Annotated in this window: 112 protein-coding genes and 1 pseudogene; 52 read left to right on the top strand and 61 right to left on the bottom strand. The window is 43.4% G+C overall.

Annotated features, from left to right (window positions below):
* From ACSLP7_RS13670 to rpsO, 5 genes are all read right to left on the bottom strand, one after another.
* Positions 1-603 (bottom strand): hypothetical protein (locus ACSLP7_RS13670; protein WP_435579824.1); only part of this gene is annotated, 603 nt, incomplete at its 3' end.
* Complete coding sequence (locus ACSLP7_RS13665) at positions 596-1156, bottom strand: RNA polymerase sigma factor (protein WP_435579823.1); 561 nt, start codon at positions 1154-1156, stop codon at positions 596-598. The genes ACSLP7_RS13665 and ACSLP7_RS13670, both read right to left, overlap by 8 nt.
* 35 nt (positions 1157-1191) lie before the next feature.
* Positions 1192-2136 (bottom strand): hypothetical protein, encoded by a 945-nt coding sequence (locus tag ACSLP7_RS13660; RefSeq protein WP_435579822.1) that lies wholly within the window; start codon positions 2134-2136, stop codon positions 1192-1194.
* Positions 2137-2270: 134 nt separating this feature from the next.
* A complete protein-coding gene (locus ACSLP7_RS13655) occupies positions 2271-4490 on the bottom strand; it encodes a polyribonucleotide nucleotidyltransferase (protein WP_435579821.1) in 2220 nt (739 codons plus the stop codon).
* 176 nt (positions 4491-4666) lie between these two features.
* Positions 4667-4936 carry a 30S ribosomal protein S15 gene (gene rpsO / locus ACSLP7_RS13650; protein ID WP_272832817.1) on the bottom strand — a complete coding sequence of 90 codons (270 nt, stop codon included), beginning with the start codon at positions 4934-4936 and terminating at the stop codon, positions 4667-4669.
* A 178-nt stretch (positions 4937-5114) separates the two neighbouring features.
* Between rpsO and ACSLP7_RS13645 the strand changes: the two genes are divergently transcribed.
* From ACSLP7_RS13645 to ACSLP7_RS13630, 4 genes are all read left to right on the top strand, one after another.
* Positions 5115-5990, top strand: a complete 876-nt coding sequence (locus tag ACSLP7_RS13645) for a hypothetical protein (protein ID WP_435579820.1) — start codon at positions 5115-5117, stop codon at positions 5988-5990.
* Positions 5991-6332: 342 nt separating this feature from the next.
* Positions 6333-6905 carry a sce7726 family protein gene (locus ACSLP7_RS13640; RefSeq protein WP_435579819.1) on the top strand — a complete coding sequence of 191 codons (573 nt, stop codon included), beginning with the start codon at positions 6333-6335 and terminating at the stop codon, positions 6903-6905.
* Positions 6906-7298: 393 nt separating this feature from the next.
* Positions 7299-8246 (top strand): sce7725 family protein, encoded by a 948-nt coding sequence (locus ACSLP7_RS13635; protein WP_435579818.1) that lies wholly within the window; start codon positions 7299-7301, stop codon positions 8244-8246.
* A complete protein-coding gene (locus ACSLP7_RS13630; RefSeq protein WP_435579817.1) occupies positions 8246-9268 on the top strand; it encodes an RES family NAD+ phosphorylase in 1023 nt (340 codons plus the stop codon). The genes ACSLP7_RS13635 and ACSLP7_RS13630 overlap by 1 nt, the downstream gene beginning before the upstream one ends.
* A gap of 33 nt (positions 9269-9301) precedes the next feature.
* On the opposite strand, the gene accD is transcribed toward ACSLP7_RS13630, so the two are convergent.
* From accD to ACSLP7_RS13615, 3 genes are all read right to left on the bottom strand, one after another.
* On the bottom strand, positions 9302-10168 hold the full coding sequence (gene accD / locus ACSLP7_RS13625) for an acetyl-CoA carboxylase, carboxyltransferase subunit beta (protein ID WP_272832813.1): 867 nt from the start codon (positions 10166-10168) through the stop codon (positions 9302-9304).
* A 3-nt stretch (positions 10169-10171) separates the two neighbouring features.
* On the bottom strand, positions 10172-11239 hold the full coding sequence (fbaA, locus tag ACSLP7_RS13620; RefSeq protein ID WP_435579815.1) for a class II fructose-bisphosphate aldolase: 1068 nt from the start codon (positions 11237-11239) through the stop codon (positions 10172-10174).
* 103 nt (positions 11240-11342) lie between these two features.
* Positions 11343-13892, bottom strand: a complete 2550-nt coding sequence (locus ACSLP7_RS13615; protein ID WP_435579814.1) for a BamA/TamA family outer membrane protein — start codon at positions 13890-13892, stop codon at positions 11343-11345.
* 73 nt (positions 13893-13965) lie between these two features.
* On the opposite strand from ACSLP7_RS13615, the gene ACSLP7_RS13610 reads away from it, so the two are divergent.
* Positions 13966-14745, top strand: coding sequence for a TrmH family RNA methyltransferase (locus tag ACSLP7_RS13610; protein WP_435579813.1), 780 nt, complete (start codon positions 13966-13968; stop codon positions 14743-14745).
* Here ACSLP7_RS13610 and ACSLP7_RS13605 read toward each other — a convergent pair.
* Together ACSLP7_RS13605 and ubiE are read right to left on the bottom strand one after the other, a co-directional pair.
* The gene (locus ACSLP7_RS13605) at positions 14732-15433 is read right to left on the bottom strand and encodes a porin family protein (RefSeq protein ID WP_435579812.1); all 702 of its coding nucleotides are present in this window, start codon (positions 15431-15433) and stop codon (positions 14732-14734) included. The two genes, ACSLP7_RS13610 and ACSLP7_RS13605, sit on opposite strands and share 14 nt — an antisense overlap.
* Complete coding sequence (gene ubiE / locus ACSLP7_RS13600; protein WP_435579811.1) at positions 15430-16164, bottom strand: bifunctional demethylmenaquinone methyltransferase/2-methoxy-6-polyprenyl-1,4-benzoquinol methylase UbiE; 735 nt, start codon at positions 16162-16164, stop codon at positions 15430-15432. Before ubiE ends, ACSLP7_RS13605 begins: the two co-directional genes overlap by 4 nt.
* A 121-nt stretch (positions 16165-16285) precedes the next feature.
* On the opposite strand from ubiE, the gene trkA reads away from it, so the two are divergent.
* From trkA to ACSLP7_RS13585, 3 genes are all read left to right on the top strand, one after another.
* A complete protein-coding gene (gene trkA, locus ACSLP7_RS13595) occupies positions 16286-17635 on the top strand; it encodes a Trk system potassium transporter TrkA (protein WP_435579810.1) in 1350 nt (449 codons plus the stop codon).
* A 47-nt stretch (positions 17636-17682) separates the two neighbouring features.
* Positions 17683-19143 (top strand): TrkH family potassium uptake protein, encoded by a 1461-nt coding sequence (locus ACSLP7_RS13590; RefSeq protein WP_435579809.1) that lies wholly within the window; start codon positions 17683-17685, stop codon positions 19141-19143.
* Between the two features lie 204 nt (positions 19144-19347).
* The gene (locus ACSLP7_RS13585; protein WP_435579808.1) at positions 19348-21492 is read left to right on the top strand and encodes a hypothetical protein; all 2145 of its coding nucleotides are present in this window, start codon (positions 19348-19350) and stop codon (positions 21490-21492) included.
* 69 nt (positions 21493-21561) lie between these two features.
* Here the strand turns inward: ACSLP7_RS13585 and ACSLP7_RS13580 are convergent, their stop codons facing one another.
* Positions 21562-21945 (bottom strand): Fur family transcriptional regulator, encoded by a 384-nt coding sequence (locus ACSLP7_RS13580; protein ID WP_435579807.1) that lies wholly within the window; start codon positions 21943-21945, stop codon positions 21562-21564.
* A 79-nt stretch (positions 21946-22024) separates the two neighbouring features.
* Between ACSLP7_RS13580 and ACSLP7_RS13575 the strand changes: the two genes are divergently transcribed.
* The 10 genes from ACSLP7_RS13575 to ACSLP7_RS13530 all read left to right on the top strand — a co-directional run bounded on the left by ACSLP7_RS13575 (position 22025) and on the right by ACSLP7_RS13530 (position 30570).
* Complete coding sequence (locus ACSLP7_RS13575; RefSeq protein WP_435579806.1) at positions 22025-23245, top strand: GTP-binding protein; 1221 nt, start codon at positions 22025-22027, stop codon at positions 23243-23245.
* An 86-nt stretch (positions 23246-23331) separates the two neighbouring features.
* On the top strand, positions 23332-23718 hold the full coding sequence (locus ACSLP7_RS13570; protein WP_435579805.1) for a hypothetical protein: 387 nt from the start codon (positions 23332-23334) through the stop codon (positions 23716-23718).
* 62 nt (positions 23719-23780) lie between these two features.
* Positions 23781-24122, top strand: a complete 342-nt coding sequence (locus ACSLP7_RS13565) for a zinc ribbon domain-containing protein YjdM (protein ID WP_435579804.1) — start codon at positions 23781-23783, stop codon at positions 24120-24122.
* Positions 24123-24234: 112 nt separating this feature from the next.
* Positions 24235-24810, top strand: coding sequence for a Crp/Fnr family transcriptional regulator (locus ACSLP7_RS13560; protein WP_435579803.1), 576 nt, complete (start codon positions 24235-24237; stop codon positions 24808-24810).
* Between the two features lie 108 nt (positions 24811-24918).
* The gene (locus ACSLP7_RS13555) at positions 24919-25314 is read left to right on the top strand and encodes a hypothetical protein (RefSeq protein WP_435579802.1); all 396 of its coding nucleotides are present in this window, start codon (positions 24919-24921) and stop codon (positions 25312-25314) included.
* Positions 25315-25353: 39 nt separating this feature from the next.
* Entirely contained in the window at positions 25354-25731 is a 378-nt protein-coding gene (locus tag ACSLP7_RS13550) for a DUF6326 family protein (RefSeq protein ID WP_435579801.1), read from the top strand.
* 93 nt (positions 25732-25824) lie between these two features.
* Positions 25825-26742, top strand: a complete 918-nt coding sequence (locus ACSLP7_RS13545; protein WP_435579800.1) for an AraC family transcriptional regulator — start codon at positions 25825-25827, stop codon at positions 26740-26742.
* Between the two features lie 83 nt (positions 26743-26825).
* Complete coding sequence (locus tag ACSLP7_RS13540) at positions 26826-27581, top strand: SDR family NAD(P)-dependent oxidoreductase (protein ID WP_435579799.1); 756 nt, start codon at positions 26826-26828, stop codon at positions 27579-27581.
* Between the two features lie 32 nt (positions 27582-27613).
* Positions 27614-29455: a cystathionine beta-synthase gene (locus ACSLP7_RS13535; protein ID WP_435579798.1), complete on the top strand. Its 1842-nt coding sequence runs from the start codon at positions 27614-27616 to the stop codon at positions 29453-29455.
* A 101-nt stretch (positions 29456-29556) separates the two neighbouring features.
* Positions 29557-30570, top strand: a complete 1014-nt coding sequence (locus tag ACSLP7_RS13530; RefSeq protein ID WP_435579797.1) for a hypothetical protein — start codon at positions 29557-29559, stop codon at positions 30568-30570.
* Between the two features lie 27 nt (positions 30571-30597).
* Here the strand turns inward: ACSLP7_RS13530 and ACSLP7_RS13525 are convergent, their stop codons facing one another.
* From ACSLP7_RS13525 to ACSLP7_RS13515, 3 genes are all read right to left on the bottom strand, one after another.
* Positions 30598-30957, bottom strand: a complete 360-nt coding sequence (locus ACSLP7_RS13525; protein ID WP_435579796.1) for a cupin domain-containing protein — start codon at positions 30955-30957, stop codon at positions 30598-30600.
* 530 nt (positions 30958-31487) lie between these two features.
* Positions 31488-32675, bottom strand: coding sequence for a pyridoxal phosphate-dependent aminotransferase (locus ACSLP7_RS13520; RefSeq protein ID WP_435579794.1), 1188 nt, complete (start codon positions 32673-32675; stop codon positions 31488-31490).
* 1 nt (position 32676) lies between these two features.
* Entirely contained in the window at positions 32677-33777 is a 1101-nt protein-coding gene (locus tag ACSLP7_RS13515; protein ID WP_435579793.1) for a fatty acid desaturase family protein, read from the bottom strand.
* 125 nt (positions 33778-33902) lie between these two features.
* Between ACSLP7_RS13515 and rsmG the strand changes: the two genes are divergently transcribed.
* Entirely contained in the window at positions 33903-34532 is a 630-nt protein-coding gene (gene rsmG / locus ACSLP7_RS13510) for a 16S rRNA (guanine(527)-N(7))-methyltransferase RsmG (protein ID WP_435579792.1), read from the top strand.
* Between the two features lie 46 nt (positions 34533-34578).
* Here the strand turns inward: rsmG and pruA are convergent, their stop codons facing one another.
* Positions 34579-36204 carry an L-glutamate gamma-semialdehyde dehydrogenase gene (pruA, locus tag ACSLP7_RS13505; RefSeq protein WP_435579791.1) on the bottom strand — a complete coding sequence of 542 codons (1626 nt, stop codon included), beginning with the start codon at positions 36202-36204 and terminating at the stop codon, positions 34579-34581.
* A gap of 131 nt (positions 36205-36335) precedes the next feature.
* Between pruA and ACSLP7_RS13500 the strand changes: the two genes are divergently transcribed.
* Both ACSLP7_RS13500 and ACSLP7_RS13495 read left to right on the top strand, forming a co-directional pair.
* Positions 36336-37034: an NRDE family protein gene (locus ACSLP7_RS13500; RefSeq protein WP_435579790.1), complete on the top strand. Its 699-nt coding sequence runs from the start codon at positions 36336-36338 to the stop codon at positions 37032-37034.
* Between the two features lies 1 nt (position 37035).
* Positions 37036-38029, top strand: a pseudogene (locus ACSLP7_RS13495) (DUF6695 family protein).
* Here the strand turns inward: ACSLP7_RS13495 and apaG are convergent.
* From apaG to ACSLP7_RS13475, 4 genes are read right to left on the bottom strand one after another with little or no spacing between them, the layout of a single operon-like run.
* Positions 38026-38412: a Co2+/Mg2+ efflux protein ApaG gene (apaG, locus tag ACSLP7_RS13490; protein WP_291187291.1), complete on the bottom strand. Its 387-nt coding sequence runs from the start codon at positions 38410-38412 to the stop codon at positions 38026-38028. The pseudogene ACSLP7_RS13495 and the gene apaG overlap by 4 nt on opposite strands.
* 8 nt (positions 38413-38420) lie before the next feature.
* Positions 38421-39764: a DUF3667 domain-containing protein gene (locus tag ACSLP7_RS13485; RefSeq protein WP_435579788.1), complete on the bottom strand. Its 1344-nt coding sequence runs from the start codon at positions 39762-39764 to the stop codon at positions 38421-38423.
* A gap of 56 nt (positions 39765-39820) precedes the next feature.
* On the bottom strand, positions 39821-41206 hold the full coding sequence (locus tag ACSLP7_RS13480; protein WP_435579787.1) for a pyridoxal phosphate-dependent decarboxylase family protein: 1386 nt from the start codon (positions 41204-41206) through the stop codon (positions 39821-39823).
* Between the two features lie 12 nt (positions 41207-41218).
* Entirely contained in the window at positions 41219-42472 is a 1254-nt protein-coding gene (locus ACSLP7_RS13475; protein ID WP_435579786.1) for a DUF5103 domain-containing protein, read from the bottom strand.
* Between the two features lie 200 nt (positions 42473-42672).
* On the opposite strand from ACSLP7_RS13475, the gene ACSLP7_RS13470 reads away from it, so the two are divergent.
* The 8 genes from ACSLP7_RS13470 to ACSLP7_RS13435 all read left to right on the top strand — a co-directional run bounded on the left by ACSLP7_RS13470 (position 42673) and on the right by ACSLP7_RS13435 (position 50087).
* The gene (locus tag ACSLP7_RS13470; RefSeq protein WP_435579785.1) at positions 42673-44019 is read left to right on the top strand and encodes a Na(+)-translocating NADH-quinone reductase subunit A; all 1347 of its coding nucleotides are present in this window, start codon (positions 42673-42675) and stop codon (positions 44017-44019) included.
* 3 nt (positions 44020-44022) lie between these two features.
* Positions 44023-45234, top strand: coding sequence for an NADH:ubiquinone reductase (Na(+)-transporting) subunit B (locus tag ACSLP7_RS13465; protein WP_435579784.1), 1212 nt, complete (start codon positions 44023-44025; stop codon positions 45232-45234).
* Positions 45235-45236: 2 nt separating this feature from the next.
* Positions 45237-45986 (top strand): Na(+)-translocating NADH-quinone reductase subunit C, encoded by a 750-nt coding sequence (locus ACSLP7_RS13460; protein ID WP_435579783.1) that lies wholly within the window; start codon positions 45237-45239, stop codon positions 45984-45986.
* A 7-nt stretch (positions 45987-45993) separates the two neighbouring features.
* Positions 45994-46641: an NADH:ubiquinone reductase (Na(+)-transporting) subunit D gene (locus ACSLP7_RS13455; RefSeq protein ID WP_087523225.1), complete on the top strand. Its 648-nt coding sequence runs from the start codon at positions 45994-45996 to the stop codon at positions 46639-46641.
* A 19-nt stretch (positions 46642-46660) separates the two neighbouring features.
* Entirely contained in the window at positions 46661-47392 is a 732-nt protein-coding gene (gene nqrE, locus ACSLP7_RS13450; protein WP_291187657.1) for an NADH:ubiquinone reductase (Na(+)-transporting) subunit E, read from the top strand.
* A 1-nt stretch (position 47393) separates the two neighbouring features.
* Positions 47394-48701 (top strand): NADH:ubiquinone reductase (Na(+)-transporting) subunit F, encoded by a 1308-nt coding sequence (nqrF, locus tag ACSLP7_RS13445; protein WP_291187655.1) that lies wholly within the window; start codon positions 47394-47396, stop codon positions 48699-48701.
* 185 nt (positions 48702-48886) lie between these two features.
* Positions 48887-49441: a phage tail protein gene (locus ACSLP7_RS13440; protein ID WP_435579782.1), complete on the top strand. Its 555-nt coding sequence runs from the start codon at positions 48887-48889 to the stop codon at positions 49439-49441.
* A 97-nt stretch (positions 49442-49538) separates the two neighbouring features.
* Positions 49539-50087 (top strand): hypothetical protein, encoded by a 549-nt coding sequence (locus ACSLP7_RS13435; RefSeq protein ID WP_435579781.1) that lies wholly within the window; start codon positions 49539-49541, stop codon positions 50085-50087.
* 8 nt (positions 50088-50095) lie between these two features.
* Here the strand turns inward: ACSLP7_RS13435 and ACSLP7_RS13430 are convergent, their stop codons facing one another.
* Complete coding sequence (locus ACSLP7_RS13430; protein WP_435579780.1) at positions 50096-51094, bottom strand: hypothetical protein; 999 nt, start codon at positions 51092-51094, stop codon at positions 50096-50098.
* 238 nt (positions 51095-51332) lie between these two features.
* Here ACSLP7_RS13430 and ACSLP7_RS13425 point away from each other — a divergent pair, with 238 nt between their 5' ends.
* The 4 genes from ACSLP7_RS13425 (at position 51333) to ACSLP7_RS13410 (ending at position 58297) form a co-directional block, all read left to right on the top strand.
* The gene (locus ACSLP7_RS13425) at positions 51333-56009 is read left to right on the top strand and encodes a M36 family metallopeptidase (protein WP_435579779.1); all 4677 of its coding nucleotides are present in this window, start codon (positions 51333-51335) and stop codon (positions 56007-56009) included.
* A 61-nt stretch (positions 56010-56070) separates the two neighbouring features.
* Positions 56071-56937, top strand: a complete 867-nt coding sequence (locus ACSLP7_RS13420; RefSeq protein WP_435579778.1) for a DUF4846 domain-containing protein — start codon at positions 56071-56073, stop codon at positions 56935-56937.
* A complete protein-coding gene (locus ACSLP7_RS13415; protein ID WP_435579777.1) occupies positions 56938-57297 on the top strand; it encodes a Na(+)-translocating NADH-quinone reductase subunit F in 360 nt (119 codons plus the stop codon).
* Entirely contained in the window at positions 57251-58297 is a 1047-nt protein-coding gene (locus ACSLP7_RS13410; protein WP_435579776.1) for an FAD:protein FMN transferase, read from the top strand. Before ACSLP7_RS13415 ends, ACSLP7_RS13410 begins: the two co-directional genes overlap by 47 nt.
* Here the strand turns inward: ACSLP7_RS13410 and ACSLP7_RS13405 are convergent.
* Genes ACSLP7_RS13405 through pepE form a run of 8 tightly spaced genes read right to left on the bottom strand, consistent with a single transcriptional unit; the run spans position 58294 to position 64675 of the window.
* Positions 58294-59067, bottom strand: a complete 774-nt coding sequence (locus ACSLP7_RS13405; RefSeq protein WP_435579775.1) for a class I SAM-dependent methyltransferase — start codon at positions 59065-59067, stop codon at positions 58294-58296. The two genes, ACSLP7_RS13410 and ACSLP7_RS13405, sit on opposite strands and share 4 nt — an antisense overlap.
* A 3-nt stretch (positions 59068-59070) precedes the next feature.
* Positions 59071-59889, bottom strand: a complete 819-nt coding sequence (gene map / locus ACSLP7_RS13400; RefSeq protein ID WP_435579774.1) for a type I methionyl aminopeptidase — start codon at positions 59887-59889, stop codon at positions 59071-59073.
* Position 59890: 1 nt separating this feature from the next.
* On the bottom strand, positions 59891-60292 hold the full coding sequence (locus ACSLP7_RS13395; protein ID WP_435579773.1) for a BT0820 family HAD-type phosphatase: 402 nt from the start codon (positions 60290-60292) through the stop codon (positions 59891-59893).
* Between the two features lie 3 nt (positions 60293-60295).
* On the bottom strand, positions 60296-61813 hold the full coding sequence (gpmI, locus tag ACSLP7_RS13390) for a 2,3-bisphosphoglycerate-independent phosphoglycerate mutase (RefSeq protein ID WP_435579772.1): 1518 nt from the start codon (positions 61811-61813) through the stop codon (positions 60296-60298).
* A 51-nt stretch (positions 61814-61864) separates the two neighbouring features.
* Entirely contained in the window at positions 61865-62653 is a 789-nt protein-coding gene (locus tag ACSLP7_RS13385) for a M48 family metalloprotease (protein ID WP_435579771.1), read from the bottom strand.
* 42 nt (positions 62654-62695) lie between these two features.
* The gene (locus tag ACSLP7_RS13380; RefSeq protein ID WP_435579770.1) at positions 62696-63442 is read right to left on the bottom strand and encodes a M15 family metallopeptidase; all 747 of its coding nucleotides are present in this window, start codon (positions 63440-63442) and stop codon (positions 62696-62698) included.
* Positions 63429-63947, bottom strand: a complete 519-nt coding sequence (locus ACSLP7_RS13375; protein ID WP_435579769.1) for a GNAT family N-acetyltransferase — start codon at positions 63945-63947, stop codon at positions 63429-63431. Before ACSLP7_RS13375 ends, ACSLP7_RS13380 begins: the two co-directional genes overlap by 14 nt.
* A 20-nt stretch (positions 63948-63967) precedes the next feature.
* Positions 63968-64675, bottom strand: a complete 708-nt coding sequence (gene pepE, locus ACSLP7_RS13370; RefSeq protein ID WP_435579768.1) for a dipeptidase PepE — start codon at positions 64673-64675, stop codon at positions 63968-63970.
* Positions 64676-64748: 73 nt separating this feature from the next.
* Between pepE and ACSLP7_RS13365 the strand changes: the two genes are divergently transcribed.
* The 5 genes from ACSLP7_RS13365 to ACSLP7_RS13345 all read left to right on the top strand — a co-directional run bounded on the left by ACSLP7_RS13365 (position 64749) and on the right by ACSLP7_RS13345 (position 69707).
* On the top strand, positions 64749-65567 hold the full coding sequence (locus ACSLP7_RS13365; RefSeq protein WP_435579767.1) for a carboxypeptidase-like regulatory domain-containing protein: 819 nt from the start codon (positions 64749-64751) through the stop codon (positions 65565-65567).
* On the top strand, positions 65548-66324 hold the full coding sequence (locus tag ACSLP7_RS13360; RefSeq protein WP_435579765.1) for a carboxypeptidase-like regulatory domain-containing protein: 777 nt from the start codon (positions 65548-65550) through the stop codon (positions 66322-66324). Before ACSLP7_RS13365 ends, ACSLP7_RS13360 begins: the two co-directional genes overlap by 20 nt.
* A gap of 79 nt (positions 66325-66403) precedes the next feature.
* Positions 66404-66910: a DUF6702 family protein gene (locus ACSLP7_RS13355; RefSeq protein WP_435579764.1), complete on the top strand. Its 507-nt coding sequence runs from the start codon at positions 66404-66406 to the stop codon at positions 66908-66910.
* Between the two features lie 91 nt (positions 66911-67001).
* Positions 67002-69302 (top strand): M1 family metallopeptidase, encoded by a 2301-nt coding sequence (locus ACSLP7_RS13350; protein WP_435579763.1) that lies wholly within the window; start codon positions 67002-67004, stop codon positions 69300-69302.
* Between the two features lie 72 nt (positions 69303-69374).
* Entirely contained in the window at positions 69375-69707 is a 333-nt protein-coding gene (locus tag ACSLP7_RS13345) for a Sec-independent protein translocase subunit TatA/TatB (RefSeq protein WP_291182397.1), read from the top strand.
* A 9-nt stretch (positions 69708-69716) separates the two neighbouring features.
* Here the strand turns inward: ACSLP7_RS13345 and ACSLP7_RS13340 are convergent, their stop codons facing one another.
* The 8 genes from ACSLP7_RS13340 to kynU form a co-directional block, all read right to left on the bottom strand.
* Positions 69717-70358, bottom strand: coding sequence for an O-methyltransferase (locus ACSLP7_RS13340; protein WP_435579762.1), 642 nt, complete (start codon positions 70356-70358; stop codon positions 69717-69719).
* A 64-nt stretch (positions 70359-70422) separates the two neighbouring features.
* Positions 70423-70647: a hypothetical protein gene (locus ACSLP7_RS13335; protein ID WP_435579761.1), complete on the bottom strand. Its 225-nt coding sequence runs from the start codon at positions 70645-70647 to the stop codon at positions 70423-70425.
* A gap of 48 nt (positions 70648-70695) precedes the next feature.
* On the bottom strand, positions 70696-71781 hold the full coding sequence (locus tag ACSLP7_RS13330) for an amidohydrolase family protein (protein WP_435579760.1): 1086 nt from the start codon (positions 71779-71781) through the stop codon (positions 70696-70698).
* Between the two features lie 9 nt (positions 71782-71790).
* Entirely contained in the window at positions 71791-72573 is a 783-nt protein-coding gene (locus tag ACSLP7_RS13325; RefSeq protein ID WP_435579759.1) for an SDR family oxidoreductase, read from the bottom strand.
* Positions 72570-74021 carry an aldehyde dehydrogenase gene (locus ACSLP7_RS13320; RefSeq protein WP_435579758.1) on the bottom strand — a complete coding sequence of 484 codons (1452 nt, stop codon included), beginning with the start codon at positions 74019-74021 and terminating at the stop codon, positions 72570-72572. The genes ACSLP7_RS13325 and ACSLP7_RS13320 overlap by 4 nt, the downstream gene beginning before the upstream one ends.
* A 2-nt stretch (positions 74022-74023) precedes the next feature.
* On the bottom strand, positions 74024-74440 hold the full coding sequence (locus ACSLP7_RS13315) for a RidA family protein (RefSeq protein ID WP_291182403.1): 417 nt from the start codon (positions 74438-74440) through the stop codon (positions 74024-74026).
* A 10-nt stretch (positions 74441-74450) separates the two neighbouring features.
* On the bottom strand, positions 74451-75842 hold the full coding sequence (locus ACSLP7_RS13310) for an FAD-dependent oxidoreductase (protein WP_435579757.1): 1392 nt from the start codon (positions 75840-75842) through the stop codon (positions 74451-74453).
* Entirely contained in the window at positions 75842-77113 is a 1272-nt protein-coding gene (gene kynU, locus ACSLP7_RS13305) for a kynureninase (protein ID WP_435579756.1), read from the bottom strand. The genes ACSLP7_RS13310 and kynU overlap by 1 nt, the downstream gene beginning before the upstream one ends.
* A gap of 140 nt (positions 77114-77253) precedes the next feature.
* On the opposite strand from kynU, the gene ACSLP7_RS13300 reads away from it, so the two are divergent.
* Positions 77254-79431: a T9SS type A sorting domain-containing protein gene (locus ACSLP7_RS13300; protein ID WP_435579755.1), complete on the top strand. Its 2178-nt coding sequence runs from the start codon at positions 77254-77256 to the stop codon at positions 79429-79431.
* A gap of 1 nt (position 79432) precedes the next feature.
* On the opposite strand, the gene ACSLP7_RS13295 is transcribed toward ACSLP7_RS13300, so the two are convergent.
* The 4 genes from ACSLP7_RS13295 to ACSLP7_RS13280 all read right to left on the bottom strand — a co-directional run bounded on the left by ACSLP7_RS13295 (position 79433) and on the right by ACSLP7_RS13280 (position 82810).
* On the bottom strand, positions 79433-80107 hold the full coding sequence (locus ACSLP7_RS13295) for a hypothetical protein (RefSeq protein WP_435579753.1): 675 nt from the start codon (positions 80105-80107) through the stop codon (positions 79433-79435).
* A gap of 23 nt (positions 80108-80130) precedes the next feature.
* Positions 80131-80811, bottom strand: a complete 681-nt coding sequence (gene msrA, locus ACSLP7_RS13290; protein WP_435579752.1) for a peptide-methionine (S)-S-oxide reductase MsrA — start codon at positions 80809-80811, stop codon at positions 80131-80133.
* 122 nt (positions 80812-80933) lie between these two features.
* On the bottom strand, positions 80934-81713 hold the full coding sequence (locus ACSLP7_RS13285) for a zinc ribbon domain-containing protein (RefSeq protein ID WP_272832738.1): 780 nt from the start codon (positions 81711-81713) through the stop codon (positions 80934-80936).
* Positions 81714-81715: 2 nt separating this feature from the next.
* A complete protein-coding gene (locus ACSLP7_RS13280; protein WP_435579751.1) occupies positions 81716-82810 on the bottom strand; it encodes a Nif3-like dinuclear metal center hexameric protein in 1095 nt (364 codons plus the stop codon).
* Between the two features lie 44 nt (positions 82811-82854).
* Between ACSLP7_RS13280 and lpxK the strand changes: the two genes are divergently transcribed.
* Complete coding sequence (lpxK, locus tag ACSLP7_RS13275; protein ID WP_435579750.1) at positions 82855-83871, top strand: tetraacyldisaccharide 4'-kinase; 1017 nt, start codon at positions 82855-82857, stop codon at positions 83869-83871.
* Here the strand turns inward: lpxK and ACSLP7_RS13270 are convergent.
* The 7 genes from ACSLP7_RS13270 to ACSLP7_RS13240 all read right to left on the bottom strand — a co-directional run bounded on the left by ACSLP7_RS13270 (position 83868) and on the right by ACSLP7_RS13240 (position 91155).
* On the bottom strand, positions 83868-86036 hold the full coding sequence (locus tag ACSLP7_RS13270) for a response regulator (protein ID WP_435579749.1): 2169 nt from the start codon (positions 86034-86036) through the stop codon (positions 83868-83870). The two genes, lpxK and ACSLP7_RS13270, sit on opposite strands and share 4 nt — an antisense overlap.
* A 109-nt stretch (positions 86037-86145) precedes the next feature.
* Entirely contained in the window at positions 86146-87141 is a 996-nt protein-coding gene (gap, locus tag ACSLP7_RS13265) for a type I glyceraldehyde-3-phosphate dehydrogenase (protein WP_435579747.1), read from the bottom strand.
* Positions 87142-87150: 9 nt separating this feature from the next.
* A complete protein-coding gene (lipA, locus tag ACSLP7_RS13260; RefSeq protein WP_435579746.1) occupies positions 87151-88023 on the bottom strand; it encodes a lipoyl synthase in 873 nt (290 codons plus the stop codon).
* Between the two features lie 44 nt (positions 88024-88067).
* Positions 88068-89291, bottom strand: a complete 1224-nt coding sequence (locus ACSLP7_RS13255; RefSeq protein WP_435579745.1) for an NRAMP family divalent metal transporter — start codon at positions 89289-89291, stop codon at positions 88068-88070.
* Entirely contained in the window at positions 89291-89863 is a 573-nt protein-coding gene (locus ACSLP7_RS13250; protein WP_435579744.1) for an RNA polymerase sigma factor, read from the bottom strand. Before ACSLP7_RS13250 ends, ACSLP7_RS13255 begins: the two co-directional genes overlap by 1 nt.
* Positions 89854-90948, bottom strand: a complete 1095-nt coding sequence (locus tag ACSLP7_RS13245; RefSeq protein WP_435579743.1) for a glycosyltransferase — start codon at positions 90946-90948, stop codon at positions 89854-89856. The genes ACSLP7_RS13250 and ACSLP7_RS13245 overlap by 10 nt, the downstream gene beginning before the upstream one ends.
* Before the next feature lie 6 nt (positions 90949-90954).
* Positions 90955-91155: a membrane or secreted protein gene (locus tag ACSLP7_RS13240; RefSeq protein ID WP_272832726.1), complete on the bottom strand. Its 201-nt coding sequence runs from the start codon at positions 91153-91155 to the stop codon at positions 90955-90957.
* 94 nt (positions 91156-91249) lie between these two features.
* Here ACSLP7_RS13240 and ACSLP7_RS13235 point away from each other — a divergent pair, with 94 nt between their 5' ends.
* The gene (locus tag ACSLP7_RS13235; protein WP_435579742.1) at positions 91250-91807 is read left to right on the top strand and encodes a hypothetical protein; all 558 of its coding nucleotides are present in this window, start codon (positions 91250-91252) and stop codon (positions 91805-91807) included.
* Here ACSLP7_RS13235 and murB read toward each other — a convergent pair.
* Entirely contained in the window at positions 91788-92792 is a 1005-nt protein-coding gene (murB, locus tag ACSLP7_RS13230; RefSeq protein WP_435579740.1) for a UDP-N-acetylmuramate dehydrogenase, read from the bottom strand. The genes ACSLP7_RS13235 and murB overlap by 20 nt on opposite strands.
* A gap of 3 nt (positions 92793-92795) precedes the next feature.
* Positions 92796-93986 carry a pyridoxal phosphate-dependent aminotransferase gene (locus ACSLP7_RS13225; RefSeq protein WP_435579739.1) on the bottom strand — a complete coding sequence of 397 codons (1191 nt, stop codon included), beginning with the start codon at positions 93984-93986 and terminating at the stop codon, positions 92796-92798.
* 95 nt (positions 93987-94081) lie between these two features.
* On the opposite strand from ACSLP7_RS13225, the gene ACSLP7_RS13220 reads away from it, so the two are divergent.
* On the top strand, positions 94082-95413 hold the full coding sequence (locus ACSLP7_RS13220) for an aspartyl protease family protein (RefSeq protein ID WP_435579738.1): 1332 nt from the start codon (positions 94082-94084) through the stop codon (positions 95411-95413).
* A 52-nt stretch (positions 95414-95465) separates the two neighbouring features.
* Here ACSLP7_RS13220 and ACSLP7_RS13215 read toward each other — a convergent pair whose 3' ends face one another.
* Positions 95466-95876, bottom strand: coding sequence for a DUF1573 domain-containing protein (locus ACSLP7_RS13215; protein WP_291182422.1), 411 nt, complete (start codon positions 95874-95876; stop codon positions 95466-95468).
* A gap of 240 nt (positions 95877-96116) precedes the next feature.
* Here ACSLP7_RS13215 and ACSLP7_RS13210 point away from each other — a divergent pair, with 240 nt between their 5' ends.
* A complete protein-coding gene (locus tag ACSLP7_RS13210) occupies positions 96117-98744 on the top strand; it encodes a valine--tRNA ligase (protein ID WP_435579737.1) in 2628 nt (875 codons plus the stop codon).
* On the opposite strand, the gene ACSLP7_RS13205 is transcribed toward ACSLP7_RS13210, so the two are convergent.
* The 6 genes from ACSLP7_RS13205 to rsfS form a co-directional block, all read right to left on the bottom strand.
* On the bottom strand, positions 98745-99011 hold the full coding sequence (locus ACSLP7_RS13205) for an acyl-CoA-binding protein (RefSeq protein ID WP_435579736.1): 267 nt from the start codon (positions 99009-99011) through the stop codon (positions 98745-98747).
* Entirely contained in the window at positions 99008-99658 is a 651-nt protein-coding gene (locus tag ACSLP7_RS13200) for a phosphatidylserine decarboxylase family protein (RefSeq protein ID WP_435579735.1), read from the bottom strand. Before ACSLP7_RS13200 ends, ACSLP7_RS13205 begins: the two co-directional genes overlap by 4 nt.
* A complete protein-coding gene (locus tag ACSLP7_RS13195) occupies positions 99648-100448 on the bottom strand; it encodes a phosphatidate cytidylyltransferase (RefSeq protein WP_291182426.1) in 801 nt (266 codons plus the stop codon). The genes ACSLP7_RS13200 and ACSLP7_RS13195 overlap by 11 nt, the downstream gene beginning before the upstream one ends.
* 1 nt (position 100449) lies before the next feature.
* A complete protein-coding gene (locus ACSLP7_RS13190; RefSeq protein WP_435579734.1) occupies positions 100450-101064 on the bottom strand; it encodes an LUD domain-containing protein in 615 nt (204 codons plus the stop codon).
* Between the two features lie 105 nt (positions 101065-101169).
* Positions 101170-103128 (bottom strand): ATP-dependent zinc metalloprotease FtsH, encoded by a 1959-nt coding sequence (ftsH, locus tag ACSLP7_RS13185; protein WP_435579733.1) that lies wholly within the window; start codon positions 103126-103128, stop codon positions 101170-101172.
* Positions 103129-103137: 9 nt separating this feature from the next.
* The gene (gene rsfS / locus ACSLP7_RS13180) at positions 103138-103509 is read right to left on the bottom strand and encodes a ribosome silencing factor (RefSeq protein WP_435579732.1); all 372 of its coding nucleotides are present in this window, start codon (positions 103507-103509) and stop codon (positions 103138-103140) included.
* Between the two features lie 90 nt (positions 103510-103599).
* On the opposite strand from rsfS, the gene ACSLP7_RS13175 reads away from it, so the two are divergent.
* Positions 103600-104331: a biotin--[acetyl-CoA-carboxylase] ligase gene (locus ACSLP7_RS13175; protein ID WP_435579731.1), complete on the top strand. Its 732-nt coding sequence runs from the start codon at positions 103600-103602 to the stop codon at positions 104329-104331.
* Here ACSLP7_RS13175 and ACSLP7_RS13170 read toward each other — a convergent pair.
* A complete protein-coding gene (locus ACSLP7_RS13170) occupies positions 104328-104720 on the bottom strand; it encodes an SRPBCC family protein (RefSeq protein ID WP_435579730.1) in 393 nt (130 codons plus the stop codon). The two genes, ACSLP7_RS13175 and ACSLP7_RS13170, sit on opposite strands and share 4 nt — an antisense overlap.
* 3 nt (positions 104721-104723) lie before the next feature.
* Entirely contained in the window at positions 104724-105365 is a 642-nt protein-coding gene (gene pyrE, locus ACSLP7_RS13165; RefSeq protein ID WP_435579729.1) for an orotate phosphoribosyltransferase, read from the bottom strand.
* A gap of 7 nt (positions 105366-105372) precedes the next feature.
* On the opposite strand from pyrE, the gene ACSLP7_RS13160 reads away from it, so the two are divergent.
* Entirely contained in the window at positions 105373-105999 is a 627-nt protein-coding gene (locus tag ACSLP7_RS13160; RefSeq protein ID WP_435579728.1) for an NUDIX hydrolase, read from the top strand.
* Here the strand turns inward: ACSLP7_RS13160 and ACSLP7_RS13155 are convergent.
* Entirely contained in the window at positions 105967-107709 is a 1743-nt protein-coding gene (locus tag ACSLP7_RS13155) for a M14 family metallopeptidase (protein WP_435579727.1), read from the bottom strand. The two genes, ACSLP7_RS13160 and ACSLP7_RS13155, sit on opposite strands and share 33 nt — an antisense overlap.
* Positions 107710-107822: 113 nt before the next feature.
* On the opposite strand from ACSLP7_RS13155, the gene ACSLP7_RS13150 reads away from it, so the two are divergent.
* Entirely contained in the window at positions 107823-108548 is a 726-nt protein-coding gene (locus tag ACSLP7_RS13150; RefSeq protein WP_291182434.1) for a T9SS type A sorting domain-containing protein, read from the top strand.
* An 88-nt stretch (positions 108549-108636) separates the two neighbouring features.
* On the opposite strand, the gene coaD is transcribed toward ACSLP7_RS13150, so the two are convergent.
* Entirely contained in the window at positions 108637-109095 is a 459-nt protein-coding gene (gene coaD / locus ACSLP7_RS13145) for a pantetheine-phosphate adenylyltransferase (protein ID WP_435579726.1), read from the bottom strand.
* A gap of 13 nt (positions 109096-109108) precedes the next feature.
* A complete protein-coding gene (locus ACSLP7_RS13140; RefSeq protein WP_435579725.1) occupies positions 109109-110092 on the bottom strand; it encodes a D-alanine--D-alanine ligase in 984 nt (327 codons plus the stop codon).
* A gap of 122 nt (positions 110093-110214) precedes the next feature.
* Between ACSLP7_RS13140 and ACSLP7_RS13135 the strand changes: the two genes are divergently transcribed.
* The 6 genes from ACSLP7_RS13135 to ACSLP7_RS13110 form a co-directional block, all read left to right on the top strand.
* Entirely contained in the window at positions 110215-110817 is a 603-nt protein-coding gene (locus ACSLP7_RS13135; RefSeq protein ID WP_435579724.1) for a PASTA domain-containing protein, read from the top strand.
* A complete protein-coding gene (locus ACSLP7_RS13130; protein WP_435579723.1) occupies positions 110810-111844 on the top strand; it encodes an RluA family pseudouridine synthase in 1035 nt (344 codons plus the stop codon). Before ACSLP7_RS13135 ends, ACSLP7_RS13130 begins: the two co-directional genes overlap by 8 nt.
* Before the next feature lie 100 nt (positions 111845-111944).
* Entirely contained in the window at positions 111945-112703 is a 759-nt protein-coding gene (gene yaaA, locus ACSLP7_RS13125) for a peroxide stress protein YaaA (protein WP_435579722.1), read from the top strand.
* A gap of 3 nt (positions 112704-112706) precedes the next feature.
* On the top strand, positions 112707-113360 hold the full coding sequence (locus ACSLP7_RS13120) for a uracil-DNA glycosylase family protein (RefSeq protein WP_435579720.1): 654 nt from the start codon (positions 112707-112709) through the stop codon (positions 113358-113360).
* Between the two features lie 91 nt (positions 113361-113451).
* Positions 113452-113979 (top strand): YceI family protein, encoded by a 528-nt coding sequence (locus tag ACSLP7_RS13115; RefSeq protein WP_435579719.1) that lies wholly within the window; start codon positions 113452-113454, stop codon positions 113977-113979.
* On the top strand, positions 113976-114321 hold a 346-nt coding region (locus tag ACSLP7_RS13110), incomplete at its 3' end, for an NAD(P)/FAD-dependent oxidoreductase (RefSeq protein ID WP_435579718.1). The genes ACSLP7_RS13115 and ACSLP7_RS13110, both read left to right, overlap by 4 nt.

Here is a 114321-nt window from a genome sequence, read left to right as displayed (position 1 = left end):
TTGTTTTACAGCGGTACTGGTCTTAGTATCTTTCGATGCACGAGTGGATGTAGTACCTGTTGTAGCAACGGAGGTTTCAGTTGCAGACGAGTTTGAAGAACTGCTCGATGGTGTATCAGCGGTTACTTCAGAAGCAGTTGTAGTCTCACCAGAAGCAGTTCCAGAGGAAGTCCCTTTTGTTGCAACAGCATCGGATGCTGATGTCGGAAGGTTTGATTCTGAGCTTGAACTTGTGGTCGTATCATTCTGAGTATCCTCCGCAGCGATTGGAGCTAACTCTGATGTTCCTTTAGGATCGATTCCAGATGGATCTATCCCTGATTCGGAAGGCGTGCTTTGCGATTCCGTCAATTCTGTATTAGCATTTGGATTTGGATCCGTGCTTGTCGAAGAAGCGAATTTCCAAATTCCGAAGGCAGTTACCCCTACGATTAAAACAGCAAGACCAGATTTTAGCCAGAATGGAATGCCTTTGGGGCTAGTCCCCTCGGCATCCAGTTGGGTGGCGATTTGGTCCCATAGCGCTGCACTATCTGCCGGACCTTCATTGAGGTCTGCCAGTCGCTGCTTAAATGCTGCTCCTATGTCTTGTTTATTATCCATGTTTAAGATTCTTTGTTAAAGGATGGTCCTGCTTGAGAGCGAGTACCTTCTCCTTCAAGATCAACTTGGCGCGATGTAAATTTGATTTAGATGTACCCGAGGATATTCCCAGTTGGTCTGCTATTTCATTGTGCGAATAGCCATCGAGTTCGTAGAGGTTAAAAATCAGGCGATACCTGCTGGGCAGTTCTTGCACCAGACCCAATAAGGTCTTTAAGGGCAATTGCATGGCCTGTTTATCGATCTCGGTGTCTTGTTCAGCAATGCGCTGTTCATCGACAGAGACCGTATAAAGGTCTTTCTTGTAGCGGTCAATGGCAGAGTTGATCACAATGCGCTTCATCCAGCCTTCAAAGCTTCCTTTGTCGGCGTACCGCTTGATGTTTTGGAAAATTTTTATGAAACTATCTTGGAGGTGGTCCTCAGCTTCTGCTTGACTCTTGCAATACTTCAAACACAAAGTGAAAAGCACGTCTTTATAACGCAAAAACAATTCACTTTGTGCTTGTCTGTCTTGCTGTTTACATAGCTTTATGAGCTCATGAAGTTCCAAGTATAGTTTTCATTTTTAGGAATCTGATGCGACGCCTATTGCTTGGTAAACTTATAAGTAGTGTCTTCTGGTGCAACACAGTCAGACTGTAAGTCGTTCCCGAAGGTTAAGAAGAACACAGTGTCGTCACTCAAGTCATAAGTGGAAGCATCTCCTAATGGTGGTCCAAAGTAGTCGGCTCCAGAACCACATGCACAATTACTTTCCTGTAGTGGAACGATGATGTTTCCACAAACTAGTGTGTATCTAAAGTCATTTGGAGTGGTACAGTAATCTGGATAGTTAGAGGTGAAGAATACACGCTCTGTACTGAAATCTCCAACAGTTACTTCAACAATAGATCCATCATCAAAAGTCGGTCCGTCAACATAAGGAGTAATCTCTTCAATCAAATATTCACCAACCATAAAAGTCTCTTCTACAGGACAAATCACTGCAGGAGAATATTGGAATGGTGAGTTGAAGAATCCACCGGTAATGATACCTCCGGCGTTGCTAACTGAAAATACACGTCCGTCAGTCAAGTTCAAGGACAAACGGATATTGAATACGTCTCCTCCAAATAGATCTGCTTCTGTTACTCCAAGAGCGCCGAGCATTTCATCAAGAGTTACGCTTACGATTCCACGTGGCAATCCGAATGGTCCAGGGCTAAAAGCTGCACGATCAACAGTTCCGATCTGCACTTCTGCCGCAGAAGAATCTCCGTTATCGGGAGAATTGTCTGTAAGCGCTACAAACACGTCAACGGATTGTAGCAAGTCTCCATTCTGATTGTCTTGGGCTTCTACTTCAACTTCAAACTTGGCACCTTCCACACCGATGGGGAGTTCACCAGAGATCACGTTGATAGTTCTCAAAACGGCTCCGCTGTCAACGCCTTCCAATACCTGGTCAATGGTATTGTTTGAATCCTTTTCACAGGAAACGGCCATAAGGGCGACAACAACTGAGCAAATTAATACGTAAAATTTTTTCATTTTTTTGGTGTTGTTTAGTTAATAGACTTGCTTTTTTCTAAAGGTTGCGTTAAAAATAACTTTTATTTGGCGAATAATAAAAAAAGCCGCTGTTACAGCGGCTTTTCTCAGGTTTATTAGATCAGAAATCGGTCTTAATTGCGGTCTTTACGATCGCGACGATTGTCTCTGTTTCTGTTATCACGACCTCCACCTTTACGGTCATCGCGTTCTCTTGGCTTACGCTCCACGTATCCTTCTGGTTTTGGCAACAAGGCTTTGCGAGAAACTTTCTCTTTGCGCGTGCGCTTGTCAATTCCGAAGTACTTCACGTCAAATACGTCACCCATGTTTACCACATCAGTTACGTTTTCAGTGCGTTCCCAAGCTAACTCAGAAACGTGTAGTAATACTTCGTTACCAGGAGCTTCAAGGTATTCTACTACCGCTCCGAAGTCTAGGATCTTGATCACTTTTACTTCGTAAACGCTTCCTACATCCGGCTTAAAGGTAATGGAAGCGATCTTGGCCAATACCGCATCGATTCCGTCTTGGTCTGTACCAAGGATCTCTACGATTCCTTCTTCTGTCACTGGGTCTTCGTTGATCACGATAGTTGTTCCAGTTTCTTTCTGAAGTTCTTGGATCACTTTTCCACCAGGTCCAATAAGTGCTCCGATGTATTCGTTTGGAATGATCTCTGTAACCATTTTTGGAGCGTGAGGCTTCACGGTCTCGTTTGGTTGTGCGATGGTGTCGGTCAATTTGCTCAAAATGTGCAAACGTCCGTCACGAGCCTGCTTCAATGCGTTCACTAAGATCTCGTAGCTAAGCCCTTTGATCTTGATATCCATTTGACAAGCAGTGATACCATCCGCAGTACCAGTCACTTTAAAGTCCATATCACCCAAGTGATCCTCGTCTCCAAGAATATCACTCAATACGGCGTATTTATCTCCTTCTGAGATCAATCCCATGGCAATACCAGAAACTGGCTTGGTCATAGCAACACCGGCATCCATAAGCGCCATAGTACCACTACATACAGTAGCCATAGAAGAAGAACCGTTAGATTCCAATACTTCTGATACCACACGTACCGTGTATGGGAAATCGTCTGGGATCATTCCTTTAAGGGCGCGTTGGGCCAAGTTTCCGTGTCCTACCTCACGTCTAGAAGTTCCGCGAATAGGGCGGGCCTCTCCGGTTGAGAAAGGAGGGAAGTTATAGTGGAGGTAAAAACGCTCCTCGCCTTCATAAGAAGGCATATCAATAATGTTTGCATCTCTAGAAGTACCTAAGGTTACTGTGGCCAAAGCCTGAGTTTCCCCACGAGTAAAGATTGCAGAACCGTGTGTTGAAGGCAGGTAGTCTACCTCACACCAGATCGGACGAACCTCGTCAGTCTTACGACCGTCCAAACGCAAACCTTCATTCAAAGTCAAGTCACGAATGGCTTTCTTTTGAGCTTTTGCCACATACTTGTGGATCAATTTGCCCAACTCGTCTTGTTCTTCTTCAGAGAACGATGCGAATACTTCTTCTTTGATCTCACTAAAGGCCTGACCGCGCTCGTGCTTAGCAGAACCTGCTTTAGCAATAGCGTAAGTTTTGTCGTAAACCATATCGTGGATCTTTTGCTCTAAAGCCTCGTCATTGTCTTCCGGGTCGTACTCGCGTACTTCCTTCTTTCCAACGGCTTCTGCCAAACGCAACTGGGCAGCGCACTGAACTTTGATCGCTTCGTGCGCAGCTTTGATCGCATCTGCCATTTCCTCTTCAGAGATCTCATCCATCTCACCTTCTACCATCATTACAGAATCGGCAGAAGCTCCAACCATCATATCGATGTCAGATTGTGCCAATTGTTCGCGAGTAGGGTTGATGATGAATTCTCCGTCTACACGAGCAACACGTACTTCTGAGATTGCACATTCAAACGGGAAGTCTGAAAGTTGGATCGCAGCAGATGCAGCCAATCCGGCCATAGCATCTGGCATTACGTTCTCGTCGTGAGACATGAGTTGAATCATTACTTGAGTTTCTGCGTGGTAATCCTTTGGGAAAAGCGGACGCAATACGCGGTCAACCAAACGCATGGTCAAAACCTCGCCGTCACTAGGACGTGCCTCACGCTTAAAGAATCCACCTGGATAACGACCGGCTGCCGCAAATTTCTCGCGGTAATCTACCGTTAAAGGCAAAAAGTCAACATCTGCTGAGTGGTAGTTCGAAACTACAGTACACAGCATCATACATTTACCGGACTGCACCACAACGCTTCCATGCGCTTGCTTGGCGAGTTTTCCGGTTTCGATAGAGATCTCTCTACCGTCTCCAAGGTCAATGACCTCTTTATAAGTTTTTGGTATCATAAAAATGATTTGGTGCTCTTTCTAAAAAGAGCGGGTTAACAATGGTTTGTTGTTGTGTAGTGAAGTGGAACCATCGTTGACCAGATGAAAAGCATCTAAGCAGCTTTTTCGTAATCTTCCCCTAAGGTAAGAAAAGTAAAGAGGGGCTCCAAAAAGCCCCTCCAAAAGTATACGTTTTATTTACGTAGTCCTAGTTCTTTAACGATAGCACGGTATCTCATAATGTCTTTCTTCATTAGATAATCTAATAGTGAACGACGCTTACCAACTAGTTTCACCAAAGATCTTTCGGTGTTGTAGTCTTTGTGGTTTTTCTTGAGGTGCTCTGTCAAGTGAGAGATGCGGTACGTGAATAGCGCGATCTGCCCTTCTGCAGAACCGGTGTCTTGTGCAGACTTCCCGTGTTTTTTAAAGATGTCTTCTTTTACTTTTGGTGTTAAATACATGCCAACATTTATTTAAATAATTTTTATGTACGTCGTGCCCTTACGGCAACAGGGCGCAAATATAGCGCTATTTATTGATTTGTGCTGGTACTTAGGGGTTTTAATTTTTTTCAGGTTGCTTTTAAACCTTTCTTAACATTTCTTGTCATAGGAACACAAACTCAAAAAATTTGAAAAAATGAAAACCAAATTTCACCCTTTGCGATTACTTAGTGTACTGGCTGTAGGAGCCCTGACCTTGACTAGCTGTTCTAGTGACGATTCAGAAGTTACTAACGAGCAAGAAGAAGTCAACGCGCAGATCAGCGTGGAGACGATCAACCAGGTAGACGAGATTGACCTTGTTGACGAAGAACTGACCAATATTACCTTAGATATCATTGCCTCCGCAGAAGCTGACGCAAACGGCTTTGCAGCCAAAGTATCTGATTTTTTGCCCCCATGCGTTACCGTGACTACTGTGGTTACCGATACCAGCGTTGAACGTACCGTAGACTTTGGAGACGGATGTGAACTGCCTACTGGAAATACCCTTTCAGGAAGTTATACTATTTCTCACAGTGTAGATACGGATGCCCCATCTCGTACCTTTCAAGTACAAACCAGTGATGACTTTTTCTTTAATGATATCAGCGTGAATGGTTCAAAAACTATTGTGCGTAGCATTAATGACGCCGGCAACCCAAATGCCAATAAAACGGTGAATCTAGATGTAGTTTGGCCTGATGGAGAAACCATGAGCTATTCCGCCAACAAGAACCGTGAATGGATAGAAGGTGCGGGTACTGGTTTCTGGGGAGACAATGTTTTCCTCTTAAGCGGAACCGTAAACTTCACCAACCGTTTGGGCGTGTCTTACAGCAAAGAAACAGTAGTGCCACTACGCAGAGAGTGGGCTTGCAGATTCATTGTGAGCGGTGTTTTAGAACTCAGCCGTGAAGACGCCACCGTGAGCCTTGACTTTGGTGACGGCACCTGCGATCCTTTTGGAACTTTGACCTTGCCTTCTGGGGAGGAGCAAGTGATTAGATTAAGACGATTTTTAGCGAATTAAGTTGCTAATTAGTTTTCAGTAGTGGTTTACTGATTGGTTTTAGGTAGAACGCCGCCCAATGGGCGGCGTTCTTATTTTATTTTTTTATACCCTTTTTCCCATTGCCGCAAAAAGGGCCAAAAAGGTCTAGCGACGCTCACTCGTCTCTAAAATCTACGCCACCCGCAGCCACAGCTGTGCGGAGTTCGCACTCGGCTTTGCCTCGTTGCTGTTCCACACAGCTATCATCCAACTACTGCTGGCTCGATTTTTACGAGACTCGTGAGGGGTCGCGGTGCATCATCGAAGTAATCTTTAGGTAGAATCTTAAACTTTTCGTACTTTGGACGTACTCCCCATTCTTTGGTATATGTTTTACCGAAGAAAGGGGATTTGTTTTTATGGAATATTGATCGTAGGTTATTAATTAATTGGGCAATAGAGTATTTTTGTAAAATGTTAGGGGGATTTACGAAAGACATAAATAGATATAGAGATTACGCTTCTATTTTCTCACGTAGTGAAGTGATATCTTTAATTACGGGAGATTATGAATCGATTAATTTAAAAATTAGTCGCCATTATGATTCAATACCCAAAGGAGCACTTACATCCTATTTGAATTTTATAAAACATGCATACAGTGTCTTGGATCGAAATTATCAAAATGAATATTTAGTCAAGAATTCATTTTTAACTAACTGGCTTATAGATGAACTTGGAAGGGAGGAGTCTATTATTTTTAACGAGTTTCGTGCGGGTGATTCAGTAGTAGACTTAGCAATGTTCAATGGAGTTTCTAAAGCATTTGAGATTAAGACTGAATTTGATTCTGATAAAAGGTTAAAGAGCCAAATTAGCGATTACCGGCAGTGTTTTAATGAAGTCTATTTAATTGTTCCCTCGAATAAGGTCCAATCATATAAAAAAATATGAAGAAGAAATAGGAATAATAAGTTATGATCAAAATAATCCAAATAGCTTTAATTTAGAATGTACATCTAAACGTTCATATGATTTAAATCCTCAGTATTTAATGCGAAGTCTTCGAACAGAGGAGTATAAGAGCATTGTTGAATCATATTTCGGAGAACTTTCAGGCATAAATAGTTTTAATCAGTACGAAATCTGCTATAATCTAATTTGTCAAATACCAATTAGAGATTTTAATAAGCTTTACATTGACCAGTTTAAGAAGAGCAGATTTGTGGGTCACTTGTCTAAACGTTATTACAAAGAACTGAATCAAATTAGTTTATCATTAAAACTTAACAAAGCCGATAAATTAGGGCTCATAAATAATCTAGATCAACCCATTAGAGTGTAATTATGTACTATCCAATTCTGAGAGGCCGTCAATTTGAACTTATTGCGCTTAGGGAATTGTCCACGGACAATGTCTTACAAGGATATGTTTCGGCATTAATAGAGCCAGTAAAAAAGAGTACGAATAATCTGAAAATTGCGAACGAAATTTTTGTCCAAAAACAGCAAGTGAATTATCTAATTCTTAACCCAGTTGTGGGTGAAGTTTCAGGAGATTTTAGTCATTATGCTGAATTCATGAATGATTTGGATGAATGTTCTTTTCGTCCTGCATTTTATTATAATAATCAAAACCCTAATTGGTCATATATTGAGCATATGCTTCAAAATTATGACTTAAATGATTGTCTTATTTTAGGAAGTAACGATATTGACTCTAGTGATATTAATTTTTTAAGACTCCTTCGAAGAGATGAAATTACCAAGGTTGTAATTAATGATCCAGAAAGAAACAGAGCATTAAAAAGTGCAATTAGAGAGGAAGATGTTGAATTTATTAGGCAAGATGATGTTTTTGAGTCTGAGCCCAGAAATAGTAATTTCTTAGGTATTGAACCTCACAGGTTTACAGAGGAGCATTTGTATTACCGTGAGGATTTATACGACGGGTTCTCTGATTTCACCACTATTCCAAGCCTGTTCAATGAGGGAGGTAGTACTCCACGCGCTGTGGTTATTCACTTTACTTATATGACAGATAATGATCAAATTTGGATTAGACACTTCACATCTAATACAAACGATAGTATAGCCAATGTTCAAGGTAAATTTGGTGAGGCAGCGACCAAGGCCGTGACCTATTGTAGAGAAAATGGGTTGACTAATTCGGCAATTGCAGAATTAGAAGATTATTACGACAACGGGCATTATCCTGGTCTAGGTACAGTTAAGAAATTATCTATAAAAAATCACTTAACTGTAGTGGCCGATTATTTGAGAAGAATAGGTTAGTGAATATTTGTGCAAATTGTTTTTCTGATAAGGAACTCATAGCTTTCATAAAAGCTCAGGGTTCAATATCTACTTGTGGTATATGTGGGACCGGAGACACCCATACGATATTACTCGACGAGCTCGTAGACTTTTTTCAAGAGTTGATTGATAATTTTACTCCTGACGAGACTGGTCTGTCATTGCGGAATAAAATTCAAGGAGATTGGAGTCTTTTTTCTTCTCGGCAAGTTGCAGCTACTGTGCTTGATAATGTTTTACCGAAATTAAAAACTCAAATCACGCATTCCGATTTTACGGTAAACTACCAAGAAGAAATCTTAGATAATATTAGTTATTGGGAAGAGCTAAAAGAAGAATTAAAATGGAATATGCGATTCGTGACTAATATTAATTACTTGACTGAAGAGTTATTTTGGGACTCTTTCTTTGAGACTCAATATGAATTAGATAACAAGACTACGTTATTTCGCGCGAGAGTGCATCATAAAAATGAACAATCAACTTACCTTTCAGATGAAATGAAATCGCCTCCTCGTGAGATTGCAAGAGGTGGAAGAGTAAATCCGCCTGGGATTCCAACTTTATATCTTAGTGATAATAAAAAAACAGTTCTATATGAAGTGCGAGCAACATATTTGGATGACGTAACAATTGGAGAATTTGTTTTAGACGGTGCAGAGAGTATTAAAATTGTTGACTTTACAGAGGATACCTCATTATTTTATATTGAGGGTTTAAAACCAATCGATGAAATAATAAAAGGAAAGCTACTAAGAGATAAAATAAGTTCTGATCTATCCAAACCTATGCGCAGATTCGACAGTGAGCTCGAATATATTCCTACTCAATTCATTTGTGAATTTATTAGAGTATTTACCGGAGCAGAGGGTATTCGATTCAAAAGCTCTCTCCACCCTCCTGGAAATAATCTAGTAATCTTTAATCAAGATTTAATGAGTTGTACATCAACTTATACTGAACGAGTTAATAAAGTTGATTTAGACAGTATTAAAATTTAAAACAAAAAAGGCACCCATTGGGTGCCTTTATCTTTAAGCTGTTTTTTCTCTCAGCGGACGATTCAGAATCAAATCCAAATAGAGATTGATATTGCGTTTTAGGTCTTTTCTGTGAGAAATGAAATCCAAGAAACCGTGTTCCAATAAGAACTCTGATGATTGGAATCCTTCTGGCAAGTCTTTCCCAGTAGTGTCTCTTACTACACGAGGTCCTGCAAAACCAATCAAGGCTCCCGGCTCAGAAATGTTTATGTCTCCCAACATCGCAAAAGATGCCGTTGTTCCTCCCGTAGTTGGGTCGGTACATAAAGAGATGTATGGAATCTTTGCTTCTGCCAACTGCGCCAATTTAGCAGAGGTCTTGGCCAACTGCATTAGCGATAGGGCAGCTTCCATCATTCGAGCTCCACCAGATTTCGAGATCATCAAGAACGGAATGTTGTTCTTAAGACTGTAATCTGCAGCACGCGCAATCTTCTCGCCCACAACAGATCCCATAGAACCTCCGATAAAACGGAAATCCATACAAGCAATCACCAAATCAGCACCCATAGACTTTCCAACAGCTGTGCGAACAGCATCTTTAAGTCCGGTTTTGTCTTGAGCGTCTTTTAATCGATCTGAATATTTTTTAGTGTCTTCAAATTTTAGTGGATCCTTAGAAACTAGATCCTTGTCCAATTCTTTGAACTCGTTGTCATCAAAAAGGATCTCAAAGTATTCTTTAGAACCTACGCGTACGTGGTAGCCGTCTTCTGGACTCACGTAAAAGTTCTTTTCCAACTCTTCTGCATCAACGATCTTCCCTGTAGGTGATTTGTACCACAGTCCTTTAGGAACATCTTTCTTGAGTTCAGTAGGGGTTTGAATTCCCTTCTTTGTACGTTTAAACCAAGCCATTTCTTAAAGGGTGTTTACGTTGTTAAGGTCCTCAAATGCTTTTTCCAAACGCTTGCGGAAAGTGATCTCACCTTCGCGTAACCATTTGCGTGGGTCGTAATATTTCTTGTTCGGTACATCAGCCCCATCAGGATTACCGATCTGCGTTCTGAGGTAATCGATGTTTCCAGTCATATAGTCACGGATGCCCTCACAAAATGCAAATTGCAAGTCGGTGTCAATGTTCATTTTCACTACTCCGTAACCAATAGCTTCACGGATCTCTTCTAAAGTAGAACCACTACCCCCGTGGAATACAAAATCAACCGGGTTGTGTCCTGTTCCAAATTTTGCCTGAACATACTCCTGGGAGTTCTTCAAGATCTTTGGAGTTAGTTTTACGTTTCCAGGCTTATAGACACCGTGTACGTTTCCAAATGCAGCAGCAACCGTAAACTGATCACTCACTTTCATGAGTTCCTCATAAGCGTAAGCTACTTCTTCTGGTTGGGTGTAAAGTTTAGAGGCGTCAACATCAGAGTTATCTACGCCATCTTCTTCACCACCGGTGATTCCCAATTCGATCTCTAAGGTCATGCCCATTTTGGTCATGCGCTCTAGATATCTTTTGGAGATCTCAATGTTTTCTTCAATTGGCTCCTCAGAAAGGTCCAACATGTGACTGCTGTACAATGGAGTTCCGAATTGCTTATAGTGCGCCTCACTGGCATCCAGCAAGCCGTCTACCCAAGGCAATAGTTTTTTGGCGCAGTGGTCCGTATGCAAGATCACTGTGGCTCCGTAAGCCTTAGCCATTTCGTGTATGTGTCGCGCTCCAGCGATTCCGCCGGCAATCGCCGATTTTTGATTTTCGTTAGAAAGACCTTTTCCAGCATTGAATTGCGCACCTCCATTGGAGTACTGAATGATTACTGGGGCGTTAAGGGCAACTGCTGTTTCCAGTACAGTGTTTACGGAGTTGGTTCCAACTACGTTTACCGCTGGCATGGCAAAGCCTTTTTCTTTCGCTAGTTTGTGGATTTCCTGAACTTCTCTACCGGTAGCTACTCCCGGCTTAATAGAATGACTCATAAAGACGTTTTTCAGTATGGGTTAGGGTAGCAAAAATAACAAAAAAACTACTGCTTGCCCCAGACTGTGGCTAGAATCAACGCTAACGTTTTAGCTGATGGATTTAGAAGGGATAATTCACCCCGATATTAAAGACTGCATTGGCAAAGTTATACTCCTTAAACCAACGGTCTCCAAGGGGTCGTGCGGGGTTGTGTGTTTTGAAGCCGGTGTCAAAACGCAGCACAAAAAAGCCAAAGTCATAACGGATACCGAAACCGCTTGCAACGGCCAATTCGCCTAAATCGCTAAATCCAGAGAAACGAAAAGCTTCATCTTCTTGAGAATCCAAAACGTTCCAAATATTCCCTGCGTCCACAAAGAGCGCACCTTTTAAGGCGCCCAAAAGAGTGAAACGATATTCGGCATTAAAGGCAAGCTTGAAGTTAGCTTCATTAAAGTCTAAGCGGCTTCCGCTGCTACCTGGCCCAAGGTCAAACGGTCTCCAGCCACGGTTGTCGTTGGCCCCTCCTGCAAAGTAGGAGCGGATAAAGGGGATGCTGTTGCTATTGCCATATGGGATGGCAATACCTCCAAAACCATGGACGGCTAAAACTGCATTTTGATTGATCTCCCAGTGGCGGATAAAGTCGATCTCACCTTTTACGTATTGTGAGAATTCTACACCTAATGCCTTTCTGTTTCCGTCTTCAGCAATATCGGTGTCTGCCAAATTAGTAAGCAGGGCCAAGAAGTTTCCTGCGGATTCCAGCTTCCAACGCCAGCGTGAAAAGCTCAGATCATAAGTGTCTTCACGAGAATCTCTAATCCAGGTCACACTGGAACTAAAGATCAAGTTGTCTTCAGACAAACGATCCCGTCTTTCATCTACACTGGCCAGTTCTTCCAAGTTGTCCTCAGTAAAGGTCAAGTCGTCTGGATTGTCTCCAAGGGCATCGATCAAAAACTGATCGATCTCTTCAGGAATACCCAAAGAACCACTCTCAGGGTCTTCAAACATATAGCCACTGCTGGTCGCAATATCGTTGACAATATCAAAGGAGCTGCGGTATACATTAAAGAAGTTGCTGGTGTTCAAATTGCGCACATACTGAATGTCTGCCAGGCTGAGGTTCCAACTTTTTGTACGGGTGGGTTTCCATTGATAATTGAAGGCCAAATTCAGGTTTTGTCTATCCAGGCCAATGTTGTTTTGAAATCCGACTCCAGTACTGATGCGCGTTTTTGGCGACATATATTTAGGAATGATTCTATCCGTATTGAGCGGAAAAAGGATCCGTGGAAATTGCAGCGCTGCGTTCCCACCCACATCAGAGATGTTGAAAAAGCTTCGATCGGCATCGGCAGCATCTTGAGAAGAACCCAATGAACCTCGGGCGGAAAGCTCCAGAGTTTCTGCACCTTTAAACACATTCCGTATAGAAAATGTCGTCCTAAAAGCAACTCCAAATTCTTGTACCGTAGAAGTGGAGGCATCAAAGTTTACATCCAGATTGTACTTCTTTAGCGGAGTAAGCAGTATGTTGGCGATTAATCCATTGCCTTCCGGATCATTCGGATCGGGACTGTATTCTATGGTTGGATACCTAAATACATTGAGGTCACTGATCTGATTATAGGTCAGCGAGCGATCCACATCTCGGAACACTTCTCCAGGCGTAATGGAAATTGCATCGGTGATGGCCTTGGGTTTATAATCCAAACCTTGGTAACTGTAGAGTTCAAAGTCATCGTAATTCAGACTGTCTGTGAACTGCTCGTTGCGCAAGGCATAACGGTAATCGGTCACAATGCGCACCTTGTTTACATCATAAGATTTGAAAGGTTCGGTATAGGTGCTGTCTGGCGTAGTGATGGTTCGATCCGGGATCACATAGGTGATCAGTGCTTTGTGGTTGGTCTCAGAAGTGTCGCCTTCAAAAGTCACGTATTCCGTGTCAAAATCATAGAGGCCTGAGTTGCGGAATTGCAGCGTCAATCGGTCGATCTCATTCTCAAAATTCTCGGCGTTGTACTGTTCGCCTTCCACAATAAAACTTTGCTCTTTGGTGAGTTGGAAGAGTGAATCTACCACAGCAGAGCTGATGTCTGTTTGGATGGAGTCTATGATATATGGCTCATAACGAACTACCTTGTAATTGACTTTCGCGCGTTGGGTGCTGTCTCCGTTCACATTGAAACTAGCCTGAGTGTTGAACCAACCTCTGCGGCGGTAATAACGTTCCAGACGTCTGCGGGATTTTTCTAGTTTGGCATCGTCTATGACTACAGGGGCTTCCCCAATTTTCTTGATCCAATTGTTGATTCCCACATAAGATTGCTCCAATTCATAAAGCTGTTTGGCCGATAGCTTTTTGGTCAAGCGTTGTTCGCGTTTGGGTTTCTTTTTCAGCCAGTCTTGAAAGGTACTGTCCGGATCCTTCTTCGCGAAATTATAAATGTGCAAACTAAACGGAATACCAAGCACACGCGTATTTGGGCGTTGAGAGAGCTGATCGTAGATATACGGGTCTTTGATGACCTCTCCATCTACATTGATCTCATTCTCAATCAAGAGGAATTTGCCCTGTGGAACCCGCTTGACGGCGTTGCAAGAATACAGCAACAAGGCCGTAACAAATATTAATACTATTTTTGAGTGAAGTTGCTTCAAGCGGCTTTTAGATTACATCAAAAATAAACTATTTCCGATACAGTCCGCCTTAATTTAGCAAACTGCATTAACAATGTATTTTGGATTGGAAGGTTGCAGGGGTTTGCACGGAAATACCTCCAGAACTATGCTGAGCAAGAACACCTTAAAATACCTAACGTCGCTGCGTCAAAAAAAGTACCGAGACCGTTATGAGGTTTTTGTGGCAGAAGGCCCAAAACTGATCCAAGATCTCATAGCCGCGGGTTTGAAGCTCGAATCGCTTTACACGACAGATTCCAGTGTTTTCTCAGAGATGACTTCGGAGGTTATTAGTGCCGCGGAACTCAAAAAAATCAGCAACCAAAAAACACCGAATACTGCCTTTGCGATCTTTAAGCGTAAGTCCGTTACGGAATTAAAAGAACAAGGGCTTGTGCTCGCTTTAGACAGTATTCAAGATCCGGGCAATTTGGGAACCATCATGCGTTTAGCCGATTGGTTTGGAGTAAACGATATTGTCTGTACGCAAGAATCTGCAGACTGTTATAATCCAAAGGTGGTGCAAGCCTCTATGGGGAGCTTGGCAAGGGTTCAACTGCATTATATGGCCGATTTGCCTGCTTGGTTAGCCCAAACGGACTTGCCAGTTTATGGCGGATTCATGCAAGGAGAGAATGTCTACCAAACTGCTTTGCCAGAGAACGCCGTTTTGGTCATGGGTAATGAAGGGCAAGGAATTTCTAAGGAAGCTTCCGCATCTATAGATACCAAACTGAGTATTCCCAATTTTGGAGCAGGGCAGGAGAGTTTGAACGTCGCTACAGCTACTGCTGTTTTACTCAGCGAGTTTAAGCGATCTATTGGAAAGTAAAGTTGATGAAGATCCCGCGGGTGCTCATGGCGCCAATATTACCGGTCCAAGGACTGTTGGGATCGTTGTCTGGAATCAGCTCATTGTTCATGGCAAAGACCCCGCGGATAGACGGTGTGAACTTAAAGTAGAAGAGGTAAAAGTCAATTCCAAAACCAACTTCCCAGAATTGGGCCGTGGGTTCCATTCTAAATTCTCCCCCGGAATTATCTTGAGGGTTGTCGCTGTTGCTCGATAAATTCCAAGCTGTAGAAACTCCTCCTACAATAAAAGGCTTAAAGTTATTCAAGCGTTTAGTGGATACTTTGAGCAGCAATGGAACGTGAATATAAGTCGATTTAACCTCCCGCAGTATATCGCGTTCTTCTGTAAATCCTGGAAAGCGCAGATCGCGCTGAGAAAAGTAGAGTCCTGGTTCCAAGCGCAGATTCATATACTCGTTCAGGCGCATATCTCCAATAAGCCCAACGTTGAATCCACCAACACGGTCTACCACTATATCCTCTACTTGAGGTCCATTATACTCGATCTTAAAATCGTAGGAGTTGAAACCTAAAAAGTAACCCCAAGTCAAAAAACGCTTGTCAAAGGTTTCCAGATTAGCCAAGCGCTCCTTGCTAAACAGCTGTGCTTGTGCAGTCTGCGCAAAAATGGCAAATACCAGTATCAGGATCAATTTTCTACTCATGCTTTGGTAGCAGTATAAATGGTGGCAACACCAAAGGTTTGTGGCTTATTTTCAGTCTCTATAAACCCAATTTTTGCAAAAATATTGTTGAGACGTTCGCCATATGGGAAAGCGGCTGCACTTTCAGACAAATAACCGTAGGCTACTTTATCTTTAGAAAACAACTTTCCAATGAGCGGCAAGATACCTTTTGAGTAGAATTTATAGCCTTGTTTGTAAGGAAATTTTTCAGGAACTGAAGTTTCTAAGACCACAAAGAGTCCTCCGGGCTTGAGAACACGAAGAATTTCTGCCAGTCCTTTTTCCAGATTTTCAAAGTTTCTGATTCCAAAGGAAACCGTAATGGCATCAAAGTGATTGTCTGGATAAGGCATCGCTTCTGAATCGGCTTTTACAAACTCCAAACGATCTGCAAATGAGGCTGCTGCGGTCTTTTTGCGAGCCACGCTGAGCATGCCTTCAGAAATATCCAAACCAGTAACCTTGGCCTTGTCCAAGCGCTGTGCAAAGGCAATGGCGAGGTCTCCAGTTCCTGTGGCAATGTCCAAAACCGTTTCTGGATCTTGGGCCACGATCATCTTTACCACCTTTCTGCGCCATTTTTGGTCAATCCCAAAAGTGATCACCCGATTGAGCCCATCATAGCGGTTAGAGATGTTGTCAAACATCTGTTCTACCTGTGCTTTTTTGTTGAGGTCCGAATCTTTATAAGGGTTCACCGACTTGGCCATGGCATTAATTTGGGTGCAAAAATACGCAAAATAGAGCCATTAGTGATGTTGCAAAGCTGTTAATCTTAGATGCAGATATGGAGATTTTCTGTAAATTTGCCCCGCACGCTTTTAGTAGCCTATGAAGATTATAGTAGCCGGTGCCGGCGAGGTTGGCTTCCATTTAGCTAAACTGCTCTCCTTTGAATCGCAAGACATTACTTTGATTGATACTGACCGTACCAGTTTGCAGTATGCAGATACGCATTTGGATATTCGGGTGGTTAAAGGAGATGCAACCTCTATTTCGGTGCTTAAAGATGCAGATGTTGCCAATACAGAATTGGTGATTGGGGTTACCTCCAGCGAGACCACAAACATCACCGTTTGTGTTTTGGCTAAACAATTGGGGGCAAAACGCACCATTGCGCGTATATCCAACTCAGAATTCATTGAAAACAAAGACGAGATTGGTTTTACCCATTTGGGTATAGACGAATTGATCTCACCAGAATCTTTGGCGGCAAGTGAAATCGGTTTGCTGCTTAACCAAAGTGGGTTCAACGATACTTACGAGTTTGAAGATGGCGCTTTGACCATGGTTGGCTTGATTCTTTCCAGAACCTCTTCCATTGTAGGGAAAAGCGTTCGCGACTTGGCAGATGTGAGCGAGAAGTACAGCTATGTGCCTATTGCCATTCAGCGCAGCGGAACACAGTACACCATTATTCCGCGCGGAGACACGCAATTCCGGGAAGGAGATCAGGTTTATTTTGTTACCGTAAAAGAAGGTCTAGAGAGCATTTATACCATGGTTGGAAAGGTCAAAGAAGACCTCAAGAACGTGATGATCTTAGGCGGAAGTAATATCGGCTTTAAAACGGCCAGAGACCTTTGCGCCAGTAAGTTCAAGGTGAAACTCATTGAATCCAACAAAGACAAGGCTTTTGAAATAGCCGACGATGTACCAAGCTGCTTGGTGATCAACGGAGATGGCCGTAATGTGGAATTGTTGGAAGAGGAAGCCATTTCTGATATGGATGCCTTTGTTTCCGTGACTGGAAATTCAGAGACCAATATCATGAGTTGTTTGGTGGCTAAGTCACGCGGAGTAAAGAAGACTATCGCACTTGTAGAGAATATGGATTACTTCCAACTCTCGCAGTCCATTGGGATCAATACTTTGATCAATAAAAAACTATTGGCGGCCAATACCATCTTTAGATATATCAGAAAAGGAGAGGTAGTTGCCATTACCAAGCTCAACAACATGAATGTGGAGCTTCTGGAATTCATTGTACATACGGATAGCGCCGTGTGTAATAAGGTGATTCGCGAGTTGGATTTCCCAAGATCTGCGATTATCGGTGGAATCATTCGCGACGGTCAAGGGATCATTGCCTTAGGAGATTTTGAGATCAAGGAAGGCGATCGCGTAGTGGTATGTTGTTTGCCGCAAGCTTTAGAAAAGGTAGAAAAACTCTTTGTCTGATGATTTCCTCTTTAATCAGACTAAATTTTAAACTCATTTTTCACCTCATGGGATTGCTGTTGCTTTGCAACGGTGGTTTTATGTGGATCTCTGCAATAGTCAGCTATGGCTATGGCGATGGAGCGACAGAAGGTATTTTATTGGCCGGACTGATCACCAATTTATTGGGAGGTCTTTTTATGTACGCCACGGCCAAACACCGCAAAGAATTGCAAAAACGAGAAGGGTATCTCATTGTGACCTTTGGTTGGTTATTCATGTCCATTACAGGGAGTTTGCCATATGTTTTGAGTGATGCTATTCCTGTTTTCAGTGACGCATTCTTTGAGACCATTAGCGGATACACCACCACAGGAGCTACAATTCTTCAAGATATTGAAGTCATGCCAGAAGGAATCTTGCTTTGGCGAAGCATCACCCATTGGATAGGAGGTATGGGAATTATTGTATTGGCCATTGCCATCCTGCCGCTTTTAGGAATTGGAGGGATGCAGCTATTTGCTGCGGAGGCTCCTGGGCCGGGAGGAGATAAACTCCATCCGCGGATCACCGATACAGCCAAACGCCTTTGGTTGATCTATGTTGGATATACCGTAGCAGAAACCATCTTGCTTTCTGTGGCTGGAATGTCTGTTTTTGATGCGGTGAACCACTCTTTGAGTACCTTGAGTACCGGTGGTTTTTCTACCAAAAACGCCAGTGTGGCCTATTGGAATGATACGCCAATCATTCAATACATCATCATTGTCTTCATGTTCTTTGCGGGGACGAATTTTGTCTTGAGTTACTTTGCCTTTAAGCGTAAGTTCAGCCGAATTTTTGAGGACGATGAATTCAAATACTATTTGATCGGGATCGCTTCTTTGACTGCGATCTCTGCCTTGATCATTTATTTTCAAGCGGATCTGAGTACAAGTACTGTAGCGCATCCGCAGGTACTCGGTTCGGGAGAATCTGCCATTAGACATAGCCTATTTCAAGTTTTAGCCGTTGTGACCACTACCGGTTTTGTCACTGCGGACTTTACAGCTTGGACGCCCTTTTTAACCCTCTTTTTCTTTGGACTGATGTTCTTAGGAGGAAGCAGTGGTTCTACCTCTGGGGGAATTAAGATCGTGCGCCACATTATCATGATTAAAAACGGGATCATGGAATTTAGAAGAACCCTGCATCCCAACGCCATCTTGCCCGTACGTTACAATCAAAAGGCTGTACAACAACCGATTGTTTTCAACATACTTGCGTTCTTTATTCTGTATATGCTAAGTTTTATCATTGGAACCTTGGTGTTCTCTTGGTTGGGATTGGATTTTAAAACGGCTCTAGGTGGTGCTGCTTCTACACTGGGTAATGTAGGGCCTGCATTGGGAGATCTCGGCCCGGTTGAAAATTATGCCTCGTTGCCGACCGCAGGAAAATGGTGGGCTTCCTTTTTGATGCTTATTGGCCGTTTGGAACTCTTTACGGTGCTGATCTTGTTTACGCCGTTTTTCTGGAAAAATCGATAATTCAGGCCTTCCGCTTACGCGGGTACTTCTCATTTTGATACGCAAATTCTCATTAGGCAAGAGATGCCTTGATTATCAGTATTTTCCCTCACACTTCAATTAGAGGATTGCCATTTAATTTATATCTTACATCAGCTTTCCCACCTAAAGTATCCGCTTCCAATTCAATTTTAAAGAAGAAGTTTAACCACGAAACAAATATAAATGGCACATCCGGAAATTGACAGATTCACCGAGCTCGCTGAACTTATTATCGGCCTGGAACAAGACGATAATGAAAGACAGGAATTACAGGATTGGTTAAATGAATATAGTTGGGAATTACGAGAAGCAGCGACTGAAAAGGCCGCTACCAAAGAGTTCAGGCGACAATTAGATGTGATGGCTAAAAGTTTGCCTGCAATCGCTAAAGGCATGGAAGGCGCTATAAAAGGTTTTCAGAATGGTGATTCCTTTGCAGGCAGTGCTGGTGTTATTGATGCCGTAGGTAGTGTAGTAACCATGGTTACCGGTATGCTGGGAAGCGCAGCTGGTCCGCCTGGTGCTGTTGTAGGTTCTGTACTTTCTATTTTTTCTATGATTTTGAAGATGTTCTCCAAACAGAAGCCAGAAAAATCTATTGAGGAAAAATTAGCAAACATCATCAAGGTACATGACGCTGAAGTATTGAGAGATAATCTTCAGGCAGTGAAAAATGAAATAAACCAAAATCTAAAAGACTTCAATGGATATATAAAGGCTAAAGAGAAACATCCATTTCTACAAATTCAGGCAGACTTAAACATAAGCCGAAAAGACGAGCTGATGTCTAATGCACGTGTCTGGATTACAAAAAACCAAGATGTTAAATATTGGGAGGATGTTTTGGTAGCATACTGTTATGCGCATATTACCCTAATACAGGCAATTTCTATGGCAATGACTATTGTAAAAGAAGAAAGCAATATTTCGTATTTAGCCACAAAGACTCACACGAGAAATCAAGATCAACTTGAATTTTTAAAAGAGGTAAAACCTTTAGCACAAAATCAAGGCACTGTTTGGATAATGCGGAGCCGAAAGTTTAACCGTCATGGAAATCAATTGTTCAAGCGAGATGCAGTAGTGTCAGAAAAGAAAGAATGGCAGAAATATCAAATTGGTTACACGCCTTTGTCATTTGCTGTCTCTAACCGAACCTTAAGTAAACAAGGTGGTGAGCCTGAATCTACGGCTTTGTTTACCTTGGATAATACGTATGGTTTTATCAGAACAGCACATTGGGATCGAGATAAACAAGGATCTTTATACCACCCATTTCGAAAGGATGTTCCAGGTGAATCTCCATTAGGAATCATTCATGCCAGATATGGCCTCACTCCTTTGTCAACCCGTGCTGAGGTACACACGATGGTTCCACATAATTACACCATCGAACATGATTACTACGACATATGGGCGCTTCCAGGACATAAACCAGGCAAGATAGATCTGTACACGGCCGAAGGCAATAAAATTGTTTATTGGACCCAAGGTACTAAAGAGCACACATCCTACATGGAAACGCGACTTTCTTTTAATGACCTCCATTATCTTCCTGAAGGGTACAAAGCCGGCGCAGTCCGAGCCGCAACTATCAGCTCTTTTGAGGATGAAAAGAACTACCTTACTAAAAATGTAATTCATGGCATTTACGGAGCTTGCGAGGTACAAGCCAATAAATCAGTGATGGGCACTGGCGGGGGAGGCGTTTATATGCCACCGCATTATGAAAGTGATCATATGGAAATAAACGTTCATTTCAGATCAATTACTTGGAAGAACGGTTCTTTAACACAACCACCAAAAGCATTTTGCCTTGCACCATGGCCTAATTTTGTGGGTCTGGCCGTAGATAGTCATTACCTATGGGTATTTAAGGCTGGGGCCATTGCTTGTGCTACGCATACTGAAGTTTATATGAGTTTAATTCGGGGAGACGATAGTCCGCCATGGATGGTTTATGATATTCCAAATGAGGTTGGAAACTCAGATTATGACCCTTCAGAAATGTATGAAGATAATGGAGGATTTTATCCCATGGGATTGTTAGATCTTTCCGCTTGCGACGATGGTACTCTTGTTGGTGTCTACTGTGACAAGCCAGAAGTTCAAGCACCTGTATACAATATGATCCCAAAAATAGATAGGTTGGCACGAACACTTAAATTTGAGGGCACAAGCTATGATACAAATAGTCATACAGTTTTAACCAATGGATGGGAAACTGACGGAACTGCTCGCGTGAATCGGGTAATTAAACAACGCATAAATTGTTGGCCTTTACTCACAGGTCTGGAGAAAGTATTGGAGTCTCAACTCAAAGTTTAATAGCCGATAGCTTAAAACCTTCCGCTATCACATATACCATCCTGAGAAGTCCGCAAAAAATTCAATGATTTATAACTGGGCACAGTCTGCACACTGTCCTGTAAGTAGGAGTTGAGCGTATTCCACTTTGTGTTTGGACAGCTCGGGAATATTGAAATCAGCGGAGAGGCATTCTGTTTTACCACAGTCTCTGCATTGAAAGTGCGGATGACGGTCATTGTGGTGCTCTTTAGAACATCCTTGGCATTTTGCATACCATTTAACCCCATCAAACCCTTGAAAAGAGTGTAATAATCCTTGGCTTTCCAATCGGTCCAAGATTCTGTAAACCGTGGTTTTGTTCATGGAATCTTCCAAGTCCTTTACCAAACTCACGCTAGACATGGCAAGATCTGTCTTTTCAAAGATATCCAGAAGTTTTTGTACTGCTTTAGTTTTTCGAACGACGCCCATATCACAAATTTAATGCAACTTAGTTGCATTAGCAATTTATTCGTTAAATTTGTCGTCCAAAATTAAAGCACGAAGAGTCATGAATAGCAAATTACCAGTTACTGTATTGAGTGGATTTTTAGGGGCAGGGAAGACCACCTTGCTCAATCACATACTGCACAACAAAGAAGGTTTGAAGGTTGCAGTGATTATCAATGATATGAGTGAAGTCAATGTTGATGCAGCACTTGTCAAAAACGAGAATACGCTTTCAAGGACTGAGGAAAAACTTGTAGAAATGAGCAACGGTTGTATCTGCTGTACCCTGCGGGAAGATCTCATGATTGAAGTTGAAAGATTGGCCAAAGAAAATCGTTTTGACTATCTCTTGATTGAAAGTACGGGCATCAGTGAGCCAGTTCCGGTAGCGCAGACATTCTCATTTGTAGACGAAGATAATAATATTGATCTGTCCAAATTTAGTTATGTGGATACCATGGTCACTGTGGTAGATGCCTTCAATTTCTTTAAGGATTTTGGCAGCCCAGAGTTGTTGATCGATCGTGCGTTAACCGATATTGAGGGAGATTACCGAACCATTGTCAATTTGCTAACCGATCAAGTGGAATTTGCCAATGTGATCATTCTCAATAAGGCAGATTTAGTCTCCGAAGATCATATGGGATTGCTAAAAGCGGCGATTCATAAATTGAATCCATCCGCACGAATCATTGAATCTACCTTTTCTCAAGTAGCTCCCAAAGAAATCCTGAATACAGGACTTTTTGATTTTGAAACTGCCGAGCAAAGCGCTGGTTGGATTGAAGAACTGAACAAAGATGAACACACTCCAGAAACCGAGGAGTACGGAATAGCCTCCTTTGTATATCGCGCCAAAAATCCCTTTCATCCTGAGCGATTTTGGAATTATGTCCAGCACCAGTTCCCTGTGAATATTATTCGTAGTAAAGGGTTGTTTTGGCTGGCTTCCAGACCGGGACAGGCCATGGTGTGGAGCCAAGCGGGAGGTTCTTTGCGTGCAGATAGCGCTGGAGTTTGGTGGAGTAGCATGCCCTTTGAGCAACGCATTGAATATTTGGCCTTTGTGGATAATCAACAGGAAATTGAACAAGATTGGGATCTCACATTCGGAGATCGAAAGAACGAATTGGTCCTGATTGGTCAAAATATGAATAAAGCTCAAATAATCTCGGAGCTCGATGCATGTCTAGTAACAGATCAAGAGCTGGCTCGGAGAGATTGGCAACGCGGCTATGAGGATAATTGGCCGGTTCAGCGCGCCTATCCAATTGCGGAGTAGTTAGATTCTTTTCAGAAGTAAATCTACAATCGTTTTGTAGGGAATCGGGAACTTGAGTTGTTTCATTAGTAAGAAAAATTATTACTATGAAATCCTATCTATTATTATTCCTTGCCCCTTATTTTTTGGCCACGATCTGTTCAGAAGAAGACCCACCGGTTGTCGTGACAGAGATGGTCGTGCAGAATCAAACCAGTGCCACTTTGATCTTTGTGACGGTGTCAAACAACGAGATCGATATTGAAACTGGAGGCCAACAGTATATCATCGGTGGTCAGGATCCGTCCGATGCGGTTGTACCCTCATCTTTAGAAACTTTTGATTCCATTGTGCTCTACACCCGTGATTCGGAAGGGAATCTTGTGGAAGCATATCGACAAGTACCTATTGATGACCGTCTTTGGACTTTCAACGACATTGGAGAATTTGACAAGCAATATATTTTAGTTTTGCGCGATGAGGATCTAAATTAATCCCGTCTTTTAAAAATACTTGTACATTTGGCGGCAGTAGAATTTTCTAGCTCTTAATTTCCATGTCCGACCAAATGAAACCTTGTCCGCGCTGCGAATCTCCTTATGGGTATAATTTGCATTCTCAAATTTACGTGTGTCCCGAATGCGCTTTTGAATGGGATGCGTCACAAGAAATGACGGCAGATGATTCGGCTGTAGTGGACGCTAATGGGAACCCGCTCCAAGACGGAGATACCGTAATTGTCATTAAGGACCTCCCAGTAAAGGGCGCTCCTAAACCGGTTAAGAAAGGCACCAAAGTGAAGAACATTCGCTTGGTTGACGGTGATCACGATATTGCTTGCAAAATTGATGGTTTTGGTGCCATGGGTTTAAAATCTGAATTTGTCAAGAAGGCCTAGACATTTAAAATAGTCCCTTTAGGCATTCGTGTGTATTGCTGATATCCCGGTCCAAACGAGCATGAGTTCTTCATGATATTTTCTTAACTTTCTCAAGCATTTCAATCAGGCTATGAACACGGACAATCTGCTAGTTGCGTACTTTTCTCAATACATGGATCTATCTCCAGCAGAGATCGAAGTGATCAAAAACACGGATATCATTCGTGAATATGAGAAGAACACTGTGCTTTTAGAAGCAGGACAGGTAGCCAAGAATTGCTTCTTGGTCCTTAAAGGCTGTGTTCGGCGCTACTACATCCAAGACGGAGAGGAACGTATCATGGACTTCTACACAGAGAATGATCCTATTACCCCAGCCAGTTATGTGAGTCAAACACCTTCTGAATATTATTTGTCTTGTGTAGAACCTTCTATAATTTCTAGCGGTACTGACGAGAGTACTCAGGAGTTTATCGCGAAGTTCCCTCAATTTGTACCGATGTTTATCAAGATCGGAGATCAATTGTCAGTCAAGAAGCAGCTGTCCTTTGACAATTTTAAGAATCAGTCTCCTGAGGATCGCTATCAGCAATTGGTCGCCACTCGTCCAAACCTGGTCAACCGAGTGCCGCAATACATGATAGCGAGCTATTTAGGGATCAAACCGGAATCCCTCAGCAGAATCAGAAAAAGACTATTCTCATAAGGGTTCAACCCCTCTTTTTTCAACTAATTTCATTTCTTAACCCAAGTCAATGCACAGGCCGTGGGCCCGCTCCATCTTTGCAGCATTAAATGTTGTAAAAGAAAAACCATGACCGTTGTTAAACTCATTGAACTCATCACCGGAGCCTTAGTGGCTGGAGTATTCTCCATCTTTACTTGGGATGATAAATCCGAACCCTTAGACTTTGATCTCGCCGTAAACCTTCTCCAACAAGAGGGTGGTTACGCCAGCTACAAGGAAACCTTAGCGGCCTGTCCTTTGCTTTTTGAGATCGATCAGCAAGAGCATCAAATCGCCCTTATGTATCGTAATATCAATAGCCTAACAGGCGGGCCCGCCCCGAATCCTAATCAGGCTCAGCAAGCCGAATTAGCAAATTATCGCCAGAAAATTGATTCGTTAAAAGCCACCCGGGAGTTAAGCCTCTTGCAATTGAATGACCTAGTTACAACAGAATACGTTGCCTTTTTGGCGGGTCAATAAGGTTTGTTTCCACCATTATAATCACAAATACTTTCAAACATGATAAAAACACAAAATCCAGAACGATTGTTGTCACTTTTATGGGCCTTTATTTTATTTAATATGATCTTTCGGGATCTACATCAAATGTTGGCGCCCGGTTATATTGATCAAATGCGAGGCATGCAAATTTCAGAGGGGTCGATGCTTTTTTATGGCTTCATTTTAGAGCTTCCCATTTTAATGATGCTCCTGTCTAATTACCTAAAACCCAAGACCAATAGGGTTGCCAATATTTTGGTGTGTATATTAGTTGCAGGGGGAATCATCAGTACTTTCTTTACCGCGGATGCAGATGATCTTTTCTTTGGTATTGTAAAGTTGCTCGCCTTGGGTCTCATATTTGCGATTGCCTTGCGTTTGCCGAAGGTTCAATGATCAGTGTTCTGATTATTGCTTGGTGCTACCGCAGATGTACAACCAAAAGAAAAGGTTTCTGTAATTTAGCTCAAGCAGATTCAGAAATGCATCATGTCAGAGACCAATCAACCCATAAATCCAGATTACCAAAGCCGATTGAATCGCGTTTTTGATTATATCGATGAGAACTTGGGTGGTGATCTGTCTTTAGAGCGCATTGCGCAAGTAGCCTATTTTTCACCCTATCATTTTCACCGCATCTTCAAGTTCATCACAGAGGAAACTTTGAATGAATACGTGATTCGTAGACGCTTGACCAAGGCTGCGGATGAACTGTTGCATCGAGACATAACAGCCTCAGAATTGGCGCAGAAATACGGCTTTAGCGAAGTGTCTTCTTTTTCACGGGCGTTCAAAAAATACTTTGAGGTTTCTCCGACGGAATTCAAAAAGCAGAACCCAAACAGATTTAGCAAGATAAGTCAACTCCTGCGCAAGAATGGTCAAGCGTATCCTAACGTGGAGCAATACCTTAGCATCATTAAGAATCATAAAAACTGGATTACTATGAATGCTACTATTGAGGTAAAGCAATTGCCACAACTACAAACCGCTTATGTAAGCTGCAAAGGCTTGCAAAACTTAGAAATGGCCTATGGGCAGCTCATGCAATGGGCTGCACCCAAAGGGCTAATGAATGATCAAACCAAACTGGCTACAGTCTTTCACGATAGTTTTAAGTTTACTGCCCCTGCTGAGGTTAGGATGAGTGCATCCATTCTTCTAAGTTCGGAGGAAAAAGCTGCGGGTGTTGTTAGTCTAAGAACTCTAGCCCCGGGAAAATGTATCGTAGGGAGTTTTGAGATTGGTTTGGATGAATTTGAGAAATCTTGGACTGGTCTTTTTGTGTGGATGAATGAGCAAGGCTATCGAAAGAACGATCAAGAGCCTTTTGAGATCTACCATAACGATTTTAAACAACATCCCGAGCAAAAGTGCATCGTTGATCTGTGTATACCTGTAGATTAATGTTTAATTTTATAGGGCGATTTTGTTTGGTGGAAAAACCAAAGATTTGATATTGCCACGGCGATAAAATTGAATACTAAACTATGGACTATTCTGGCAAAAAAGTACTGATCACGGGAGGCTCCAGAGGCATTGGTAAAGCAACTGCTTTGGCCTTTGCAGCTAAAGGTGCTCAAGTTGGAATCAATTATAAAAGCAATCGGGAAGCTGCAGAGCAAACCTTATCGGAATTGCCCGGTGATGGTCACCAGCTCTTTGCATGTGATATCAGCCAAACGGCCGCTCCGCAGCAGCTCATCTCAGACTTTGTTGCTCATTACGGTCGGTTGGATATTCTGGTGAATAATGCTGGTATTTCCATCTTTCACAATGTTGAAGATACCTTTGATCATTGGAATGAAGCATGGCAAAAGCTCATGCAAATGAACGTGATTACTGCCGCGAATTTGACCTATTGGGCGGCTCAAGCTATGAAGTCCAATGGTGGTGGAAAAATCGTTAATGTCTCTTCTCGAGGCGCCTTTAGAGGAGAACCTGCCAAGCCTGCCTATGCCGCGAGTAAAGCGGCACTTAATGCCATGAGTCAATCTATGGCAAAAGCCTTGGCAAAGGATCAAATTTACAGTTATGTCGTGGCGCCCGGCTTTACAGAAACTGATATGGCCAGTAAGACCCTCACAGAGGTTGAGCGCAAAGCCCTTTTGGCAGAATCGCCTTTTAGTAGAATGGCACAACCTGATGAAGTTGCAAGTGGTATTCTGGCACTGGTCAATGAGGGCATGGAATATGCTTCAGGAGCGATTTTAGATATCAACGGAGCCTCTTATTTAAGGTCTTAATCGGATAAACGACAAAGCTTTTTTAGCGCAATATGATTACAACACAAAAATTAGAGAACCTTTCCGCAGTGCTGCAAAATATGCCTGCGGATTGGTTGAATTTAACCACCCATCGTCTGGATATTTACAACGAAAGTCAAGCCAAAGTAGAGTTTGTCGAGGCTTTTGAAACCGTGTATCAAAACGGTGATATAACGGCAGAAAGCTTGGCAGAATTGCCAACGGCTTACGATTATATTAGACTCGGTCACCCCTTGTCTTCAGTCTTGGAATGGGCCATTGCTAGAATGTATGCGCTTGCGCCCGCACAAGTGATTAGTTTTGCTTCTTCCACTGCTCCTGTACTGGCTGTTTTAAGAACCAATCATTTGCAGGGCAAACCAACTCGGATTCTTTATTCAGATGAACTACCGTCTTCTTTTGATGCTGATAGGATTAATTCCGTTTATGGATTTGATTTTAAATTGGAAGAAGTAGCGCAATCCTCAAATCTTACAGCCTTTGATGGAAGTACTGTTTTTGTGAGTACTACTAGAAATTTGGTGGATCTCAATCTGGATGCGCCTATTGACTTTGCAGTAAATATTGATGCTAATCTCGGCAGTATTGTCGCTGTGAATGGTGAGCAAAACAAATCGTATATCTCAGAAATTCAACACTTCAGAAGACGAGAAACTATTGCTATGACCCCCGCAGACTGCCTTACGGTCTTAAAGGAATTGAATGGGGAGTCGGTAGATCGAGTTGTCGGGTCTAAGCAAAATAAATCCGCAGTACTTGAAACCATGAAAGACATCACGGGTTCCAAAACAGAAGCCTTGGTGGCCTCAAGCGGGCTTTCTATGCAGTATGCTATAATGATGGGACTTATTGATGATGCCGTAAAATCTCATCCGAACAAACTAATAAAGGTGCTTATTCCGCCCAACTGTTACGGAGGTACTAATGATCAGGCCAGACGTGTAGCGGCCACTTTGGATCAGGTAGAAATTGTGGACCTGCCTGTGGACGCGGGAAATGATATGGTTAACAGTGTAGACTCACTCTTAGAGGAAATGGCGGCGATAGATGCAGTTCCTTATATCATTGCAGAGATTCCAACTAACCCTAGGGTAGAGGTGCCTGAATTAGAGGCCTTAAGGGATGCGCTTGCCAAAGCTCGATTTACTCCTGAGGGTAACCCAGCGGTTGCTCCTGTATTTATCTTGGATCAAACCTTTTGTCCAAACTTTCCTTTTTTAGGTGCTGATGATATCTTAGCTGACGTTAAAGCGATTGCCTATGTGAGTGGTTCAAAATTTCCAAGTGGAGGACGTTGTACTGCAGGTTACGCCGTTGCCAATGACAAAGCGGCTGCTTTGATGAAACCAATTGGCTATCATTTGACCCTGTGCGATAATGAGGCGACCGAGCTACAATACGAGATTTTAGCTGAACAGATGCCTTCTATGTTAGATAGAATTGCTGGGGCATATATAAATACGCGAGCCTTTGTGACTCATATTGAGCAGGTACTGCCAGAGGCCAAGATCAATTTTGTTTCTGAAGACTTAGCTGCTCAAGGTTTTACACCTTCAGTATTCTCTTTAGACTTGCCAACCAAAGGTGAGACGGAAGCCGAGCGCGAAAGCTACAAGAGGGATCTTAACCTAAAACTGATCAACCTAATGATCAATGAGATTCCAAATGAGAGCAAATATTGCGTGAGCTACGGACAATTAAAAGGTTGTTATTGGACCATTCCTGCAACTTCTACTCAAGGGACTACTAAGGAGGGAGATAAGGATTATATAGTTCGAGTTGCTGTTGCGCCTGACTTGGATTTAGAGAAGCATAAAGATGTCTTTTCTCAGTTTGTGGATGGTTTGAAATAGGTTTTTTCCTGATTCAGTTTGACAAGAAAAGGAGCCCTTATAATTATTTGTTGGTTATCTTGCCCTTAAAATTGTTCAAGACACAAACTCTATAAACCCCAATGAATATCCGATTATTTATAAGTCTATTTTTAGTGCTGGGAGCTGTAAGTCCAATCATTGGACAGATCAGTTCTGAGATAGAAGAGAATATCGCACTATTGTTAAAACCAGGATCTCAAGAAGACGCAGTTGTATACATCTTTGGTCAGATTCAAGAGAATCCTGAGGAATTACTCAAGCACAGTGAGAGTCTAGCGGAGCACTTAAATAAGGCTATTGAAACCACGGATTTTCACTATGGAATTGCAAGTCTGACCTTAGAATTATGTGGTTCTGATTTCTTTGCATTGACTCCAGAGAGCGAACGCAGTCTATCATCTTTCAATGCTGATTTTAGAAAAAATCTAAGACAAGCGGAGGATTATCACAATTGGATTTGGGATGATGAGGTTTATATGGATGCTCGCGCCAATTCCTGCATCATTATGGATATTCTTGGATACGGTACAACTCAAGCCTCGCTCGACGAGCTTCAAACATCCTTGGATTATTTTATAGATAACAGGCCTAAATATTTTGCGGTTAGCGCTTTAATGCTTCGCGATGAGCACATAGACCAAAGCCATTTTGATAGCTTGGCAGAAGATGACGAGACTCGAGGTTTGATCCATCGATTCCTCAAAGCCGTGAGTAAAATGAGGTTCTTTCCTAAGGCCTATAACAATCAACGAGAACTCTCCAAAGCCGATATGGTCAACTGGTTGATCTATCCGACAGAATTGGCCAGAGTTCCGTCTGAAATTGAACTTGTAGAGATCTTCACCGTTGAATACAGCGACGTAGGCCCAGCTGATTTTTACCTTTGGAAATTTAGATCGGATGCTGAAGGTTGGAAAGAGGACGGTTGGATGGCGGGTGTTTCAGGCCCTTTTGTAAGATCAGAAACTCCAACCATGGATGCCTACGGTTACACCTTCAGTAGTTTTGATCAAATGGATGAAATGTCCCCTCAAGAGCACTTTGATGGTATTATTGAGCTCATTGAGAATTGGAACGAAATGTCTGAAGATTAGATCAATCAGGGAATTATTATGAGCTCCTTAATTCTCGGATAATTTCCGATAGTCTTCTCGAACAGGAGTGAAGATGTCCAAAATCTTACATGCCGTAATGGAACGTCCTCCGTGGACAACATCGCCTTGAATTAGTACTGGGACGTTGGGAGTGCAAATGCGCGTATCGTCTCCTACGGTAAGTTCAAATTCGCCTTCTTGAACCAGAGATATTTGTTCATGCGGATGCGAATGCATTGGGATCGGTTTCCCCGGTTCCACTTCTACATAACTAAATGTATGCGTCTCGGTATGAATAAAGCGGGCGTGGTAGCCGGGGGCTATCTCAATAGGTTTTATATCACTAAAATCTCCGAAGGTCATTTTATTGATTCTTTTGTTTGTCAAATTTAATTTTTAATTCTGATACTTTTCACGGACTGGTCCGTGTACCCTTTCTCACACTTTTTTCCATTGATGAAAAAAGTGTGCAAAAAAATCTAGCCCCTTCTCAATGTGTTTTGGCGCTTCTCCGTTCAAAAATTTACGGAGTCGAGCAAAACCGTTCGCAAAATCTGAGTCGCACGCGGCCCTGCCGCTAAGGTGCAACATCGAACCGATCTTTGCTCACAAACCCATGTTCTGCTAGAAGGGGCGGGTTGATAATTTGTCCTTAATCATAATTAGCTATTGAATGACATCCCATATTGCCGCAAAGCGGCGAAAAAGGCAACTTCTGGCGAGTCTGTAAGAAAACAAGCTGGCAGCAGGTGGACTTGAGATGCGAGGGAATGCGGTTGCGAGGCGAAGCCAAGAGAGCACTCCGAGCATCTGTGGCTGAGGGCAGCGTAGTTTTCAAAGAGGAGCGAGCGTCGCTAGACCTTTTTGGTCCTTTTTGCGGCAATGGGAAAAAGGACATAAGAAAACATAAATAGAATTTAAGAAACCGCTTCTTTAATGCGTCTTAACGCTTCGCGAATATCTTGTTCGGAGGCTGCGTATGAAATACGAATACAATTAGGATCTCCAAAGGCCACACCAGTTACTGTGGCAACATTGGCTTCTTCTAATAAGAACAAAGAGAAGTCCGTGGCATTCTCGATGGTTTTACCGTTTAGCGTTTTTCCAAAATAATCAGAGATGTCTGGGAATACGTAAAAAGCACCTTCTGGCTCATTGGCCTTAAATCCAGGAATGTCGTTGACCAATTCCAATACTAATTGACGACGCTCTTTAAATGCGTCAATCATGTATTTGATCTTCTCCGGATTGTTGTTCAGTGCGTCAATGGTAGCACGTTGTGCAATACAGTTGGCACCGCTGGTTACTTGTCCTTGCATTTTATTACAAGCACGCGCAATCCATTCCGGGGCTCCAATATACCCAATACGCCAACCCGTCATGGAAAAAGCTTTGGATACGCCGTTCACCACAACTGTGCGATCATACATGTCTTCAAAGCTCGCCATAGATGCATGCTGCCCTACAAAATTAATGTGCTCATAGATTTCATCACTTACCACAATAATGTCTGGATGTTTGGCCAAAACATCTGCCAACGCACGAAGCTCTTCTTTGGAGTATACAGAACCACTTGGGTTACAAGGGCTACTGTAGATCATCATACGCGTTTTTGGCGTGATGGCAGCTTCCAAGGCTTCTGGAGTTACTTTAAAATCGGTTTCAATAGACGAAGGAATCACAACAGGTACACCGCCGGCTAGTTTGCTGATATCGCTGTAGGATACCCAATACGGAGCAGGAAGCAGTACTTCATCTCCAGGGTTAAGCAATACCATGGCTAGGTTAGATAGTGATTGTTTAGCTCCGGTTGAAACAACAATCTGTGCCGGGTTGTAATGCAAACCATTATCGCGCTCAAATTTGGTGATGATGGCTTGTTTTAAATCGCCATAACCATCAACAGGAGTATAAGAATGGTAATCATCCTTAACAGCTTGAATGGCTGCATCTTTAACAAATTCTGGTACGGTAAAGTCAGGTTCTCCTAAAGATAAACCAATAATGTCCTTTCCTGACTCTCTCAACTCACGGGCCTTAGCCGCCATGGCCAAGGTGGCAGAGGTTGCCATTTGGTTAACTCTGTCCGATAGTTTTTGTTGCATATTAAACCGAGTAAGATGGTTTCATGCCCATTTCCTTTAGGTGTCTAAAGTGGGCCATGAGCGCTTTACGCGTTGTTTTGTATTCAAAGTAAGGCAGGTTGAATTCCTGCGCTGTTTGCTTTACGATCTTAGCAATATCGTTGTAATGGATGTGGCTAATGTTCGGGAAGATGTGGTGTTCTACCTGATGGTTCAATCCGCCAGAAAACCAATTGATGATTCTGTTCGTAGTTCCAAAGTTCACCGTAGTGAACAATTGGTGGATGGCCCAAGTGTTTTTCATGTTCCCTGTATCATCTGGTAAAGGCATGTCTGTATCTTCTACAATGTGCGCCAATTGGAAGATGATACTCAAGATCAATCCTGCCACATAGTGCATGATAAAGAATCCAATAAGAACCTTCCACCAAGCGATATCCATAAAGATTATCGGCAATACAATCCAGATAGATACGTAGATTACTTTAGTGATCACCAGGTTACTCCATTGCTTAAATTTCCCTGGGAACTTACCGTATGATAAGCCGCGGGCCAAATAGCGTTTGGTTTGCATAAAATCTGCAGTAAGCATCCAGTTGAAGGTCAATAGACCGTATAAGAACACACTGTAATAGTGCTGAAATCTGTGGTGTCTGTGCCATTTAGCGTGTTTAGAGAAACGCAGTACGCGCCCTGCTTCCATATCTTCATCATGGCCATGGATGTTGGTGTAGGTGTGGTGCAACACATTGTGCTGTACCTGCCAGTTGTATACATTTCCTGCCAAGATATAAATACTGCTTCCCAAGAGTTTGTTCACCCACTTTTTAGACGAGTAGGACCCGTGGTTCGCGTCGTGCATGACATTCATACCAACCCCGGCCATGCCGATCCCCATCAGGATGGTAAAAAGCAATTGCGCCCAGGTGGGGAAATCTAGGGTCAACAATAAAAAGTATGGAGTCAAATACAAGGAGAACATGATCACCGTTTTAAGGTGGAGCTTCCAATTGCCCGTGCGAGCAATATTGTTCTCTTTAAAATAAGCGTTTACACGCTTGTTGAGGGTTCGAAAAAATTTCGCGGAATCGACTCTGGAGAAGGTAACTTGATTCGTATTCAAACTATTCGCGTTTTTCTGTTTTATAGTAATATAACAAGTTGTAAAGATAAAGATTGTATCGATTGGGTGGAAGTCAAAACTTCAAGAAATTATAGAAAATGTAAATTTGCACAGCGATTTCTATTATGACTGACTATAGCCTTCATTTTCCAGCGCTTTCTGAGCGACAACTCGAACAATTAAATGCCCTCCAATCCCTTTATGAGCATTGGAATGCGCAGATCAATGTGGTTTCTAGAAAGGACATTGATGAACTCCCAGTAAGACATGTTTTGCATAGTTTGGCCATTGCTAAGATCCAGTCCTTTAAGCCTGGGAGCCGAATTTTAGATGTTGGGACTGGTGGAGGTTTCCCGGGAATTCCTCTCGCTATCTTATTTCCTGAGGTAGAATTTATTTTGGTAGATAGTATTCAGAAAAAGATCAAAGTAGTTGCTGAGGTTGCTAAAGCCTTAGCGTTGGAGAATGTGACTGCCAAAGCGATGCGCGCTGAGCAGGTGGAAGGGCAATTTGATTTTATTGTCAGCCGAGCGGTAACACGCATGGAACGATTTGTTCCTTGGGTAAAGAACAAAGTAAAGAAGCAATCCAATCACGATTTGGCCAATGGAATCTTATACCTTAAAGGCGGTGATCTTACCGAAGAACTCGCCCCATATCCCAAAGCTACCGTCCACGCCATTGCAGATTTTTATCAAGATCCTTTCTTTGAGACAAAGGCCGTGGTGCATTTGCCAATAAAATACAGGCCATAAAAAAAAGCCGCTCAAGTAGCGGCTTTTTTTATTAATGCAATTTAAATTATCCTAAAAAAGGATAACGGTAATCTGTAGGAGATACAAAGGTCTCCTTTACCATACGTGGAGAGATCCAACGGTAAAGGTTGAGTTTGCTTCCTGCTTTGTCATTGGTTCCACTTCCGCGAGCACCTCCAAAAGGCTGCTGCCCAACAACAGCTCCAGTTGGCTTGTCGTTGATGTAGAAGTTACCTGCAGCATTCTCCAAGATCTTTACGGCAGTTTCTAAAGCGTAACGATCTTCTGAGAAAACAGCACCGGTTAAGGCGTATTCTCCGGTTTCATCAACCAAGTGCAAGGTCTCTTCCCAGGCGTCATCCTCATAAACGAAAATCGTTACCACTGGCCCGAACAATTCCGTGCACATGGTCGTGTATTTTGGATTTGAGGTTACGATAACCGTAGGCTCAATGAAATATCCTTTGGATTTGTCGTAGTTTCCACCAACAATGATCTCAGCGTCAGCGTCAGCTTTTGCAGCATCGATATAAGAAGCTAGTTTGTCAAAAGAGCCTTCGTGGATCACCGCAGTGATGAAGTTGCTCATATCTTCTGGAGAACCGATCTTGAACGATTCTACGTCTGCAATTACTTCCTCCTTAACCGCTGGCCATAGGCTCTGCGGAATGTAGCAACGGCTCGCAGCACTACATTTTTGTCCTTGGAATTCAAAAGCTCCGCGGCTGATCGCCGTACTGACTTGTTTTGAATTTGAGGATTTGTGTGCTACAATAAAGTCCTTTCCACCAGTCTCACCAACAATGCGTGGATACGTTTTGTAATTGAAGATGTTTTCTCCGATCTGCTTCCACAGGTTTTTGAATACGTGGGTGGACCCTGTAAAGTGAAGTCCGCTAAAATCAGCACTATCCAATACCGTATTAGTGATCATCACTGGATCTCCGTATACCACATTGATCACACCGTCAGGAACACCAGCTTCTTTAAATACGTCGACAATCACTTTTGCAGAGAAGATTTGGCTGTCAGAAGGCTTCCAAACCACTACGTTCCCCATTAGCGCAGCACTCGCCGGAAGGTTTCCAGAGATCGCAGTAAAGTTGAATGGCGTAATGGCGTAGATGAATCCTTCCAAAGGACGATACTCCAATCGATTCCATGCGCCTGAAGTAGACTCTGGCTGCTCTGCATAGATCTCTGTCATGAATTGCACATTGAAGCGCAAGAAGTCAATGAATTCACAAGCAGCATCGATCTCTGCTTGGTAAATGGTCTTGGATTGAGCCAACATGGTTGCTGCGTTGATCTTGGCACGGTATGGACCTGCGATCAACTCGGCAGCTCTTAAAAAGATCGCTGCACGCTGTTCCCAAGGCATTTGAGACCAAGCTTTGCGGGCTTCCAAAGCGCCGTCGATAGCCGATTGCACATTGGCCTGAGTGGCTCGGTGGTAGCTTCCCAAAATATGTTGGTGCTCGTGCGGTGGTGACATGGTTGCCGTGTCTCCCGTACGAACTTCTTCACCGTTGATGTACATAGGAACATCAACATTGGCATTGTATAATTCTTTATAAGCTGCAAGAACGGCTGCGCGTTCTGGAGAGCCAGGAGCGTAGTCCTTTACCGGTTCATTCACCGCTACAGGTACTTCGTAGAATCCTTTTCCCATAATTGATCGATTACTGATTTTTGATTTCTGCAAATTTACAAAATTTCATCCCCTTTTCTGTGAGAAAGCCCGGGAGAAACAATTCGCTAAAAATGCTAAATTGCTCTTTGAAAAACACGGTAGTAAAATTCATGTGTACCCTGACTTTCATACCCAAGAACAATGCAGACTTCAGCTTGGTATCTAACCGAGATGAATCTCCTAAACGTGAAACGCTGTTGCCAGAGGTTTATCGTTTAGAGGCTGCGGATTGTATCTTTCCTAAAGATGCGCTAGCGGGAGGCAGTTGGATTGGACTGAGTAATAAGCAGCGCGCGGTTTGTTTGCTCAACGGAGGTTTTGAGCGCCATCCAATAGGGACTTATGGAAGAAGTCGTGGGTTGTTGGTTTTGGATCTTTTACAAGCCACGGAAGGTGAGCAATTACTGGAAAGTCAGGATCTGGCAGGAGTGGAGCCTTTTACGGTTGTGGTTATAGACTGGAAGGATTCATTGAGTTTGTTGGAATGTGTTTGGGACGGACAAGAAAAGCATTTGCAAACCTTACCCATAGCTCCGCGAATTTGGTCCTCTCGACAACTTTACACTGCAGATGTTGCAGCAAAGCGAGAAGCTTGGTTTACGGATTTTTTAAACAATAACGATTCCCGTCTGATTTCGCAGTTGCACTTTCATAGAACGGCCGGAGACGGCGATCCTCAGAACGACATTGTAATGAATCGCGGCTTTGTCCGTACTAAAAGCATAAGCAGTATTGACAAGCGGGCAGATCGTGTGCAGTTTAGATATCAAGAACTGCCCGAGGGCGCAATAACGCATCACTATTTATAAAATGACAGCATTTAAACAAGACGGTAAATTGATAGCCATGGCTTTTCCGGACACCTTTGTGCGGATGAGTAGTGAGCGCTTGTGTCGATTTCTACCATTGGTAGGACTTGGGACACGTTCGCATATTAAAGCGGGTCACGCAGCCTTAGTCTTGATTGAGAATGCCACAGGTAAAGCGCGCTACTACGATTTTGGTCGCTATGTGACTCCAGAGGGTCATGGTCGGGTGCGTGGTGCGAATACGGATGCTGAGTTGGAAATTCCTTTTGATGGGCGATTTGATGCCAATTTCAATCTGCAGAATACCGAAGAGTTTTTACTTTGGTTTAGAGGCACATCCGGAGAAAACACACGGAGAAGGTCGTTTGTTGGCTTCTGTCTGTGATAAGATCGACTTTAATAGAGCTAAAACGTACATTGATAGTTTGCAGGGCAGAGGTAGCATACCTTATGGAGCCTTTGTAAAGGAGGGTAGCAATTGTTCTCGATTCGTAACAGAAACACTTTTGGCTTCTACGCAAGATCCCAAAATCATTAAGCGCTTAAATCGCAATAAGAAATTTACTCCAAGCACGGTCGGTAATGTGGAGCAAGCCGCGACAGAATCCGCAGTATATCAAGTACACCAAGGGAAAATTGAAATCTTTAACGGAACGGCCTTTAAGGAAAATCTCAAAAACTACTTCGACAAAAAGCACGGACATACTTCCAATTGTGCAGTTTTAGAAGCGCCGCATGAGAAAGCGCAATTGCTTACAGGTATAGGGAGTAGTGCTTGGTTTGATCTTAAAGAAGGTCCAACGAGATCACAATTTGTGATTAACCGATACAACGAGAAGAAAACACAGGATTTTTCAGGAATATTCACAGCGGACGCACCTTTAGATCTTCAACTGCCGTATTCTTTTATCTACGATTCCAACTGTGAAAAGTGCACGGTGGTTCAGCAGCAGCAACAGATCACTTTGCGTGTTCACGAACGCATTTCTTTTTAATTAACGGCAAAGGGAGCGCTGAGCTCAAAGCGAGGAATGGTCACCTCAAAAGATCTTGCATTGGAGAAATTCACCATTTCATAATTTCCTTGCATGGCTCCAATCGGTCCAGATAATAAGCAACCAGAACTGTAGGTGTGCGTTTGTCCGGGTTGAATGATGGGTTTCTCGCCAATGACTCCTTCTCCAAAAACAGTTTCCGGATGATTGAGCGCATCAAAAATGAACCACTTTCTGTGGGTAAGCTGCACCACGTCTTTACTGTGATTGCTAATGCTGACCTCATAGGTAAACGCAAACTGCATCTTGTAATTGCGGATGTACGCGCCTTCATATCGGGAGCGAACCGCAACTTTAATGCCTTGTGTTATCTGTTCTACCATAATTCAATCTAATAAGTTGCAAAGCTAATGGCAAAGGCCACAAAGGCTCCGAACGTAGCTAAAGTAAAGAATACCCAGTTTAGAATCAGAAATTTAACAATAGTTTTAATTCTTCCCTGTTTGTAGAAATTACGCATGGCCTTGTAGAGATAGAACAAGAACAATAATGTCGCAATCAGAGTGGCTAATCCTCCATCGTAATTATCCGTAAAAGCAGCCACGATCAGATCAATAAGCATGGCTATTCCGTAGAGTACAAAGAACATGGTCTGCGTGTGGAATAAAAAGACCATATGATCCGTATAGGTGTATTTCCTTCTCAAATAAACCAGCCAGACAAACAAGGCAAAGATTGGGATAAAGAAAAAGATCACAAAAGGGAGTTGGCTTAAGAAGTATTCCAATATTTCTCCCGGACCTTCATTACTCATTGTTTCTGCGTCAATGGCTTTGCGATAGATCCAGCGGTGGTAGGAGTTGTCTTTATGCTTTAAACTATCCAAGCCGATTCGCGGATTTTTAATACCTGTTTCATCGTTGAAATCAGCATAAAGACGCCCGCGCTCGTACATAGCGTTAAAGAAGGGGAGCGTATCGTAGTCCTCTTCCGCTAGGTAACGGTCTTTATAGGTTTTCTTGGTTTTAGCGCTGTCTCGTTGAACCCTGCGCTGCTCCAGGAGCGAATCCAGAGAAATGTTGGCTTTATCTTTGGCTTTTATGATGGAATCCAATTCCGCCATATTGGCTACCGGAATGCCATCTACTGTGATTTGTCCAATACCGTTTTCCAGTTGCTGCTCAATAAGTTCTCTATCGCTATTGATGTTCATATCATCAAAATTCGCGATCAGTCCAAGAGAGATAAAAAACAGTATGGAAATACTCAAGTAGAATCTGAAAGGATTTACATATTTCATGCGCTTCCCGTTAATGAACTCCCGGGACATGACCCCAGGCTTAAAAAGTAGGGTCTTTATTGATGTACGGAAACGCGAATCGTAATTGATGATGCTGGAAAAGAGCTCTTCAAAGAAATCCCCAACGGTGAGCTTTTTGGTGCTGTTCATCTGTGCACAATAGGAACAGTAAACGTCCGTGAGCTTCAAGGGATGGCCACAGTTCAAGCATTCTGTGGAGCGGTACTTTTCACTCTTGCGCCCGGTGTATTTAACCGGTGTGGTTTCTTTTTTGCTGACGTCATCCGGGTGTACATCATCGGCAGGATCAAAACTCACTTCGCCAGCGTCCTCAGTATTTTCTGGAACGCTTGGAAGTTGTTCTTCGGACCTATTTTCACCAGGAAGTGCATCCTCATTTAATGGGTCGTTCGGATTTTCGTCAGATGGCAGCATACGGTAAATATAAGGAGTTCACCGTATTTTCTCTAGTGGGAAATAAAATTTGTGCCTTAAACTGAGACGGATTCCTTTAGACGGTCTTGGTGTTTGGCTACGAAATCTTCCAAGGTCTTAAAAAAGGCATGAATATGCTCGTGGTCGTTGCCCGCATTGATGGTTACCATCCGGACAAAAGTATCGGCTTCAAAGCTTCCAAAGCCTACCATCAATTCACCTTCTTCATAGAGTGCGGTGCATAAGGTCTTTGCAGGAATGTCTTTGTAGTTAAAGCATATAGATATGGAGGGTAAGTCGCTATAAAGGGTGTAGTCTGGGTTGGATCGGATGTAATTCACAGCAGTTTCAGCCAAAGCAAATTGTCGATCCACCATAGCTTCCAAGCCCTTAGTTCCAATGGCTTTCCAAAGGGACCAAAATTTTAAAGCATCATTGCGGCGTCCGCATTGCAGAGAGGTTTTACCCAAGTTGAAATCGTCGCCGTCTGTTTGGTAGAGGTATTCCGCCTCATTTGATAGGCTGTCTGCCAGGTGTTTTTTGTGTTGGGTTACTATGATAGAGCACGTTAAGGGCGTTCCCATCATTTTGTGTGCGTTCAAGTTGAAGCTGTCCGCTCGGTGTACTCCATCCACTAAATGCTTGTATTTCTTGCTAAAGATCACCGAACCGCAATAAGCTCCATCAATATGTAACCAAAGTCCATGAGCCTGAGCGATATCTGCCAGAGGTTCTATGGGGTCAAATACACCCAATACGGTAGTTCCCGCCGTACCGTTGATAAAGAAGGGGGCTAAGCCTGTCGCTTTATCAGCTTCTATTTGAGAAACCAAATCCTCTGGATCCATTTTACCCGTTGCATCTGTTGCAATGTTTCTGACATAATCACGGCCTATGCCTAAAAAGGCAGCGTTCTTGGCAATGGAATAGTGGGAAGCCGCTGAGGTATAGGCCACCAAAGGCTTGCGATTTCCTTCAAATCGAGCACGTGGATCTTTCTTGTCGCGGGCCATGAGCATGGCGATCAAGTTGCTCATAGATCCTCCGGAGGCAATGGTTCCATCCGCAGTATTCGGATAACCAATGATTTTTATAATTTCTTTGATGATGGCTTTTTCTACACCCACTTGCGGACCAGCCACCTTGTAGGTGTACATGGAGTTGTTCAGCATCACGGCCAAAAGATCTCCCAAAGTAGCCTTTGGAGTGCGGCCGCCAAACAATTGGTTGAAGAATTTATGGGTTGCTGTTCTGGGTGTGCTTAGAACCACTTGGGTCAACAAGGTCTCAAAATCAGATTCACTGAGCCCATCAGCTTCTAAGCTGAGGTTCAAGCTGTTCCAAAGCTCTCCTGCAGGAATGGGTTTTACCACTCCTTCACGAGCTTCTTCAGTTAATAAACGGTCTGCAATTCGTCTGAAAAGATCCAGTTCTTGCTGCATAATGTAAGGGGCCTAGTTGTTGGTAATGTTGTTTGAATTTCCTTTTCCGTAACCAATGATGCGATCAAAGCGACCTCCGGGTTCTCTGTAATAGACCAAAACGGTGTAATCATTTTCAGTTTCCCAAAAATTGCCACCCACGGCTCCGGAGTCAATACTGCCGTCACGGTCTAGAAGGACGTACTTATAGTTATAAAAACCTTGCTTGAATTTGCGTACTCCTTTGTAGACATTGTCTGATGGATCGTAGCTCAGTTTAGTGGTGTCGTCCAAATTGAAGTTGTTGAAGTTCCCGTAAATGTGGATCTCTTTGCCATCCAGCTCTTCAAAATACTGCAGTCTAAAATGCATCCAAATGTATTCGGCTTCAAAACCGACACTTTGCACAGCATTTAAAGTTCGAACCACAAAGTTTCCGTTAATGTCCGGGTTAAAGGTATAAGGCTGATTCGCTCTGCTCGGATTGGTGAACAGGAAGTGATTGTAGAGGTCGGTAACCTCAATGCGACTCACGCCAATATTGGCACCTCTGAGGTCTTTGCTGTCAAAGTTGAGGTATTCGTTGCCACCCCAAAAGCCAGCTTCAATATCATAACGGTAGATCAACTCTTGCCCAATGGTGTATTGCGGCTTGAGGTCTGTGATCGCTGTTTTTAAATTATAATTCTGAATAACCAAGGTATTCACGGTCTGCTTGGGATTCGCAATGAATTCCGCTCCCGGTTTGATGGTGAATTGAACCACTTGTTTGGTGTTGATGAAGTTAAAGTCTCTCGCTCGTTTAACATCAACAGCCACACCTGCGCCTTGTTCAATGACCATGAATTTCCGCGAGAAGATCAGCTGACCGGTGTCCATATAAATACTGATCATATAATTTCCACTTTTGGTCAAGCGGCGGGTCTCTTGGTTTGGAATACTCAAGCGGTAATGCGCATACAACTGCAGTGAATTCAGGGAGTTGTCATAGGTTCTGATACGCACATCGTCATAACCTTCCATGAACTCTCCTTTGGCTAGGTTGGATTCTTTCCAATCAAAATCGTGGTGGGTAATTCGGTAATAATAGTCTTCCTCGTTGGCGTTGAGATCGTCAAAAGTCAAGAAGATAGGTTCACCCAATCTTATGATAGGCAATTGACTTTGGTTGCCTCCAGAATTGAAAATGATGGTGCGAATATTTTCCGGCGGCGGCATTTCTTCTACTTGAGCGTTCAAAATAGAAGCGTTTAAAACGAGGCTGATAAGTAGGATGAGGTACTTCATCTAAATGGTTTAATGGCCTAAATATAAACAAATTTTGTGCCTTAATGTGTCCGAAGAACGCAGTGAGGAAGATTCAATTTTCGGAGAACAAGAAAAAGTTCAAGACAGTTCGATTTTTAGAGAGAATTCTGTCTTTTTTGTATTAAATTTGCAAACCGAAAGAGAGACACAACGACTTAAGTCAACATACCCAAAATCCTATGTCAAAAGACATTCGAATCAAAAAAGGTCTGAACATTCGCTTGAAAGGGGCTGCCACTACTGAAATTTCAGGGGCTCCCAGATCACGAACTTTCAATGTTAGACCTGCCGACTTCCATCTCATTACACCTAAAATGGTGATTAAGGAAGGCGCAAAAATCAAAGCCGGAGACGACATTTTTTACAACAAAGCGAACGAAGCGATGCGTTTTGTATCGCCAGTTAGCGGAACCTTGCAAGAGATTCGTCGCGGAGCTAAACGAGTTATTACAGACATCATCATTGAAGCTGACAAGGAAGACAGCTACCGCGATTTTGGCAAAACAGATCTATCTGATGCCGCAGCGGTAAAGGCGCGTCTATTGGAAGCTGGTTGCTGGCCTTTTATCAAGCAGCGCCCGTATGATGTGATCGCCAATCCGGAGGTGACCCCAAAGGCCATCTTCATTTCTGCGTACAACACAGCGCCAATGAGTGCTGATTACGATTTGATCTTAGCCGATAAGGGCGAGCAGATCCAAGCAGCGATTGACGGTCTTAAAACCTTGACTGATGGACCAATCCACGTTGGGGTGCCAAAAGGCGGTAACTCTGTATTCAATAACATCAATGGGATTGAAACGCACAACGTAAGCGGACCGCACCCAGCTGGGAATGTAGGAACGCTGATCGGAAGAGTTGATCCTGTGAATAAAGGAGAGACCGTTTGGACCATCCACGCTGAAGATCTAGTGATCATCGGGGAGCTATTGGCCAACGGACACTACAAAGCAGATCGCATCATCGCCTTGGCGGGATCTTCTGTGAAGACTCCTAAATACTACAAAACCAAGATCGGAGCAGAGGTTTCTACGTTTGTTTACGATTCTGGTTTGAATGAAGAGAACGTTCGTGTGATCTCTGGAGATGTACTTTCTGGAAAGCAAATTTCTCCAGAAGGACACCTTAGTTTCTACGCTAACGTGGTTTCTGTGATTCCAGAAGGAGATGATTATGAATTCTTCGGATGGAACAAACCGATCTTCAATAAAATTTCTACTTCGCGCGCTTTGACCTTCTCTTGGTTGAATCCGAAGAAAGAATACGAACTCAATACCAATACCAACGGAGAACACCGTGCCTTTGTGGTTACCGGTTCTTACGAGGAGGTATTCCCACTAGATATCTACCCACTTCAATTGCTAAAGTCTTGTATGGTAAAAGACTTGGACGCTATGGAAGCCATGGGTATGTATGAAGTTGCACCGGAAGACTTTGCGGTGACCGAATTTATTTGTGTAAGTAAGCAGCCGCATCAGAAGATCATTCGTGAGGCGCTGGATTTAATGTATAAGGAAATTGGTTAAGCTATGGGAATGAAGCAAAATTTACATAAGCTCAAGGAAAAGTATCGCGGCAAAAAGATGGCTCCGGCTTTCAACGCCCTACACACTTTCTTGTATACGCCAAACGAAGTGACCCACGGAGGTACTCACGTTAAGGCGGCAGATGATTTAAAAAGAACGATGAATATCGTGATCTTGGCATTGGTGCCTTGTTTGATCTTCGGGATCTTCAACGCCGGATACCAACATTACGCGGCCATTGATATGGCTAAAGGACTTACCGTGGAACCGTCATGGTTTGGGAACTTCTTTACTTGGGACAACTTCTGGCTTGGTGCTTGGAAGGTTATCCCTTTAGTAGTGGTTTCTTACGGAGTAGGTCTTATTGTAGAATTCATCTTCGCAGTAATTAAAGGTCACGAGGTAGAAGAAGGTTACTTGGTAACTGGAATGCTTGTGCCACTTATCGTACCGATTGATATTCCACTTTGGATGCTAGCAGTAGCTGTAGTCTTTGGAGTAGTGATCGGGAAAGAAGTTTTTGGAGGAACTGGGATGAACATCCTAAACCCTGCCTTGACGATCCGTGCCTTCTTATTCTTTGCTTATCCAACTTGGATGAGTGGTGATAAGGTTTGGGTTCACGGAGCGGTTGAGCGCGCTGGTACTGCTGATGCGATCTCTGGCGAGACCATCTTAGGTAGTTACGCTCAGAATCAAGATGTGATCTACAGTATTTCTGATATGTTCTGGGGATTCATTCCTGGATCTGTGGGAGAGACCTCTAAAGTATTGATCCTGTTAGGAGCCTTTATTTTGATCTTCACCAAGATCGGAAGCTGGAGAATCATTGTGAGTACTTTGATCGGTGCTTTGGTGATGGGCTTGATCTTCAACGGTGTGGTTAGCGCTGGTTGGATCGATGAAGGAAGCACTTTCTACGGATTGATGAGCGTAGATTTCTGGCAACACTTATTTATAGGTAGTATACTCTTTGGAGCGGTCTATATGGCTACGGACCCGGTGTCCGCCGCCCAGACCAATAAAGGGAAATGGATCTACGGATTCCTGATCGGATTCATCTCCATCATGATCCGTGTATTCAACCCCGCTTATCCAGAAGGAGTATTCCTAGCGATTCTATTGATGAACGTATTTGCACCGACCATTGACCACTATGTGGTTCAAGCCAACGTGAAGAGACGTCAGAAACGTTTAAAACTTAAAGCAGCATAAGCATGGCTATAAACACGGAAAAAAACAGTTATACGGTAATCTTCGCTGTCGTTATGGTAGTGGTGGTTGGCTTATTGTTGTCTGGAATTAGTCAGGTACTTAAGCCAAACATCGACGCAAACAAGCGTGCGGAGAAGCAAAAGAACATTCTTTACGCCATGGGTGTAAATGACAATCAGGGAGCCAACGATGTGGTCTTTATCTCTGATGATGTCCTTCAGGAAAAATTTGACACTTACATCACGGAGCAATTCTATATTCAAGGTGGTGAAAAGGTAGATGATCCTGAGGCGTATTTGATCGACATTAAAAAAGAGAAGAAGAAAGCAGAAGATCCATCTTATGATCAGAAGCTTCCACTTTTCAAAGGAACCAAAGACGGTAAAGACGTTTACGTTATGCCGGTTCGTGGTAAAGGGCTTTGGGATGCTATCTGGGGCTTTGTAGCTGTAGATGAGTCCATGACCATTCAAGGAGTATTCTTTGACCACAAAGGAGAGACTCCAGGTCTTGGGGCGGAGATCAAGCAGCGTTATTTCATGGACGACTTCCAAGGGGAGAGCTTCTTGGACAACGGTCAATTCAGTGGAATTGCTGTAGCCAAAGGGAATAACGATCCAAAGAACGAAGACAAATCAGATAATGAGGTAGATGCTCTAGCGGGAGCTACCATTACCGGAGACGGTTTGGCAAGCATGCTGCGCAAGGATGTGCAGAAGTATGTACCTTTCTTTAAATCACTACAAAACTAAGCGCACTATGGGACTTTTATCTAGAAAAGATGCCAACCTGATCTTAGATCCATTAGCGGACAACAACCCGATCACCATTCAAGTATTGGGAATTTGTTCTGCCTTGGCGATCACCGCTAAGCTTGTACCATCTGTGGTAATGGCTGTATCGGTAATCTTCGTATTGGGTGTAGGTAACGTAATTATCTCTTTGATGCGAAACATCATACCATCAAAGATTCGAATCATTGTGCAGCTTATCGTAGTAGCAACCTTGGTAATTATTGTAGACCAGGTGCTCAAGGCCTTCTCTTATGAATTGAGTAAGGAGCTGTCCGTATTTATTGGACTGATCATCACCAACTGTATTATCATGGGACGTTTTGAAGCCTTTGCTTTAGGTAACGGACCTTGGAAGTCTTTCTTAGACGGAATTGGTAACGCCCTGGGTTACGGTTTAATCTTGGTGATCGTAGGATTCTTCAGAGAGCTTTTTGGTTCTGGAACTTTGTTCGGGATCGAGATCTTTGGAAACCCTGTAGAAAAGAGTGGGCTCTACGCTTACGGATATGAGAACAACGGATTCATGGTACTGCCTCCAATGGCACTTATCGTGGTGGGAATCATTATCTGGGTACAGCGTAGCCGTAACAAAGATCTAATCGAAGAAAACTAGGCCTTAAAGAACAGAAATTATGGAACACATTGAATTATTTTTTAAGTCCATCTTTGTAGAGAACATGGTGTTCGCCTACTTCTTGGGTATGTGCTCGTATTTGGCGGTATCTAAGAAAGTATCTACTGCTGTGGGCCTTGGAGCTGCGGTTATCTTTGTATTGACCGTTACCGTACCGATCAACTGGTTGCTAGACACCTATATCTTACAGGAAGGTGCTTTGAGCTGGTTGGGTGAAGAGTACGCTACTTATGATTTGAGCTTTTTGAGTTTTATTCTCTTTATTGCTACGATTGCTACCATGGTACAATTGGTAGAAATCGTTGTTGAGAAATTCTCTCCATCATTATACAACTCCCTGGGGATCTTCTTGCCGCTTATTGCGGTAAACTGTGCGATCCTTGGAGGATCACTTTTCATGCAGTCTCGTGAGATCGCTTCTTTCGGGCTTGCATTGAACTACGGATTTAGCTCGGGAATCGGTTGGTTCCTTGCTATTGTGGCTATCGCTGCAATTCGTGAGAAGATCCGTTACTCAAATGTACCGGCGCCACTTCGTGGTTTGGGAATCACCTTTATTATTACCGGGCTTATGGCTATCGGTTTTATGAGCTTCGGAGGAATGCTTCCAGAAGGTGATGACGCGCCTGCTGCTGAGCAGACCGATACCGCTGCTGGAGATGAGTTAGAAAAAGAAAAATCAGAACAAACGGCCGAAGCAACTGCTGCTTTGGAAGTAATGAACCCTTAATATGTTTATACTAGAAGTAAGTTTAGGAGTAATAGGGGCCACGATCGTTGCCTTCTTGGTGCTGATCTTGTTATTGGTTGCCCTATTGTTGTTCACCAAAGAAAAACTATCGCCATCGGGTCCTGTGACCATTACGATCAATGGCGAAAAAGAAATTGAAGTTCCTTCAGGAAGCACCCTTTTGAGCACCCTAGGAAACTCGAAGATCTTTTTGCCATCTGCCTGTGGAGGCGGTGGAACCTGTATTCAATGTGAGTGCCACGTTTTAGAAGGTGGAGGAGAAGCATTGCCAACAGAAACCCCACACTTTACGCGGAAGGAGCTTAAGTCTGGAGCGCGTTTGGCTTGTCAGGTGAAGGTAAAGCAAGACATGAATATCACCATCCCAGAAGAGGTGTTTGGTATCAAAAAGTGGGAAGCCACTGTTGTACGTAACTACAACGTAGCCTCCTTCATTAAAGAATTTGTAGTTGAGATCCCAGAAGATATGAACTACAAGGCTGGTGGATACATCCAGATCGAGATTCCTCCATGTGAGATCAAGTATAGCGATATGGACATCACGGCTCACCCAGAGGAGCACGAGACTCCAGACAAATTCCAGATGGAATGGGATAAGTTTGGATTGTGGCCATTGGTAATGAAAAATACAGAAACAGTAGAGCGTGCTTACTCTATGGCCTCTTACCCTGCAGAAGGGCGTGAGATCATGCTTAACGTACGTATTGCGACTCCGCCATGGGATCGTGCTAAGAACCAATGGATGACGGTAAACCCAGGTGTTGCCTCTTCTTATATCTTCGCGCAAAAACCAGGAGACAAAGTAACCATTTCAGGACCTTATGGTGAATTCTTCATTAACCACAGTGAAGCAGAGATGCTGTATGTTGGTGGTGGAGCTGGTATGGCGCCGATGCGTTCTCACTTGTACCACCTTTTCAAGACTTTAAAGACCGGTCGTAAGGTGACTTATTGGTACGGAGGACGTTCTAAGCGTGAGTTATTCTACTTAGAGCACTTCAACGAGCTAGAGCGTGAGTTCCCGAACTTTAAGTTCTACTTGGCCCTATCAGAGCCGTTAGAAGAAGACAACTGGAAAGTAAAAGAGAGCTTGGATGCTCCTGGAGACGGTTTTGTTGGATTTGTTCACCAATGTGTGATCGACAACTATTTGAACCACCACGAAGCTCCAGAGGATATTGAATTGTATTTCTGTGGACCGCCACTTATGAACAAAGCGGTACAGAAGATGGGAGAAGATTTCGGAATCCCAGATGAGAATATCCGTTTCGACGACTTTGGAGGATAATCCAATCCATTATAAAAATAGAACCCTCGGTTTTTACCGGGGGTTTTTTATTTCTGAGGATCAACTATTTGCCGCTCCCATTAAATCAGGTGTTTATACCCTTACTAGAGATTTAATTGAAAACTAGTTTTACAAAAGAAGCATTTAACAGCTCTTAAACATTACTAATCAACTAAATCAATATTATGGATCCATTTATCGGAGAAATTATCATGTTCGCTGGGAACTTTGCTCCCAGAGGTTGGGCCCTGTGTGAGGGACAATTACTACCAATTAATACAAACACAGCACTGTTTTCTATTTTGGGAACCACTTATGGTGGTGACGGAAGAACTACTTTCGGGTTGCCAGATTTACGCGGTCGAGCTCCAATTGGAAACGGTCAAGGTCCTGGACTGACCCCGAGAGTCTTAGGGCAAAAAAGTGGAGCTGAAAGTACCGTATTACAGGCTGCTAATTTACCACCCCACAACCACACAGCGAGTTTACATGTCAGTTCTGCCAACGCTTCTCAAACTGCGGCAACTGCTAATTCAAGTATAGCGACTCCAGGAACACTTGCTGGTAGAAGCTTCACACCAACACAAGGTTTTAATGAAGCCAGTCCAGATGTGACAATGAACAACGCATCTGTTCAAACAGGAAATACAGGTAATGGAACTCCTGCAAACAATATGCAACCTTTTCAGGTTGTGAACTACATCATTGCTCTACAAGGGGTTTATCCTTCGAGAAGTTAAAAGTGGTGTTCGTTCAGATTCGAGAAAAGAGTTGTTCAGTATGGGCAACTCTTTTTTTGTAAATTATACTAATAATTTCTCATAACTAACCATCATTATGAAACCAATCAATTCCAGACGCAAATTTTTGCGTAACACAGCGGCTGCTACCGTTGGTTTGTCGCTTGTTGGAACAACAGCGCTAGCCACAAGCAAAACTTCAGGGCAGAATACTGGATACTCTTCAGTTTCCGATTTTAGAACAGATTACAGAAGTGGTCTTAAATTAGGTAAAGACTACAAGATCGAAGGGAGGGTCGTGGACAAGAACACACTTGAGCCTGTGGCAAATGCCAAGATAGAACTCTGGTTTAAAGATTCAAATTCTCTTTGGAGTTATAAACGAGGCTATTTTTATACGGATGTAAAGGGTAATTATAGCTGTAAGACACCTTTGCCAGGGCGTAAAGCGGGATCGTCACCACGAGTTCACTTTCGTATTACAGATGACCAACGAGAAAATTCCGGAATGTTGTGTCTTGGCAGAGATTACGCATTTGTTCACGCTTCACATTGGGAGAACCATCGTGAACTTGGGGCCGATACGCTACCCGAAACAACCAAAGCTGCATCCAGAGATATCATTCGACTGAATTTTACGCTTTGATTTTAAGCTTATTCGATCAGGAGCTCCCAATCGGGAGTTCCCAGTGTCGAGTAACGGAGCTTGAAGTGTTGACCTTCTAATCCGGTTAAAGATCGGATACAATAAGGGTTGCTAATTAAGGACTTGGATTGGGTCAATACTTGGTCCTTATAGATCTTGATATTTGCATAAACTACCGCATCAGGAGTTAATGAGATATCACGAGGGATCTCGATCTTCTCGGAAATAAACTCAAAGGGTTCTGCGTTGGAAAGCGTATTGGTAATGCTGAATAGTTTTTGGTCTAATTTTCCTTCCGGGTAAGATTCACCGAGATTACTCAGATCCTTGTACAAATCAAAATAGGGTTCTTTTCCATAGAAACTCAATCCGGCGAAGAGGTCAATACACTGTGGGATAAAGGCACCATCTTTCTTTAATAGCGGCATAAGGTTTTGCATTATTCTGACCTGAGGTTCTCGAGTGAGTCCTTTGTCCATGGTTTCCGAGACAATAATGTCAATACTTTGCTCTGGCCCTTTGTAAGTGATGGCGTCGGTAACTAGATAGTTTTCAATGTAATGGTGAAGTCCTAAGGATTCAATTAGATTTCTTACCGCTTTTATAGAACTCGGTGTAACGTCCAAGAGATTAATACGAAGTTCTTGAGCAGAGAATTTGTGCAACAACGGTAGCACTAAAGGCGCTGCAGGACCACATCCTGCATAGAGTAAATTGACTTGAGTCTTGTTTTCTAATTGATCCTTTATGGCCTGAAATGTACCTTTAATAAAACGCGCAGTCCTGAGTAGATCACGCAGACAATCCAGTGCGAATTGAGAGGCAAGAGCTACTCCACCATCTAAAAAAGTTTCTTCTTTGTTGGTGAAATCCGACAGTGCGGCATGGGTTTCAAGTAAGTCTTGATAATGATCTGCCAAATTTAAGGCTGAGGCAATCTCTTCAGCTTCCGTTTGAGCCTTGAGCATTTGTTCAATATGTCGTGGAAAATCATTACTCAATTTCATAGCACTAAAGTCAAAAATATTGAAGTAAAAATCACGCGCAATTCTACCTGTTTTTTCGTCTAGTATACTTTAATAAGGGATAGAGCCAAGTGCTAGTTATTCAATTAATTGGCACTTTTTTTATGACATCCTTAACAAAATGCAGTTTTTCCTTGTATTTCGTCGTTTAAATGCTATTTTTGACGACTAACACACACTAAATCAATCCCCTTAACAACAATCTTTTAACCGTAAAATTATGCATCTTAATTACTTAACTGTCTCAGGATCAGTTAAAAAAGCCCTTTATGGTGTTTTTGTTTTCTTGATCTTTGGAGCTGTTTCTACAGCTTACGGACAATCCCGCAATTTTAGTTTAGATCAAAAACTACAAGAATTGGTTGAAAATGAAAGCCTTTTCCAAGAGGATGCCGCTTACATCATCACTGCGGAACATACCAGTGAAGTAAGTGGAACTCATCACGTTTATTTTGTTCAAGCAATTAATGGAATTCCTGTGAAAGGAACCGAATCGAGCATACATATCAATGCCGACGGTAAGCTGAGCAATTTCAACAATAAGATGATCAAAAATCTTTACAATCAGGCTCAATCATTGGGTAGCTCAAGCATGACTGCAGAAATGGCTATTCAAAATGTTGCTACACGCATGGTGTACAGCATGACAGAAAGCCTTACGCAATTAGAGCGTAAAGAAAATGGCGTTCTACTTTACAGCAAAGCAGGTATCTCCAAACATGAAATTCCAACGCAATTGGTTTATCACTATGCCGATAAGGGAGGTTTGTCATTGGCTTGGGAACTCTCTATCGCCGAAACACGCAGTGCTGATTGGTATAATTTCTTTGTGGATGCAACAACTGGAGATATCGTCACTAAATTCAATTTTACGAACTACTGTGATTTTGGTCACGACCACAGCCATGATGTACCATTTGTTGGGCCACACGAGGCTCCGACTACAGAAGTAGCATATACCCCTACAATGGTGGTAAATGCAGCTGCACCAGTTCCGGCTCAATATCGCGTTTACGCCATACCGGATGAATCTCCAAATCACAGTACAGGTCGTGTGCTAGTGGTAAATCCTGAAAACACAAATGCTTCCCCATTCGGATGGCACGATACCAATGGTATTACGGGTGCAGAGTTCACCACTACGCGTGGTAACAATACTAACACCTATGAGGATGGTGATAATCCTGGATTTGCCCCAAATGGAGGTGCGAGTCTAGATTTTGATTATACTTTGACTATTCCATATACAACTACAAACCAGTCAGAGTCCGCTGCGATTACCAACTTATTCTACTGGACCAACATCATTCACGATGTTCTTTACGAGTATGGTTTTACCGAATCAGCAGGTAACTTCCAAGAGAACAACTACGGAAATGGAGGTTCTGGGAGTGATTCAGTGAATGCCGAGGCTCAAGACGGTTCAGGAACTTGTAATGCCAACTTTGGAACTCCCTCTGACGGATTCAATCCTACGATGCAGATGTTTGTATGTGATATTAACGGAAACGGGACTTTTGCAGATGGTGATTTTGACAACCTCGTAATTGCTCATGAATACGGGCACGGGTGGTCTAACCGTTTGACAGGTGGTCCAGCTGCTTCAGGTTGTTTGAGTAACCAAGAACAAATGGGTGAAGGATGGAGTGATTACTTAGGGTTAATTTTAACCATGAAACCTGGTGATGCTTCCAATACTAACCGTCCTGTTGGTACCTTCTTGTTTGAAGAACCAACTACTGGTGGTGGAATTCGTCCACAACCGTATAACCGTGAAAACAATACCCAGACCTATAATAATATTACATCTGCCTCAGTTCCTCACGGAGTTGGATCTGTTTGGGCGACCATGCTTTGGGAAATGACATGGGACCTTATCGATGTTTACGGTTGGGATGCTGATATCTATAACGGAACCGGCGGTAATAACATCGCCTTGAATTTGGTTTCAGAAGCGATGAAGCTGCAACCGTGTAGTCCAGGTTTTGTAGATGGACGTGATGCTATTTTACAAGCGGACAACAACATTTACGGTGGTGCGAACCAATGTTTAATTTGGGATGCCTTTGCCCGTCGCGGGTTAGGACTTAACGCAGACCAAGGTTTATCATCAAGCCGCAGTGATGGTACTGAAGATTTTACCTCGCCATCAGTTAGCTTTGCGCTTACTGGAGGAGACACTTTCTGTGTAACAGAAGGAGTTCAAACTCTTGGTGGAGGACAATCGCTTTCTGCTGGTGTTTACAGCGGAGCTGGTGTAACGGACAATGGTGACGGAACCTTTGACTTTGATCCAAATGCTGCTGGTGTAGGAACTGCTGTGGTGACCTTTACAGCCAACAACTGTGACGGTTCTACTGCTACGCCTACACAAAATATTACTGTGACAGACGGCAATCCAGTTTTGGTTTGTCAGGATGCTACAATCACCTTAGACGGTGCAGGAAATGCGACATTAGTAAACGCAGATGTAATTGCAAACTTGACTCCAGCAACGGGTTATACCATTGATCAAACAGGAACTTTTGCTCCTTTAGATATTTCAACAGGTTCTACAAGTGTTTCCTTAGGTGATGACCAAGGAACAGCTGCAATTGCACTTGGCTTTACCTTTAGCTTTATGGGAGTAGATTATACCAATGTATACATTACTTCTAATGGGTATTTGGCCTTTGATACCAATGACTTGACTGACTTTAGTAATGATGCTTTGCCATCAACTACTTTACCAGATAATATGATTGCTGCTGTTTGGGACGATTATTTGCCAGATGGTAGTGAGACTATTCGATACAAACTAGAAGGAACTGCTCCTAACAGAGTTTTTGTAGTAGACTACATTGATATGCCACACTGGGTTTCTGGTGGTGGTGGAGCACTAAACACCTTCCAAGTACAATTGTATGAAGGAAGCAGCCGTATTGAGGTACACAGTACTTCGATTACCTCTGATGGTGGAACACGTACACAAGGAATTGAAAATGTTGGTGGTACCGAGGCTTATGTAGTTGACGGAAGAAACGCGACTGCATGGACAGCCACTAATGATTATGTTGCTTTTGTGCCAAATTCAGGAGGTTTAGCTGAGAATTGTGGACGTTCTGTAGGTATTTCATTAAGCAAGACAGACTTTACTTGTGCAGATCTTGGAGAGAACATTGTAACCATCACTGCCGATGACGGAGCTGGTGGAATCACTACTTGTGATGTGACTGTTACTATTGAAGGAACCGGAGCAACCTTCTCAGGAGGTTCTTGGGATGTAACTCCAACGGCAGGAACTATTGCGACTATTGCTAGTAATTACGATACTGCTGTTAACGGAGATATTACTTCTTGTTCTTGTGAAGTAGATCCATTGGTAACCCTGACTGTTGGTGCCGGTGGTACACTTAGTGCAGTAGGTAATATTAATGTCGATGGTACTTTGGATGTACAACACGAAGGATCGGTGGTACAAATCAATGACGATGCTGTTGTAAATAACAACGGTAGTATTATTGTACGTAAAACTTCTCCTAGCTTGGACAACCGCGACTTTATGATTGTGGGGAACCCAATGACGGGAAGTACGCGTGCCAATACCTTTGGAACGGCGGTACAATTTAGAAATCACTCTACGGCGAGTTTTGTGCCAAATCCGGCGGTAGCTGCTGCAGATCCAACTGCAGAGAATTGGGCCGATGATAACGGTAATAACTGGGTGAACTATACTGGAACTATCAATCCGGCAGAAGGATACCTATTGATGCCTCAAGCATCTCCAACGGTACCAGATGGAGCAACTTATAACTTTGTTTATGACGATGGAACCTTGAACAATGGTGTATTTACTTTCACAGCTGGTTATAATGGATCTCAGAATGCTAGTGCCAATGTAACTGCAAATCCTTACGCCTCTGCCATAGATGCAGAAGTATTTATTGCCGATAACAGTGCGGTTACAGGATCTACCATTTATTTCTGGAATCACATCAGCGGACCAAGCGATACTTATGAAGGATATAATGAAGCCAATTACGATATGGGAGATATTTCCATGTATGTGGCCACGGTAGGAGGAACTGCTGCCGCCAATGGTGGAGATATACCAACGCAATACATCGCTTCTGGTCAAGGGTTTGGTTTCAAAGCGGTAGCTGCAGGAACAGTAACCTATGAGAACGATCAACGTGTAGTTGGATTCAATACCGGGTACAAATCATTTGATGCCTCTAAGGTGCGCCTTTGGTTAAATATTAAGAATGAAACTTATAAACTGGGAAGTCAGATGTTGGTGGCCTTTATGGAAGGAGCTTCAGCCGATTACGAGACCCAACTTGACGCCAAGCGTTTGAGTACTCCAGTTTCTTTATTCTCTACGCTAGCAACTGGCGAGCAGTTGACCATTCAAGCACGCGAGGCTTTTGATATGAGCGCGCAAATTCAAGTAGGTTTCCGTTCGCAAATTGAGGAGAATCAATTGTTCACCATCTCATTGGCTGATATTGAATTAGGAACTTTAGCCACAGACGTGGATGTGTTCATTGAAGATCGAGCGACGGGAGCTATCACCAACTTAAGCATAGGGAACTACAGCTTTGCTGCAGATGCTGGTTTAGATGATGATCGTTTCTTAGTATTCTTCGAGGAGAAGGTGCTCAATACCGATGACAACCAGATCAACAACCTAAGCGTTGTGCCAAACCCAACTACTGGTTTGGTACGCGTAGTAGCTCCTTCAGCGACTATTGAAGCGGTTGAGGTTCGCGATATTCGCGGTCGTCTGATCACAAACAAGACCTACACGGTAACAGAAAGCGTTGAGCTTGATCTTACCGGATTAGATACAGCGATCTACTTCGTGAAAGTCTTCACTACAGAAGGAACCATTGTTAAACGAGTGATCAAGCAATAATTAAATTGCTCAGATATAGAAAAAACCGGTACTAAAGTGCCGGTTTTTTTGTTATAACCGTATGCGTAAACTTTTACTACTGCTTGTTATTGGACTGGTGATCTTTCTTTTGTCACGCACTCAGAAGGGACAGGTGGTCACTCAAGTGGCCAAGAGTTATGTGGTCAGTCCCAATTATATAGATGAGCAGGGTAATACAGTTGCCAGCCGTATTAAGTTGCCAGAGAACTACTCGCGTGTTCCATATCCGGTTGGAAGTTTTCAGCAGTATTTGAGGAGTTTTGAACTTTTACCCGCAGGCGCTGAGGTGATCAACTATACGGGCAAACCCTTTGTGTATCAACGCGGGCATGTTGGGGTATTGAATCTTTCTGTGCCCGATAACGGCCTCCAGCAATGCGCAGATGCCTTAATTCGATTGCGAGCGGAGTACCTTTGGCAAGCAGGTAGAAAGGACGAGATTGGCTTTAATTTTACTTCTGGAGATTATTGTTCGTGGAAGTATTACGCCCAAGGCTATCGTCCGGTGATCAATGGGAACGATGTTCGTTTTGAAAAGTCCGCATCCGTAGATCACAGCAAAGCCAATTTTTACCGCTATCTCAATTTGATCTTTACTTATTCAGGCACTCAGTCCTTGCATGATGAACTCATCCATATTAATGATCCCAATGAAATGCAGCTTGGAGACATGCTCGTTTATCCGGGTTTTCCAGGTCATATAATCATGGCTGTAGATGAGATTAGTAATGCCAACGGCGAGAAATTATTTATTTTTGCACAAGGGAATACACCTGCACAAAGTGTGCATATGCTCAAGAATCTAAATGATTCTAAACGAAGTCCTTGGTATGAGTATCCCAAAGGAGATTCTTTTGGTATTCCCACATATACGTTCACTGAATTTAAGTGCATTAGATTTAAATAAATGACCCCATTATCACCACAGGAACTTCACAATTTGGCTATGAACATTGTAGGCAAAGATCTGGAAGATCAAGGCTATGAGTTTTTAGGAGTGAACTCCAAGCTCAAAAAGGATCCGCAGTTTGTGGCTCTCAAGAATAAAGATCTGCATTTTGTGATCGTACGCGCCGTGGCCTATCCGCAAGATGCCAAGGTTTATGATCCGGTGTTTATGCAAACCATCAAACAGCATGCAGATAAATTCAATGCCAAGACGTACTATGCTGGTGTTGGTTTGGGGCATGGAAGTGATTATGCCAAACCTCCTATTAAAGATGAATCCTATACAATGGTCTATCATGGTCTTCAAGAAATTAATTAAAGTTGTTTTTGGACTCTTTTTTGGGCTGATGCTAATCGGCTGTCAAGAAGGAACTCCGCAGTTACATACGCTTCAAGGAGGAGCATTCGGTACGACCTTTTCCATCAAGTACTTCCATTCGGAGAAGATGGATTTAAGCGCCGGAGTAGATTCAGTGATCAACGCCGTTAATCAATCCATGAGCACTTATTGGGAAGACAGCGATATTACGCGTATCAATCGCGGAGATTCTACCCAGGTTACAGATGCCATGTTTCAAGAGGTTTATAAGTTGGCTCAACAGATCCATGGCGAGTCTGATGGATATTTTGATCCGACCATAGGTGTGCTTAGAAACGCTTACGGTTTTGGAGATGAAAAACCCTTAGCCGTAATTGATAGTACTAGCTTAGATTCTTTGATGACTTACGTCGGATTTGATAAAGTAAAGCTCAATGCAGATGGGACCATTACCAAAGCGTATCCGCAGATCTACTTTGATTTCAACGCCATCGCCAAAGGCTATGGCATTGACCGAATCGCGACTTTTATGGCGAATCAAGGCTTAACCGATTATATCATCGAGTTGGGCGGTGAGGTTTATGCCTCCGGAATGAACTTGGAAAAGCAAACACAATGGGTAGCAGGAATAGAAGCTGTTGATACCAATTTCCAAACGCGTGGTCTTCAAGCAGCAGTGAGACTTGAGAACATTGCAATGGCAGCTTCTGGGAATTACCGTAAGTTTCGGGTAGATCCCGTTAGCGGAAAACGCTACGTACATACCTTAAATCCCCTTACCGGGTCGGCAGAGACCAGTGATGTTACTAGCGCTACCGTTTTGGCAAGTACCTGTGCAGCAGCAGATGCATATGCCACAACTTTTATGGCTCTTGGATTAGAAAAATCAAAGGTGCTCTTGGAAAAGATAGACGGTGTTGAGGCTTATTTAACCTATGCGGTTGCTGATTCTACAGCGGTTTTCTTTACTGCTGGATTTGAACCTTTGCTCAAAGACTAATTCAGCGGCTTGTTGCAATAAGGGATAAGTTCTCCCCAAGCCAGACGGTATTTGTCTGACAGTTCTTTACCGATGCTCTGCGTATAATCCACAGCATCAACTTCAAAACCTACAGCAGCGAGTTTATCAAAATAATCCCGGCCATACACACGCACGTGGTCGTATTGACCAAAGATACGGGTGCGTTCCTCCTTGTCTGTGATGCTTGGATCTTCAAAGGTCACTTCACGGCTTAAATCCTGAGGAATTTGAAAAATACCCCAGCCACCCGGGCGCAATACGCGATAAAGTTCCTGCATGGCCTTAGCGTCATCGGGAATGTGTTCCAGAACGTGATTGCAAAGAATGACATCAAAACTGTTGTCTTCAAAGGGTAAATCACAGATATCGGCTTTTACATCAGCTATAGGTGAATTCAGGTCTGTGGTTACATAATCCAAATGCTGCATCTTTTTAAAACGCTTGTAAAAGGCTTGCTCCGGTGCAAAGTGCAACAGTTTTTGAGGCTCAGTGAAGAAGTTCGTTTCGTTCTTTAAAAACAGCCAAAGCAAGCGGTGTCTTTCCAAGGAGAGTGTACTAGGCGATAAAACATTCTCGCGAGTCTTGGCGTAACCATAAGCCAAAAAGCTCCTAAATCCTCTACCGTCAATAGGATCAACATACCGATTGCCTCGCATAAAAAAGGCAAAGATCGGACGTACCACATAGCTCAGCCGAATCAGCAGCGGTCTGGGAAAAAGATTCAGAAAAAATTTAAATAGGGCTTTCATCAATTAGAGCACCAGGGCTTCTGCGCGGAAAGGAGTTTCTTCATCACTTTCAATACCCAAGGCCTGGTAAATATAGCCAAAGGTGGAGAGTAGTTCTGGTTTTCCATCCACTAAAGCGACGTTGTGTTCAAAGTGTGCACTGGGTTTACGATCACGTGTCAAGATGGTCCAGCCATCCTTGAGTTGCTCAATGCGATGGGTGCCAAGGTTGATCATAGGCTCAATAGCCACGGTCATTCCTTCAACGAATTTCTTTCCGCGTCCTCTGCGTCCGTAATTAGGCATCTCTGGATCTTCATGCATGGTTCTACCCAAACCGTGTCCCACCAATTCACGAACCACACCATAACCGTGTTGTTCGCAATGCTGCTGAATGGCATATCCCACGTCACCAGTGCGATTGCCTTTTTTAAACTGCGCAATACCTACATATAGCGATTCCTTAGTCACCTTAAGCAATTGCTCCACTTCTGGCGCGATCTCTCCAACAGGAAAGGTGTAGGCGTGGTCTCCGTAAAATCCATTTTTGATAGCTCCGCAATCTATAGAAATAATGTCTCCTTGTTCATAGGGAGTATCGTTTGGAATTCCGTGCACTACTTGAGCGTTCGGGCTCATGCAAAGAGTATTCGGAAAGTCGTAGAGTCCCAAGAATCCTGGGATGGCATCGTGATCTCTAATGAACTCTTCTGCTAATTTATCCAAGTGCAAGCTGGTCACTCCAGGCTTTACCTCTGCAGCGAGCATCCCTAAAGTTTTGGATACGATCAATGCGCTTTCGCGCATGAGTTCTATTTCTTCGGTGGTCTTTGGGATGATCATATTATCGTTTTAAAAAGGCGAATAAAGATTTCTTTTTTCTTGGGGTAGGAGCTTGTTCTCCAATCAATTCTTGATAGATCAGTCCCCAGTCCCACATACCGCCAATATTGCGGTCGTCAATAAAGAGGTCGGCATTGATCTTTCGGCTCACATCCTGAGTGAATTCTTCTTCAGGGAAACTCTGGTTGACTGCGTAGAATTCCACTCCATTGGCTTTGCAAAACTCCACAGCTTCCTCCAACGACTTGCCGTGGCGGTAGGTCCAAAGGATAAGTCTAAATCCCTTTTGCTGGAGTTTTTTCATTGTGTCAAATGCAAACAACATCGGCTTGCCAATGCGAGGATATGCGTTCTCCACTATGGTTCCGTCAAAGTCTACCGCTATTTTTCGAGTTTCTTCCAAACTTTAATGGGTTAAGATATTTCCAGACATTGCTTGTGGGATCGATACGCCCATCAAGGCAAGAACAGTTGGAGCCACATCGGCTAAAATTCCGTCTGCTATGCTGGCCGGTTGGTTGGTCACCCAATATAAAGGTACTGGGTTTGTGGTGTGTGCTGTATTTGGACTTCCGTCGGGATTGATCATGGTTTCGCTGTTGCCGTGATCGGCAATGATCAAGATGTCATAATCTGCAGCTAAGGCAGCTTCTGCTATGGCTTGTGTACAGCTGTCTACTACTTCACAAGCTTCTATGGCCGCGGCAAATACTCCCGTATGACCTACCATATCCGGGTTGGCAAAATTCAAACAAATAAAGTCTGCTGTTTTATTTTGAATCTCTGGAATGATCTTGTCGCGAATCTCGTAGGCGCTCATTTCTGGTTGCAGGTCATAAGTGGCTACTTTAGGAGAAGGGCAGAGGATGCGTTTTTCTCCCTTAAAGGGTTCTTCCTGTCCGCCGGAGAAGAAGAAGGTTACGTGTGGATATTTCTCGGTCTCTGCAATGCGAATCTGTGTCTTTCCTGCTTTTGCTAAAACCTCACCCAAGGTATCGCTCAGGTTCTCTTTATCGTAAATCACGCGAACGCCTTTAAAGCTGTCGTCGTAATTGGTCATGGTCACGTAATGCAACGGAATTGGAGCCATATCGTATTCTGGGAAGGCCTGCTGACTCAAGGCTTGAGTCAACTGACGTCCGCGGTCGGTTCTAAAATTAAAGAACAAAACCACATCGCCTTCTTTAATGGTAGCTACAGGTTCACCATTTTTGGTCATGCAGATCGGCTCGACAAATTCATCGGTGATGTCGGCATCATAGCTGGCATCCATACTGGCGGCTATATCACTACTGGCAGTTCCTTTTCCGTGAACAAGCAGATCATAAGCTTTTTTAACGCGCTCCCAACGGGTATCGCGGTCCATGGCATAATAACGCCCGATAACAGAGGCTAGTTCTCCAGTAGATTCTTGGAGGTGTTTTTTGAGTTCCATCAAAAAGCCTTTTCCGCTTTTTGGATCTACATCGCGCCCGTCGGTAAAGGCATGCACAAATACTTTAGACAAGCCTTCATCCGCAGCTACGTCAAGCAATCCTTTGATATGGTCAATATGGGAATGCACACCTCCATCAGATACTAGTCCTAAAAGGTGAACTGCTTTATCTTCATTTCTGGCATATTGAAGCGCTTCCTGCAATACGGATTCTTTTGCTAGGGTTCCTTCAGAAACAGCCTTGTTGATTTTGGCGAGATCTTGGTATACAATGCGCCCAGCTCCTAAGTTCATATGACCCACTTCTGAGTTCCCCATTTGACCTTCAGGCAGACCTACATGCATCCCGTCTGTGCGTAGTTGTGCACAAGGGTATTGGTTTGCAAGACTATCTACAAAAGGAGTATTGGCCTGCGCAATGGCAGAGACATCGGGGTTTTGAGTCATACCCCAACCGTCAAGGATCATTAATAAAACCTGCTTGCTCATGGGCGATGTTTTGCTGCAAAATTACACCAAATCATCGACAATTAACAGTGCTTAATTAACACCTATACCTTGATCTCTATACTTTTCAATGGCAGCGCGGATTTTTTCCATCCGATTGTCTGGATCTGGGTGTGTACTTTGGAATTCTGGGGTCCGATTGGGTCCGGCAGCTTCTTTTAAAACTTGCATCACGCCAATCATTTCTTCTGGGTCGTATCCAGATTGGATCATAAAGAGTACGCCCAATTCATCACTTTCTAGCTCGTCGTCGCGGCCATTGCCCAAAAGCACGTTTTGACCAATTCCAGCCACCAGTCCGCCGGCATCAGCCCCAACAGAAGCTCCTTGAGAGACAGTTTGCCAAAATTCAGTTTCGGCTATGCGTTCTGCAGAATGCCTTCCGATAACATGACCGATCTCGTGACCGAGTACGCCAGCCAATTGATCTTCATTGTCTAATTTGGCTAAGAGCGCGTAAGTAATAAAGATCTGCCCGCCAGGAAGTGCAAAGGCATTAATAGTTTTATCATCTGCTAACAAATGGAATTCATAGCGGTAAGGGGTGTCTTTAGCAATACTGTTATTGACCAATTTCATCCCGACGCGATCCACAAAATCTTGCAGGTCTTGATTTGGAAAATCACCACCGTGTTGTTGCTTGAGCTGTGGCATGGCTTGTAAACCAATCGCGATCTCTTGGTCAGAATCCATATTGATGACCTGTTCGCGTTGCGTATACGGATTGACCACGGTATTGCTGCATCGGTTAAAATAGGCAAAGGCAACAATGGCTAAACCAAAAAGTATTCTGATTTTCCAACTTCCTCCTCTTCGTAACATGACCTTAGTATTTAGTTGAGGTCAAAGTACAAAAATCAAAACTTAAGCGTTTGGAAGTAAGTCTGGATTAATATCAGAAACGTTATTTTGCCAATAATCATCGATGAACTGAGCGTCCATATGTTCAACCCCGGGGACGCTGATCTGTTCCAATATCCTGTTGAAGTCGAATTTTAGATAGGTTTCCATATATTTTTGAGAAACCGGTTTATAACTAAAGTGCCAAGGTTCATACTTAAATCCTTTGCGGTTGGCATTGTTCGTATACACTTCAAAGAACCCAAAAGACTCACTATTGGCATCCATCCATTCTTTGAATTTACAAAAGGGTCCTTGGCCGTGGAAATGCCGTGGTTCCAGTACCCTTGATGGTCTTGGAGATGCGCCTCCATCAATCAAATCGCAATCCGTCCCCCAATGATGTCTGGAGGTACCTGGCATGGTAGAGTATTCAATGATCTTTTTCATTGCTGCAAGCGGAGTCATTCCGGCCTGCGTATAATTGTTGTATTTGCGGGTCCAGATCTGAGCTTGTCTGTCAAAAGATCGGAAGGCAGAGGCGACTTCAATGGTCACTCCATCAACAGCAGCTGCGCGTTGCATACGCAAAAAGGCTTGCATGGTTTGTTTTTCCAATTTAAAACTAGAGCCCGTTAGGTGATTTTCATTCTTACCCATCAAGCGCGCTAGGGAAACTTCATGTGTCATAAAGGGTGTATTAAATCCAGAGAGCAATGGAAGTCCCATTCCGGCGAGGAGGCTAGTCTTAATAAATTCAGTTCGCGTCATAATCTTCTTTTAAAAGGCGATACAAATTGGCCATATGACCATCGTACTCAATAGGCTTTACAAAGCTAAGGCCACATTTTTCTAAAACGCGAATAGATCCGTGATTCTCGCGATCTGCATGTGCGTAAATAGCGGCTAAATTAAACTCTTCAAACCCCAACTTGATGCAGGCCTTTGCAGTCTCCGTGGCAAAACCCTGATTCCAAAGCTCGCGATAGAACCTAAAACCAACTTCGGTCAGGTCTTCATCGGGGTGATATTTCAATCCGCAGAAACCCATGAAGCTATCATCATCCTTGGAACAAACTGCCCATCGTCCGTAGCCATTTACTCGGTATTGATCATAGGCTTCAATAAAAGCTTCTGCTTCTGCAATATTGGCAAAAGGGGCATCACCCGTATAGCGTATCACTTCAGGGTCCAAGTTCAGGCTGTAGAAGAATTCTGCATCAGAAGGCAAGAATTCTCTCAGGTATGTGCGTTCTGTTTGTAGAATGACCTTCATGAAGCTAAGTTACACAAATGTCAAAAGTAGGAGGCTATCTCCCTGTTTGATTCCAGTTCTATTGGTTCTAGTCCTTGCCGGAATAAACGCGCGGTATGGGCGCCTTTTAGTGTGATCTCTTTACCAAGCACCTCCAACCAACTTCCTTCTCGGAGTCCAATCACGGGAATATTAACCTGGCTGTGAAATTCGTTGATACGCGTTTCACGAGTTTCTCCCATATGAGTACTTCCTTCAATTGGATCCAAATAGTGCGGGTTGATATTGCACGGTATCATTCCTAAAGTTTTGAAGGAGGGCGGATAGGCAATAGGCATATCGTTGGTGGTCTGCATATTTACTCCGCAGATATTACTACCAGCGCTAGTTCCTAAATAAGGAGTTCCAGTAAATAATTGCTCACGAAGCACGGCCATCAGTCCCAGTTCATGTAGGGCTCTGACCAAAACAAAAGTATTGCCTCCACCAGTAAATATTCCCTGCGCCTCTGCAATCGCTGCTTTGGGGTCGCTATAACTGTGAATACCCCGAACAGAAATATCCATGGATTTAAAAAACCTTTCTGCGTGTGCAGTATAGGCATCATGCGATATGCCTCCGGGTCTTGCATAGGGAATGAAAAGTAATTCTTCAACCTCAGAGAAAAAGGATTCCAGTTTGGGTTTTAAGTATTCCAGATAGTTTTGGCCATGGACGGTGGAAGTACTTGCCAAGATTAGATTTTGCAAAATTATAATGGATTTAACATAATGTAACGACTAATTTAAGGGATAAATTAGAGTTTGTGTCGTAATTTAGAGTATGCGAAACTTCTACCTCTTATTCTTGTTTGTTTTTAGTGCCTTGACGGTATCGGCCCAAGAGATTACTCGGGTGATTGTCAAAGGAGAATTGTCTGCTCCCATAGGTGAAGACCTGGAAGGAATCAGCATTTATAACCGCTCCGCTCAAGAAGGAACCATTACCGCTAAAGATGGAACCTTTACTTTGAAGATGGCCGCGAATGACCGCATTCTTGTAACTGCTTTGCAATTTCAATCTTTTACGGTGATCATTGATGAAGGCGTGATTGAAAACAAGAGCATTAAGATCTATTTGAATCCCAATGTGAATCTATTGGAAGAGGTTATTGTTCGTCCCTATGATTTGACGGGAAATGTTGAGGTAGATATAGGCCGCGTAAAGGTGTATGATTTTGATTCGGCCTTGTCTTTTGATTATCAATCCATGGAGTTTGAATATGATTTTAAGGATGATTCCCAAAGTCGCATTCGCAATGTAGTATCTGAGGAAGTCTCTAATTTAAATGTGATGCAATACGGCTTCACACCCTTGGGCATTTTGCAATTCATAGGAAAGGACAGAAAGAAGCGCAAGCAACAAGAGCAACTCAATGATTTGCAGTCCGATGAACAGGTAGCAACCGTTTTGCGACAGCGCTACAACGTCTACTTTTTTGAAGAATCTTATGACATTCCCCAACTGCGTTATGATGACTTTATTTACTTTGTGCAAGAGCAGGGCATCCCAGAGGGGTATTTAAAGCCGGAAAATGAGATCCGTTTGCTCGGCTTTATCAAGCAGCAAAGCACCTTATATCTTGAACGTATTAAAGACTAATTATCTATTCCTTCTTCTTTTCCTCACGGTCCTTGTTGGTCGTGCACAACATATTGAACTGGAGGGAAAACTACTCAACAATTCAGATATTGAGGGCGTTCACGTTTTAAACAAATCCAAAGGAATCAATACTATAACCGATCAGGATGGTCGTTTTGAAATTCGCGTTTCTTTGGCCGATACACTCTATTTTTCTTCCGTTCGTTATCAACTCAAAGAGCTTGTTGTCGATTCTCAAATGATGCAGTCTGGATATGCAGCTGTGGTTTTGGATGATCGGGTTACGGAATTGGATGAGGTCTTTATCAAACCCGCCTTAAGTGGTAACCTGCAGCAAGATGCTCAGGATATTGAGGTGGAGACCCCCATAAATTTTAACGATGTGGGAATTCCGGGCTTTATTGGAGAGCCTGAAGAGAAGATCGTTCCAATCATCACGGGAATTGGAACCATCACCACCGTTGATTTAGAAGTCTTGTATAAGCACATGAGTGGTTATTATAAAAAGCTTCGGATTAAGCGCAAGTGGGAGCAGCAGAATCAAGTGGTTTCCCAGATCTTGGCCTTGTATTCTGTAGAATTTTTTAAAGAGTCTTACGGGCTGCCGCAAGAACGCATCTACGACTTTTTGCTCTTTTGTATTGAGACCACCAGCGTGCAGCGAGACTTTGAAGTAGAGCAGTACGGGTTGGTGTTAAATCACTTTGAAGAACGTTCTGGGATCTATCTGGAACGCTTAGAGGAATCCGAAGATTAGTGCAAAAGTTGTAACGAAGGATGTTATATTTGCGTCCAATGATGAAGATATTGGCCTAGTTGTTGTCAAGTTGAAAGCTATGAAGAGAATTGTACTGTTATTAACCGTTTTGTGCGCCCCGCTGTTTTTGGCGAATTCTTCCGCACATAAATTCTACGTGAGTATAACTAAGATTGAGTATGTACAAGATCAACAGAGCTTGCAGATCATTACCAAGATCTTTATCGATGATTTTGAGGATGTTTTGCAAGAGCGATACGATCCAGATTTGATCTTGGACAGTACTAACGACGATAAAACCGTAGACCTTTACATTGAAAAATACCTCTTGAAGAAACTAGAAATCAAGGCCAATGGAGCTAAAGTAACTCCTCGATATCTCGGAAGGGAGTACGATATTGAAACCTTGGTCTGTTATCTAGAAGTCACTGGTATCAAGGAGCTTATGTCCTTGGAAGTAACGAATGATTTTCTGTTTGAGTTATTTCCTGAACAGCAAAATATTGTCCACGTAAAAAAGGATGATAAACGCCGTAGTATGATTTTGCTCAAGGACGACTCAACGGACATGTTAAAATTTAATTAAACCCCTGAAAAATCAGGCCTTAAAGAGCTATTTTTAAGGCCCTTAAAAGGCAACTAATAATCACAATAATCTCAAACAAAACCCAGAACTGATGAAAATCTCAAAGTTGATCGCTTTTCTTTCGTTCGCGTTGATCGCCGGTACGGCCTTTGCGCAAGAAGAAGAGGCGGAGGTTCGCGAAGGCGGACACATCAATAATAACAAATTCCGACAGATGTATCAGGAGTTCTCCACGCCGAACATGTTCCGTTCAGCTAGTGGTGCTCCAGGTCCGCAGTACTATCAGCAACAAGCTGATTACGTAATGGACATTGAATTGGACGACAAAAACGCCAAACTCTACGGATTTGAAACCATTACCTACACAAACAACTCTCCAGACCCGCTAGATTACCTTTGGGTACAATTGGATCAAAACGTTCGTGCTAAAGACTCTAAGTCTCCGCTTATTGAAGGAGACGGTGTGCCACCAGCAGAGCAGCCAGGAGGATTTGCATCTAAGTTCATGGATGGCGGTTTTGATGGAGGATTCAATATTGAGGCGGTAAAAGACGCTAAAGGAGGAAACCTTCCTTATATGATCCACCAGACCATGATGCGTGTTGAAATGCCAAAGACTCTTAAAACAGGGGAGAAGTTCACCTTTAGCATCAAATGGTGGTATAACGTAAACAATCACGTTACCAACCGTGCTCGTAGTGGATACGAAGAATTCGAAGACGGTAACAGAGCTTACGTAATTGCACAGTTCTATCCGCGTATGGCCGTATATAACGATGTGGAAGGTTGGCAAAACTCTCAATTCTGGGGACGTGATGAATTCGCACTTCCTTTCGGAAACTTTGAGGTAAACCTAACTGTACCTGCAGATCACATTACGGATGCGACTGGAGTATTGACCAACCGTAAAGACGTTTTCACTAAAGACATGATGAAGCGTTATGAGTTGGCTAAAAAGACATTTGACAAGCCAGTAATCATTGTTTCTCAAGAAGAGGCTGAGGCTAAAGAGAACAATTTTGCAACGGCTAAAAAGACTTGGAAGTTCAAGGCTGAGATGGTTCGTGACTTTGGATTCGCGACTTCTCGTCGTTTTATCTGGGATATGATGGCCGTGAAGATCGGGAACAAAGACGTAATGGCTGTTTCTCTATATCCAAAAGAAGGTAACCCACTTTGGGAAGAGTATTCAACCAAAGCTGTTGCCAGTACCTTGAAGAGTTATTCAAGAATGACCTTTGACTATCCATACCACAAAGCGATCTCTGTACACGCCCGTAACCAAGGGATGGAGTACCCAATGATCTGCTGGAACTACGGACGTCCAAATCCTGATGGAACCTACAGCGAGCGTACCAAGTACGGAATGATCTCTGTGATCATCCACGAGGTAGGACACAACTACTTCCCAATGATCGTAAACAGTGATGAGCGTCAATGGACTTGGATGGATGAAGGATTGAATACTTTCATGCAGTACGTAGCTGAGCAAGATTTTGGAGAGTGGTATCCAGATGCCATCGCACCAAATCAGAGCTATCCATCACGTCGTGGACCAGCTAAGAATATTGTAGATTATATGAGCAGTGATCAGGACTACATCGCACCTATCATGACTAAAGGTTTAAACACCTATCAGTTTGGAGCTAATGCTTACGGAAAGCCTGCTACTGCATTGAACATTCTTCGTGAGACTGTAATGGGCCGCGAATTGTTTGACTACGCATTCAAGACTTACGCTAACCGTTGGATGTTCAAGCACCCAACTCCAGAGGACTTCTTCCGCACTATGGAAGATGCATCTGCCTTTGATCTAGACTGGTTCTGGCGTTCTTGGTTCTACACGACAGATTATGTAGACATGGGTGTTGGTGAAGTGAAGAAGTTCTATGTTTCCAGCAAAGTTAATGCTGAGGTGCGCGAGATCATGGAAGCTCGTGGTCTTACTGAAAGCGATTTGCCACCATTGGTTTACTACGTAGCTGAAGATAGCGAAGACTTTGAAGAAGGTATGGCTGACATGTCTCTGGAAGACATTCCATCGATCAAAGAATATATGATGGACAATATGACTCCAGAGGAGCGTGCAGCGGTTACCAAGCCGAAGTTCTTCTACGAGGTGACCTTTGAGAAGCCAGGAGGTATTCCAATGCCAATCATTGTAGAATATACTTATGCAGATGGATCTACCAAGCGTGAGACGTATCCAGCAGAGATCTGGAGAAAGAACGATGCTCAAGTAGGTAAGGTGATTGCTTCTGAGCAAGAGATCACAAAGATTGTAGTTGATCCAGATGAAGAAACTGCAGATATCGATACGACGAACAACGCATGGCCGCAGCGTAAAAAGCTCGGACAGTTTGACCAGTTCAAGGACGGTATAAAAGACTAAATAATAGAAAAAGCCCCGAAGATTTCGGGGCTTTTTTTTACCCTCCCGCGCAATCTTAATTATATTTGCAACATGCAATCATTTTTGATATTCGGTTTTATCAGTACGCCGGAGGTTATGTTTATCCTCTTTATTGTGCTATTGGTTTTTGGTGCCGATAAAATCCCGACCATAGCTCGTGGTTTGGGTAAAGGGATGCGTCAGATCAAAGACGCCACCAACGAGATCAAAAGTGAGATCACCAAGAGTGCAGAACAGCAAGGTATTGATACCAGCATCGTAAAGGATGTACAAGACAGCCTGCATGAAACTAAAAAGAGTATTGAGCAAGTAAGCGGGACTATTGGCCGTGATCCGTTGTCCAGTTCTAGATCTACAGATTTGCCCAATAAGCCTAGTTTGTAATTTCCCTTTTTATTTAACGCGTGTTAAAGTAAGTCCATCGCGAATGGGCAGCAGTACGGTTTCCAATTGTGGATGCGTGGCTAGTGTTTTGTTGTAGTCTAAAAGCGCTTTGGTGTCCTCGTCATAGGGATCCAATTGCTCCACCACCTTTCCGCTCCACAATACATTATCGCTTAGAATGATTCCTCCAGAATTCATTTGCGGCAAGATCATTTCTAAGTACTTCGGATAATTTCTTTTGTCGGCATCCATAAAGACCAGATCGTATTTAATGTTTAGGCTGGGTAAGATCGTATCTGCTCTTCCTAAATGCTGATGAATGCGAGCTCCAGCTCCTGAAAGATCAAAATATTTGCGTTGCAGATCGTACAGCTCTTCATTCTGATCAATGGTGTGTATTTCACCTTCGGGATCTAATCCTTCCAGCAGACAGAGGGCAGAATAGCCGGTATAGGTGCCCAATTCCAATATGACCTTAGGCCGAATGATCTTTGACAATAAACTCAAAATACGTCCTTGATAATGCCCGCTGAGCATTCTGGGATTCAAGACCTTTTGCCAGGTTTCTCTGTTGAGTTGTTGCAATAATTCGGGTTCCGGCTGTGAATGGTCTACCGCGTATTGGTCAATATTTTCAGGTAAGAAATGCATAATAAAAAAAGAGCTCCACAATCTGATTCAAATTGTGGAGTTCAATATATTGGTTTATAAGCTACTATTCAGATTCTTCATTAGCTTGAGGGAGTTCTTCCGGTTCTTTTTCGGCATTACCCATAAAGAATAAGACCGCACCTACCACGATCAATCCAATTTTAATTCCCCAGGCTACGCCTTCACCCCAATTGTAAATCCACATCAGGATGGTTGGAACTCGATCAAAAAAGTTTAAAACAATGGCAAAAAGACCAAAAAAGGCCATGTACATTCCAAGTTTTCTCATAAGTCAATTGTTTAGTTAATCAACTACAATATAAAAAATGTTTGCTTATCAGCTCCCGAGTATGCGTTTTTTGAGAGCATCTTTGGCTGCTTGATCATCACCATGGAGCCACTGCAATACGTTGTCTTCCCACATGGCGTCACATTGAGCATCGGTGAGGATGTCGCGCTGGCGCGCCAAATCCAAGATCTTTCCTGGGTATGAGGATTGCGGAGCGCTTTCCATTTCTCCAAGCGGATACGGATCATCCAAGCCTACCAATACTTGATTGGAGCCTTGGTTTTCAATAAGTAACTTGAGCGAGCCAGTATCGTGTACCAGTGTATCGAAGAAAATGTTTTTGTGGCCCACAGATTTACGCGGATGAACCTTGCCTTCAAAAAGGTCAGGACGGCCATCAAAGCCTTGTATGCGTCTTCCGAGGTTGATCTGCGCCAATTGTCCACCGTGTGCAAAACAAACCCGCATATTCGGGTATTTGTCTGCATAACCATTTAGGGTCAAAAAGTGATAAGCATCTGCACATTGGGCCAGCATCCAGATCAGATGGAAGCGCCAGGCGGTGTTTTCAAGTAAGATGAATTTTTCACCATCGTAAGGGTGGATCTCAACGGCTAAATTGTATTTACTGGCGAGCTCAAAAATGGGTTCGTTCTCTTCATCAAAGATGCAACGCCAAGTTCCAATAGTGTCCATATAGTGTGTAGGCAGACACAAAAGTTGTAAGCCCAACTCTTCCACACAACGCTCTATTTCCCAAAGAGCACCGCGTACAAAACCTGGATGCACTACAAAGCCACAGGTGAATTTAGAAGGATTGTCATGTTGAATGCGCGCATTGAAATCGTTTTGGAACCGCAAAGCCTGTTTCATTTCTTCCAGGCGTAAACCGTTTCCGTAAAGCTGAGAAAGATTCAAGACTACGGCATGGTCGATCTTGAAACGTTCCATCCAAGCCAGCTTTTCATCCAAAAAGAAACTAGAATCCGTCACAGGACGACTCCAGTTCTTTTGCAGCATATACTTTCTGTCCTTGTCTACCCAGAAGATACCTTTCTCGCGCATAAAATCCGGAATTTCCTCCGGATAGGGCAGTAGATGCGAGTGTCCGTTGATGCGTAATTTTCTCTCCACCCTTCTAAGTTACAAACTTTTAGTTCTCCCGCCGTCTACAGGCAAATTAATACCGTTAATATAACTTGCAGCAGGACTTGCCAAAAAGGCCACTGCATTGGCAATCTCTTCAGGTTGAGCAAAACGTCTAACCGGCACCAGTTGTCGCATAAAAGCAGCAGCTTCTTCTTCCGTCTTTTGGAATTTGTTCGCGGCGTTCTTAACAATATCTGCCAAACGATCCGTTGCGGTAAACCCAGGCAGTACATTATTTACCGTAACGCCAGACGGGCCGAGCTCATTAGCCAGGGTTTTGGCCCAATTAGCTACCGCTCCGCGAATGGTATTGCTCACTCCAAGGCCATCAATAGGTTGTTTTACAGAAGTAGAGATTACGTTGATGATCCGGCCGTAACCTTCTTTTTGCATGCCGGGCACAAGGGCTTGGATAAGCAGTTGATTGCACACCAAATGTTGAGAAAAAGCTTGGGTGAATTCTGCAGTCCCAGCGCTGTAGATGGGACCACCTTTTGGGCCGCCCGTATTGTTGATCAAGATGTGGTAGTTACGATCTTCCGGCAATTCATTTAAAGCTGATTTTAACTGTTCCGGATCACTAAAATCGGCTACCAAAAAATCATGTCCTTCTTCTTGGTTGTCCAAAGTTTGTAAAACGGCTGTTAATTTATCGGCATTACGCGCAACTAAGGTAACGCGCGCACCAAGCGCAGCAAGGGCTCTTGCAGAGGCAGCACCGATTCCGGCAGAGGCTCCACAGACCAGAGCATTCTTATCACTGAGATCTAAATTCATGTATTGGTTTTGTATTGTATGCAAATGTTTTTCGGTTCTGTAAAGAAACGCAGAGCTTCAAAGCCTCCTTCACGTCCAACGCCACTGGCTTTAACTCCGCCAAAAGGCGTGCGCAAGTCGCGATTAAGCCATGTGTTGACCCAAACGATCCCTGCTTCCAAGGCCTTAGAAACCCTCATGCTTCTGTCGATATTAGAGGTCCAAACCGTTGATGATAACCCATAAGGAACATCATTGGCCAAGGCAATTGCTTCTTCTTCTGTTTTAAAGGGCATGATTGTCACCACTGGGCCAAAAATTTCTTCTTGCTGCAAGCGGCATTGGGTGGTAGAAACCTCAATGACTGTTGGAGCCACATAATAGCCTTCTGGGGCCTCGTCTAATTTTATCTGATGCCCTCCTGTGAGTAGTTTTCCTTCTGATGCTGCCAATGCCGTATAACTGAGGATCTTCTCCATATGCGATTTAGAGACTACCGCACCTAAATCAATTCCGGAAGTTAAAGAAGGTCCAACTTTTAGTTTTTCTACCGCAGGAATAAAGGCTGCCTTAAAGCGATCATAAATCTCCTCTTGAACAAAAATTCGACTGCCGCATAAGCAAATCTGCCCCTGATTCGCAAAGGAGGACTTTAGAGTCACTTGCAGCATTTTGTCAAAGTCGCAATCGGCAAAAATGAGGTTCGGATTTTTTCCTCCTAATTCTAGAGAAAGCTTTTTAAACATAGGCGCTGCAGTGCGGGCAATCGCTGCGCCGGTTGCTGTTCCTCCAGTAAAAGAGATCGCTTTGATTTTAGAATGTTCCACAATGGCTTGCCCGGCCTCAGGACCTTTGCCATGAACAATGTTTAAAACTCCTGGCGGTAAGCCAGCTTCATTACAGTACTTACCAAGCATCGCAGCAGTAACTGGGGTGATCTCACTCGGTTTGGCAACCACAGTATTTCCTGCGGCAAGGGCTGGAGCGATCTTCCAACTGAACAAATAAAGCGGTAGGTTCCAAGGAGAAATGCAACCGACAACTCCAATGGGTTGTCTCAGGGTAAAATTGATAGAATCAGAAGCTAGGTTCTCATGTGCTTCTGAGGCGAATTGGGTTATGGCATTACCAAAGAATCTAAAATTTGAAGAGGCTCGCGGAATATCCACCTTGGTGGCCAAGGCCAATGGTTTCCCGTTGTCTAATGCTTCTGCATGAGCTAGAGTGTCTAAATCCGCAGCAATGAGATCTGCCAATTTTAAAAGTATGCGACTGCGCGTTTCAATGGGAGTCTGAGACCAAGACTCAAAAGCCGCCTTTGCGGCCTCAAAGGCTTTTGCCACATCTTTCTGATTAGATACTGGAATTTGTCCAGAGACAGCTCCAGTACTCGGGGTGTAATTGTCCATCCACTGCCCGTCAATGGGGTCCACATATTCACCGTTTATGAAGTTCTGCAGCCTGTCCATGATTAAAGTGGTTTATAGGCCATGGCCTTAATCTCAATGACCAAATGAGGATGTGGCAATTGATGCACGGCAACTGTGGTCCGAGCAGGGCCATTTTCTGAACTAAAATATTCTCCATACACCTCATTATATCCGGCAAAGTCATTCATGTTGACCAGAAAACTGGTAACGTCAACTACATCGGCCATGGTGGCTCCCTCAGTGGCGAGATAGTCTTTGATATTCTCCAAAACCGCGCGAGTTTGTTCACGAACATCCAGACGCATGGTCCCCATTTCATCAACTTGATGTACTCCGGCAAAAGTATTGTCGGGCAGGCGCGAACTGGTTCCGCTTATAAAAATATAATCCCCGGCACGCTTGACATGCGGATAAGCTCCTCTCGGGCTCGCTTTTCCAGATACTAATCTACTTTTCATAGTGGTTTTGTTATAAGAGTTCGTCCTCGTGAAGGACTTCTTTGGTGTGATTCTTTACAATCTGTAGTTTCTCTTCTAAAGAAAGGTCTTCTGGCAACAGTCCGTCATCCAACAAATTGAGAATTGCCTTGTCTTGGGCCCTTCCGCGGCGCATGGCCTCCGCATAAGAGATATGCTCGCTAAAGGTCACCAAGGAATATTTTGAAGAGTACTGCTCCGGGAAATTGAATTCCAAAGCTGTTTCTACCTTGCGTTTGGCCTGAAACAGCGGATTAGCAGTGTGTTCTTTCATTTCGTGGAAGTTGTCAACCGCGAGGTCTGCTATGGCATCGGTATCGGTTTTGCGGGTTAGGCTGAACTGCTTAAAGGATGCATTCCAATCATCTCCAACTTCATCCAAAACACGATCAAATTCAACCACGTCTTCAAAACTTGCATTCATGCCTTGCCCATAAAAAGGGACAATTGCGTGGGCTGCATCTCCCATGATCAATACTTTTCCATAAGCGTTCCAGGGAGAACATTTAATCGTGCCCAAAGGAGCTGTTGGATTTTCAAAAAATTCTTTAGCCAATTCCGGCATTAGGGCCAAAGTATCAGGGAATTCATTGCTGAAGTATTCCATGACCTTCTCTTCTGTGGTTAAATTGTCAAAGCAATAATCACTGTCGCTGTAAGGTAAAAAGAGCGTTACGGTAAAGCTACCGTCCAAATTAGGGAGGGCTATCAGCATGTCCTCTCCGCGAGGCCAAATGTGTAAAGCGCCTTTCTCGGTGCGATAACCTCCAGTTTCTGTAGCTGGAATGGTCAGTTCTTTATAACCGTGGGTGAGCCATTGCTGACTAAAACTGAAAAGGAATTGTTTGTGGTTGAACATGGCTTTGCGAACCACGCTACCCGCACCATCCGTACCAATAAGCACATCGCCTTGGTAGCGTTTAGTTTCTCCTGTAGTGTAATCTTGAAATTCTGCCGCCGCATTTTCCAGATCAACACTGACGCACTTTTGATTGAATATGATCTCTACACCTTCATGCGCCTCAGCAGCATCAAGCAGCAAGGCGTTAAGACCTGGACGTGAGATGGAATTGATGTATTCTCCCTCACGACCACTATAAGGGCTCAAGAAGGTATTCCCTTTGGGATCGTGGATCATGCGGCCTAACATGGGAATGCAAAGTTCGGTGACTTCTTTTTCCAGCCCGACAAGTTTCATCCCTTTCATGCCGCGATTTGAAAATGCCAGGTTGATAGATCTACCTGCATCTTGGGTGACTTTGCGCAAATCTGGTCTGCGCTCCATTAAGGTAACTCGATGTCCGCGTTGCGCCATTCTAAGAGCTAGTAAGCTCCCGCAAAGGCCAGCGCCGACAATGAGAATATGTGATTTATGATCTGCCATTAATACAAAGTGTCTAATGCGTTTTTCAATCGATTTATAAATTCGTAGACGTCTTCAAAGCGGGTGTAAAGTGCTGCTGGAGCTACTCGAATAACATCCGGTTCTCTCCAGTCACTAATTACACCTTGCTCGGTTAACGCATCGTGTAGACGACGGTCTGCATTCTTAACTTGAATGCTGAGTTGGCTGCCGCGCATTTCAGGATCGCTCGGAGTGATGATCCCGATATTTGGATTGCCCATGTCTTTTAAAAGGAACTCTAGGTATCCCGTAAGCTTCACACTCTTAGCTCGGATATTATCAAATCCGGCATCCGTGAAGACCTGTAAAGAAGCACGAATCGCTGCCATGCTCAAAATAGGTGGATTGCTCAATTGCCAACCTTCAGCTCCCGCCAAGACATCAAATTCTTGTCGCATATTGAAGCGAGAAGCCTTGTTGTGTCCCCACCATCCTGCAAAACGTTTGAGTTCTGGATTGTGTCGGTGTCGCTCGTGTACAAAGCATCCACCTAAACTTCCCGGTCCACTATTTAAATACTTATAACTGCACCAAACGGCGAAATCAGCACCGCTATCATGTAAGTTCGGCTGAATATTTCCAGCGCCGTGAGCGAGATCAAAACCAACCATACAGCCGTGCTGGTGTCCTAGCTCAGCTATTTCTTTCAAGGGAAAGGCCTGTCCGCTGTAATAGTTCGTGCTGCCGATCATGATCAAGGCAACTTCGTCCTTATTGGCTTCCAAAAGGGCTTGGAGGTCTTCCATGCGACAAATTGCTTCACCTTTGGTAGGATGCCATAGTAAAAGGCCCTCTTTAGGGTCAATGCCGTGCATGTCTAATTGACTTTCTACCGCATACTTATCGGAAGGGAAGGCGTCACTTTCAATGATGATCTTGTAGCGTTTGTCTGTGGGTCTGTAAAAGGAGACCATCATCAAATGCAAGTTCACCGTAAGGGTGTTCATGATCACCACTTCTTCTGATTTTGCTCCCACAATTGCGGCCATTTGATCGGTCAGAAATTCGTGATAAGGTAACCAAGGTTTACGCGCTTCTGTATGTCCTTCAACACCTAGGGTTGCCCAATCTTCCAACTCTTGCTTGAGGTAGCTTTCTGTGGTTTTTGGCTGTAATCCCAAGGAATTTCCGCAGAGATAGATCAGTGGATTTCCCGCTTTATCAGTAGGAATATGGAATTGGGATCTGAAGGAAGCTATGGGATCGTTTTGGTCACATGCTCTAGCGTAATCCAGGGTGTTTTTGTGCATATCGATTGGGTAAGTGGCGCTTCTAACAAAAGTAAGCAATTCTCATTGGTTTTTATTTGTATCACTAAAAGCTAATTGTCAGGGTTCTAGATTCCAAAAATTTCCTAATTCTTTCTTACATTTGGCGAAAACCCTCCCGCGTGAAAAAATTATTACTCGTTTGTTTATTATTCTTTGCCACAATTTGGAATACTAACGGACAAAGTATTGCTCGTGAATGGAATGAAGAAGTACTCAATGCCATTCGTAATGACTTCGCCAGACCGACTGTGCATGCTAGAAATCTCTGGCATACCTCTGCCGCGATGTATGATGTGTGGGCGGTTTTCAATTCAGAGGCAGACACCTATTTTTTAGGGAAGTCTTTAGGTGATTTTTCCATTCCTTTTGATGGGTTTACCACAAACCTTCCTACAGAAGAAGCTCTTGAAGAAGCTATGAGCTTTGCGGTTTTTAGAATTATGCTCAATCGCTTTTCTTCTTCGCCGGGACAAGACAATATTTTTACGCGCATTTTTGCTTTGATGGAGGAGCGTGGTTATGACCCCACCAACGGCAGTACCGAGTATCAATCGGGAGATCCAGCCGCCTTAGGGAACTACCTAGCTCAGCAGATCATTGAGTTTGGACTTCAAGACGGTTCTAATGAAGCCGAAGATTACGCAAATAGATTCTATCAACCCGTAAATTCTCCATTAGACACCGACGGATCTGGGAACCCAGATATGGAGTTTCCCAACCGTTGGCAGCCATTGTTTATTGAAGGATTTATTGATCAAAGTGGAAATGAGATTCCAGAGTCTACTCCGGAGTTTTTAAGCCCTGAATGGGGACAAGTTTATCCGTTTGCTCTCAAAGAGGAGGATCGAACTATCTACAATCGTGACGGTTTTGATTATTGGGTATTCCACGATCCTGGGAATCCATCATTTATACAAGAAGGGCTCGGATTGGAGGACGCTTATAAATGGGGATTTACTATGGTGAGTGTCTGGCAATCCCATCTCGACCCAACCGATGGAGTAATGATTGATATTTCTCCGGCGAGTATTGGGAACCAAAACAGTTTTCCAGAGACCTTTGAAGAATACAAGGCCTTTTACAATTATTTTGACGGAGGTGATCCTAGTGCAGGGAGAGATATGAATCCTATCACTGGTGCCCCTTATGAGCCGCAAATGGTTCCGCGAGGAGATTACGCTCGGGTATTGGCAGAGTTTTGGGCAGATGGCCCGGACAGCGAAACACCACCAGGACATTGGTTTACTATTTTAAACTACGTCAACGATAACCCACTTTTGGAAAAACGATTCAAAGGAGAAGGGGAGATCCTCTCTGACCTGGAATGGGATGTCAAGTCTTATTTCCTTTTGGGAGGAGCCATGCACGATTGTGCAATATCTGCTTGGGGAGTTAAGGGATGGTATGACTATACGCGACCAATGAGCGCCATTCGTTATATGGCGGACAAAGGGCAAAGCTCAGATCCTGGATTGTCCAATTATCACCCAGACGGTATACCTCTTATTGAAGGTTATGTGGAGATTGTAGAGGCTGGAGATCCTTTGCAAGGAGCGTCCGGACAACATTTAGAGAAAATTAAGCTCTACACCTGGCGCGGTCACGAATACATCATTGATCCAGAATTTGACACTGCCGGAGTTGGATGGATCTTGGCGGAGGAGTGGTTCCCATATCAACGCATCAGTTTTATTACGCCACCTTTTGCAGGTTATGTTTCTGGGCATTCTACCTATTCAAGAGCAGCGGCAGAGATCTTAACGGCCATGACAGGTAGTGAATACTTTCCAGGAGGGATGGGAGTTTTTGATATTCCCGGAAATGCTTTCTTGGAGTTTGAAATTGGCCCAACAATAGATATGCAGTTGCAATGGGCAACTTATCGCGATGCATCAGATCAAACGAGTCTTTCAAGAATTTGGGGTGGAATTCATCCGCCTGTTGATGATATTCCAGGGCGTAGAATTGGAATCGCAGTGGCAGAAGATGCCTTTGCCTTAGGCGAGACTTATTTTGGAGGTACAGCAAATGATCCCGATGCTCCTTTTGTAGAGGGCGCCTTTATTTATCCAAATCCGGTTAATGAGGTGCTGACTGTGCAAGCCTTAACTGCAGAAGCCACTGCCGTTGAAGTCTATGATATGCAGGGCCGACGTGTACTGCAAGCACCGACAAGTTTTGATGATAACAACAGAACTCCGCTAAATGTAGCGGAGCTCAGTGATGGTGTTTATTTTGTCGTTTTAGTGCGTGGAGAAGACGAGACCCTCATGGTTAAGCGTCTGATCAAGCAGTAAATTAATTCACCTTAATTCCTGTAAAGTTAATGTTTACGGTCTGCGCGCTATCCTTGTGCGTTTTAGCAAATTTAAACGCTCCGTAGGTGTCGTAATCTTCCCAAGTGGTAGCCATGCTCGCTTGGTCAGCATTTGACTTTCTAAAGACCCATTCTTTGATCTTATAGTCTTCACTATAGTAGAAGTCATAAGCATCTCCTGGAGTATAACCTCCTTCGTTTTTGTAGGTAATGGTTAGCATGTCTAAAGTATCTCCAGAAATTGGGGCTACTTGTGCCGTCTTCTCGTTCAGTTCGGAATTTTCAGCATCCCAAAGCAATTGAAAGGGTGTTAAAAGCCAGTACTTATCATTGATAAAACCTGCGTCGACCTGAGCATTGGTGCTGTCAACCTTTTGATGATTATAACTGATGGTATCCTGAGCGGACATCATAGTAACCATTCCTGTTTTAGGTTCCCAGACCCAACTGCGGTCAAAGTGAGTTTCTCCGCGATCTACATTAAAAGTAAAGGCGATCTTCTCTACGGAGTCCCATTGCTCGTATCCGTGGGCATTAGCAATCTTCTCTGCGGTAGTTAATTCTACCTCAGGAATTTCATTTACTTGTTCTTGTGGTTGCTCTTTGCAACCGATTAAAAGCAGGCCTAGGCCAAGGCTAAGAATGATGGTTTTCATGGATGGTTGTTGGTTGGTTATTGCTAGTGGCTGTCCTCTTTGATCAGCTCTGGAAATTTCTTTTGAAATCTTTTAAGTCGTGGAATAGAGACGTTTTGGATGTATCGATTGTATGGATTGAGTCTCTCGTAATCTTGGTGATAATCTTCACCTCTCCAGAACTTTTGAAATGGCAATACTTGAGCGGCTACCTTTTGCTCTCCCAATTGCTCGTTCAGCTCGGTAATTTTAGCATCGATGATTGCCTTTTGTTCGTCATTTTGGTAAAAGATGATGGAGCGGTATTGGCTTCCGCGATCCGGACCTTGTCCGTTGACTTGCGTAATGTTTTGAGATCCGAAGTAGACATCCACCAAAGTTTCAAAACTCACCACATTAGGGTCGTAAAAAACTTCTACAGCTTCTGCATGACCAGTAAGACCGGTGTTGCTACTTTGGTAGGTTGGATTTTCTGTATGACCTCCGGAGTAACCGTTGATGACTTCAGATACACCTTTTACGCTTTCGTAGATCGCTTCTACACACCAAAAACATCCCGAGGCAAAGTATGCCTTATGAATCCCGTCTTGCGGCGTGGTTTGCACAGGTGTTTGGCTTGCTTGCGCAAGTGCTTCGTCTTCTTTGTTCTTTTCGTTAGTGGATTGACAAGCTACATTTAAACTGCTTAAAAGTAGGGCCAACATAATGAGGGTTGTTCGTTGCATGGTCTTTTGATTTTATAGGCAGTCGGAATTGTATTAAGCTCCTTAAATTTTTTTATCAAAATTACGAAAAAAAGCCTCCAGAGGATTCTGAAGGCTTTGTTAAACTTTATAGTATCAGTGGTTTAGAGCTTAGCGAAGAATTTCTCCATTTTCTCTTTTTCCTCTTCCGCCAATTGCGGGTCTACAAGGATACGTCCACTGTGCTCATCGGTAATGATCTTTTTGCGAGATGCGATCTCCATTTGCACCTGAGGTGGAATGGTGAAGAAAGATCCTCCAGAAGCTCCACGCTCAATCGGCACAACAGCTAAACCATTTTTGGCGTTAGAGCGGATACGTTTGTAAGCGTTAACTAAACGCTCTTCAATTTTTTGCTCGAAAGACTCAGACTCCTTGATAAGGGCCTTTTCTTCTTTCTCAGTTTCAGCAAGGATCTCATCCAATTCGTTGCGCTTGTGCTTAAGGTGTTCCTCACGCTCCGCCAAACGAGTTTTGGTTTCTTCGATCACTTCTTTTTTCTGCTCGATCTGCGCTTTGAATTCTTTGATGTGCTTTTCAGCCAATTGGATCTCTAGTTCTTGGAACTCGATCTCCTTGCTCAAAGAGTTGTATTCGCGATTGTTACGAACGTTGTTCTGTTGTTCGCTATATTTTTTGATGAGTGACTTAGACTCTTCAATAAGATTCTTTTTGTCTTTGATGGAATCATCAGTAAGGGCCAGATCGGCATTGAGTTTTTCAAGGCGGGTGTTCATTCCAGCAACCTCATCTTCTAGATCCTCAACTTCTAAAGGAAGTTCTCCGCGTACATTTCTGATCTCATCCACACGGCTGTCGATCAATTGCAGGTCGTAAAGGGCTCTCAGTTTGTCTTCAACAGTAGCTTCTGTCTTCTTGGCCATAATTACAGGTAAAAAATTGGATTGGTATTAATCTCCGATAAAAGAACTGCAAAATTAGTAATTTTTTTGGTAAGATATTGTACAATTAAATTTTTTGTGTACTGTTCGCTTTCATAGTGGCCAATATCTACTAAAAGCACGCGCTGCTCTGCGCTGAAGAAATCGTGGTATTTGAAGTCAGCACTTACGTAGGCATCAACGCCAGCACCTTTGGCTGCACCAATAGCAAAGGCACCACTACCGCCCAAAACTGCGATCTTTTTAATGGACTTTCCAAGTAGCTTACTGTGTCTAATTCCGCCGCACTGCATCCGCTCTTTGAGAAGGGCTAAAAATTCAGCTTCAGACAGCGGAGTTTCAAAACTACCAATCATTCCCATCCCGAGTTGCTTGTCTGTGTTGCTGATGGGGATCAGGTCATAGGCCACCTCTTCATAGGAGTGCGTATTTAGTAAGGCCTTGATCACTGCGGATTCACAATGAAAAGGAACCAAAACTTCTAGGCGCGTTTCCGCTTCATAATGGCGCTCTCCGTGCTTTCCTACTGAAGGGTCAGCAGCTTCGCCGGGTTTAAAACTGCCTTCTCCGTTTGAGGTGAATGCACATTCGCTGTAGTCACCAATAGCTCCGGCTCCAGCAGCAAATAGTGCGTCCAATAGATTTTTGGATTCAGCTTGAGGCGCGTAGGTGACTAATTTTTTTAGCGTATTTGCCTTTGGGATAAGTACTGAGGACTTTTTAGCACCGAGCGTTTTTAGGATTTGATGATTCACCCCTTCCCAGTTGTTATCCAAGGCGGTGTGGATGGCATAGATGGCAATGTCGTGCTTAATGGCTTTGAGCACGGCGCGTTGCACATAATCAGATCCTGTGATTTTTTTGAGCCCTTTGAAAATGATTGGATGAAAACTCACAATCATATTGCAATCTTTCTGCACAGCCTCATCAACAACAGCTTCCAAGCAGTCCAAGCTTACTAAAACTCCTTTTAAATCTGCCTGTCGGTCTCCTACCAATAAGCCTGTATTGTCAAAGTCTTCTGCGTAGCTGCGTGGTGCCCAAGCTTCCAGCAGGTCTATAACCCCTTGTATTTGCATGCGGTGTATTTTATGGTAAAGATAAAAAAGTATACTTTCGTGCTATGGCTCAACTGCGGAAATTGCTCACTCCTTTCTCCTTGATCTATCAAGGCGTAACCGCTGTGAGAAACCTTATGTATGACAAAGGTGTGCTCACTTCTGAGTCTTACGATATCCCGGTGATCTGTGTGGGAAATCTCACGGTGGGCGGAACCGGCAAGTCTCCAATGATCGAATATCTGATTCGTTTGCTTAAGGACGATTTTAAAGTAGCTGTCCTGAGTCGAGGATACAAACGCAGCACAGACGGCTTTTTATATGTGGAAGCTTCGCATACTTCTTCTAAGGTGGGCGATGAGCCGCTACAATTCAAAACAAAATACCCTGGAATCACTGTGGCGGTTTGTGCCGATAGACGTGAGGGTATTGCCAAACTTAAACCCAAAGCTGAGGTCATTCTTTTGGACGATGCTTTTCAGCACAGAAAGGTAAAGGCGGGTTATACCATTCTATTGACCACCTTTGAACAACCTTTTTTAGACGATAGCTTATTACCCGCTGGGGATTTGCGCGAATCTAAATCCGGAGCCAAACGGGCAGATGCTATCATCATTACTAAGATTCCAGAGAAGGTTGCCCATGCTAAAATACAGGAACTGGAATTTCGCCTGCGTGAGTATACCGGCAAGCCGGTCTACAAAACCAAGATCGCTTACGGAAGACTCATTAAGAATGATGTTGGTTCTGAACCTATTGATTATCTCAAGGACAAACCCTTTACACTTGTGACGGGCATTGCCAATCCAGAACCTTTGGTGCATTTTCTGCGCGATGAAGGCTGTAATTTTGATATGCAACGTTATCCGGATCATCACGAATTCACTCCGGCGCAGATCAAACTCATTGAAAAACGAGAGCTGGTCATTACTACCGAGAAGGATTATATGCGCTTGCGCGACAAAATCAATAAAAAAGCCTTTTACTACTTACCTATAGAAACAGCCTTTCTAGATCGAGAAGGGTATTTTGAATCTGAAATTTTGGACTTTGTCCACACCTACTGGAACAAGATCGTCTAGACCGGGGCTTTGTTCATGAATAAGGTGCGGTGGATCTTCTCAAAGAATTCTTCTGTTTTGAATGGCTTTGGAATGATCTCGTTGAATCCGGCGCGATAGAACTCGTCTAGATTCTCATCAATGGTCACAGCCGTCAAGGCAATGATCGGAAGTTCTTTGTTGAATTCGCGGACCTTTTGCGTGGCCTCAATACCACTAATTCCAGGCATGTGGATGTCCATTAAGACTATGTGGTAGTTGTTCTGCTGAATGAGTTCAATAGCAGTTTCTCCATTGTCGGCCACATCGCACTTCATCTTGTTCTTTTCCAAGATCTTCTTGGTGATCATTTGGTTGATCTTATTGTCTTCTACTACAAGCACTGATAGGTTCTCTAAAGCAACATAGTCAATATCGTAGATGATGTTGTGTGGGTTCTTGTCTTCTTTGAATTGATCTGATATCGCAAACTTGATATCAAAAGAGAACTTAGACCCTTTTCCAAGCTGGCTTTCCAATTGGATCTTAGAGTTCATCAATTGCAAGAGGTTCTTCACAATGGACAGTCCTAATCTAGTACCACCAAATTTTCGGTTGATCTGTAGCGAGCCTTGGGAGAAAGTCTCGAAAATACTTTTCTGCTTCTTTTTGGAGATTCCTACCCCGTTGTCTTCTACTTCAAAATGCAGGTTGACATGAGCATCCGTCTCTCCAATTTTTTGCACGCGCAGGGCGACCATTCCATTTTCTGTAAACTTCACGGAGTTACCGATCAGGTTGATCAATATCTGCGAAATCTTAAGCGGATCACCCAATAGTTTAGAAGGAATGCTCTCATCAAACTCCAGAATAAGTTTGTTGTTTCTGTCGTCTGCGGATTTTTTCAAGGCTACCAACACATCGTTTACGCGTTTTTTCAAATTGAAGGTAGTGCGCTCAATTTCAACCTTGTTGGCCTCGAGTTTATTGAGATCCAAAATATTGTTGATCAATGAAAGCAGATAGTCGCCAGAGAATTTCAAGGAATTTAAGTGCTCCTTCTGATGCTCCATTGGATTTTCCTCTAGCAGTAAGTGAGTGAGTCCGGTTACTGCATAAAGCGGAGTTCTAAGTTCGTGTGTAATGGTAGAAAGGAACTGGGCTTTAGCCAAGGAAGCCTTTTCTGCTTTTTCTTTGGCGAGTTGCAGTTCGCTGTTCTTCTCTTGCAAAAGATCGTTGGCTTTTGCTCTCAGGTTGTTGTTTTTGTAAAGCGATAAGGTCAATAAGGATAAGATGGTGATCAGCGCAATACTCAAGGTAGAGGTGAAGTTGTTCATCTTGATAGAGCTGTCCTTTTTGGCCAGATTTGCTTCTAATTCGGCAATGATCTCATCATATTCAACACTGTCCAATCTAAAAGGATTGTCTTTGGCTAAGAGCTCATTACTCAGGTCGCTTTGAGCGTCTTTTTTCTCGTGATAGGTTTCCAGTAGGGCATAGGCTGATTCAAAATTACCTTTAACCACATGAAGTTTACTGCGCACCAAATAACTGTCTGTCATTATTTGGGCGTAGTTGTTTTCTTTACTGATGTTTACCGCGCTCTCTAAGGCTTCTTCTGCTTGTGTGATAATCGCAGCCGATGGATTATCAGAGAGTTCCATCAATGCCTTCGCTTTATTTATCTGTGCCTGAGCCGTATAATAGCCTACCCCCAATTCTTGGAAAGTGGTTAATGCTGCTTCTAAATAGTTGACGGCGCTTGTTGGGTTGTTGCGTTCCAAGGCCAAAAGCCCTTTGTTGAGCTGAATCCGAGCCATAGCGCTTTCATCTTCTTGGCGCTCGTAGATCGCGAATGCTTTGTCTAAGCTCGAGGAGGCTTGAGTGTAATCGCCATCCTTCATAAATATTTGTGCCTGAATCAGATAAGCTTCTGCAATTTCAGAGGATTCTTCTTGGTCTTTTAATAATTCAATCACTCTAGCTACTCTTTCGGAGGCTTTATCAAACTCCCGCACACTGTAGTAGAATTTCGCCAATTCATTGTCGCAAGATGCTTCAGTTTCTGCATCTTGTAAAGCCTCGGCCATGTCATGTGCCTTGTTGAGATCGGTCAAAACAGAACCGAGGTCTTGGCGTATAATCGCAGCCCTGGCGCGGTTTTGCAGCTGTATGATCTCGTTTATAGTATCCTGTCGATTAGACAAAGGAGTACCCTGCTCTTGAGCGGGGGAAGGGCATACACACAGGAGGAACAAAGCCGTTATATATCGAATTATTTGGCCGTTCATGGATAGAATTACGGTCTAAATATAGTTATTTCTTACAAATGGAGACGATTAAGTCGGCTAAACGTTGCGAATAACCGCTTTCATTGTCGTACCAACCAATGATCTTTACCATGCGTCCAATCACAGAAGTCATCCCAGAATCAAAGACGCAAGAGTGTTTATTACCCACAATATCAATGGAAACGATTGGGTCTTCCGTATAATCCAAAATACCTTTTAATGCTCCCTGTGCGGCCTTTTTAAAAGCTGAGTTGACCTGCTCGATGCTAACGGTCTCTTTGACATTGAAGGTTATATCGGTCATGGATCCGTTAGGCACTGGAACACGAATTCCGCAGCCTCCAATAACATCGGCTAAATTGGGAAAGATTTTGGTGAGCGCTTTTGCGGCACCTGTGGTTGTGGGTACAATGGATTGTCCGGCAGCTCGGGCTCTTCTTAAATCCCGATGCGGCTGATCGTGCAAACTTTGGTCTGTGGTATATGAATGGACCGTAGTAATATAGGCTTGCTCCACCCCGCAGAGTTGATCAATGACCTGGACCATGGGTGCTGCGTTGTTGGTCGTACACGAAGCATTGGAAATGATCGTCTGCTCAGAATCTAAGAGTTGATCGTTCACACCTAAAACAACCATGGGGATATCATCATCGGCAGGAGGGACACTTAAGATCACTTTTTTAGCTCCAGCCTTTAAATGCGGGGCTAATTGCTCACGTTCTTTAAATTTACCCGAAGCTTCAACCACAACATCAACATCAGGCCAACTGCAGCTTTCTGGGCTGGAATAGTTGCTGAGTGGAATTGCATTACCATTAACAAGGATCTCTGAAGGAGTACTGCCAATTTCGGCATCGAAGACCCCGTGAATGCTGTCGTACTTTAAAAGGTGAGCTAAAGTTTTGGTGTCAGCGAGATCATTAATAGCGATCACTTCTATATCAGGATGTTGGTGTACCGTCTTAAAAAAGGTGCGACCGATACGCCCAAATCCATTGATGGCAACCTTGATCTTCGCCATAGTCTTAGCTTAAGTAAGGTGTTTCTGAGCCTTGTATGAAGAACGTACTAACGCACCGCTTTCAACATGTCTAAAGCCCATTTCCAATCCGAGTTGTTCGTATTTTTTGAACTGCTCAGGAGTGATAAATTCTTTAACCGGTAAGTGTTTTTTAGAAGGTTGCAGATATTGACCAATGGTTACAATATCCAATCCTACTCCGCGCAGATCTTCCATAGTTTGGATGACTTCGGCTTCAGTTTCTCCAAGCCCAAGCATGATTCCACTTTTGGTGCGGTTGATCCCTTCTTGCTTCAAATAGCGCAAAACCTCTAAGCTGCGTTCATATTTAGCTTGAATACGCACTTCACGTGTCAATCGCTTAACCGTTTCCATATTATGAGAAACCACTTCTGGCTTTACCGCTACAATACGGTCGATATGGCGCGTGATTCCCTGGAAATCGGGAATTAAGGTCTCAAGGGTAGTATCTGGATTCATTCTGCGGATGGCCTTCACGGTCTCTGCCCAAATAATCGAACCCATATCCTTCAAATCATCGCGATCCACAGAGGTGATCACCGCGTGCTTGATATTCATGAGTTTGATGGAGCGGGCTACCTTTTCGGGTTCATCCCAGGCTACGGTTTCTGGTCTTCCGGTTTTTACTCCGCAGAATCCGCAGGAACGCGTACAAATATTCCCGAGAATCATAAAGGTCGCAGTACCCTCTGTCCAGCATTCGCCCATATTGGGGCAACTTCCTGAGGTACAAATGGTGTGTAAGTCGTATTTGTCGACCAAGCCGCGCAGTTCGGTGTACTTCTTCCCTGTAGGAAGCTTTACCCGCAACCATTTGGGTTTGGCTGTCGCTTTTTTCGGTGTCGCTTCTTGAATTTCCATAACCAATTTTACATTACAAAGTTACGAAGAAAGCCGTAATTCTACTACAAGGTAAAAAGATACCAAATGCTAAAACCAATTAAGGTGATCATTCCTATCCAAGCCAGAAAATATAGGGGTTTTGAAGGTTTATGCTCGTCTGGCATATGTTTGCTGGTGACCAATCGCATATTGAGTCCGGCATAAAAGGGTGCGGTTAAAAAGGAAAGCACGGTCGCGACTTCTATCAAAACTCCCATCAAGCCTTCTACGCGGGTGAGCAAGACAAATACCGCTGTGGTTCCTACCACCAAGATGATCAGCCAGGTCAAATAGGCCTTGGGCATTTCACGTTCTCGCAGCAATTCTGTAGTGCGTGCCATGGCTCTAGGCGAGGCATCTAAGGTGGTCAGGGTAGTGCTGAACATCGTAGTTAAGGCAGCTATGCCAATGATGTATCGCGTACCTTCTCCCAGGTTCACGGTATACATCTCAATGAGTTGACCCGCAAAGACTCCACCGATGCTTGAAAACTGTTGGCCACTGCCAAACATCACCAATCCGCCTAATAAAAGAAAGCAAATGGCCAAAATCACAGTGGCTACATAACCTACGTTAAAATCAAAGCGCGACTGTTTGGGAGTTATGGAATCTGTGATCTTCTTTTTTTCAAGAGTCCACATAGAATGCCAAATGGAGATGTCCAAAGGCGCTGGCATCCAACCCATAAAAGCGATCAAGAACCCAATGCCTATGGCAGTATCTGGTAATTGCTGCTGCCAACTCACATTACTGCTGTTGGAGAGCGCTAAGGATACAGCAATTAATGTACTTATGGTCAAACAGATAATGATGATCTTCATTAAACTGTCCAGCACGCGGTAACGGCCAAGAATTAAGATCAAAAAACAAATACCTGTAATTATTGCGCTCCAAAGTGTAGTGTCTTGACCGCCAAAAAGGCTACTCGCAATTCCGGAAGTAACGATAGTTACCGCCGTTTGAATGGTGAACATGGTGGCCAAAGTGATCAAAAAGTATGCGATCAGTGCCGATCTTCCGAGTTTTTTATAACCTTCCAATAAGCTCTCCCCAGTGGCCATGGCATAGCGCGGCCCAAATTCAAAGAAAGGATATTTAGCCAGGTTGATCAGAAGTAAAGCCCAAAGTAAGCCTAAGCCAAAATCAGCCCCTGCTCTTGTGGACTGTACTAAATGCGATACACCAATAGCGGCTCCCGCAAAGAGAAAACCGGGGCCCAACTTACGTATGGTCTGAACCCATTGCATTAGTCTTGGCGTTTGGATTTGATCAAAGTAGCTAGTAGATTCTTTGCACGAAGCAACTTCACCTTCACATTGCTCAAAGATTCTTCCATGGCATCAGAGATCTCATTGTAGGATTTCTCTTGAAAATAGCGCAGGTTGATCACTTCTTGATAGTGCGGTTTGAGTTGTTTGATCATAGCCAGTAATTCCGCCAGATTTTGCTCGGTGATGAGTTTGTCTTCTGCCGTAGGGGCATTATCAGCAACTTTTTTTAGATGTTCGCTGGCAGAGGTATTCCTATCTATTTCTGGTTGATTGTTCTTTTTTCTAGACTTATCAATCTGTAAATTCTTAGAAATAGTGATCAGCCAGGTATTGAAAGCGTATTTGGGATTGTAAGTACTGAGTTTGTCAAAGGCTTTTGAAAAGGTCTGAATGGTGATCTCTTCTGCTTCGTATTCGTCTTTTAAGCGCTTGAGTTGAAATCCGTAGACTTGATTCCAATAGGTATTCAGCAAAGTATTAAAGGCAATTTGGTCTCCTTTAAGTGCTTTTTCTATGGCTGAAGCAATCTTTTGCTCGTTTATTTCCAAGTGGGTTTTGGGCTTAGAAGATTGGATATAAATATACTCATTTGGAAACAGATGAGAAACAACTCCAACACAGGAGCTGCAATAACCAAATCTAGCGCCTTTAATTTTTTTCCAGTACCTAAATAGGACAGCCATTGTATAAGCGTCCGCAGTCCAAAGAAGATAAGCGCGTATTGAATATTAGTAATCGCCAATAAAATCAGAACGATCCAAAAACTCAAGTTGCCCAAATAATAAAGACCCAAAGCTGTTTTAAAGAAGGATTTGTAATGTTTGGCTGTACTGATATGTCTTCTTTTTTGCGCTACCCATGAGCTAAAACTGGTTTTGGGCTCAGAAGTGGTAAAACTCTCTGGGTTAAGACAATAGGTCGTGTTTTGTGAGTTTGCCGCTTGATTCACAAACAGATCATCATCTCCAGACTGTATTTTAATATGACTCGCAAAGCCCTTTTGCTCTTCAAAAAGGATCTTGGTATAGCCTAAATTTCTTCCGACACCCATATACGGCCTGCCTGCGTGGGCATAGGAGAAATACTGCAAAGCTGTAGTAAAGGTTTCAAATCGGATCAGCGCGTTGAGCAGTCCAAAGCGTTTTTTATACCCTCCGAATCCCAGTACCAATTGTTTCTCCGCACTAAAATATTGACTCATTGTGCTCAACCAATTCGTAGAGTCTGGAACGCAATCGGCATCGGTAAAAACCATACGCGTATTCTTGGCTTTTTTAATGCCTAAGGTGAGGGCGTACTTCTTGGAATTGTGAAAACGCTCGTTGGCTTTCACATAAACCGGCGTGATTCGTGGGTCTTGCTTACTAAAACGATCGATGATAGCTGCCGTCGAATCTGTAGAGGCATCATCAATTAATACCAGTTCAAAATCGGGATGGCTTTGGGTGAGCCAAATTGGGATGTTCTTTTCTAGATTTTCTGCCTCGTTCTTTGCGCAAACCACTAAAGATACTGGATATACTTTAGAGGTTTGCGGAGCAGGGTTTTTACTCCATCCGAAGTACATAAAAACAAAATAGTACAGGAGGTTGATCAGCAGAACGCCCAGGGCTATGTAAACCAGTGGCGTCAAAAAAGATTACTTGCTAGACTCGTTACAAGAACCAAACTCGCTAGGCATCTTGCCACAGAATCCACAAGCTTCTCCTTCTTTGTTGAGCATTGGGTTTTGGCTAGCACAAGTTCCGGCAAATTCGCCGTCTTTCTTTGCCCAGATTTTAATGGCAATCCCTGCAAAGGCTAACAGTAACAGTCCAAGTGTGAGTAAGAGTAGTTTCATTATGCTTGTGCTTTGAGCTTTAAGAATTCGTCTTCAATGGATTATCTGACCAATTCACTCTGCAAAAATACAATCTTTTGATATCTTTAAGTCGATGAGGGCTGCAAAAAATTACTTAATTCTTCTTCTACTAGGAACTGTGCTTTACAGTTGTAAGCAAGAGGTTGCTGCTGTTGCCGCAGAAGATGTTGCCGCTCCTTTTGTTGATACAATCGCTCCGCCTCCGCCTCCTGTAAAAGTAGAAGTAGCTGACGGACTGCACTTGCGCTTGGCAGAACGCATGGACGCGGACTCGGCACAAGACTCAACTTATTTGCTTTTTGTTGATGCTCTTAAGTATTCCAGCGGAGAGAAAACCTTGTTAGTGCCGAGAACATTGCTGTCTTGTAAAGATTGCAAGGATTTAAAATGGGAAGATTATTTGTTGGAGCAGCCTTTAGGCAGTCCGCAGATCATGGAAGATCTCAATGGGTTTAGAACGCGTTTTTCAGCGATGAGTGCCAGTGGAAAAGAGTGGGTCTTTAGTCGTGCTTCTGATAGTCTTTTAGTAGAAGATCCTTCTGGAACGCAGCATTTAATGTGGCAAACGGACATTCGTGCTTCGAACGGGCTGCTTCACTTACTCAGACCTTTCAGCAGCCAATCAGATTAACCTCTGCTTGTAGCGCGATTCCAAATTTTTCCAAAACCTCCTTTTGAATTCTTTGCGCAAGAGACCAAATTTCTTGTCCAGTAGCATTTCCGTGATTGACCAAGACCAACGCTTGTCTGTCGTGAACACCTGCGTCTCCAAAACGCTTGCCTTTAAAACCGGCATGTTCTATCAGCCAGCCTGCGGGTACTTTGACCTCCGTCTCACTGACCTCGTAAAATGGAGCATCTGGGTTCTTTGATTGAAACACCTCAAAAGCTGCCCTGCTGATCACAGGATTTTTAAAGAAACTACCGCTATTGCCAATCTGCGCCGGATCGGGCAATTTGCTACTTCTGATATTGATCACCGCTTGAGCTATATTGGCTACAGAAGGAGTCAGATTGAGATTTTCTAATTCTGTATTTATCGCACCGTAAGAAGTGCTCAAAGCATGGTTGTCAAGACTCAGTTTTAAACAAACAGAAGTGATGATATACGCGCCTTTGAGTTCGTTTTTAAACACCGAATCGCGATAGCCAAATTGGCAATCTTCCAAGTTAAAAGTCTTGAGATTTCCTGTTGCTATTTCAACAGCTGTGCAGGAAACAAAAACATCTTTGAGTTCCACGCCGTAGGCGCCAATGTTTTGGATAGGAGCCGCCCCAATCTTCCCAGGGATTAACGCTAGATTTTCAATGCCTCCATAGTTGTGATCCACACAATACATCACGGTGTCATGCCAATTCTCACCGGCTTGAAATTCTAGAGTGATGTGATATTCAGTACGTGAAACTTCTCGAATACCTTTGTTGTTGATGTGTAGCACTGTTTGCTTAATGTCTGTGCAAAGCAACATATTGCTTCCACCACCGAGCACAAAATAATCTTTAGAACCTGCTACACTTAGCAGTTCTTGCAATTGCTGCTGACTGCTGATCTCAATGAAATTTGCAGCTTGGGCATCAATGCCAAAAGTGTTGTATGTCTTTAAAGATGTAGGCAATAGTTAATCCTTGTAAACAGCCAGCGCCGCCTTGAGTATAGCAACAGCGCGCTTGAGTTTGTCTTCATTGAGTACGTAAGCGATGCGGACTTGATTCTTTCCAACACCTGCCGAGGAGTAGAATCCAGCTGCTGGAGCAACCATTACCGTTTCTCCATCCAAATCAAAAGATTCCAAAAGCCATTGGGCAAATTTATCCGAATCATTAACGGGTAATTGAGCGATACAGTAGAATGCTCCTTTAGGATTCCCGACTTCAACGCCCGGAATTTCTTGCAATCCAGCAATCAAAGTATCTCGTCTGGAACGATACTCGGTTTTTACTTCTTCAAAGTAAGAGTTTGGCGTATCTAAGGCAGCCTCACTAGCGATCTGAGCAAAAGTGGGAGGGCTCAAACGCGCTTGCGCAAATTTCATCGCGGTTTTCATCACCGCTTTGTTCTTAGAGACCAAACATCCAATACGCGCGCCACACATGCTGTAGCGTTTAGAGACAGAATCTACAATGATCGCATGCTCTTCCAATCCTGCTTCTTGCAGAATAGAGTAGTGCGGCTCCTCCCCATAAGTGAACTCGCGGTATACCTCGTCAGCTACCAAAAAGAGATCGTGTTTTTTGACTAAGGCAGCTAGTTTTTGGATCTCTGCTTTAGAATACAAATAACCTGTTGGGTTCCCAGGGTTACAGATCAAGATCGCCTTGGTGTTTGGCGTAATGAGCTGTTCAAAATCTTCTATCGGAGGCAGGGCAAAATTGTTTTCAATTTTAGAGATCACCGGAACAATTTCTACTCCTGATGCCGTTGCGAAGCCGTTATAGTTTGCATAAAAAGGCTCCGGAATGATGATTTGATCGCCAGCATCTGCAATACAACCCATGGCAAAGAGCAGTGCTTCACTACCACCCGTAGTTACAATAATGTCGTTTGCACCTACATCTATACTGTGCTTTGCGTAGTAAGTAGCAATTTTTTCACGGTATTGGTCAGAACCTTCACTGCGCGAATAGGCCAATACTTCCACTTGATTGTTTTTAATAGCATCTAGGGCTACTTGCGGAGTTTTGATATCGGGTTGACCGATGTTGAGGTGATGGATGGTTTTACCTTGCTTGATAGCGGCTTCTGCAAACGGAACCAGTTTTCTGATGGGTGATTCCGGCATGGCCACTCCTTTCTGAGAGATTGCAGGCATAGCGAACGGATAAATAGTTAAAATTCAACTTCGAAAAGCAAAGATAAAGTAACATTGGCTTAAGTTTTATAACTTATACTAGAAATTCGTTCTGCTTGAAAAATCTGTTGCTTATTTGCTCGTTTCTGGCCTGTTGGACCCTTCAGGGGCAAGGGCGTTTTAGCCTTCCAGAAGGCACTCAGAGCAATAAGATCGACTTTCAGTTCTTGAGCAATTTGGTCATTGTTCCTGTGGAGCTCAATGGGGTGACTTTGGATTTTCTTTTGGATACGGGAGTTAACGCGACCATCCTGTTCAGTATAGAGAACAAGGATTCCATCCAACTCAATAACACCAAACCGGTCCGGTTACGTGGTTTAGGGACGGGAAGCTCCATTGAGGCCATCAAATCTACTGGCAACACTTTCAAAATTGGTGAGGCGGTCAACCGCAATCAATCCGTTTTTATTGTTTTTGATGAGGACTTGAATTTTTCACCTCGTTTGGGCGAGGCGGTTCACGGGATCATTGGCTACGATTTCTTTAAAGATTTTGTGGTGGAGACCGATTATGTTCGGGAAAAGCTCACTTTTTATGATCCTGAATATTACAAACCGCCTGACTGTCGACGTTGCTTTAAGACGCCTATGCGCTTTTACAACAACAAACCCTATGTGGAATTAGAAGCTACTTTGGGCGACGTGACCGATACAGTGACCGTACTGCTGGATTCCGGTTCTGGAGATGCTTTATGGCTCTTAAAGGACAAAGAATCCTGGCTTAAAGTTCCTAAAAAGCACTTCCGAGATTTCTTGGGATTGGGACTCAATGGAAACATCTTTGGGGACCGTTCTCGGATTGCTGGAGTCGGGTTAGGGGATTATTATTTGCGTGATGTGAATACGGCCTTTCCAGATAAAGATGCCTTTGGGAATATCAACCTCTTTAAAGCTCGGGATGGTTCTATGGGTGGCGAGCTGCTCAAGCGGTTCACTACGATTATCAATTATACCGATCGGGAATTGATCTTAAAGAAGAACCGTTATTTCAATCAGCCTTTTTACTACAATATGAGCGGCTTGACCTTGCAACACAACGGTTATGAGTACGTCAAGGAAAAGCTGGCTGGGACCAATAAATCCAAATACGGAAATGATCCCAACAATGTCAAGAATGAGGTCATTATGTATGAGACTCAGCAATTATACGCCATAAAGTTGGCTCCTAAGATCGAGGTGGCTGAGGTTCGGGAAGGATCACCTGCGCATGAGGCCGGGATGCGGCCTGGAGACATCTTGACCTTTCTCAATGGAGAACCCATCCATCGTTTTACTTTACAAGAGCTCAATGCGTTGTTTCATTCCAAAGAAGGGAAACTGATGCGTTTTAGAGTGAATCGCAACGGCTATAATTTGCGGATCACCTTTAAGCTCCGCAGAGTACTATAAAAAAAAACCCCGCCAATTGGCAGGGTTTCTTCTTTACTGAAGCAAATGCTTCTTAACGTGTCTTTTCTAAAACGCTTTTCTTGCTGTCCGGATCAAGGATGGTTCCTTTGATCTTGATGGCCTTTACAGGCTCGTCAGCGTTAGAATATACGGTGATCGTCTTACGGATAGGACCAACGCGCTTGGTGTCATATTTTACTTTGATCTGTCCTGTAGCTCCAGGTGCGATCGGTGCGTCTGGTTTTTCAGGTACAGTACATCCACAGCTTGATTTAACTTCTGAGATGACTAGTGGTGCATTACCGGTATTGGTGAACTCAAATACGCGGATTCCGTCAGCGCCTTTGTTGATCTCACCGTAATCGATGGTTTCTTGGGTGAATTCAATTTTTGCCACCTTGTCCTGAGCCTGCACGGCATAGCTCATTAAAGTTACTACGGCTAAAAGAATAATCTTTTTCATGTCTTTTAATTTAGAGAACCAAAGTAGGTTTTTTGGGTTAGTTTATCTGCTAAAAATGCGCTAAGTCTGTGTTAAAATCTAAAATTTTCGACCAAATGCACACTTTTAGTGCGGTTCATTACATTTCCTAATGCTAAAGTAGCCAATATTTTGACTTGTCCAAAAATCGCCTAATAGCTTTTAAATTCTTGAGTATATAACTACTTTTGCTGCCTTATAGAGTTCAAAAATCAGACCAAAATGGCATTAGCAGCAAAATACAGCGCTAAGGAGGTAGAGCAGAAGTGGTATAACTACTGGATGGAACAGGGATATTTTCATTCTGAAGTCAATGAGAAAGAGCCTTACACCATCGTAATTCCACCACCAAACGTGACTGGAGTCCTGCATATGGGACACATGCTTAACAATACCATTCAGGACGTGCTTATTCGCAAAGCACGCTTGGAAGGCTATAATGCTTGTTGGGTGCCTGGAACGGATCACGCCTCTATTGCTACAGAGGCTAAAGTAGTTGCTAAACTCAAATCCGAAGGAATTGAAAAAAGCAGCCTGACCCGTGATGAATTCTTAAAACACGCCTGGGAATGGACCCACAAACACGGCGGGATCATCTTGGAGCAATTAAAACGTTTGGGAGCCTCCTGTGATTGGGAGCGCACCAAATTCACCATGGATGACGATATGTCTGAGTCCGTGATCCATGTTTTTGTTGATCTGTTCAATAAAGGATTGATCTACCGCGGTTACCGCATGGTAAACTGGGATCCTCAGGCCAAGACCACCCTTTCTGATGAAGAGGTGATCTATCAAGAGAAACAAGGGAAGCTTTACTACGTTTCCTATAAAGTAGCTGGTTCAGGCGATACCTTGACCATTGCTACAACGCGTCCGGAAACCATTTTAGGGGATACAGCGATCTGTATCAACCCTAATGACGAGCGCTTTACTCATTTGAAAGGTAAGAAGGCAATTGTACCGATCTGCAACCGTGAGGTCCCTATTATTGAGGATGAATACGTAGATATGGAATTTGGTACAGGTTGTTTAAAGGTAACGCCTGCACACGATGAAAACGATAAGGTTCTTGGGGACAAGCACGGACTTGAGATCATAGATATTTTTAATGACGATGCAACCTTGAATGCACACGGAATGCATTACCAAGGACAGGATCGATTTGCGGTGCGCAAAGGAATTACTAAGGAACTTGAGGAACTAGGCCATTTGGTAAAGACAGAAGACTACACCAACAAAGTAGGCACTTCTGAGCGCACGGGCGCCGTGATTGAACCTAAACTGAGCGATCAGTGGTTCTTGAAGATGAAAGATCTTGCTGCTCCCGCTTTGGAGGCCGTTCTTAAAGAAGACGTGGCTTTGGTTCCTGGGAAGTTCATCAACACCTATAAGCACTGGATGGAGAATGTTCGCGATTGGAACATCTCTCGTCAGTTGTGGTGGGGACATCAGATTCCGGCCTATTATTACGGCGCTGACAAGCAAGATTTTGTTGTTGCTAAAACAGCTGATGAAGCACTTAAACTGGCTCAAGAAAAAAGCGGAAATGCGCAGTTGACCGCTGCAGACCTGCGCCAAGATGAAGACGCTTTGGATACCTGGTTCTCCAGTTGGCTATGGCCAATCTCTGTTTTTAACGGAATCCTGGAGCCAGAGAATAAAGAAATTGAATATTACTACCCGACCAATGATCTGGTAACGGCACCTGAGATTCTGTTCTTTTGGGTGGCCCGTATGATCATTGCCGGATACGAATACCGCGATGCCAAGCCGTTCAGCAATGTGTATTTGACTGGAATTGTACGTGACAAGCAGCGCAGAAAGATGAGCAAATCTCTGGGGAATTCTCCGGATCCGATCGAGCTTATTGAAAAGTACGGTGCAGATGGCGTTCGTGTGGGGATGCTTTTGAGTTCTCCTGCAGGAAACGACTTGATGTTTGATGTGGAGTTGTGTGAGCAGGGAAGCAAGTTTGTCAATAAGATTTGGAATGCGTACCGCTTGATCCAAGGTTGGGAAGTTTCTGAGGACAGAAAACAAACAGAAGCCGAAAGCTTAGCGCTACAATGGTATCGCAACCGTTTCCAACAAGTATTGCGCACTGTAGAAAGTGAGTTTAAGCAATACCGTATTTCAACTGCGCTTATGGAAACTTACCGTTTGGTTTGGGATGATTTCTGTTCCACCATGTTGGAGGCTATCAAGCCGCCTTATGGGGAGCCTGCTTCTGCGCAGACCTATCGTGAAGCTATTGCGATTTTTGAGGATAACTTACGCATCTTGCATCCGTTTATTCCGTTCTTGACGGAAGAGCTTTGGCACGATATCGCGGAGCGTTCTTCTGAGGAAGCTCTAATCGTTTCAAGCTGGCCAAAACACGAAGAGTTTGATGCCGAATTCATTGCGAATTTTGACTTTGCGATGGAGGTAGTATCTGGCGTGCGTACCATCAGAAAGAACAATCAAATCGCCTTTAAAGAAACGGTTGATCTTGTTATTGCTGACAACGAAAAGCAAGGGCGCACTTTTGAGCCAGTGATCCAAAAACTCGGGAACATTCTCAACATTTCTCACGGAGAGGCGGTAGATGGAGCCTTGACCTTTAGAGTCAAAGCCAACGAGTACTTTGTACCGATCAGCGGGGCTGTTGATGTGGAAGCTCAGATCGCCAAGATCCAAGAGGAACTGAGTTATACCGAAGGCTTTTTAAAGAGTGTTCAGAAGAAGTTGAGCAACGAGCGTTTTGTAAATAATGCTCCGGAGCAAGTAGTTGCTGTGGAACGTAAAAAAGAAGCAGACGCCTTGGCAAAGATCGACACCCTTAAAGCCAGTCTGGCCGGTTTACAATAATTATTTTCGGTACAAGAGGTAGTGGTTCACTGCGTCAATATACTTTTGCTTGGCTTCATCCGGAGTCATGTTTTTGACTTGAAATAAAGCATTGGTTTTAAAAGCATTGATCAGTGGTCTGGAACTGCTGGGCAATTCTCTGTTTTTAGTTGCAACCTTGTAATAGGCGTAAAGTCTGAGTAAGAAATCAGCGGGAAAAGGTTGCTCGTGGCTGTTGATGGTTTCCACGGCCGTCTCAAAGGCTTTATCTAATTCTTCTGAGTTCATGCGCGTGCCAGCACTGTGAGTCCACCTTTTACTTTCTGATTGAGGCTGACCTCAATTTTGGCGTCTAAAGGGAGGAACACATCCACACGAGAACCGAATTTAATGAAACCGCTATCTGCAGCTTGGTCTGCTTGCTGACCTTCTTCTGCATAATTCACGATGCGTTTGGCCAAAGCACCTGCTATCTGGCGGTGCAATACATCACCAAATTGCTCGCTCTTTACTACGACGGTGGTGCGTTCATTTTCTTCGGAGGCTTTGGGGTGCCAAGCTACTAGATACTTTCCTGGATGGTATTTGCTGTATACGATATCACCACCAACTGGATAGCGAGTAACGTGTACATTAAGTGGAGACATAAACACAGAAACCTGTCTGCGTTTGCCTTGAAAGTATTCGGGTTCTTCAACTTCTTCTATGACCACCACTTTTCCATCCACCGGAGAGAATACTGCGCCAGCATCTGGAGAGAAATTCCTTTTTGGGTTTCTAAAGAATTGCAAGATCAGAATCAGCAATACTAAAAAAGTACCCATCAGAGCATAGCGCAACCAGGGGAGTTCCACAAATTGATCCACAGTAAGTACTGAGGCAATGCAGAGCACTAAACTGGCAAGAATAATTGTATTTCCTTCCTTATGAAACATAACAGTTCAAAATTAAGAATATATAGACAAATGGGGCCGCATAAATGAGACTATCCATGCGGTCGTAAAGTCCACCGTGTCCAGGCATGATCACGCCGCTGTCTTTCACGCCAGCTTCGCGCTTCATTTTAGACTGAACTAAATCGCCTAAAGTTCCAAAAACGACCACAATGACCGCCAAAATAATCCAGTTCCAAAGGCCGTAAACTCCGTAGATCATGTGCGCGGCAATGCCGATACCAATTGCTCCTAGGGCTCCTCCTAAAAAGCCTTCCACGGTCTTCTTTGGAGAGACGCGCTCCATGAGTTTGGTCTTTCCAAAATTGCGTCCGACCAAATAGGCAAAACTGTCGTTGGCCCAAAGCATGAGAAATACGGCGATAACTACTTTGTAATTGAATACCTCATTATCTAAGGGTAGCAGCGATAAGGAGCCGATTCCTAAACATAAATAGCCTAGAAAAACCAAGGGTTTTAAAGCGGGAATCAAAACACCGTCTGCCTTAAAGAGCCAATAGAGCAGTGCTAAATTCACCACGATATTAAAACTAACAATCAAGGTAGGATCCACCCAACTCGGTACTACCCAATGCAGTACTCCTGCTAATACAGCTAATAGCGGAATGCCTATCCACACGGGAAATTTGTTCAAACGGCAGTATTCCAAGCTCACTAAAACTCCAAATACAAATACAACAATGAGAAAGGCAATTTTTGACCACAGTAACGACCCTAAAAGTAGGGCGATATAGAGCGCTCCTGAAGCGGTGCGAATCAAAAGGTCGTTCATGCTATAAGTCTTCCAGAAGCAACAAATATAGGTTTTTTGTTGTACTTCCGTAGCTCATGAAATCCTTTTCCTTTTGGGTTTCAAAATCTTGAATGGTGGTGATATTCGTTGGGATTTTGTTCTTGTTGCGGTCTTTGATCTGACGCAATCCCTCGCCGATATTATCAACCAGCTGACTGGTAGTTGAGAAAATGATAAAGTTAGTAGGCAGTTCGTCTAGTTTCTTTTCGCGGATCTGATTGGAAGAGATCAAAACAGAACCGTTATTCGCTATCAGCGATTCGCATCGCGATAAGAAAAACTTGCTGCTATTCTTGGTGCCGAACTGCAGGTTAAAGCCGTCAAAACGCTCAATGAGTTGCTGGTCAATACAAAAGGCTTCTGCTTCATACCAATCGTTCTCCATCAAGATATTATCAAAGGTTTGCAAGACTTCCTCTAAGTTTTCACAATACAAGAACTTACCGCCGTTTCTGCGGAAGTTATAGGTGAATTTTTCGTCTATGGGAAGCTGTTTCTCTGGGTAGTACTTACTGTGCTGTTTGTCCAATGATGTATCCTCGGTAGTTTTTGACTTACCGGACTTAGGATTCAACAGTCTTTTAAACAGACTCATAGGTGCTTCTTGATGGGGATTTGAAACGTTTAACCTCAAAGATAAAAAAAAGTTGGAGCCAATGGCCCCAACTTTAAGATTATATAACGCTTATTTGTGGTTAAGCTATTCTGAATCTACTGGAATCGTCTCCACTTTTGGCCATTGACGTTCTCCAAAGATCAGTTCTAAGTTGTCTTTAAAGATCACTTCCTTCTCCAATAACACATTAGCCAACTCGGTGAGTTTGTCTTTGTGCTTCTTCAACAGATCAACAGCACGGTTGTACTGAGTCTCAATGATATTGGAGATCTCTTTGTCAATCATCTCTGCGGTTTTCTCAGAGTAAGGCTTGGAGAAGTTGTAATCGGTTTGACCACTGCTATCGTAATAAGTTAGGTTTCCGATCTTATCATTCAATCCGTAGATAGTTACCATGGCACGTGCTTGTTTGGTCACTTTTTCCAAATCGCTCAAGGCACCAGTTGATACTTTTCCGAAGATCACTTCCTCAGCTGCACGACCACCCATGGCAGCGCACATTTCATCTAGCATTTGTTCAGGACGTACAATAAGACGCTCTTCCGGCAAATACCATGCAGCTCCTAAAGATTGTCCGCGAGGAACAATGGTAACTTTTACCAAAGGCGCAGCGTATTCCAGCATCCAACTCACAGTAGCGTGACCGGCTTCGTGGAAGGCAATGGCTTTTTTCTCTTCTGGAGTGATGATCTTGTTTTTCTTCTCAAGACCTCCAACAATACGGTCAACCGCATCGAGGAAATCTTGTTTGCCTACTGCTTTCTTGCCTTTACGCGCAGCGATCAAGGCCGCTTCATTACACACATTGGCAATATCTGCTCCCGAGAATCCAGGCGTTTGTTTGGCCAAGAAGTCGGTATCTAATTCTTCAAGTTTTTTAATAGGTCTGAGGTGTACCTCAAAGATCTCTTTCCGTTCACGAACGTCCGGAAGATCCACATAGATCTGACGGTCAAAACGTCCGGCACGCATCAAGGCTTTGTCCAAAACATCGGCGCGGTTGGTGGCAGCCAACACGATCACATTGGTGTTAGTTCCAAAACCATCCATCTCCGTTAAGAGCTGGTTCAAGGTATTCTCACGTTCGTCATTAGAACCGGAGAAATTGCTCTTTCCGCGGGCACGACCTATGGCATCGATCTCATCAATAAAGATGATAGACGGTGATTTTTCTTTGGCTTGTTTGAAGAGGTCTCTCACACGAGAAGCGCCTACACCTACGAACATCTCCACAAAGTCAGAACCGGACAAAGAGAAGAAAGGAACTTTAGCCTCTCCCGCAACGGCCTTGGCCAATAGGGTCTTACCAGTACCCGGAGGTCCTACAAGTAAGGCTCCTTTTGGAATTTTACCTCCAAGGGAGGTGTATTTTTCAGGATGTTTCAAGAAATCAACGATCTCTTGTACTTCTTCTTTAGCACCTTCAAGACCAGCAACATCTTTAAAAGAAGTCTTTACTTCTGTGTTTTGGTCAAAAAGCTTTGCTTTGGACTTTCCAATGTTGAAGATCTGTCCGCCTGCGCCTCCAGCACCACCTGCAGACATGCGGCGCATAATCAAGATCCAAATACCAATGATGATGGCAAAAGGAAGTAAGCTGATCAAAATGTCACTCAAGACACTCTCTTCCGTAGTTCTCTTTACAGAAGTCACAGACTTTCCGTCTTCTTTGAGTTCGTTATTGATCTCTACAATACGCTCTTCAAAAAAGGTTGGGTCCCCAAATTGGAATTCGTAATCCGGAGCGGTAGCAGAGCTAACGCGGAACGAATTATTATCTGTCTTTTGGTGAATGTCTTTCAGTTTGGCATCCGGAGTAAGATATACTCGTGCTTTACGAGTGTTGGCAACTACGACCAATTCCTGCACATCGCCCTCACGCATGAAATCTAAAAATTCCTCTTGCGTGGTGGCCGGTGGCTTGGACCAGCTGTTCCCACCCATAAACTGGATGCTCAATAATACGACTATAATGATCCCATAAATCCAGTAGGGGCTGAATTTGGGCTTCTTTGTTTCGTTGTTTTTCTTTTCCTCCGCCATGTTCTGCTTTTAGTAAGTAGATTCGATTTTTATGGAATGTGCATCACCCCATAGGCCTTCTATATCGTAAAACTCTCGAATGTGTTTTTGGAATACGTGAACTACTACGTGAACGTAGTCTATCAAAACCCACTCGGCATTGTCAGTTCCTTCTGTATGCCAAGGCTTTTCACGTAACTCTTTGCTCACCGATTTTTGAACGGAATTCACAATCGCGTTGACTTGTGTGTTCGAGGTACCGTTGCAAATGATAAAATAATCGCAGACCGTATTCTCAATCTCTCTCAGGTCTAGGATTTCTATATCCTGTCCCTTTACCTCTTCAATTCCCCGTATTATTTGAGTTATTAATTGATCTGTTCCTACTTCTTTTTTTGACATTAAATCGGTTTATTTATGCAAAGTTATTACTTTTTTCGTTCCTTAAAGACGTCATCCAATTAAGATTAACACAATATTTAAGATCCTCCCTTGAAGCTAATCAAACTTAATGCCACCCTTTCTACAAATGACTACCTGAAAGCCCTTGTGAAAACGGGCGTGAACTGCACGGGGACAGTTGTGATTGCTCATGATCAAACTCAGGGTCGAGGTCAACATGGAAACCACTGGTATTCCAAAGCTGGGGAAAGTCTGACTTTTAGCCTGTACAGACGTTTTGAGCAACATCCGGAGGTCTTCCCATTCATGCCACAAATGGTAGTGGCTTTGGCTATAAAAAAACAATTGGATGCGCTGCAAATTCCTGCTGTCAGTATCAAATGGCCCAACGACATTATGTCATATCAGAAGAAGCTCGGTGGCATCTTGATTGAAAACATCTGGTCTGGAGGAAAGCCGGTCCACCGTGTAATTGGTATTGGTTTGAATGTAAATAATGAGCTTCCTGCTGATTTGCCTCGAGCTAACTCGTTAAAGCAGATCACAGACAAACATTACGACCTGGAAGAATTAGGCATGCGTATCGCAGGTCAGATACACACTTATTTTGATGATTTCCGATTAGTGGATCAACAGCAGTGGTATCAGCAATATTTAGCAGCGCTCTTCAAAAGAGGGCAGGCTGCAAGTTTCCGGATTGCCGGTGAAGCACCCTTTACAGCTTTGGTAAAAGGAGTCACTCCAGAGGGCGATCTGGAATTACAAATGGAGGACGATTCCGTCCATCATTATGCCGTCAAGGCGATAGAAATGATCTATTAGATGTTTTGAAGATTGTCTGTCAAGGCCCCTAAAAAGGAGTTGATAGGCCCTTTGATCATCATGGCCATCATGGCGTTGAAATCCCCTTCAAATTCAAGGGTTGTAGCTGATTTGCTAGCCTCTAGTTCTTCAATATTTGCGGTAAGGGTAAAAGGAAGTTTGTCACTTTTGGCTCCGAGTACCACTTGGCTGGGTGCATTGATCTCTTTGAGCTCAAGAGCAATCTCCGGCATTCCCTTGAGTGCAAATACAAAAGCTTGATCTCCAATCAACTCAAACTTCGCCGTATTCTCTGGCATGAGTTGTTCAAAGTTCTTTACGTCACTCAAAAAATCACAAACTTCTTGAGCAGATTTATCTAGGGTTACCGTCTTACTTGTTAGATTCATAATTTATTGCATCCATTGGGCGGGATTGCTGCGCCACTTTTCTAAGGTTTCTAATTCGTCTTTGGTGATGTATTTAGCTTTCTCCGCCTGTTGCAACAAATGTTGATAGTTACTCAAGGTGTGAAGCTGCACATCAGCGTCCTTAAAATTATCGGTCGCCGTATCAAAGCCGTACGAAAATAATGCCAACATTCCTTTGACTTGCGCGTTGGCAGCTCTTAAAGCTTTAACTGCATTCAAACTGCTCTTTCCTGTGCTGATCAGATCTTCTACCACTACAACAGATTGATGCTCTTCCAAAATACCTTCGATCTGATTTTGGCGGCCGTGCTTTTTAGGCTCCGGACGGACATAAATGAAAGGTAAATTCATATAATCGGCAACCAGCATACCAATCCCAATGGCTCCAGTAGCCACTCCGGCAATTACGTCTGGTTTGCCATATAACTCCTCGATCTGAGCGGCTAGGTGCTCTCTTAAGAAGTTGCGAATATGCGGATAGGAAAGCGTGATTCTGTTGTCACAGTAGATTGGAGATTTCCAACCCGAAGCCCATGTAAAAGGGTTTTGTGGTTGCAATTTTATTGCATTAATTTGTAACAGAAGTTCTGCGGTTTTTTGCGCCGTGTCCTTTTTCAATATCATTTTGCAAATGTATTACAAAGTTTTTATTAATGAGATCCCGGTGATACTTTCCACAGAGAAGTTCATTGGCAAAGAATACGTCTCGATTCCCATAGAATTGGTCCGATTTAAAAAGCTCATCAAGATGATAGAAAAGGGTAAACTCACCCACGTAAATCTCTATCATTCCGATCCGGAGAAATTAGAACTTCACCTGCGCAAAAAGCTCAAAGTTGTTGAAGCTGGTGGCGGTTTGGTATACAACGACCGCAAAGAGATCCTCTTTATTTACCGCAACAAGAAATGGGATCTGCCCAAAGGTGGATTAGAAAAAGGCGAAACGCCTGAGCAAGCTGCCATTCGCGAGGTGCGTGAGGAAACAGGGGCAAAGAAATTAGAGGTAACTCGTTTTATCCAAAAGACCTACCACGTCTTTAAGCGCAACGGAGAGCGCCGCTTGAAGATCACGTATTGGTATGAAATGACAACGGGCTTTGATGGATCTTTAAAACCCCAGGCCAAAGAAGGTATTGAAAAAGCCAAATGGAAAAATTTTGCCCAGACACAAAAAGCGCTTCAAGGCAGCTATGAAAACATCAAACTGCTATTTCCCAAAGAGTATTTAACGACTCACCCGGTAGATCGGATAGCGTAAGTGTGCGGCCTCATAGTAAGGAGAGTTCTTATGCAGCCAATCTAACTCCGCATACCAATTACCAGCAAAGTTCTCGTCATTTGCTTTTTTAGCTTCAAATTCTGCTTTGATCTCGGGATTTTCATTCAAGAATTCCAAGGCGAGGTCTTCCCATACATAGGGTGAGAAACCTTCTTTTTGTTGCAATACAGTGTCAAAGAAATTCCAGTTGAAAAAGGAGTCAATAGCTTCAGGCTCCAGAGTTTCTAAAAGATATCGAACCGCTTCTTGCTCTGCAGGGATGCGATAGCTTCCTTTCGGGATGAGCACCTCTGTTTGGTAAGGCTCTACCTTGGTGTTGTAATGCGGATAATGTCCTTCATAAGGACGATTGTAGGTTTTGTAATCTGCAATTCGATAGGCCGTTACGGTCATAGTCGTATCCTTGTCAAATTGATCCATGATCACACCATTTGCACGTAAACGTGTCAGAACGCGCCACCAACCTTTGGGAACAATATAGTGATCTGGGATCTGGACGGAATCCGTCGGTTTAAAATAATTGTAGTAGGTCACTGGTTTTTCAAAGGGTTTATCGTGATCGTATTTTAAACGATTCGCACCGGTGATCTCACTCGGAACGTATGTACCTTCGTATCCTTTAAAGTTAAGGGTGGTAATTTGACTGCTGTCAATGGCCCAAGAAATTGGGTAGTAATTCCCGGTCTTGTAGGATTTCCAAGCTTCTCTCTTTACATTTTTGATCTCCTCGGCATTGGCCTCAGAAAACCCAATTACAGATTCCATAAGCGCATAAGTTCCTTCAACGCGATCCTTATAAGGTTTCAGCATATGAGTTTCTACCATCAATCCCAAGGTGTTGTAAAGACTAGTATAGCCTGTAGAATAGCGCGGACCATCCATAAATTGTGAAAAGCCGCTTTCTGGAGTTCTGTTGAAAACATTGACATAAGGAGTGATGTCCCAATTCTTTGCAGCCAAAGAATCTTCTAAAGCCGGCATCATTACTTCATGGAGAAATTTACCAGCGTTCCCACCGAGCTTGTTGTGTTGAGTGAATAGGTGGGTAAGCACGTATTGATAATCGGCTCCGTTGCTCACGTGATTGTCGATGAAGACATCAGGGTCCAAGAGATCAAAGAGCTTCTGAAAGGCCAAAGCATTCCAGGTGTCACTTTTGATAAAATCTCTGTTTAAATCATAATTGCGCGCATTCCCTCGAAAACCATAGGCTTCTGGTCCGTTTTGGTTGGTTCTACTGAAAGAGTTTCTATTGATCGAACCTCCAATATTGTAGATGGGAATGACCGCGATAATTACATTTTCTGGCGCTTTAATTTTACCTTGAGCCAAATCCCGAATAAGCATCATGCTGGCATCGATCCCATCACTTTCGCCAGGGTGGATTCCGTTGTTGATCAACATCACAACCTGTTTCCCGTCTAATCCGAGCTCAGAGTCAAAGCTGCGGTTGGGGTTGAAAGTTACCAAATGCAGGCGCTCTCCGCTGTCTGTCCGATCCATTTCATACATAGCAACAGAGGTGTAGGCTTCACTCAGATCGTCATAGTAGGAAATAACGTCTTTATATTCTTGGGTCTGTGTGCCTTTTGAGGACTCAAAAAGTGTAGTAAAATCTCGGTCAGATTTAACCTCGGAATTACATGAAAATAACAGTAAAATAAAGAGAAGCGCGAAGTATCGGGTCATGGATGTTGATTTTAATGCGGTCTAAAATTAAGAAAGAATCAGATTTTCACTTTGTTGTTTCAACATTTAAATGCTACATTAGCATGGTAAAACTAATCTTAAAACAAATTGACATGAAGAAAATTACTCTTTTATTGGCCTGTCTTTTAGTGGGAGGTGCAGCGTTTGCTCAAGTAAACGTGGACATGGCAAACGCCATCCAAGTACAGACTCTTCCATTTAACGATCCGGACGTAAACGTTCCTAACGGAGCTCAAGAGGAAGGTCAAGTAGGATGTAACTTTAACGTTCCTTCTGTAGACTACAAATTTGAAGTTGTAACTGGTGGTACTGTAACTGTTTCTATCGATACTCCAGCTGGATTGTCTGAGCCAGTACTTTACTACGCGACTACTATCGATGAAACTGACCCAACTGGTCTTACTGTAACTGACAACCTTGGTGGTGTTGGAGCTGGATGTTTCGACAACGATGCTGGTCCTGACGGAGTTCGTACTACTGTTGTAAACGACGGTGACATTATGTTCGTATTCGTTGCAAACGAAGGTATCTCTGGAGTTTCTTTCTCTGGTGACGCTGTACTAGCTACGCTTTCGACTGCAGACAACAACCTTGAAGGTGTATCTGTGTATCCTAACCCTGTAAAGGACGTGCTAAACGTTACTGTTCCTGTAGGAGCTGAGGTAACTAGCGCTAAGCTTTTTGACGTATTGGGTAGAGATACTGGAGTTGTAATGGTAAATGGAGCCATCAACACTTCTGGTCTTTCTAACGGTATCTACATGTTTACTTTAGAAACTACTGAAGGAAACTACACTACAAAAATCGTTAAGCAATAAGAATCATTTCTTAGCTTAAAAAACCCTGCCAAACGGCAGGGTTTTTTTATGTCTTAATTTGAGTAATTCTTTAAGTGTGAGAAAGCTGCTACTTGCGCACCGCGGATGGCACCAAATGTTGGTAATTGCCGTCATATTTCATGATCTCACGAACTATGGATGAAGAAACGTGAGTGACACTCGGAGAAGCCATTAGAAAAACCGTTTCTACTTCATTATCCATGGCGCGATTGGTTTGAGCGATGGGACGCTCGTAATTGAAGTCTGTAGTGCTGCGCAGTCCTCTCAAAATAAATTGAGCGTTAACGGACTTGCAGAAGTCGACCGTAAGGGTTTCATAAGTAGCAACGCTAATTCGATCTTCACCAGCAAAAGTAGCCTCTAAAAAAGCCTTACGCTCCTCTAGGCTGAAGGTGTATTTCTTTGCAGAGTTTACACCAATGGCGAGTACAATCTCATCAAACATTTGAAGTCCGCGCTCAATGATATCACAATGCCCTAAGGTAATGGGGTCAAAAGATCCAGGAAATACAGCCTTTCTTTTCATAGAAGCTAAGATACTATTTCTGTGGCAATACGTTCTGAACCAGTTGTGCAAACAGCTGAGATAGCGGAATATTTGCAGCCTCAGCCTGCTTTGGGATTATGCTGGCCTCAGAGAGTCCCGGGTTGGTGTTGATCTCTAAAAAGTACGGTTCTCCATCTTGTAGGATAAAATCACAACGTACCAAACCACTCATTTCTAAGAGTCCATAAATACGTGCCGTTTCTGCCTGAGCACGCGCGGTCTCTTCCGGGCTAATTCGGGCAGGAGTGATCTCGTCGGATTTACCCAAATACTTGGCTTCATAATCAAAGAAATCATTTTCACTGACGATCTCGGTCGGAAGCAAAACTTGAACCCTTCCATCATGGTCATAAGCACCAATGCTCACCTCAGTGCCCACTAAGGCGGTTTCAATTAGGATCTGATGATCTTCTTCAAAAGCTTTGTCAATAGCAGGCTGAAGCGCTTCCATATCGTAAACTTTGGAGATGCCGTAACTGCTGCCCGCTCGATTGGGTTTTACAAAACAGGGAAAGCCTACAGCTTTGACGATCTCCTCTAAGGGTACTTCGGTTTCTTTGTTGAGGTAATAGGATTGTGCACACTTCACACCGAACTGCTTCAATACGGCCAAACAATCACGCTTGTTAAAACTCAAGGCGGCTTGGTAAAAATTGCACGAGGTTTGCGGAATCCCAATCAGTTCCAGATAAGACTGCATCAAACCATCTTCTCCCGGAGTGCCATGAATCACATTGAAAATGGCATCGGGAATTACTTTTACCCCGTCAGCCATAAAACTAAAATCTCCTCGATCTACAATGTACTTATTGTTTTCTGCATCTAAGTAATACCAGTGATCGCGTTCAATATGAACGGCAAAGACCTCGTAATCGGCTTTTTGTAAATGCTTTACTACAGTTGCGCCACTTTCCACAGATATGGAGTGTTCGCTTGAATAACCTCCCATGATTACAGCAACTTTTACGGGCTTCATAAGAATGTGTGATTTATAGCGTTTGTAATTTGAGGTTGGGTTTGCAGCAAACCATTTTTTAGGCAGTTGTAATATCTACTCAAATATATGTATTTTCGTGTTTCAATTAACTTTTCGTTTTAATGAGTTTCGTTAGATTCTTACTGACCAAAACATTCTTAAAACAACTTGGCATAGCCCTATTGGTAACGGTGGCTTTAGTCTTTTTGTTGCTTTTCTATTTGCGAATTAGCACCAATCACGACCAACGCATTCAGGTGCCTGATCTGGCTAAAATGACCCTTGACGAAGCCAATTCTGCTTTGAGTGAGCTTGAATTGCGCTGGGAGATCTTAGATACTACCAATTACAATCCGGAGTATCCCAAACAATCCATCATTGAACAACTGCCCAAGGCAGGAAGTATGGTAAAAGAGAATCGGACCATTTACCTAACCGTGAATCGATCTGATTACCGCTCTTTGCCCATTCCAAATGTAGTTGGGCGTACCCGCAGACAGGCAGAGCCGACCTTGATCTCTATGGGATTCAAGATCGGTAAGGTTAGTTACAGACCGTATATTGCTAAAGATGAAGTCTTGCAATTGCGTCACAATGGTGAACTTATTGAGCCTGGGGTTTTACTACAGAAGACTGCAGTAATTGATCTTGTGTTGGGTGATGGAAAAGGAAATCTACGTATGGGAGGATCCAGTTCCTCTTCCAATTCGGATTCCGATGGATAAAGAGCCCATAGATCAACAAGAATCAGAAGAACTTTACGAGCACCATCGTTTTGTAGCCGAAAAAGGTCAACAACCCTTGCGTGTAGATAAGTTCTTGATGAACTACATTGAAAAAGCCACTCGCAACAAAATTCAAAAAGCGGCAACTGCTGGAAATATCTATGTCAATGATATTCCGGTGAAGTCAAACTACAAGGTCAAACCCCATGATGTGGTGACGGTGATGTTTGCGCATCCTCCCTATGAATTCCTGTTGGTGCCAGAGGATATTCCTTTGGATATTGTCTATGAAGACGATGCCGTTTTGGTGGTCAATAAACCTGCGGGTATGGTCGTGCACCCTGGGCATGGGAATTACAGTGGAACTTTGATCAACGCCTTGACCTATCATTTTGAGAACCTGCCCAACAACAGCAGTGGAAGACCAGGTCTTGTCCACAGAATAGATAAAGACACCAGTGGACTTTTGGTAGTTGCCAAGACAGAAGAGGCCATGACGCATTTAGCAGGACAATTCTTCAATAAGAGTACCGAACGTACCTATACAGCCCTTGTTTGGGGTAATATGGAAGAGGATCAAGGCACTGTGGAAGGCCATATCGGCAGACACCCTAAAAATCGTTTGCAAAACACGGTGTTCTTAGGAGAAGAAGCCGAACTCAAAGGCAAGCCCGCCGTAACGCATTATAAGGTTCAGGAACGCCTTGGCTATGTGACTTTAGTTTCCTGTACTTTGGAAACGGGCCGTACACATCAGATCCGTGTGCATATGAAGCACATAGGGCACACCTTATTCAATGATGAGCGCTATGGTGGAGAAAAGATCCTTAAGGGAACCACCTTTACCAAATACAAGCAGTTTGTAGAGAACTGCTTTAAAATACTACCTCGACAAGCCTTACATGCCGCTACCCTTGGTTTTGTGCATCCAGTAAGTGGAGAGCTCATGAGATTTCAAGCGCCGCTGCCTGATGATATGGAGCAATGTATTGCCAAATGGCGTGACTACGCCAAACATATGCATTAGTATTAGTTTCTCCAATAGTGGCATTTACAAGCTTTAGTTAGAGCACTTGTGACGGCTTTCAGAGTTCCGTATTTTTGTAAGACTCAAAAAAGAAAGCCGCGTGAAAATTGTAATCTCTCCTGCAAAGTCTTTAGATCTAGAATCTACTTTACCAACTTCAGCACATTCCCAACCTGCTTTTCAAGCGGAGTCGGAGCGTCTCAATAAATTGCTAAAAAAGAAGTCAGCAAGAAGTTTGTCAAAACTGATGCATATTTCAGATGCTTTGGCTACCCTGAACTACGAACGCAATCAAGCGTGGTCTTTGCCTTTTGATGATTCTAATGCGCGACCAGCGATGTTCACTTTTGCAGGTGATGTGTATCGCGGTTTGGACGCTTTTACAATGAATGATGAGGAGATTGAATTTGCACAAGACTATTTGCGAATTCTTTCTGGGCTTTATGGGCTTCTGAAGCCACTTGACCTGATGCAGGCGTACCGTTTGGAGATGGGTACTAAGATGCCCGTGGGTGTTAAAAAGAATTTATACGAATTCTGGAAGCAAAAGATCACCAAACAGTTGAATGAAGAACTGGCTGAATATGATATTTTGATCAATCTTGCCAGCAATGAATATTTCAAGGCTATAGATACCAAGGCGCTGAAAGCTACAGTGATCACTCCCGTCTTCAAGGAGTTTAAAAACGGTCAGTACAAAACCATCGGAACCTTTGCCAAACCAGCTCGTGGTATGATGTCTCGTCATTTGATAGACACCAAAGGAACCACCGTGGACGATATTAAGGCCTTTAATCAAGAAGGTTACGGATTCTCTGAGGAGCTTTCCTCAGAAACTGAATTGGTATTTACGCGATAAACCATGTTCATCCACAAGCACCCCTATCCACCTTATTTTCCAGAGGGTGCTACCAAGATGATCGTGGGCACCTTGCCGCCACCGCGATTCAGCATGGGTGAGTTAAAACCGGGTGATGTTAATTTTTGCTACGGCAGTATAGACGGGCAACTTTGGCCCATTCTCAATCAACTTTTTGAGCTCGATTTAGTTTTTGAAACTACTCAAAAAGCTATAGACCAGCGCAAAGACTTCTTGCAAGATCGAGGCATTGCCATCTGTGATATTGTTCACAGTGCTAAACGCCAAAAAATAGACGCTTCAGACTTAGGGATGGAGCAAGTACAGTTGCGTCCGCTTCTAAAATACCTCAAAGAAAATACGCAGATTGATACCTTGCTTTTTACGGGTGGAAACAGTAAAAATGGCCCGGAATACTTTTTTAGGCGCCTGCTCAAAGAGCATGAATTAACCTTAGAAGTTTTGGAAAATCAGGTCCCGAGAATTCACCGCTTTGAATTGAATGGCAGACAGATCAAAACTGTTTCTTTAACCGCCCCCAGTGGTGCGGCCAACAGGGCCGTGGGCAGTTTGCCTTTGTATAAAGAGCGAAAAGCTGCAGATCCGTCATACAATACCCTCTTGTTTCGCGTAGATCAATACCGTCCTTTCTTTTAGCGCTTTCCTAACAAGGATTCAATTATTTAGACTTAACTTTAAGAAATAAAAGGATGGGGCAATGCCTTGCTTTTGTTTTAAGATGCTAATGATGAAGAGATTATTATTTTTATTTATGGGTATATATATGCTGAGCAATTCCGCAGCGTTTGGCCAGATTGCCCATGATATTTCCTTTACGATTAGAAATTTCGGAATCAATGTGGAGGGGAAATTTAATTCCAGCGCCGTGAACGGAACCTTAGATTTATCGGCTTTACAAAACACCAAACTGCGAGTTAGCATTCCAGTAAATACTATAGATACAGATAACAAAACTAGAGATGAGCATCTCTTGGAAGAAGAATATTTCCATGCAAGTCAATACCCAAACATAGCATTTGAATCTACTGGTTTGCGAGAAGTAGCAGACCGTGCCTATGAACTCCAAGGAAATTTATCGATCAAAGGAGTAAGCAAAAATGTGGTGATCAAAATGTATTCAGAAACTATGGGCAATACCACCAAACTGATCGGTGAGCTTGAGATCAATCGCCGTGATTACGGCGTGGGTGGTCGCAGCTTGGTCATGTCCAAGAACGTTACCATCTCCATAACCTTAGAAATTCCAAAAGTTTGAAGCAACAAGAAGCAGACGTACTGATTGTTGGTGGTGGATTGGCGGGTTTGAGTGCTGCTATAGATCTGTCCGAGCAAGGTAAATCAGCGCTGCTTTTTGAACCTAAATCCTATCCGCGTCATAAAGTCTGTGGTGAATATATTTCTAATGAAGTGTTGCCATATCTTACTAAGCTTGGAATCGATCCCTTTGCCTTAGGAGCTGTTGAAATATCGAATTTTAGTTGGACCCATCCCAAGGGCAAAGCTATCCAAGCCAAGCTTCCACTAGGTGGATTTGGTATCAGCAGATATGCTCTTGAACAGGCCATGTTTGAAAGGGCCCAGTCAGTGGGTGTTCAGA

It is taken from the genome of Gilvibacter sp. (genome assembly GCF_965601605.1).
GTDB lineage: Bacteria > Bacteroidota > Bacteroidia > Flavobacteriales > Flavobacteriaceae > Gilvibacter.
Note: the sequence above shows the minus strand (reverse complement) of the source record. Positions and strands in the feature narration are given on the sequence as shown.

Coding starts and splice junctions, on each gene's coding strand:
- ACSLP7_RS13660 (WP_435579822.1), bottom strand. CDS start 2,136: ATGAAAAAATTTTACGTATTAATTTGCTCAGTTGTTGTCGCCCTTATG.
- ACSLP7_RS13655 (WP_435579821.1), bottom strand. CDS start 4,490: ATGATACCAAAAACTTATAAAGAGGTCATTGACCTTGGAGACGGTAGA.
- rpsO (WP_272832817.1), bottom strand. CDS start 4,936: ATGTATTTAACACCAAAAGTAAAAGAAGACATCTTTAAAAAACACGGG.
- ACSLP7_RS13645 (WP_435579820.1), top strand. CDS start 5,115: ATGAAAACCAAATTTCACCCTTTGCGATTACTTAGTGTACTGGCTGTA.
- ACSLP7_RS13635 (WP_435579818.1), top strand. CDS start 7,299: ATGTACTATCCAATTCTGAGAGGCCGTCAATTTGAACTTATTGCGCTT.
- accD (WP_272832813.1), bottom strand. CDS start 10,168: ATGGCTTGGTTTAAACGTACAAAGAAGGGAATTCAAACCCCTACTGAA.
- fbaA (WP_435579815.1), bottom strand. CDS start 11,239: ATGAGTCATTCTATTAAGCCGGGAGTAGCTACCGGTAGAGAAGTTCAG.
- ACSLP7_RS13610 (WP_435579813.1), top strand. CDS start 13,966: ATGTATTTTGGATTGGAAGGTTGCAGGGGTTTGCACGGAAATACCTCC.
- ACSLP7_RS13605 (WP_435579812.1), bottom strand. CDS start 15,433: ATGAGTAGAAAATTGATCCTGATACTGGTATTTGCCATTTTTGCGCAG.
- ubiE (WP_435579811.1), bottom strand. CDS start 16,164: ATGGCCAAGTCGGTGAACCCTTATAAAGATTCGGACCTCAACAAAAAA.
- trkA (WP_435579810.1), top strand. CDS start 16,286: ATGAAGATTATAGTAGCCGGTGCCGGCGAGGTTGGCTTCCATTTAGCT.
- ACSLP7_RS13590 (WP_435579809.1), top strand. CDS start 17,683: ATGGGATTGCTGTTGCTTTGCAACGGTGGTTTTATGTGGATCTCTGCA.
- ACSLP7_RS13585 (WP_435579808.1), top strand. CDS start 19,348: ATGGCACATCCGGAAATTGACAGATTCACCGAGCTCGCTGAACTTATT.
- ACSLP7_RS13580 (WP_435579807.1), bottom strand. CDS start 21,945: ATGGGCGTCGTTCGAAAAACTAAAGCAGTACAAAAACTTCTGGATATC.
- ACSLP7_RS13575 (WP_435579806.1), top strand. CDS start 22,025: ATGAATAGCAAATTACCAGTTACTGTATTGAGTGGATTTTTAGGGGCA.
- ACSLP7_RS13570 (WP_435579805.1), top strand. CDS start 23,332: ATGAAATCCTATCTATTATTATTCCTTGCCCCTTATTTTTTGGCCACG.
- ACSLP7_RS13565 (WP_435579804.1), top strand. CDS start 23,781: ATGTCCGACCAAATGAAACCTTGTCCGCGCTGCGAATCTCCTTATGGG.
- ACSLP7_RS13560 (WP_435579803.1), top strand. CDS start 24,235: ATGAACACGGACAATCTGCTAGTTGCGTACTTTTCTCAATACATGGAT.
- ACSLP7_RS13555 (WP_435579802.1), top strand. CDS start 24,919: ATGACCGTTGTTAAACTCATTGAACTCATCACCGGAGCCTTAGTGGCT.
- ACSLP7_RS13550 (WP_435579801.1), top strand. CDS start 25,354: ATGATAAAAACACAAAATCCAGAACGATTGTTGTCACTTTTATGGGCC.
- ACSLP7_RS13545 (WP_435579800.1), top strand. CDS start 25,825: ATGTCAGAGACCAATCAACCCATAAATCCAGATTACCAAAGCCGATTG.
- ACSLP7_RS13540 (WP_435579799.1), top strand. CDS start 26,826: ATGGACTATTCTGGCAAAAAAGTACTGATCACGGGAGGCTCCAGAGGC.
- ACSLP7_RS13535 (WP_435579798.1), top strand. CDS start 27,614: ATGATTACAACACAAAAATTAGAGAACCTTTCCGCAGTGCTGCAAAAT.
- ACSLP7_RS13530 (WP_435579797.1), top strand. CDS start 29,557: ATGAATATCCGATTATTTATAAGTCTATTTTTAGTGCTGGGAGCTGTA.
- ACSLP7_RS13520 (WP_435579794.1), bottom strand. CDS start 32,675: ATGCAACAAAAACTATCGGACAGAGTTAACCAAATGGCAACCTCTGCC.
- rsmG (WP_435579792.1), top strand. CDS start 33,903: ATGACTGACTATAGCCTTCATTTTCCAGCGCTTTCTGAGCGACAACTC.
- pruA (WP_435579791.1), bottom strand. CDS start 36,204: ATGGGAAAAGGATTCTACGAAGTACCTGTAGCGGTGAATGAACCGGTA.
- ACSLP7_RS13500 (WP_435579790.1), top strand. CDS start 36,336: ATGTGTACCCTGACTTTCATACCCAAGAACAATGCAGACTTCAGCTTG.
- apaG (WP_291187291.1), bottom strand. CDS start 38,412: ATGGTAGAACAGATAACACAAGGCATTAAAGTTGCGGTTCGCTCCCGA.
- ACSLP7_RS13485 (WP_435579788.1), bottom strand. CDS start 39,764: ATGCTGCCATCTGACGAAAATCCGAACGACCCATTAAATGAGGATGCA.
- ACSLP7_RS13480 (WP_435579787.1), bottom strand. CDS start 41,206: ATGCAGCAAGAACTGGATCTTTTCAGACGAATTGCAGACCGTTTATTA.
- ACSLP7_RS13475 (WP_435579786.1), bottom strand. CDS start 42,472: ATGAAGTACCTCATCCTACTTATCAGCCTCGTTTTAAACGCTTCTATT.
- ACSLP7_RS13470 (WP_435579785.1), top strand. CDS start 42,673: ATGTCAAAAGACATTCGAATCAAAAAAGGTCTGAACATTCGCTTGAAA.
- ACSLP7_RS13465 (WP_435579784.1), top strand. CDS start 44,023: ATGGGAATGAAGCAAAATTTACATAAGCTCAAGGAAAAGTATCGCGGC.
- ACSLP7_RS13460 (WP_435579783.1), top strand. CDS start 45,237: ATGGCTATAAACACGGAAAAAAACAGTTATACGGTAATCTTCGCTGTC.
- ACSLP7_RS13455 (WP_087523225.1), top strand. CDS start 45,994: ATGGGACTTTTATCTAGAAAAGATGCCAACCTGATCTTAGATCCATTA.
- nqrE (WP_291187657.1), top strand. CDS start 46,661: ATGGAACACATTGAATTATTTTTTAAGTCCATCTTTGTAGAGAACATG.
- nqrF (WP_291187655.1), top strand. CDS start 47,394: ATGTTTATACTAGAAGTAAGTTTAGGAGTAATAGGGGCCACGATCGTT.
- ACSLP7_RS13440 (WP_435579782.1), top strand. CDS start 48,887: ATGGATCCATTTATCGGAGAAATTATCATGTTCGCTGGGAACTTTGCT.
- ACSLP7_RS13435 (WP_435579781.1), top strand. CDS start 49,539: ATGAAACCAATCAATTCCAGACGCAAATTTTTGCGTAACACAGCGGCT.
- ACSLP7_RS13430 (WP_435579780.1), bottom strand. CDS start 51,094: ATGAAATTGAGTAATGATTTTCCACGACATATTGAACAAATGCTCAAG.
- ACSLP7_RS13425 (WP_435579779.1), top strand. CDS start 51,333: ATGCATCTTAATTACTTAACTGTCTCAGGATCAGTTAAAAAAGCCCTT.
- ACSLP7_RS13420 (WP_435579778.1), top strand. CDS start 56,071: ATGCGTAAACTTTTACTACTGCTTGTTATTGGACTGGTGATCTTTCTT.
- ACSLP7_RS13415 (WP_435579777.1), top strand. CDS start 56,938: ATGACCCCATTATCACCACAGGAACTTCACAATTTGGCTATGAACATT.
- ACSLP7_RS13410 (WP_435579776.1), top strand. CDS start 57,251: ATGAATCCTATACAATGGTCTATCATGGTCTTCAAGAAATTAATTAAA.
- ACSLP7_RS13405 (WP_435579775.1), bottom strand. CDS start 59,067: ATGAAAGCCCTATTTAAATTTTTTCTGAATCTTTTTCCCAGACCGCTG.
- map (WP_435579774.1), bottom strand. CDS start 59,889: ATGATCATCCCAAAGACCACCGAAGAAATAGAACTCATGCGCGAAAGC.
- gpmI (WP_435579772.1), bottom strand. CDS start 61,813: ATGAGCAAGCAGGTTTTATTAATGATCCTTGACGGTTGGGGTATGACT.
- ACSLP7_RS13385 (WP_435579771.1), bottom strand. CDS start 62,653: ATGTTACGAAGAGGAGGAAGTTGGAAAATCAGAATACTTTTTGGTTTA.
- ACSLP7_RS13380 (WP_435579770.1), bottom strand. CDS start 63,442: ATGACGCGAACTGAATTTATTAAGACTAGCCTCCTCGCCGGAATGGGA.
- ACSLP7_RS13375 (WP_435579769.1), bottom strand. CDS start 63,947: ATGAAGGTCATTCTACAAACAGAACGCACATACCTGAGAGAATTCTTG.
- ACSLP7_RS13365 (WP_435579767.1), top strand. CDS start 64,749: ATGCGAAACTTCTACCTCTTATTCTTGTTTGTTTTTAGTGCCTTGACG.
- ACSLP7_RS13355 (WP_435579764.1), top strand. CDS start 66,404: ATGAAGAGAATTGTACTGTTATTAACCGTTTTGTGCGCCCCGCTGTTT.
- ACSLP7_RS13350 (WP_435579763.1), top strand. CDS start 67,002: ATGAAAATCTCAAAGTTGATCGCTTTTCTTTCGTTCGCGTTGATCGCC.
- ACSLP7_RS13345 (WP_291182397.1), top strand. CDS start 69,375: ATGCAATCATTTTTGATATTCGGTTTTATCAGTACGCCGGAGGTTATG.
- ACSLP7_RS13340 (WP_435579762.1), bottom strand. CDS start 70,358: ATGCATTTCTTACCTGAAAATATTGACCAATACGCGGTAGACCATTCA.
- ACSLP7_RS13335 (WP_435579761.1), bottom strand. CDS start 70,647: ATGAGAAAACTTGGAATGTACATGGCCTTTTTTGGTCTTTTTGCCATT.
- ACSLP7_RS13325 (WP_435579759.1), bottom strand. CDS start 72,573: ATGAATTTAGATCTCAGTGATAAGAATGCTCTGGTCTGTGGAGCCTCT.
- ACSLP7_RS13320 (WP_435579758.1), bottom strand. CDS start 74,021: ATGGACAGGCTGCAGAACTTCATAAACGGTGAATATGTGGACCCCATT.
- ACSLP7_RS13315 (WP_291182403.1), bottom strand. CDS start 74,440: ATGAAAAGTAGATTAGTATCTGGAAAAGCGAGCCCGAGAGGAGCTTAT.
- ACSLP7_RS13310 (WP_435579757.1), bottom strand. CDS start 75,842: ATGGCAGATCATAAATCACATATTCTCATTGTCGGCGCTGGCCTTTGC.
- kynU (WP_435579756.1), bottom strand. CDS start 77,113: ATGCACAAAAACACCCTGGATTACGCTAGAGCATGTGACCAAAACGAT.
- ACSLP7_RS13295 (WP_435579753.1), bottom strand. CDS start 80,107: ATGAAAACCATCATTCTTAGCCTTGGCCTAGGCCTGCTTTTAATCGGT.
- msrA (WP_435579752.1), bottom strand. CDS start 80,811: ATGCAACGAACAACCCTCATTATGTTGGCCCTACTTTTAAGCAGTTTA.
- ACSLP7_RS13285 (WP_272832738.1), bottom strand. CDS start 81,713: ATGGCCAAGAAGACAGAAGCTACTGTTGAAGACAAACTGAGAGCCCTT.
- ACSLP7_RS13280 (WP_435579751.1), bottom strand. CDS start 82,810: ATGCAAATACAAGGGGTTATAGACCTGCTGGAAGCTTGGGCACCACGC.
- lpxK (WP_435579750.1), top strand. CDS start 82,855: ATGGCTCAACTGCGGAAATTGCTCACTCCTTTCTCCTTGATCTATCAA.
- gap (WP_435579747.1), bottom strand. CDS start 87,141: ATGGCGAAGATCAAGGTTGCCATCAATGGATTTGGGCGTATCGGTCGC.
- lipA (WP_435579746.1), bottom strand. CDS start 88,023: ATGGAAATTCAAGAAGCGACACCGAAAAAAGCGACAGCCAAACCCAAA.
- ACSLP7_RS13255 (WP_435579745.1), bottom strand. CDS start 89,291: ATGCAATGGGTTCAGACCATACGTAAGTTGGGCCCCGGTTTTCTCTTT.
- ACSLP7_RS13240 (WP_272832726.1), bottom strand. CDS start 91,155: ATGAAACTACTCTTACTCACACTTGGACTGTTACTGTTAGCCTTTGCA.
- ACSLP7_RS13235 (WP_435579742.1), top strand. CDS start 91,250: ATGAGGGCTGCAAAAAATTACTTAATTCTTCTTCTACTAGGAACTGTG.
- ACSLP7_RS13225 (WP_435579739.1), bottom strand. CDS start 93,986: ATGCCTGCAATCTCTCAGAAAGGAGTGGCCATGCCGGAATCACCCATC.
- ACSLP7_RS13215 (WP_291182422.1), bottom strand. CDS start 95,876: ATGAAAAAGATTATTCTTTTAGCCGTAGTAACTTTAATGAGCTATGCC.
- ACSLP7_RS13210 (WP_435579737.1), top strand. CDS start 96,117: ATGGCATTAGCAGCAAAATACAGCGCTAAGGAGGTAGAGCAGAAGTGG.
- ACSLP7_RS13205 (WP_435579736.1), bottom strand. CDS start 99,011: ATGAACTCAGAAGAATTAGATAAAGCCTTTGAGACGGCCGTGGAAACC.
- ACSLP7_RS13200 (WP_435579735.1), bottom strand. CDS start 99,658: ATGTTTCATAAGGAAGGAAATACAATTATTCTTGCCAGTTTAGTGCTC.
- ACSLP7_RS13195 (WP_291182426.1), bottom strand. CDS start 100,448: ATGAACGACCTTTTGATTCGCACCGCTTCAGGAGCGCTCTATATCGCC.
- ACSLP7_RS13190 (WP_435579734.1), bottom strand. CDS start 101,064: ATGAGTCTGTTTAAAAGACTGTTGAATCCTAAGTCCGGTAAGTCAAAA.
- ftsH (WP_435579733.1), bottom strand. CDS start 103,128: ATGGCGGAGGAAAAGAAAAACAACGAAACAAAGAAGCCCAAATTCAGC.
- rsfS (WP_435579732.1), bottom strand. CDS start 103,509: ATGTCAAAAAAAGAAGTAGGAACAGATCAATTAATAACTCAAATAATA.
- ACSLP7_RS13170 (WP_435579730.1), bottom strand. CDS start 104,720: ATGAATCTAACAAGTAAGACGGTAACCCTAGATAAATCTGCTCAAGAA.
- pyrE (WP_435579729.1), bottom strand. CDS start 105,365: ATGATATTGAAAAAGGACACGGCGCAAAAAACCGCAGAACTTCTGTTA.
- ACSLP7_RS13160 (WP_435579728.1), top strand. CDS start 105,373: ATGTATTACAAAGTTTTTATTAATGAGATCCCGGTGATACTTTCCACA.
- ACSLP7_RS13155 (WP_435579727.1), bottom strand. CDS start 107,709: ATGACCCGATACTTCGCGCTTCTCTTTATTTTACTGTTATTTTCATGT.
- ACSLP7_RS13150 (WP_291182434.1), top strand. CDS start 107,823: ATGAAGAAAATTACTCTTTTATTGGCCTGTCTTTTAGTGGGAGGTGCA.
- coaD (WP_435579726.1), bottom strand. CDS start 109,095: ATGAAAAGAAAGGCTGTATTTCCTGGATCTTTTGACCCCATTACCTTA.
- ACSLP7_RS13140 (WP_435579725.1), bottom strand. CDS start 110,092: ATGAAGCCCGTAAAAGTTGCTGTAATCATGGGAGGTTATTCAAGCGAA.
- ACSLP7_RS13135 (WP_435579724.1), top strand. CDS start 110,215: ATGAGTTTCGTTAGATTCTTACTGACCAAAACATTCTTAAAACAACTT.
- ACSLP7_RS13130 (WP_435579723.1), top strand. CDS start 110,810: ATGGATAAAGAGCCCATAGATCAACAAGAATCAGAAGAACTTTACGAG.
- ACSLP7_RS13120 (WP_435579720.1), top strand. CDS start 112,707: ATGTTCATCCACAAGCACCCCTATCCACCTTATTTTCCAGAGGGTGCT.
- ACSLP7_RS13115 (WP_435579719.1), top strand. CDS start 113,452: ATGAAGAGATTATTATTTTTATTTATGGGTATATATATGCTGAGCAAT.